At 61.5% G+C, this 115,343-nt stretch carries 102 protein-coding genes (2 of these 102 running past the window's edge); 61 read left to right on the top strand and 41 right to left on the bottom strand.

Going from position 1 to position 115,343, the window contains the following annotated elements; translation table 11 throughout:
* The 6 genes from AC19YS_RS20125 to moaE all read left to right on the top strand — a co-directional run.
* Nucleotides 1-837, top strand: the 3' portion of a protein-coding gene (locus AC19YS_RS20125) for a polysaccharide deacetylase family protein (protein WP_500602485.1). 288 nt of this gene lie to the left of the window's left edge; only the last 837 of its 1,125 coding nucleotides appear in the window; its start codon lies off the left edge, out of view; the stop codon is at nt 835-837.
* Between the two features lie 348 nt (nt 838-1,185).
* On the top strand, nt 1,186-2,580 hold the full coding sequence (locus AC19YS_RS20120; protein ID WP_053254513.1) for a PhoH family protein: 1,395 nt from the start codon (nt 1,186-1,188) through the stop codon (nt 2,578-2,580).
* A gap of 315 nt (nt 2,581-2,895) precedes the next feature.
* A complete protein-coding gene (locus AC19YS_RS20115; RefSeq protein ID WP_500602484.1) occupies nt 2,896-6,627 on the top strand; it encodes an autotransporter domain-containing protein in 3,732 nt (1,243 codons plus the stop codon).
* Between the two features lie 116 nt (nt 6,628-6,743).
* Nucleotides 6,744-7,217, top strand: a complete 474-nt coding sequence (moaC, locus tag AC19YS_RS20110) for a cyclic pyranopterin monophosphate synthase MoaC (protein ID WP_500602482.1) — start codon at nt 6,744-6,746, stop codon at nt 7,215-7,217.
* On the top strand, nt 7,214-7,456 hold the full coding sequence (gene moaD, locus AC19YS_RS20105; protein WP_106579523.1) for a molybdopterin converting factor subunit 1: 243 nt from the start codon (nt 7,214-7,216) through the stop codon (nt 7,454-7,456). Before moaC ends, moaD begins: the two co-directional genes overlap by 4 nt.
* A gap of 2 nt (nt 7,457-7,458) precedes the next feature.
* A complete protein-coding gene (gene moaE / locus AC19YS_RS20100; protein ID WP_106579522.1) occupies nt 7,459-7,908 on the top strand; it encodes a molybdopterin synthase catalytic subunit MoaE in 450 nt (149 codons plus the stop codon).
* A gap of 123 nt (nt 7,909-8,031) precedes the next feature.
* On the opposite strand, the gene rhlB is transcribed toward moaE, so the two are convergent.
* Both rhlB and AC19YS_RS20090 read right to left on the bottom strand, forming a co-directional pair.
* Nucleotides 8,032-9,501: an ATP-dependent RNA helicase RhlB gene (gene rhlB, locus AC19YS_RS20095; protein ID WP_500602481.1), complete on the bottom strand. Its 1,470-nt coding sequence runs from the start codon at nt 9,499-9,501 to the stop codon at nt 8,032-8,034.
* 96 nt (nt 9,502-9,597) lie between these two features.
* Nucleotides 9,598-10,254 (bottom strand): alpha/beta hydrolase, encoded by a 657-nt coding sequence (locus tag AC19YS_RS20090; protein WP_367241239.1) that lies wholly within the window; start codon nt 10,252-10,254, stop codon nt 9,598-9,600.
* A 347-nt stretch (nt 10,255-10,601) separates the two neighbouring features.
* Here AC19YS_RS20090 and AC19YS_RS20085 point away from each other — a divergent pair, with 347 nt between their 5' ends.
* The 4 genes from AC19YS_RS20085 to AC19YS_RS20070 all read left to right on the top strand — a co-directional run bounded on the left by AC19YS_RS20085 (nt 10,602) and on the right by AC19YS_RS20070 (nt 14,771).
* On the top strand, nt 10,602-11,633 hold the full coding sequence (locus AC19YS_RS20085; protein ID WP_106579519.1) for an amino acid ABC transporter substrate-binding protein: 1,032 nt from the start codon (nt 10,602-10,604) through the stop codon (nt 11,631-11,633).
* Between the two features lie 72 nt (nt 11,634-11,705).
* The gene (locus tag AC19YS_RS20080) at nt 11,706-12,887 is read left to right on the top strand and encodes an amino acid ABC transporter permease (RefSeq protein WP_106579518.1); all 1,182 of its coding nucleotides are present in this window, start codon (nt 11,706-11,708) and stop codon (nt 12,885-12,887) included.
* A 10-nt stretch (nt 12,888-12,897) separates the two neighbouring features.
* On the top strand, nt 12,898-13,995 hold the full coding sequence (locus tag AC19YS_RS20075) for an amino acid ABC transporter permease (protein ID WP_106579517.1): 1,098 nt from the start codon (nt 12,898-12,900) through the stop codon (nt 13,993-13,995).
* An 11-nt stretch (nt 13,996-14,006) separates the two neighbouring features.
* Complete coding sequence (locus AC19YS_RS20070) at nt 14,007-14,771, top strand: amino acid ABC transporter ATP-binding protein (protein ID WP_003171943.1); 765 nt, start codon at nt 14,007-14,009, stop codon at nt 14,769-14,771.
* 51 nt (nt 14,772-14,822) lie between these two features.
* Here AC19YS_RS20070 and AC19YS_RS20065 read toward each other — a convergent pair whose 3' ends face one another.
* Together AC19YS_RS20065 and AC19YS_RS20060 are read right to left on the bottom strand one after the other, a co-directional pair.
* On the bottom strand, nt 14,823-15,311 hold the full coding sequence (locus AC19YS_RS20065) for a type II toxin-antitoxin system MqsA family antitoxin (RefSeq protein WP_200624536.1): 489 nt from the start codon (nt 15,309-15,311) through the stop codon (nt 14,823-14,825).
* Nucleotides 15,308-15,619 carry a type II toxin-antitoxin system MqsR family toxin gene (locus AC19YS_RS20060; protein ID WP_200624537.1) on the bottom strand — a complete coding sequence of 104 codons (312 nt, stop codon included), beginning with the start codon at nt 15,617-15,619 and terminating at the stop codon, nt 15,308-15,310. The genes AC19YS_RS20065 and AC19YS_RS20060 overlap by 4 nt, the downstream gene beginning before the upstream one ends.
* A 159-nt stretch (nt 15,620-15,778) precedes the next feature.
* Here AC19YS_RS20060 and AC19YS_RS20055 point away from each other — a divergent pair, with 159 nt between their 5' ends.
* Nucleotides 15,779-16,438: a FadR/GntR family transcriptional regulator gene (locus AC19YS_RS20055; protein ID WP_200624538.1), complete on the top strand. Its 660-nt coding sequence runs from the start codon at nt 15,779-15,781 to the stop codon at nt 16,436-16,438.
* Nucleotides 16,428-17,693: a CynX/NimT family MFS transporter gene (locus AC19YS_RS20050; protein ID WP_200624539.1), complete on the top strand. Its 1,266-nt coding sequence runs from the start codon at nt 16,428-16,430 to the stop codon at nt 17,691-17,693. The genes AC19YS_RS20055 and AC19YS_RS20050 overlap by 11 nt, the downstream gene beginning before the upstream one ends.
* An 83-nt stretch (nt 17,694-17,776) precedes the next feature.
* Here the strand turns inward: AC19YS_RS20050 and AC19YS_RS20045 are convergent, their stop codons facing one another.
* The 9 genes from AC19YS_RS20045 to AC19YS_RS20005 form a co-directional block, all read right to left on the bottom strand.
* Nucleotides 17,777-18,397, bottom strand: a complete 621-nt coding sequence (locus tag AC19YS_RS20045; protein ID WP_200624540.1) for a DUF1120 domain-containing protein — start codon at nt 18,395-18,397, stop codon at nt 17,777-17,779.
* A gap of 35 nt (nt 18,398-18,432) precedes the next feature.
* The gene (locus AC19YS_RS20040) at nt 18,433-19,077 is read right to left on the bottom strand and encodes a DUF1120 domain-containing protein (protein ID WP_179678163.1); all 645 of its coding nucleotides are present in this window, start codon (nt 19,075-19,077) and stop codon (nt 18,433-18,435) included.
* Between the two features lie 17 nt (nt 19,078-19,094).
* Nucleotides 19,095-20,222 carry a DUF1120 domain-containing protein gene (locus AC19YS_RS20035; RefSeq protein WP_200624541.1) on the bottom strand — a complete coding sequence of 376 codons (1,128 nt, stop codon included), beginning with the start codon at nt 20,220-20,222 and terminating at the stop codon, nt 19,095-19,097.
* An 8-nt stretch (nt 20,223-20,230) separates the two neighbouring features.
* Nucleotides 20,231-22,678: a fimbria/pilus outer membrane usher protein gene (locus AC19YS_RS20030; RefSeq protein ID WP_325167566.1), complete on the bottom strand. Its 2,448-nt coding sequence runs from the start codon at nt 22,676-22,678 to the stop codon at nt 20,231-20,233.
* Between the two features lie 125 nt (nt 22,679-22,803).
* Nucleotides 22,804-23,502 carry a fimbria/pilus chaperone family protein gene (locus AC19YS_RS20025; RefSeq protein ID WP_442793520.1) on the bottom strand — a complete coding sequence of 233 codons (699 nt, stop codon included), beginning with the start codon at nt 23,500-23,502 and terminating at the stop codon, nt 22,804-22,806.
* 28 nt (nt 23,503-23,530) lie between these two features.
* Complete coding sequence (locus AC19YS_RS20020; RefSeq protein ID WP_500602480.1) at nt 23,531-24,157, bottom strand: DUF1120 domain-containing protein; 627 nt, start codon at nt 24,155-24,157, stop codon at nt 23,531-23,533.
* Nucleotides 24,158-24,193: 36 nt separating this feature from the next.
* The gene (locus AC19YS_RS20015; protein ID WP_500602479.1) at nt 24,194-24,814 is read right to left on the bottom strand and encodes a DUF1120 domain-containing protein; all 621 of its coding nucleotides are present in this window, start codon (nt 24,812-24,814) and stop codon (nt 24,194-24,196) included.
* A 46-nt stretch (nt 24,815-24,860) separates the two neighbouring features.
* Nucleotides 24,861-25,484, bottom strand: a complete 624-nt coding sequence (locus tag AC19YS_RS20010) for a DUF1120 domain-containing protein (RefSeq protein WP_119738468.1) — start codon at nt 25,482-25,484, stop codon at nt 24,861-24,863.
* A gap of 73 nt (nt 25,485-25,557) precedes the next feature.
* Nucleotides 25,558-26,187 carry a DUF1120 domain-containing protein gene (locus AC19YS_RS20005; RefSeq protein WP_106579505.1) on the bottom strand — a complete coding sequence of 210 codons (630 nt, stop codon included), beginning with the start codon at nt 26,185-26,187 and terminating at the stop codon, nt 25,558-25,560.
* 399 nt (nt 26,188-26,586) lie between these two features.
* Between AC19YS_RS20005 and AC19YS_RS20000 the strand changes: the two genes are divergently transcribed.
* The 7 genes from AC19YS_RS20000 to dacB all read left to right on the top strand — a co-directional run bounded on the left by AC19YS_RS20000 (nt 26,587) and on the right by dacB (nt 34,467).
* Nucleotides 26,587-27,417: a response regulator gene (locus AC19YS_RS20000; protein WP_500602478.1), complete on the top strand. Its 831-nt coding sequence runs from the start codon at nt 26,587-26,589 to the stop codon at nt 27,415-27,417.
* A 205-nt stretch (nt 27,418-27,622) separates the two neighbouring features.
* Nucleotides 27,623-28,258 carry a response regulator gene (locus AC19YS_RS19995; RefSeq protein WP_106579504.1) on the top strand — a complete coding sequence of 212 codons (636 nt, stop codon included), beginning with the start codon at nt 27,623-27,625 and terminating at the stop codon, nt 28,256-28,258.
* Nucleotides 28,259-28,349: 91 nt separating this feature from the next.
* Nucleotides 28,350-28,820 carry a nuclear transport factor 2 family protein gene (locus AC19YS_RS19990; RefSeq protein ID WP_106579503.1) on the top strand — a complete coding sequence of 157 codons (471 nt, stop codon included), beginning with the start codon at nt 28,350-28,352 and terminating at the stop codon, nt 28,818-28,820.
* A gap of 36 nt (nt 28,821-28,856) precedes the next feature.
* A complete protein-coding gene (locus AC19YS_RS19985) occupies nt 28,857-29,132 on the top strand; it encodes a GIY-YIG nuclease family protein (RefSeq protein ID WP_025855645.1) in 276 nt (91 codons plus the stop codon).
* Between the two features lie 76 nt (nt 29,133-29,208).
* Nucleotides 29,209-30,144 carry a glutathione S-transferase family protein gene (locus AC19YS_RS19980; RefSeq protein ID WP_500602477.1) on the top strand — a complete coding sequence of 312 codons (936 nt, stop codon included), beginning with the start codon at nt 29,209-29,211 and terminating at the stop codon, nt 30,142-30,144.
* A gap of 109 nt (nt 30,145-30,253) precedes the next feature.
* Nucleotides 30,254-32,674, top strand: coding sequence for a TonB-dependent siderophore receptor (locus AC19YS_RS19975; protein ID WP_500602476.1), 2,421 nt, complete (start codon nt 30,254-30,256; stop codon nt 32,672-32,674).
* A 335-nt stretch (nt 32,675-33,009) separates the two neighbouring features.
* The gene (gene dacB, locus AC19YS_RS19970) at nt 33,010-34,467 is read left to right on the top strand and encodes a D-alanyl-D-alanine carboxypeptidase/D-alanyl-D-alanine endopeptidase (RefSeq protein WP_367241247.1); all 1,458 of its coding nucleotides are present in this window, start codon (nt 33,010-33,012) and stop codon (nt 34,465-34,467) included.
* A 1-nt stretch (nt 34,468) separates the two neighbouring features.
* Here the strand turns inward: dacB and AC19YS_RS19965 are convergent, their stop codons facing one another.
* Nucleotides 34,469-35,248 carry an IclR family transcriptional regulator gene (locus tag AC19YS_RS19965; RefSeq protein ID WP_500602475.1) on the bottom strand — a complete coding sequence of 260 codons (780 nt, stop codon included), beginning with the start codon at nt 35,246-35,248 and terminating at the stop codon, nt 34,469-34,471.
* A gap of 121 nt (nt 35,249-35,369) precedes the next feature.
* Here AC19YS_RS19965 and hmgA point away from each other — a divergent pair, with 121 nt between their 5' ends.
* From hmgA to AC19YS_RS19945, 4 genes are all read left to right on the top strand, one after another.
* Nucleotides 35,370-36,653 (top strand): homogentisate 1,2-dioxygenase, encoded by a 1,284-nt coding sequence (gene hmgA / locus AC19YS_RS19960; RefSeq protein ID WP_500602474.1) that lies wholly within the window; start codon nt 35,370-35,372, stop codon nt 36,651-36,653.
* Between the two features lie 3 nt (nt 36,654-36,656).
* On the top strand, nt 36,657-37,943 hold the full coding sequence (gene fahA / locus AC19YS_RS19955; protein ID WP_169368278.1) for a fumarylacetoacetase: 1,287 nt from the start codon (nt 36,657-36,659) through the stop codon (nt 37,941-37,943).
* Between the two features lie 12 nt (nt 37,944-37,955).
* On the top strand, nt 37,956-38,600 hold the full coding sequence (gene maiA, locus AC19YS_RS19950; RefSeq protein ID WP_169368279.1) for a maleylacetoacetate isomerase: 645 nt from the start codon (nt 37,956-37,958) through the stop codon (nt 38,598-38,600).
* 136 nt (nt 38,601-38,736) lie between these two features.
* Nucleotides 38,737-40,107 (top strand): MFS transporter, encoded by a 1,371-nt coding sequence (locus AC19YS_RS19945; RefSeq protein ID WP_500602473.1) that lies wholly within the window; start codon nt 38,737-38,739, stop codon nt 40,105-40,107.
* Between the two features lie 215 nt (nt 40,108-40,322).
* Here the strand turns inward: AC19YS_RS19945 and AC19YS_RS19940 are convergent, their stop codons facing one another.
* Entirely contained in the window at nt 40,323-41,126 is an 804-nt protein-coding gene (locus AC19YS_RS19940) for a SirB1 family protein (protein WP_500602472.1), read from the bottom strand.
* A 185-nt stretch (nt 41,127-41,311) separates the two neighbouring features.
* Here AC19YS_RS19940 and AC19YS_RS19935 point away from each other — a divergent pair, with 185 nt between their 5' ends.
* Nucleotides 41,312-42,331 carry a Glu/Leu/Phe/Val dehydrogenase family protein gene (locus AC19YS_RS19935; protein ID WP_200624550.1) on the top strand — a complete coding sequence of 340 codons (1,020 nt, stop codon included), beginning with the start codon at nt 41,312-41,314 and terminating at the stop codon, nt 42,329-42,331.
* Between the two features lie 54 nt (nt 42,332-42,385).
* Here AC19YS_RS19935 and AC19YS_RS19930 read toward each other — a convergent pair whose 3' ends face one another.
* A complete protein-coding gene (locus tag AC19YS_RS19930; protein ID WP_016974596.1) occupies nt 42,386-42,646 on the bottom strand; it encodes a YebG family protein in 261 nt (86 codons plus the stop codon).
* Between the two features lie 302 nt (nt 42,647-42,948).
* Here AC19YS_RS19930 and AC19YS_RS19925 point away from each other — a divergent pair, with 302 nt between their 5' ends.
* A complete protein-coding gene (locus AC19YS_RS19925) occupies nt 42,949-43,437 on the top strand; it encodes a phosphate-starvation-inducible protein PsiE (protein WP_106579492.1) in 489 nt (162 codons plus the stop codon).
* Here AC19YS_RS19925 and AC19YS_RS19920 read toward each other — a convergent pair.
* The 3 genes from AC19YS_RS19920 to AC19YS_RS19910 all read right to left on the bottom strand — a co-directional run bounded on the left by AC19YS_RS19920 (nt 43,434) and on the right by AC19YS_RS19910 (nt 46,778).
* Nucleotides 43,434-43,748, bottom strand: a complete 315-nt coding sequence (locus AC19YS_RS19920; protein WP_106579491.1) for a DUF3509 domain-containing protein — start codon at nt 43,746-43,748, stop codon at nt 43,434-43,436. The genes AC19YS_RS19925 and AC19YS_RS19920 overlap by 4 nt on opposite strands.
* 298 nt (nt 43,749-44,046) lie before the next feature.
* Nucleotides 44,047-45,339: a serine/threonine transporter gene (locus AC19YS_RS19915; protein ID WP_119738494.1), complete on the bottom strand. Its 1,293-nt coding sequence runs from the start codon at nt 45,337-45,339 to the stop codon at nt 44,047-44,049.
* 62 nt (nt 45,340-45,401) lie between these two features.
* Entirely contained in the window at nt 45,402-46,778 is a 1,377-nt protein-coding gene (locus AC19YS_RS19910; RefSeq protein WP_119738496.1) for an L-serine ammonia-lyase, read from the bottom strand.
* A gap of 137 nt (nt 46,779-46,915) precedes the next feature.
* Between AC19YS_RS19910 and AC19YS_RS19905 the strand changes: the two genes are divergently transcribed.
* Entirely contained in the window at nt 46,916-47,863 is a 948-nt protein-coding gene (locus AC19YS_RS19905; RefSeq protein ID WP_179678153.1) for a LysR substrate-binding domain-containing protein, read from the top strand.
* A 213-nt stretch (nt 47,864-48,076) separates the two neighbouring features.
* Nucleotides 48,077-48,487, top strand: a complete 411-nt coding sequence (locus tag AC19YS_RS19900) for an HPF/RaiA family ribosome-associated protein (protein WP_106579487.1) — start codon at nt 48,077-48,079, stop codon at nt 48,485-48,487.
* A gap of 58 nt (nt 48,488-48,545) precedes the next feature.
* Here the strand turns inward: AC19YS_RS19900 and AC19YS_RS19895 are convergent, their stop codons facing one another.
* Nucleotides 48,546-50,057 (bottom strand): MFS transporter, encoded by a 1,512-nt coding sequence (locus AC19YS_RS19895; RefSeq protein WP_500602471.1) that lies wholly within the window; start codon nt 50,055-50,057, stop codon nt 48,546-48,548.
* A 106-nt stretch (nt 50,058-50,163) separates the two neighbouring features.
* Here AC19YS_RS19895 and AC19YS_RS19890 point away from each other — a divergent pair, with 106 nt between their 5' ends.
* The gene (locus tag AC19YS_RS19890; protein ID WP_500602470.1) at nt 50,164-51,036 is read left to right on the top strand and encodes a LysR family transcriptional regulator; all 873 of its coding nucleotides are present in this window, start codon (nt 50,164-50,166) and stop codon (nt 51,034-51,036) included.
* A gap of 572 nt (nt 51,037-51,608) precedes the next feature.
* On the opposite strand, the gene fecA is transcribed toward AC19YS_RS19890, so the two are convergent.
* From fecA to AC19YS_RS19875, 3 genes are all read right to left on the bottom strand, one after another.
* The gene (fecA, locus tag AC19YS_RS19885; RefSeq protein ID WP_500602469.1) at nt 51,609-53,945 is read right to left on the bottom strand and encodes a TonB-dependent Fe(3+) dicitrate receptor FecA; all 2,337 of its coding nucleotides are present in this window, start codon (nt 53,943-53,945) and stop codon (nt 51,609-51,611) included.
* Between the two features lie 89 nt (nt 53,946-54,034).
* Nucleotides 54,035-54,976 carry a FecR domain-containing protein gene (locus AC19YS_RS19880; protein ID WP_500602468.1) on the bottom strand — a complete coding sequence of 314 codons (942 nt, stop codon included), beginning with the start codon at nt 54,974-54,976 and terminating at the stop codon, nt 54,035-54,037.
* Nucleotides 54,973-55,461, bottom strand: coding sequence for a sigma-70 family RNA polymerase sigma factor (locus tag AC19YS_RS19875; RefSeq protein ID WP_106579482.1), 489 nt, complete (start codon nt 55,459-55,461; stop codon nt 54,973-54,975). Before AC19YS_RS19875 ends, AC19YS_RS19880 begins: the two co-directional genes overlap by 4 nt.
* Nucleotides 55,462-55,631: 170 nt before the next feature.
* Here AC19YS_RS19875 and AC19YS_RS19870 point away from each other — a divergent pair, with 170 nt between their 5' ends.
* The 6 genes from AC19YS_RS19870 to AC19YS_RS19845 all read left to right on the top strand — a co-directional run bounded on the left by AC19YS_RS19870 (nt 55,632) and on the right by AC19YS_RS19845 (nt 61,924).
* Nucleotides 55,632-55,934, top strand: a complete 303-nt coding sequence (locus AC19YS_RS19870) for a DUF3649 domain-containing protein (RefSeq protein WP_119738511.1) — start codon at nt 55,632-55,634, stop codon at nt 55,932-55,934.
* Nucleotides 55,931-57,505, top strand: coding sequence for a PepSY-associated TM helix domain-containing protein (locus tag AC19YS_RS19865; RefSeq protein ID WP_500602467.1), 1,575 nt, complete (start codon nt 55,931-55,933; stop codon nt 57,503-57,505). Before AC19YS_RS19870 ends, AC19YS_RS19865 begins: the two co-directional genes overlap by 4 nt.
* The gene (locus AC19YS_RS19860) at nt 57,506-57,832 is read left to right on the top strand and encodes a DUF3325 domain-containing protein (RefSeq protein WP_200624558.1); all 327 of its coding nucleotides are present in this window, start codon (nt 57,506-57,508) and stop codon (nt 57,830-57,832) included. It abuts the gene before it with no gap.
* A gap of 7 nt (nt 57,833-57,839) precedes the next feature.
* On the top strand, nt 57,840-58,418 hold the full coding sequence (locus AC19YS_RS19855) for an RNA polymerase sigma factor (RefSeq protein WP_119738517.1): 579 nt from the start codon (nt 57,840-57,842) through the stop codon (nt 58,416-58,418).
* A complete protein-coding gene (locus AC19YS_RS19850) occupies nt 58,415-59,398 on the top strand; it encodes a FecR family protein (protein WP_500602466.1) in 984 nt (327 codons plus the stop codon). The genes AC19YS_RS19855 and AC19YS_RS19850 overlap by 4 nt, the downstream gene beginning before the upstream one ends.
* A gap of 285 nt (nt 59,399-59,683) precedes the next feature.
* A complete protein-coding gene (locus AC19YS_RS19845) occupies nt 59,684-61,924 on the top strand; it encodes a TonB-dependent receptor (protein WP_500602465.1) in 2,241 nt (746 codons plus the stop codon).
* A gap of 139 nt (nt 61,925-62,063) precedes the next feature.
* Here the strand turns inward: AC19YS_RS19845 and AC19YS_RS19840 are convergent, their stop codons facing one another.
* Together AC19YS_RS19840 and yejK are read right to left on the bottom strand one after the other, a co-directional pair.
* Complete coding sequence (locus tag AC19YS_RS19840) at nt 62,064-62,414, bottom strand: glutaredoxin family protein (protein WP_106579475.1); 351 nt, start codon at nt 62,412-62,414, stop codon at nt 62,064-62,066.
* Nucleotides 62,414-63,418, bottom strand: a complete 1,005-nt coding sequence (gene yejK, locus AC19YS_RS19835) for a nucleoid-associated protein YejK (RefSeq protein ID WP_106579474.1) — start codon at nt 63,416-63,418, stop codon at nt 62,414-62,416. Before yejK ends, AC19YS_RS19840 begins: the two co-directional genes overlap by 1 nt.
* A 394-nt stretch (nt 63,419-63,812) precedes the next feature.
* Here yejK and AC19YS_RS19830 point away from each other — a divergent pair, with 394 nt between their 5' ends.
* Nucleotides 63,813-64,094 carry an HU family DNA-binding protein gene (locus AC19YS_RS19830; RefSeq protein ID WP_003188840.1) on the top strand — a complete coding sequence of 94 codons (282 nt, stop codon included), beginning with the start codon at nt 63,813-63,815 and terminating at the stop codon, nt 64,092-64,094.
* Nucleotides 64,095-64,210: 116 nt separating this feature from the next.
* Here the strand turns inward: AC19YS_RS19830 and rlmF are convergent, their stop codons facing one another.
* The 5 genes from rlmF to AC19YS_RS19805 form a co-directional block, all read right to left on the bottom strand.
* Nucleotides 64,211-65,230: a 23S rRNA (adenine(1618)-N(6))-methyltransferase RlmF gene (rlmF, locus tag AC19YS_RS19825; RefSeq protein WP_169368288.1), complete on the bottom strand. Its 1,020-nt coding sequence runs from the start codon at nt 65,228-65,230 to the stop codon at nt 64,211-64,213.
* A gap of 236 nt (nt 65,231-65,466) precedes the next feature.
* Nucleotides 65,467-68,313 (bottom strand): valine--tRNA ligase, encoded by a 2,847-nt coding sequence (locus tag AC19YS_RS19820; RefSeq protein ID WP_500602464.1) that lies wholly within the window; start codon nt 68,311-68,313, stop codon nt 65,467-65,469.
* 211 nt (nt 68,314-68,524) lie between these two features.
* The gene (locus AC19YS_RS19815; RefSeq protein ID WP_500602462.1) at nt 68,525-68,902 is read right to left on the bottom strand and encodes a DNA polymerase III subunit chi; all 378 of its coding nucleotides are present in this window, start codon (nt 68,900-68,902) and stop codon (nt 68,525-68,527) included.
* 7 nt (nt 68,903-68,909) lie between these two features.
* Nucleotides 68,910-69,338 (bottom strand): DNA polymerase III subunit chi, encoded by a 429-nt coding sequence (locus AC19YS_RS19810; protein ID WP_106579470.1) that lies wholly within the window; start codon nt 69,336-69,338, stop codon nt 68,910-68,912.
* A 51-nt stretch (nt 69,339-69,389) separates the two neighbouring features.
* A complete protein-coding gene (locus tag AC19YS_RS19805; RefSeq protein ID WP_200624562.1) occupies nt 69,390-70,880 on the bottom strand; it encodes a leucyl aminopeptidase in 1,491 nt (496 codons plus the stop codon).
* 282 nt (nt 70,881-71,162) lie between these two features.
* Between AC19YS_RS19805 and lptF the strand changes: the two genes are divergently transcribed.
* From lptF to tadA, 10 genes are all read left to right on the top strand, one after another.
* Nucleotides 71,163-72,281, top strand: a complete 1,119-nt coding sequence (lptF, locus tag AC19YS_RS19800; RefSeq protein WP_106579468.1) for an LPS export ABC transporter permease LptF — start codon at nt 71,163-71,165, stop codon at nt 72,279-72,281.
* Nucleotides 72,274-73,353: an LPS export ABC transporter permease LptG gene (gene lptG / locus AC19YS_RS19795; RefSeq protein ID WP_106579467.1), complete on the top strand. Its 1,080-nt coding sequence runs from the start codon at nt 72,274-72,276 to the stop codon at nt 73,351-73,353. Before lptF ends, lptG begins: the two co-directional genes overlap by 8 nt.
* Before the next feature lie 151 nt (nt 73,354-73,504).
* The gene (lepA, locus tag AC19YS_RS19790) at nt 73,505-75,304 is read left to right on the top strand and encodes a translation elongation factor 4 (protein ID WP_003210439.1); all 1,800 of its coding nucleotides are present in this window, start codon (nt 73,505-73,507) and stop codon (nt 75,302-75,304) included.
* A gap of 5 nt (nt 75,305-75,309) precedes the next feature.
* On the top strand, nt 75,310-76,164 hold the full coding sequence (gene lepB, locus AC19YS_RS19785) for a signal peptidase I (protein WP_106579465.1): 855 nt from the start codon (nt 75,310-75,312) through the stop codon (nt 76,162-76,164).
* A gap of 152 nt (nt 76,165-76,316) precedes the next feature.
* Entirely contained in the window at nt 76,317-77,006 is a 690-nt protein-coding gene (gene rnc / locus AC19YS_RS19780) for a ribonuclease III (protein ID WP_094951369.1), read from the top strand.
* Nucleotides 76,999-77,901 carry a GTPase Era gene (gene era, locus AC19YS_RS19775; protein ID WP_500602461.1) on the top strand — a complete coding sequence of 301 codons (903 nt, stop codon included), beginning with the start codon at nt 76,999-77,001 and terminating at the stop codon, nt 77,899-77,901. The genes rnc and era overlap by 8 nt, the downstream gene beginning before the upstream one ends.
* Nucleotides 77,902-78,063: 162 nt before the next feature.
* Complete coding sequence (recO, locus tag AC19YS_RS19770) at nt 78,064-78,747, top strand: DNA repair protein RecO (RefSeq protein ID WP_106579464.1); 684 nt, start codon at nt 78,064-78,066, stop codon at nt 78,745-78,747.
* A gap of 51 nt (nt 78,748-78,798) precedes the next feature.
* A complete protein-coding gene (gene pdxJ, locus AC19YS_RS19765; RefSeq protein ID WP_119738534.1) occupies nt 78,799-79,545 on the top strand; it encodes a pyridoxine 5'-phosphate synthase in 747 nt (248 codons plus the stop codon).
* A gap of 270 nt (nt 79,546-79,815) precedes the next feature.
* Entirely contained in the window at nt 79,816-81,192 is a 1,377-nt protein-coding gene (locus AC19YS_RS19760) for a multicopper oxidase family protein (RefSeq protein ID WP_119738536.1), read from the top strand.
* Entirely contained in the window at nt 81,192-81,689 is a 498-nt protein-coding gene (gene tadA, locus AC19YS_RS19755; protein WP_500602460.1) for a tRNA adenosine(34) deaminase TadA, read from the top strand. Before AC19YS_RS19760 ends, tadA begins: the two co-directional genes overlap by 1 nt.
* Nucleotides 81,690-81,767: 78 nt before the next feature.
* Here the strand turns inward: tadA and cmoB are convergent, their stop codons facing one another.
* The 6 genes from cmoB to AC19YS_RS19725 all read right to left on the bottom strand — a co-directional run bounded on the left by cmoB (nt 81,768) and on the right by AC19YS_RS19725 (nt 88,324).
* The gene (gene cmoB / locus AC19YS_RS19750) at nt 81,768-82,724 is read right to left on the bottom strand and encodes a tRNA 5-methoxyuridine(34)/uridine 5-oxyacetic acid(34) synthase CmoB (protein ID WP_119738540.1); all 957 of its coding nucleotides are present in this window, start codon (nt 82,722-82,724) and stop codon (nt 81,768-81,770) included.
* On the bottom strand, nt 82,721-83,464 hold the full coding sequence (gene cmoA / locus AC19YS_RS19745; protein WP_106579459.1) for a carboxy-S-adenosyl-L-methionine synthase CmoA: 744 nt from the start codon (nt 83,462-83,464) through the stop codon (nt 82,721-82,723). The genes cmoB and cmoA overlap by 4 nt, the downstream gene beginning before the upstream one ends.
* 36 nt (nt 83,465-83,500) lie before the next feature.
* Nucleotides 83,501-84,157, bottom strand: coding sequence for a lysoplasmalogenase (locus AC19YS_RS19740; protein ID WP_106579458.1), 657 nt, complete (start codon nt 84,155-84,157; stop codon nt 83,501-83,503).
* A gap of 1 nt (nt 84,158) precedes the next feature.
* Nucleotides 84,159-84,548 (bottom strand): protease inhibitor I42 family protein, encoded by a 390-nt coding sequence (locus tag AC19YS_RS19735; RefSeq protein ID WP_500602459.1) that lies wholly within the window; start codon nt 84,546-84,548, stop codon nt 84,159-84,161.
* A 203-nt stretch (nt 84,549-84,751) separates the two neighbouring features.
* Nucleotides 84,752-87,175 carry an endopeptidase La gene (gene lon / locus AC19YS_RS19730; protein WP_106579456.1) on the bottom strand — a complete coding sequence of 808 codons (2,424 nt, stop codon included), beginning with the start codon at nt 87,173-87,175 and terminating at the stop codon, nt 84,752-84,754.
* Between the two features lie 159 nt (nt 87,176-87,334).
* Nucleotides 87,335-88,324, bottom strand: a complete 990-nt coding sequence (locus tag AC19YS_RS19725; protein WP_106579455.1) for a GntR family transcriptional regulator — start codon at nt 88,322-88,324, stop codon at nt 87,335-87,337.
* 348 nt (nt 88,325-88,672) lie between these two features.
* Here AC19YS_RS19725 and AC19YS_RS19720 point away from each other — a divergent pair, with 348 nt between their 5' ends.
* From AC19YS_RS19720 to AC19YS_RS19680, 9 genes are all read left to right on the top strand, one after another.
* On the top strand, nt 88,673-90,004 hold the full coding sequence (locus tag AC19YS_RS19720; RefSeq protein ID WP_124416515.1) for an amidase: 1,332 nt from the start codon (nt 88,673-88,675) through the stop codon (nt 90,002-90,004).
* Nucleotides 90,005-90,015: 11 nt separating this feature from the next.
* Nucleotides 90,016-90,894 (top strand): polysaccharide deacetylase family protein, encoded by an 879-nt coding sequence (locus AC19YS_RS19715; RefSeq protein WP_034096065.1) that lies wholly within the window; start codon nt 90,016-90,018, stop codon nt 90,892-90,894.
* Between the two features lie 30 nt (nt 90,895-90,924).
* Nucleotides 90,925-92,265 carry an MFS transporter gene (locus AC19YS_RS19710; RefSeq protein ID WP_106579452.1) on the top strand — a complete coding sequence of 447 codons (1,341 nt, stop codon included), beginning with the start codon at nt 90,925-90,927 and terminating at the stop codon, nt 92,263-92,265.
* Between the two features lie 10 nt (nt 92,266-92,275).
* Nucleotides 92,276-93,037 carry an SDR family NAD(P)-dependent oxidoreductase gene (locus AC19YS_RS19705; protein WP_500602458.1) on the top strand — a complete coding sequence of 254 codons (762 nt, stop codon included), beginning with the start codon at nt 92,276-92,278 and terminating at the stop codon, nt 93,035-93,037.
* Between the two features lie 138 nt (nt 93,038-93,175).
* Nucleotides 93,176-93,925: an SDR family NAD(P)-dependent oxidoreductase gene (locus AC19YS_RS19700; protein ID WP_119738553.1), complete on the top strand. Its 750-nt coding sequence runs from the start codon at nt 93,176-93,178 to the stop codon at nt 93,923-93,925.
* A 13-nt stretch (nt 93,926-93,938) separates the two neighbouring features.
* On the top strand, nt 93,939-94,235 hold the full coding sequence (locus tag AC19YS_RS19695; RefSeq protein ID WP_106579449.1) for a hypothetical protein: 297 nt from the start codon (nt 93,939-93,941) through the stop codon (nt 94,233-94,235).
* On the top strand, nt 94,232-95,206 hold the full coding sequence (locus AC19YS_RS19690) for a CobW family GTP-binding protein (RefSeq protein WP_500602457.1): 975 nt from the start codon (nt 94,232-94,234) through the stop codon (nt 95,204-95,206). The genes AC19YS_RS19695 and AC19YS_RS19690 overlap by 4 nt, the downstream gene beginning before the upstream one ends.
* Nucleotides 95,203-96,375: an ABC transporter substrate-binding protein gene (locus AC19YS_RS19685; protein ID WP_106579447.1), complete on the top strand. Its 1,173-nt coding sequence runs from the start codon at nt 95,203-95,205 to the stop codon at nt 96,373-96,375. Before AC19YS_RS19690 ends, AC19YS_RS19685 begins: the two co-directional genes overlap by 4 nt.
* A gap of 254 nt (nt 96,376-96,629) precedes the next feature.
* Nucleotides 96,630-98,966 carry a putative bifunctional diguanylate cyclase/phosphodiesterase gene (locus AC19YS_RS19680; RefSeq protein ID WP_200624570.1) on the top strand — a complete coding sequence of 779 codons (2,337 nt, stop codon included), beginning with the start codon at nt 96,630-96,632 and terminating at the stop codon, nt 98,964-98,966.
* A gap of 190 nt (nt 98,967-99,156) precedes the next feature.
* Here AC19YS_RS19680 and AC19YS_RS19675 read toward each other — a convergent pair whose 3' ends face one another.
* Complete coding sequence (locus tag AC19YS_RS19675) at nt 99,157-101,574, bottom strand: glucose/quinate/shikimate family membrane-bound PQQ-dependent dehydrogenase (protein ID WP_106579445.1); 2,418 nt, start codon at nt 101,572-101,574, stop codon at nt 99,157-99,159.
* Between the two features lie 557 nt (nt 101,575-102,131).
* Complete coding sequence (locus tag AC19YS_RS19670; protein ID WP_500602456.1) at nt 102,132-104,150, bottom strand: TonB-dependent receptor; 2,019 nt, start codon at nt 104,148-104,150, stop codon at nt 102,132-102,134.
* Nucleotides 104,151-104,363: 213 nt separating this feature from the next.
* On the opposite strand from AC19YS_RS19670, the gene AC19YS_RS19665 reads away from it, so the two are divergent.
* Nucleotides 104,364-104,597: a VF530 family protein gene (locus AC19YS_RS19665; RefSeq protein WP_048720273.1), complete on the top strand. Its 234-nt coding sequence runs from the start codon at nt 104,364-104,366 to the stop codon at nt 104,595-104,597.
* 4 nt (nt 104,598-104,601) lie between these two features.
* On the top strand, nt 104,602-105,228 hold the full coding sequence (locus tag AC19YS_RS19660) for a Pr6Pr family membrane protein (protein WP_179678139.1): 627 nt from the start codon (nt 104,602-104,604) through the stop codon (nt 105,226-105,228).
* 47 nt (nt 105,229-105,275) lie between these two features.
* On the opposite strand, the gene AC19YS_RS19655 is transcribed toward AC19YS_RS19660, so the two are convergent.
* Entirely contained in the window at nt 105,276-106,043 is a 768-nt protein-coding gene (locus tag AC19YS_RS19655; RefSeq protein WP_500602455.1) for a siderophore-interacting protein, read from the bottom strand.
* Nucleotides 106,040-106,612 carry a PadR family transcriptional regulator gene (locus AC19YS_RS19650; protein ID WP_179606476.1) on the bottom strand — a complete coding sequence of 191 codons (573 nt, stop codon included), beginning with the start codon at nt 106,610-106,612 and terminating at the stop codon, nt 106,040-106,042. The genes AC19YS_RS19655 and AC19YS_RS19650 overlap by 4 nt, the downstream gene beginning before the upstream one ends.
* Before the next feature lie 479 nt (nt 106,613-107,091).
* Here AC19YS_RS19650 and AC19YS_RS19645 point away from each other — a divergent pair, with 479 nt between their 5' ends.
* From AC19YS_RS19645 to AC19YS_RS19625, 5 genes are all read left to right on the top strand, one after another.
* On the top strand, nt 107,092-107,583 hold the full coding sequence (locus AC19YS_RS19645; protein WP_119738567.1) for a CS1 type fimbrial major subunit: 492 nt from the start codon (nt 107,092-107,094) through the stop codon (nt 107,581-107,583).
* 120 nt (nt 107,584-107,703) lie between these two features.
* Complete coding sequence (locus tag AC19YS_RS19640) at nt 107,704-110,223, top strand: TcfC E-set like domain-containing protein (RefSeq protein WP_500602454.1); 2,520 nt, start codon at nt 107,704-107,706, stop codon at nt 110,221-110,223.
* 31 nt (nt 110,224-110,254) lie between these two features.
* Complete coding sequence (locus AC19YS_RS19635) at nt 110,255-111,499, top strand: hypothetical protein (RefSeq protein ID WP_119738572.1); 1,245 nt, start codon at nt 110,255-110,257, stop codon at nt 111,497-111,499.
* A 69-nt stretch (nt 111,500-111,568) separates the two neighbouring features.
* A complete protein-coding gene (locus AC19YS_RS19630) occupies nt 111,569-112,327 on the top strand; it encodes a molecular chaperone (protein WP_500602453.1) in 759 nt (252 codons plus the stop codon).
* A gap of 5 nt (nt 112,328-112,332) precedes the next feature.
* Nucleotides 112,333-112,815, top strand: a complete 483-nt coding sequence (locus AC19YS_RS19625) for a CS1 type fimbrial major subunit (protein ID WP_119740765.1) — start codon at nt 112,333-112,335, stop codon at nt 112,813-112,815.
* Nucleotides 112,816-112,953: 138 nt separating this feature from the next.
* On the opposite strand, the gene AC19YS_RS19620 is transcribed toward AC19YS_RS19625, so the two are convergent.
* On the bottom strand, nt 112,954-115,343 hold the final stretch of the coding sequence (locus tag AC19YS_RS19620) for a dermonecrotic toxin domain-containing protein (protein ID WP_500602452.1). 2,626 nt of this gene lie beyond the right edge of the window; only the last 2,390 of its 5,016 coding nucleotides appear in the window; its start codon lies off the right edge, out of view — the gene reads right to left on this strand; its stop codon occupies nt 112,954-112,956.

The raw sequence follows: 115,343 nt of genomic DNA, 5'->3' as shown, positions 1-115,343 counted from the left end.
ACCTTCGCCCAACAAAGCTGCGAAGAAGACGCCTCATTCTGCTACCTGGTCGAAAGCATGGACGACCTGCGCGAGCAAGCCGGCAAATTCCAGGTCAGCGACAACTCCTTCTATATAGGCTGGGCCAACCCCAGCCATAATTTCCACGAACGCTACCTCGACGAACTGCTGCGCAAAGCCGCACTGTTCCCACAAATCAGCAGTGAAGTCCTGCGTTTCGGCGACCACGAACGCAATGGCGATGAACTCAACGACCGCTTGTTCCTGCTGACCTTCGACGGCGGCCCTGCGCCGCTCAGCGGCAATACCGACTGGCTCACCGACTACCTGCGCAAGCAAAAGATGAACGCCACCTTCTTCGCCCTCGGCAGCAGCCTGCAAACCCGTGTGGAGCGCAGTTCCGCCGCCGATGTGCAGGCGCTGTACCAAGGCCAGTGCGTAGGCACCCAGGGTTGGCAGTACCGGTCCCACAGCCATTGGGTCGACTGGCAAAGCTCGATCACCCGCAGTGCTGCGCTGGCGCAGAACCTGATGCCGGAAAACTACGTGCCGCTGTTTCGCCCGCCCTATGGCCAGCGTCGCGCCGACAGCCAGGGCTTCTTCCAGGCGCAAGGTTTACAGGTGGCGTTGTGGGACATCGATTCACAGGACGAACCGGGCAAACTCAAGGCTGATGAGTCCGCGCAGCGGGTGCTGACATTGATGTTGCTGTGGCGCAAAGGCGTGATTGTGTTTCACGACACCCAGGACAAGGCACGGGTCGCGTTGCCGATGTTGCTGCAGGCAACGGCGCAAAGTGGGCTGGGTTGGCAGGACTGCCGGGAGGCGTTTCGCTGAAAAAGCGCAAGTGCCCGGCCCTGTTGGGGATGAGGCGTTTTCGGGGTGATTTTGTGCGACATTTCGATGCAGGCGGACTTCCGACTTTAACGGGGTGGCTGGCACTCGGCTAGTGCTATTCGTCATCCTGAAAAATAAACTTCAAAAAAGCGTCAAAGTGCTTTTTCCTGTCATCGCTTTTGCGGTATTACGAAGTCAGATCGCCGAAACCTGCAACACAGGTGGCGTCTTCCAAGACTCCTCATGTGGGCACTGCACTTGACGTCACTACGGTGCAGTCGGTGGTCGAATCGAGGCGCAGCACCGCCCAGGTATTGCGTCGACTGGCTCCCACAAAGGTGACCGAGTATGGATGATCATGGACGTAACCCTTCTTCCGACCAGCCAATCCTTTATGTGCTTGATACCAACGTATTGATTCACGATCCAAACGCACTGCTCAACTTCGAAGAACACCACGTCGCCATCCCCATGATCGTGCTTGAGGAGCTCGACAAACTCAAAAGTGGCCACCACAGCGTTGCCGCCGAATGCCGCCAGGCCATCCGCCTGATCGACAAGACCCTGGGCGAAGCCTCGCCCGAGGACGTTGAAGTCGGCGTGCCGATCCAGCGTGGCAAAAGCGGGCCCAAGGGCTTGTTGTCGATCCTGATGAACAAGCGCAGCGAGCCCAACAGCCTGCTGCCGGAAAACCTGAACGACAATAAAATCATCAACCAATTGATCGACCTGCACGCGCGTGACAAGGACTTGCGCCTGGTGCTGGTGACCAAAGACATCAATATGCGCCTCAAGGCACGAGCGTGTGGGATCGCTGCCGAGGACTACAGTACCGACCAACTCGTTGACGACGTGTCGATGTTGTCGCGCGGTTATCACACCATGACCGGCTCGTTCTGGGACCGCGTCAGCAAAGTTGAAACCCGTCAGGACCACGGCCGCACCTGGCACCAGGTACAGCTGACCGACAACCTGCCGGCCGTGCATATCAATGAATTCATCATCGACGAACAGGGGTTTGTGGGCTGGATCAAAGAAATCCAGGTCGACAAACTGCTGATCCTCGACCTGCATCAGGAACCCCTGTTGCACCAGGAAGCCTGGGGCCTGAAACCGCGTGACATCTACCAGAGCCTGGCGCTGTACGCGCTGCTCGACCCGGACATCCACCTGGTCAACCTGACCGGCGCCGCAGGTTCGGGGAAAACCATCCTCGCCCTGGCCGCGGCCATCGAGCAGACCATGGTGACCAAGCGTTATCGCCGCATCATCGCCACCCGCAGTGTGCAGGGCCTGGACCAGGAAATTGGCTTCCTGCCCGGCACCGAAGCAGAAAAAATGGAGCCGTGGCTGGGCGCGATCACCGACAACCTCGAAGCCTTGCACATGGATGACGAAAACACCCATGGCAGCGTCGATTACATCCTCAGCAAAGTGCCGTTGCAGTTCAAATCCCTCAACTACATCCGAGGTCGCAGCTTCCAGCAAAGCCTGATTTTGATCGATGAATGCCAGAACCTTACGCCGCACCAGATGAAAACCATCATCACGCGCGCCGGCGCCGGTTCCAAAGTGGTGTGCCTGGGCAACCTGGCACAGATCGACACGCCTTACCTGTCCGCGACCAGCTCCGGGCTGACTTACCTGACGGAACGCTTCAAGGACTTCCCGAACGGCGTGCATATCGCGCTGCAAGGGGTGCCTCGTTCGATCCTGGCCGAGTACGCCGAGTCCCACCTGTAAAAACATGACCCTGTCGTAGTTGGTGGCTAAATGCCACGAACCACCCCGGATTTCTCACGAAATCCGGGGTTTTTGTTATGTGCGACATTTGCCTGCGATTTAGCGCCGTGGGTGCTTGTGGACTTTGTAATTATTTTGTTACATTTTTTCTCGCCGCAAAAACCATAAGAACAATGCGTGACCCCCGTCGGAAATCCAGCTCATTGATTCGACGACGTTTCGAAGACCCGTGTGGGTTTTCTGCGTGACCCTGCCTATTACAAAAAGCCCGATACATCGCTCATTGACGACGCACATATCCAAAGGGAAAGGAACATGGAAGTAGCAGGTAATGGCTCCACTTTGTCTCAACGTAAGCGCGCCTCAGGTTTCAGGTCGATACCTCTCACGCCCATCGCACTCGGCCTGGCCTTATGGCTGGGTCAGGGCCCAATGGCCTGGGCAGATGACAGCAACCCCTACACCGCCCAGGTGTTGGAGTCGGCCTTCAGGAAAGCCGTGGCATCGTTTGGCCCCAACACCGATGTCTACAAAAACCTGCGCTTTGGTTACGCGGACATCGTCGATCTGGCCGCCAAGGACTTCGCCGCACAGTCCGGCAAGTTCGATTCAGCCCTCAAGCAAAACTACGAGCTGCAACCCGAAAACCTGACCATCGGCGCCATGCTCGGCGACACCAAGCGCCCGCTGGACTACGCCTCGCGGTTGGATTACTACCGCAGCCGGCTCTTCAGCAACAGCGGACGTTACACCACCAATATTCTCGATTTTTCCAAGGCCATCCTCGCCAACCTGCCGGCTGCCAAGCCCTACACCTACGTAGAGCCGGGCGTCAGCAGCAACCTCAGCGCGCAGCTGAACGCCGGCCAATCCTGGGCCGCCGCTACCCGTGACTGGAGCGCCAACGCGCAAACCTGGAAAACCCCCGAGGCCCAGGTCAACTCCGGCCTGGACCGCACCAACGCGTACTACGCCTATGCCTTGGGCATGACCGGCAAAGGTGTGAATGTGGGCGTGCTGGACTCGGGCATTCTCACCGAGCACTTCGAGTTCCAGGGCAAGAATGCCCAGGGCCAGGACCGCGTGCAGGCGGTGACGTCCACCGGCGAGTACTACGCCACCCACCCGCGCTATCTCCACGACACCCCGGACGGCGAGTTTCAAAAAGGCGAGCACTTCAGTATTTCCGGTGAGTACGACCCCACCATCAACGACGGCCACGGTACGGAAATGTCCGGTGTACTTGGCGCCAGCCGCAATGGCACCGGCATGCACGGCATCGCGTTTGACGCGAATATTTTTGTCGCCAATACCGGCGGCACCGACGACAACCGCTTCCAGGGTTCCAACGATCTGGACTACAACGCGTTCATGGCCAGCTACAACGCGCTGGCCGCGAAGAATGTGTCGATCGTCAACCAGAGCTGGGGGCAGAACTCGCGCAACGACGTAGAAAACCACTTCGGCGATGTCGGCGACAGTGCGGCGGACAACTTGCGCGACATGAAGGCTGCCTATCGCCCGTTCTGGGACAAGGCCCACGCCGGGCAGAAAACCTGGATGGACGCCATGGCCGACGCGGCGCGGCAAAACACCTTTATCCAGATCATCTCGGCGGGTAACGACAGCCACGGTGCAAACCCGGACACCAACGCCAACCTGCCGTTTTTCAAGCCGGACATCGAAGGCAAATTCCTCTCGATCACCGGTTACGACGAGACCAGCGCGCAGGTCTACAACCGTTGCGGCACCTCCAAGTGGTGGTGCGTGATGGGCGTCTCGGGGATTCCGTCCACCGGGCCAGAAGGTGAAATCATCCCGAATGCCAACGGTACATCGGCCGCAGCACCGAGCGTCTCCGGGGCGTTGGCGCTGGTGATCCAGCGCTTCCCTTACATGACCGCCAGCCAAGCCCGTGATGTGTTGCTGACCACTTCCAGCCTGCAAGCGCCGGACGGTCCGGACATGCCCGTGGGCACCCTGACTGGCGGCCGTACCTACGACAACCTGCAACCGGTGCACGATGCCGCGCCAGGCACCCCGCAAGTGCCCGGCGTGGTCAGCGGTTGGGGCTTGCCCAACCTGCAAAAAGCCATGCAGGGGCCGGGGCAGTTCCTGGGGTCGGTGGCTGTGGCATTGCCTACCGGCACACGCGATATCTGGGCTAACCCGATTTCCGATGAAGCGATCCGCGCCCGCCGTGTAGAGGACGCCACCGAGCAGGCGACCTGGGCGGCCACCCAGCAACAAAAAGGTTGGCTCAACGGTTTGCCGGCGAATGCCTCTGACGATGATCAGTTTGAATACGAAATCGGCCATGCGCGCGAACAGGCAACGCTGGCCCGTGGCAAAGACTTGCTCACCGGCACGACCTATGTCGGCAGTCTGGCCAAGTCCGGCGATGGCGAACTGGTGCTGGAAGGCCAGAACACCTACTCCGGCAGCACGTGGGTGCGCGGCGGCAAGCTGTCGGTGGACGGTTCATTGACGTCCGCCGTAACCGTGGATGGCAGCGCTGTGGGCACGCGCAATGCCGATAACGGCGTGATGACCACGCTGGGCGGCACACTGGCCGGCAACGGCTCGGTGGGTGCCTTGACCGTCAACAGCGGAGGCCGTGTGGCACCGGGTCACTCGATTGGCACGCTGCACACGGGCGACGTGACCTTCAACCCGGGCTCGGTGTATGCCGTCGAAGTCGGCCCCAACGGGCGAAGCGACCAGATCCAGAGCAGCGGCGTCGCCACCCTCAATGGCGGTGTGGTGACCGTGTCTCTGGAGAACAGCCCTAACCTGTTGTCCGCCACCGAGGCGCGTAGCCTGTTGGGCCAGCCGTTCAACATCCTCACCGCCACCCAGGGTATCAACGGACAGTTTGCGGCGATCTCGCCTAATTATCTGTTCATCGGGACTCAACTCAATTACCAGCCTAACGCGCTGACCCTGGCCGTAGAACGCAACCAGGCGACCTTTGCCAGCGTTGCGCAAACCCGTAACGAGCGCGCCGTGGCGACGGCGGCCGAGGCATTGGGCGCGGGTAGCCCAGTGTATGAAAGCCTGCTCGCTTCAGACTCGGCAGCCCAGGCGCAGGCGGCGTTCAAGCAGCTGTCAGGGCAACTGCATTCGGATGTGGCGGCAGCGCAAATGGTTGACAGCCGCTACCTTCGTGAGGCGGTCAACGGCCGGCTGCAACAGGCTCAGTCACTGGACTCCAGCGCGCAGATCGACGCCCGCGACAACGGCGGCTGGGTGCAACTGTTGGGTGGTCGCAACAACGTCAGCGGCGACAACAATGCCAGCGGTTATTCCTCGTCCACCAGTGGTGTGCTGCTGGGGCTGGACACCGAGGTTGGCGACGGCTGGCGTGTGGGCGCTGCGACCGGCTACACCCAGAGCCATCTCAATGGTGAGTCGGCTTCGGCGGACAGCGACAACTATCACCTGTCGGTCTATGGCGGCAAACGCTTCGAGGCGATCGCCCTGCGCTTGGGCGGAGCCACCACCTGGCATCGCCTGGACACTTCGCGCCGCGTGGCTTACGCCAATCAGTCGGACTACGACAAGGCCGACTACAACGCGCGGACCGACCAGGTGTTTGCCGAGATCGGCTACACCCAATGGAACCTGTTCGAACCCTTCGCCAACCTGACGTACCTGAACTACCAGAGTGATTCGTTCAAAGAGAAGGGCGGCGCCGCCGCTTTGCATGCCAGCAAGCAAAGCCAGGACGCCACGCTGTCCACCCTGGGCCTGCGCGCGCATACCCAATTGCCGGTCAGCTCGACCTCGGCCGTCACCTTGCGCGGCGAGCTGGGTTGGGAGCATCAGTTTGGCGACACCGATCGTGACGCCTCGCTGAAGTTTGCCGGCAGCAACACAGCCTTCGCTGTCAACAGCGTGCCCGTGGCGCGTGATGGCGCGGTGATCAAGGCCAGCGCGGAAATGGCCTTGACCAAGGACACGCTGGTGTCCTTGAACTACAGCGGTTTGCTGTCCAACCGCGGTAACAACAACGGGATCAATGCCGGATTCACCTTCCGCTTCTAACCTGGTGTTGTCCTGCATAAAGGGGCGCATTGCGCCCCTTTATTCATGGGATAAACAGCCCTGCGCAAATTTGACTCACGGGTTTACAATTGCCGCTTCTGATCAGGAGTATCCCTGTGCTGACTCATCTCGATTCCCAAGGTCGCGCCCACATGGTCGACGTCACTGACAAAGCCGTGACGTTCCGCGAGGCCGTGGCCGAAGCGCGGGTGCGCATGCTGCCCGACACCCTGAAAATGATTGTCGACGGCGTTCACCCCAAGGGCGACGTGTTTGCCGTGGCCCGTATTGCCGGGATTCAGGCGGCGAAAAAAACCAGTGATCTGATTCCGCTGTGCCACCCGCTGATGTTGACCGGTGTAAAGGTTGAGCTGCGCGCCGACGGCGTGGACGCCGTGCATATCCTTGCGCGCTGCAAGCTCAGCGGCCAGACCGGCGTGGAGATGGAGGCGCTGACCGCCGCCAGCGTCGCGGCGCTGACGATCTACGACATGTGCAAGGCCGTGGACCGCGGCATGACCATCGAAAGTATTCGCCTGCTGGAAAAGCTTGGCGGCAAAAGCGGGCATTTCAAGGCGGACCAGGCATGAGCATCAACGTATTGTTTTTTGCCCGCTACGCCGAAGCGGTGGGCTTTGATTCACTGGAGATGGAAGGCGATTTCGCCACCGTCGATGCGGTGCGCCTCGCGTTGGCCAATGACCCGGAGTTTGCCGTGCTCAATGAGTCCAGCTTGATGTGCGCGCGTAACGAAGAACTGTGCGGCCTTGATGAGCCGGTGCAGGCCGGCGACGAAGTGGCGTTTTTCCCGCCCGTGACGGGAGGCTGAGCATGGCTATTCGCGTACAGGCCGAGGCGTTTGATCCGGGCTTCGAAGTCAATGCGATGCACGCAGCCAATGTCGGCGTCGGCGCGGTGGTGAGTTTTGTCGGCTATGTGCGCGACTTCAATGATGGTCGCGACGTGTCGGGGATGTTTCTTGAGCACTATCCGGGCATGACCGAAAAAGCCTTGGCCAAGATAACGGTCGAGGCCGAACAGCGTTGGCCATTGCTCAAGCTGGAAGTGCTGCACCGGATCGGCGCGCTTGAACCGGGCGAGCCGATTGTGTTTGTGGCTGCCGCCAGCGCGCATCGCCAGGCCGCGTTTGAGGCCTGTGCGTTTGTGATGGACTACCTGAAGACGCGGGCGCCGTTCTGGAAAAAGGAAAACACGCCTGAAGGGCCGCGTTGGGTGGAAGGGCGGGGCAGCGATCACGCGGCGGCGGATCGTTGGAAGTAAGGTTGATGCAAAACCCAATGTGGGAGCTGGCTTGCCTGCGAAAGCATCACCGCGGTGGGACTGACTCACCGAGGTGTCTGCATCGCAGGCAAGCCAGCTCCCACATGTTTAATCGCATTCGGCTTACGGGCGTTTACGCTCCACAGCGCGCAGCAAATGCGTTGGCGGCGTCTCGCAGCTGATCTTGCGGCCCAGCAACGTCTCGATCGAAGGCAACTGATACGAGTCATCCTCGCCTGCAAAACTGATCGACACGCCCGCAGCGCCGGCACGCCCGGTACGGCCAATGCGGTGGACGTAGTCGTCCGGCACTTCCGGCAGGGTGAAGTTGATCACGTGGCTGATGCCGTCGATGTGAATCCCGCGCCCGGCCACGTCGGTGGCCACCAGCACGCGAATCTTGCCTTCGCGAAAGCCTTCCAGGGTCTTGATGCGCTTGTGCTGCGGCACGTCGCCCGACAGTTGCGCGGCGTTGACGCCATCGCGCACCAGACGTTCTTCGATGCGGCGCACCTCGTCCTTGCGGTTGGCAAACACCATCACGCGCTCCCAACCGTTGTCATTGACCAGGTTGTAAAGCAGCTTGTACTTGTCGGCGCCGGCCACGGCGTAGATGTGCTGTTCGACGTTTTCGCTGGCAACGTTCAGCGCCTCGATCTCGACGATGGACGGGTCGGTGGTCCACTGCTTGGCGAGGTTCATCACGTCTTCGGTGAAGGTCGCGGAGAACAGCAGCGTCTGGCGCTCGTTTTTCGGCGGGGTCTGGCGAATGATCTGACGCACTTGCGGGATGAAGCCCATGTCGAGCATGCGGTCGGCTTCGTCCAGCACCATCACTTCGACCATGTCCAGGTGCACATCGCCACGCTGGTTGAAGTCGAGCAGGCGGCCCGGGGTGGCAACCAGGATGTCGCAATGGCGAGCTTCGAGGTGCTTGAGCTGCTTGTCGAAGTCCATGCCGCCCACGAACGTCATGACGTTGAGGCCGGTGTACTTGGTCAGGTCGGCGGCGTCCTTGGCGATCTGTACCACCAGCTCGCGGGTCGGCGCGATGATCAGTGCGCGCGGCTCACCCATGTAGCGTTCTTTGGGCGGCGGCGTTTGCAGCAGCTGGGTGATGATCGAGATCAGGAACGCGGCGGTCTTGCCGGTGCCGGTCTGCGCGCGGCCGATGGCGTCTTTGCCGGCGAGGGTGAAACCCAGCACCTGCGCCTGGATCGGCGTGCAGTACGGGAACCCCAGGTCCTGAATGGCGTGCATCAGTTCCGGTGCCAGTTTGAAATCGTGGAAGCGGGTTTTGCCTTCCTGTGGCTCGACGACGAAGTCTTCGAGTTTCCACGCAATCACGGGCGCTTTGGGCGCGCGTTCGCGGCGGGGTGCCTTGGGCGCAGGTGCAGGCTCGGCCTCGGCGGATTTTGCCGGTTCAGGCGCGATCACCGGTGGCTTCTTCGGTGAGGCAGCAGGTGCGGTCCGGTCTGGCTGTTTACCGTCATTGCGGCTGCCGGATGAGGGGACAGGAGCACTGGGAACAGGCGCGAGCGGCTCAGCCTCGCTTTTGCCGAACATCTTCTTAAGTGCTTTGAGCACGGTCATCTCATTAATTGGTTAAGGAATGTACGCCGGCCAGTGTAATGCAAGAATCGGGCGCGGCGTAGTGCGTTGGTCACACGGCTACATAATGTGCGGTTTTCAGCCCAGGCGAGCGGTCAGCCAGGTTCCGATGTCGTGTATCTCCTGGGGTAACACTTCGTGCCCCATTGGGTATTCCTGCCATGTCACGGTGACACCACGGCTCTTCAAATGCTCGTAGGCGCTGCGGCCCATGGCGTTCTGCACCACATCATCGTACTGGCCGTGCAGGCACAGCGCGGGAGTGCGTTGTTGGCTGGCGGACAATTGCAGCTCATCGCCAAAGGTGGGGGCGTAGGTGGAGAGGGCAATGACGCCGCCCAGCGGGCCCTGCCATTTAAGGAAAGCGGTGTGGAATACCACGGCGCCACCCTGGGAAAAACCGGCAAGGAAAATACGCGAGGCGTCTATTCCGGTTCTCTTCTGCTCCTCGATCAAGTCCGTGACCATGGTGGTGGAGGCTTCCAGCTCTTCCAGGCTGATCGAACGGGCCGGGCTCATGGCCTTGATGTCGTACCAACTGGGCATCTCGTAGCCGCCATTGATGGTCACCGCACGCGTCGGCGCCTGAGGCAACACAAAGCGGGTGGTCAACAATTTTTCCTGCAGCGCCTCGGCCACCGGCAGGAAGTCGTAGCGATCGGCACCCAGGCCATGCAACCAGATTACGCAGGCGTCTGCGGGCTTGGCGGGCTGAAGAATCAAGGGTTCGGTCATGTCTGCTCCATTAATGTGCGTGCGCTCCGATTGGGTGCGTCGGAACGGTGCGTGACGGGTTGATCTGTTAAGAGAATGTCGCAAGGTTGAATCTTTTCCTATTGACCATGGGCTGAAACGACTCAGCCATCACTCTGGTACGGGCCTTGCTATGTGTAGGTCGATGTCAGGACTAACTCACGACGGTAACACTATCAGTGACTGCCGCTTGTGGGATAGCAACTGGAATTACTGCGACAACTTCATGCCGCTTGACCCTAAAAAAAGCCAACACGGGTCGATATCGCCTCATAAGGGTGCGCTGAGGTTCGAGCTCCGACACAACAAGAGCAAAACTGGAGGTTTGAATGAAGGTATTGAAATCCACCCTGGCCATCGTGTGCGCGGCCGCCGTATTGGGTGTCAGTGGTTTCGCCCAAGCCGGCGCAACCCTGGACGCTGTGCAGAAGAAAGGCTTCGTGCAATGTGGCGTGAGTGACGGCCTGCCGGGTTTCTCGGTGCCGGATGCCAGCGGCAAGATCCTGGGGATCGACGCTGACGTTTGCCGCGCTGTGGCCGCTGCCGTTTTCGGTGATGCGACCAAGGTCAAATTCAGCCAGTTGAACGCCAAGGAGCGTTTCACCGCGCTTCAATCCGGCGAAGTCGACATCCTGTCGCGCAACACCACCATGACCAGCTCTCGCGATGCCGGCATGGGCCTGAAATTCCCGGGCTTCATCACCTACTACGACGGTGTTGGCTTCCTGGTTAACAACAAGCTCGGCGTGAAAAGTGCCAAGGAACTGGACGGTGCAACCATCTGCATCCAGGCCGGTACCACCACTGAGCTGAACGTGTCGGACTACTTCCGCGCCAACAACCTCAAATACACCCCGATCACCTTCGACACCTCCGATGAAAGCGCCAAGTCGCTGGAATCCGGTCGTTGCGACGTGCTGACCTCCGACAAGTCCCAGCTCTACGCACAGCGCAGCAAACTGGCCTCGCCGAAAGACTACGTGGTGCTGCCGGAAACCATTTCCAAAGAACCTCTGGGCCCGGTCGTGCGTAACGGCGACGACGAGTGGCTGGCCATCGTGCGCTGGGTTGGCTACGCCATGCTCAACGCTGAAGAAGCCGGTATCACTTCGAAAAACGTCGAAGCTGAAGCCAAGTCCACCAAGAACCCGGACGTTGCGCGTCTGCTGGGTGCTGACGGCGAATACGGCAAAGACCTGAAAGTGAAGAAAGATTGGGTTGTCCAGATCGTCAAGCAGGTCGGTAACTACGGTGAAGTGTTCGAGAAAAACCTCGGCAAAAGCACACCACTGGAAATCGACCGTGGCTTGAACGCACTGTGGACCAACGGTGGCATTCAATACGCACCCCCTGTGCGCTGATCGCTGATGGTTCTATCACCCGGTGGGCCAACCACCGGGTGATGTTCTGTTCCATTATTTGCGGGGCACTTCATGCAAAATCAAATCGGCGCACCCAAGCAGAAGCTCAGCTTCAGCGACCCTAAAGTGCGTGCGTGGCTCTTCCAGATCATCACGATTGTGGCGGTCGTCGCGCTGGGCTGGTACCTCTTCAACAATACACAGACCAACCTTCAACACCGGGGCATTACCTCGGGGTTCGACTTTCTTGAGCGCAGTGCCGGCTTCGGCATCGCTCAGCACCTGATCGACTACACCGAATCGGACAGCTATGCCCGCGTCTTTGTGATCGGTCTGCTCAACACCTTGCTGGTGACCGTGATCGGTGTGGTCCTGGCGACCCTGCTCGGCTTTATCATCGGCGTGGCGCGTTTGTCGCCCAACTGGATGATCAACAAACTGGCGACGGTGTATGTGGAAGTCTTCCGCAACATCCCACCGCTGTTGCAGATCCTGTTCTGGTACTTCGCGGTGTTCCTGACCATGCCGGGGCCGCGCAACAGCCATAACTTTGGTGACACGTTTTTTGTCAGCAGCCGTGGCCTGAACATGCCGGCAGCGATTGCCGCCGACGGTTTCTGGCCGTTTGTGGTCAGCGTCGTGGTCGCCATCGTGGCAATCGTGCTGATGGCTCGCTGGGCCAACAAGCGCTTTGAAGCCACCGGCGTACCCTTCCATAAGTTCTGGGCGGGTCTGGCGTTGTTCATTCTGATCCCGGCGCTGTGCGCCCTGATCTTCGGCGCGCCACTGCATTGGGAAATGCCCAAGCTGCAAGGCTTCAACTTCGTGGGCGGCTGGGTACTGATCCCCGAACTGCTGGCATTGACCCTGGCGCTTACCGTCTACACGGCGGCGTTTATTGCCGAGATCGTGCGTTCGGGCATCAAGTCCGTCAGCCACGGCCAGACCGAAGCCGCGCGCTCCCTGGGCCTGCGCCCTGGGCCGACGCTGCGCAAGGTCATCATTCCGCAAGCCCTGCGGGTGATCATTCCGCCGCTGACCAGCCAATACCTGAACCTGGCGAAGAACTCGTCGTTGGCCGCCGGTATCGGCTACCCGGAAATGGTGTCGCTGTTTGCCGGTACGGTGCTCAACCAGACCGGCCAGGCCATCGAGGTTATTGCCATCACCATGAGCGTGTACCTGGCGATCAGCATCAGCATTTCCCTGCTGATGAACTGGTACAACAAGCGCATTGCGCTGATCGAGCGGTGAGGAAACGCACATGACTTCGCATACTTTCAAACCTGATATGCCGCCGCCGAACAAAGTCTTCGGGCCGATGGCATGGATGCGCGCCAACCTGTTTTCCAGCTGGCTGAATACCTTGCTGACCTTGTTGGCGTTTTATCTGATCTACCTGATCGTGCCGCCAATCCTGCACTGGGCGATTCTGGACGCGAACTGGGTCGGGACCACGCGCGCAGACTGCACCAAAGAGGGCGCCTGCTGGGTGTTTATCCAACAGCGTTTCGGGCAGTTCATGTACGGCTACTACCCCGGCGACCTGCGCTGGCGTGTGGACCTGACCGTGTGGCTGGCCATCGTCGGCGTCGCGCCGTTGTTCATCTCGCGTTTTCAACGCAAGGCGGTCTACGGCCTGAGCTTTCTGGTGCTGTACCCGATCATTGCGTACTTCCTGCTGCACGGTGGCATCTTTGGCCTGACCAACGTAGCCACCAGCCAGTGGGGCGGCCTGATGCTGACCCTGGTCATCGCCACCGTCGGTATTGCCGGTGCGTTGCCGCTGGGCATTGTGCTGGCGTTGGGGCGGCGTTCGAACATGCCGGCGATTCGAGTGGTGTGCGTGACCTTCATCGAGTTCTGGCGCGGCGTGCCGTTGATCACCGTGCTGTTCATGTCCTCGGTGATGCTGCCGCTGTTCCTGCCCGAGGGCATGGGCATCGACAAACTGCTGCGGGCGCTGATCGGCGTGATCCTGTTCCAGTCGGCCTACGTGGCGGAAGTGGTGCGTGGTGGTTTGCAGGCGATTCCCAAGGGGCAGTACGAAGCCGCTGCGGCGATGGGCCTGGGTTACTGGCGCAGCATGGGCCTGGTGATTCTGCCGCAAGCCCTGAAGCTGGTGATTCCCGGCATCGTCAACACGTTTATTGCGCTGTTCAAGGACACCAGCCTGGTGATCATCATCGGCCTGTTCGACCTGCTCAACAGCGTCAAGCAAGCCGCCGCCGACCCGAAATGGTTGGGCATGGCCACTGAAGGCTACGTGTTCGCGGCCCTGGTGTTCTGGATTTTCTGTTTTGGTATGTCGCGCTATTCCATTCATTTGGAACACAAGCTCGACACAGGCCACAAGCGTTAGGAGTTGTTGTTATGAGCGAAGCGATCAAACAGCCTGTGAGCCCTGAAGGCATTATCCAGATGCAGGGCGTCAACAAGTGGTACGGCCAGTTCCACGTGTTGAAAGACATCAACCTCAACGTCAAGCAGGGCGAGCGTATTGTGCTGTGCGGCCCGTCGGGTTCGGGCAAGTCCACCACCATCCGCTGCCTCAACCGTCTGGAAGAGCATCAGCAAGGCCGCATCGTGGTCGATGGTGTGGAACTGACCAACGACCTCAAGCAGATCGAAGCGATCCGCCGCGAAGTTGGCATGGTGTTCCAGCACTTCAACCTGTTCCCGCACCTGACCATCCTGCAGAACTGCACGCTGGCGCCGATGTGGGTGCGCAAGATGCCCAAGCGCAAGGCTGAAGAAATTGCCATGCATTACCTGGAGCGGGTGCGTATTCCGGAGCAGGCCCACAAGTTTCCGGGCCAACTCTCCGGCGGCCAGCAACAGCGCGTGGCGATTGCCCGTGCGCTGTGCATGAAGCCCAAGATCATGCTGTTCGATGAGCCGACGTCGGCACTCGATCCGGAAATGGTGAAAGAGGTGCTGGACACCATGATCGGCCTGGCCGAAGACGGCATGACCATGTTGTGCGTGACCCACGAAATGGGCTTTGCCCGCACCGTGGCCAACCGCGTGATCTTCATGGACAAGGGCGAGATCGTCGAACAGGCGGCGCCGAATGACTTCTTCGACAACCCGCAGAATGATCGGACCAAGTTGTTCTTGAGCCAGATTTTGCATTGATCGATGTTTGAAACGATAAACCCGGCCTGGTGCCGGGTTTATTTTTGCCTTTCAGGAGGCCTTGAGGGCTTCCTGCGTTTCGTTGTCGAGGCTGTAGGTGAAGGCGTTGCGCAGGTCCGCGCCTTCGGCCAGTTCGGTGGCGTCGGTGAGCAAGTGGGGGTAACGATCCAGCAGGCGCATCAGAACCATCAACGGTTTTGGCGGCGTTATTTCACCGCGTTCGTAGCGTGAGAGTGCGTTGTGCCCTCCACCGGAAAGCAATGCTACGGTTTGTTTTTGCGTGAGGTGCAGCTTGCGGCGGATACGCTTCAATTCGGCGCCCATCATCCGCCGGGCGGCGTGGAGCAGATCATCACCGGCCTTGGCATGGTGTTCGCAGCTATCGGGGTCATACATGCCGTCCTCGCACACCTGGCATTCCCAGCCCGAGAGATCATCAATGCGCCGCTCCATACCTTTTATGCACAGGGTTTCGCTGCGGCCTTCAAAGCGTGTCATGGCGTCGGGTGCGCCACAGATATAGCAATGCTGGGTTTTCATGGATTCATCCCTTTGAAGGAGATCACCGGCGGGTTACTGCCGGAGCAGTAAGTGACCTTGATGTAAATCTCCAGACCATGTGAATGGATGTGGTAGACGTCATGCCAGACGCGGTGATCGGCATAGGTGGTCATCGATTTGTACAACAGCCTGTTTTGCAGCTTGAAAACGATCGCTTGCATCTCAGTGAGATCAAGGTCGAGAGCCTGTGCGGTTCTCTTTGCCGCCCGTGTGAAAGCCTTGGCACCAAGCCGCCTGACATCCGCCTTTATCACCGCCAGATCGTAATGAGGTGTGTACTTTTCCATAAGACACCCAAGTTCAATAATTACCCTCTAAGGGTAATTTTACCAATCGAAAATTCAGTTCCTTCTGCTGCCTCAAAACCCTAGTGCGTTGCCTTTGTAGGCAAGTCCGAATAGGCTGTAGGAAAATTCATCCTATGATTGGACGAAAGCGCAAAATCCATGACAGACATCGCCCCCTTGATCAAACGCTCGCTGGTCGATCAGGCCCTGGAGCAGTTGCGTCGGCGCATCACTGAAGGCAAATGGGCCATCGGCGAGCGCCTGCCCACCGAGCCCGAGCTGTCTGCCGAGCTGGGCATCAGCCGCAATACTGTGCGCGAGGCCATGCGCGTATTGGCGTTTTCCGGCTTGATCGACATTCGTCAGGGCGACGGCAGTTATTTGCGCTCGATGACCGATCCGTTGGGCGCAATGCGGGCGTTGTCCCATTGCGCCCTGGAGCAGGCGCAGGAGACCCGGCAGATTCTCGAAGTGGAGGCCATCGGGCTTGCGGCGGTGCGCCGTACCGAGGCTGATCTGAGTGCGATGCGTGACGCACTCAAGGCCAGCGCCGAGCTGTATCACGGCGACCTGGAGGCTTATATCAGCGCCGACCTGGTGTTCCACAAGCACTTGGTGGACGCGGCGCACAACCCGGCATTGAGCGAGCTGTACCAGTACTTCTCTGCCATCGTCGCCGCCCAGTTGCGCCAGACCCTGAATATTTCACCGCGTCGCCAGGCCGTGTTTGATCTGCACATCGCCCTGCTCGACGCGGTGGAACAGCAAGATCCGGAACGCGCCAAATCCCTCTGCCGGCAGTTGATCAATGAACCTTGAAACCAAACGCCCCACTGAACTCGAAGAGTTATTAATCGACGCCGAAGCCGATGACGACCTGGTGCAGCACACCCCGCCGGTCGTTGCGCGGCCTTGGCTGTTACTGCTGGGCCTGATTCTGGTGGCGCTGAACCTGCGCCCGGCATTGTCGAGCATGTCGCCGCTGCTGGCTGAAGTCTCCCAGAGCCTGGGGTTGTCGGCAGCCAAGGCCGGTTTGCTGACCACCTTGCCGGTGCTGTGCCTGGGCCTGTTCGCACCGATGGCGCCGATCCTGGCGCGGCGCTTCGGTGCTGAGCGCGTGGTGCTGGGGATTCTGTTGACGTTGGCTGCCGGGATCATTTTGCGCAGTGCTTTCGGCGAGGTCGGGCTGTTCGCCGGTAGCCTGATTGCCGGTGCAAGTATCGGCATCATCGGCGTGTTGCTGCCGGGCATCGTCAAGCGTGATTTCGCCAAACAGGCCGGCACCATGACCGGCGTGTACACCATGGCGCTGTGCCTGGGCGCCGCCTTGGCTGCCGGCTCGACGGTGCCGCTGAGCAAGCATTTCGGGGATAGCTGGAGCATCGGCCTGGGCTTCTGGATTCTGCCAGCGCTGGTGGCGGCGGCGTTCTGGTTGCCACAGGTGGGGCAAAAACACGGCGCCCATCAAGTTGCGTATCGCGTGAGGGGGTTGCTGCGTGATCCGCTGGCCTGGCAGGTAACGCTGTACATGGGCCTGCAATCGTCGCTGGCCTATATCGTGTTCGGTTGGTTGCCGTCGATTCTGATCGGTCGCGGCCTTACGGCGACCCAGGCGGGCCTGGTGCTGTCCGGCTCGGTCATCGTGCAGTTGGCCAGTTCCCTCGCCGCACCTTGGCTGGCCACGCGCGGCAAGGACCAGCGCCTGGCGATTGTGGTGGTGATGGTGTTGACCCTCGGCGGCTTGTTCGGCTGCCTGTACGCGCCCCTTGATGGCCTGTGGGGCTGGGCGATCCTACTGGGCCTAGGCCAGGGCGGCACTTTCAGCCTGGCGCTGACCTTGATCGTGCTGCGCTCGCGCGACTCACATGTCGCGGCCAACCTGTCGAGCATGGCCCAGGGCTTTGGCTACACCCTGGCATCCCTCGGGCCGTTTGCGGTCGGGCTGGTGCATGACTGGACGGGCGGCTGGACGGCCGTAGGCTGGATTTTTGCCGTGATCGGCCTGGGCGCCATCGTCGCCGGGTTGGGCGCGGGCCGTGCGTTGTACGTGGGCGTGCGCAGCGAGAAGGTATAGCGAGATAGCCTGTGAGGGGCAGTAAACCTGCTCCCGTGCCAGGCAAGCTTGGGCGTCACCCCAAGCCCTGCGCTTTTCAGGCGTTACAGGTAGCGCATTTCCAGGGTGGCCGAACCGTCGATGAGCACTTCGTTACTCAGGTCCATCCCGTCGGTGCGGTTGATGAGGGTTTGCACCTCCAGGTCGGCGACCAGGTCTTTGGTTGGCAGCGGTTGGCTGGCGTCGCTCATGGCGGCGATGGACATGTACAGACCCGGATCGAGGAACCTTTCCTTGTTCCACGAACTTCCCTGGTCAGTGGAGCCGATAGTCTGCACCGGCACATTGTCGGCGAGCGGGTTACTCAGCATCAAAACGTAATACCCAAGCTTCTGATCGCCATTGATCAACCCCAGGCCGTAGTCGCTGGGGTTGTCGGTCGAGCCGACGCGGTTATCCACGCCATACAGGGCGAATGCCGTTGCGGCCTCACAGGTAACGGTCAGGCTCAGCGTATGGTTGCCGATGATGGTGTATTGGGTCGGGTTCAGGTCCTTGGCGGAAATCTTGCCGTGGTCGATCACCCCACCATTGGACAGGCTCGGCGTACACGCGCTGGGCGTGATCAGGCCTTTGACGGTCAACTCGGCAGTGGATGCCGCCCAGGCACCTGTGGAGGCGGCCAGTAATAGCGCGGTGGTCAAGACAGGGAAAAGCTTGTTCATTTAGCGGGTACTCCTTGGGTTGGAAAACGTCGGTGCTACAGATAAGTCACTTCCAGGGTGGCGGAGCCATCCATGCGAATGTCGCTGCTCAAGTCCAGGTTCTGCTTGGCGTTGATCACCGCTTCCAGGGTCAGTGTGCTGTTCAGGGTCTGGATGCCGGAGGGGCCCGCGGTGCTGCCTTCCAGATCGGTAAAGCCCAACAGGCTGTTGGCGCCGATGTCGATTGGGTTGCGGTTGGAGGTGCGCCAGGCCACGCCGCCGGTGGTGGACTCGGTGCCGTACAGATAAGGCACGGCATCGGCCACGGTCTGCTTGGGGTCGAACTTGACCGAATACACACCGACCTTGTTGCCGCTGCCGTCCAGGCCCAACCCGTAGTAAATCTCGCTGTTGACGTGCGCCGTGCCGTCGCGGTTGTCGCGCATGCGCAAGGCGTAGCGCGCGGCGCCGTTGCACGTGACGGTCAGGTTCAGGGACTTGAGCGGCAGCCGTGTGCCGGTTGTGAGGTTAAGGTCTTGCTGGGAGATTTTGCCGAAGTCGACCAACCCTGCGGCTGACAGGGTTGGCGTGCAGGCCATCGGCGTAATCAGCCCATCGACGCTCAGCTCTACGCTGGAACCGGCGAGGCTCAGCGGGTTGAAGAAGATCAAGGGCGCGAGAATCAGATATCGAAGGGTCATGAGGGCTCCGGGAGCGCTTACAGGTAGGTAATTTCGAGCGTGGCCGAACCGTCGAGCCGAACCTCAGTGCTCAGGTCCAGGCTGTCGAGTGGTGCAATAAATGCCTTCAGGCTCAGTAAAGCGCTGAGGTTTTGCAGGGCCTCGGGGCCCTGGGTGCTGCCGGCCGCCGGGGTAAACCCCAGAAGGCTGCGCGCGCCGACGTCGATGGGGCTGCTGTTGGCAATGCTCCAGGCCGAGCCGCCCGTGGTGGAGTCGGTGCGATACACCCGGGAGAAGTTGTCGGCGCTGATCTGGGCAGGGTCGACCGTCAGGTAGTAGCGCCCGATTTTCTGCCCGCGTGCATCCACGCCCAAGCCATAGGCGGTTTCATCCAGGCCGCCGGTGGCGGAGCCGTCGCGGTTGTCCTTCATGACCAGGGCAAACGGCGTCGGCCCGTCACAGGCCACCGTGAGCGTCAGCGGCCGGGCCGGCAGGCGTGTGTCCTGATCGCGGCTCAAGTCGTTGATCGACAGCTTGCCAAAGCTCACCGTCCCGCCGTTGGACAGCCCGGGCGTGCAGGCCGCCGGCGCAAAATGCGCCTGCAGGCGCAGCGCCCGCGAGCGCCCGGAGCCGGCAGCCTCGATTCGCCCGGTGGTGTCCCAGGTAACGGCATCGCGCACAGGCGTGGCGCGCTCCTCGGCATAGGCACTGACTGCCAGTTGCAGGGAGAAACTGCGGCCATGCGCGGGCAGGCCGTTGAGCATCGGTACGATGCCATGCTCGGGGCGCCAGTCCAGGGCCTGGGCGCTGGCAATCGGCGGCTGGCCGCTGGCCGCCAGCAACCCCAGCGCTACAGCGCGGCCGTCCAGCAGGCCAGCGTGTACGTGCACGCGGTAGCTGCCGCCCTGGGTGAAGCGCAAACGCTCGGCGCTGGCGGCCAGGCCGCGGTAGAACACGCTCAGGTCGCTGCTCTGCGGGCAGTCCAAGGTCATGCTCAGGCGCCGTTCACCCAGCAGTCGTTCAGGGCCGGGTGCCGGGTCAATGGCGCGGCGGATCGAGCCAAAATCCAGCAGCGACTCACTCACGTCCAGTCGGCAATCGTCCTGGGCGTGGGCGTGGGCGGCGCCCGTCAGTAGCAGGGCGGCGAGGCAGTAATGACGTTTCAAGAGAGTCCTCACAGAGTCACGCAACGGGCGGGTGCGGTTTCGAAATACACGTCGGGGTCGGCCTTTTGCGGCAGGTCAAAGCGCAGGGCGCAACGCGGCTGCCCGGGGCCCTGGATCCAGAGCGGCCGAGGGTCGAGCACATTGGGCAGGAATACCTGGTTGCCTTCCTGCACCAGCGTGACGAACTCGCCGTCGTCGGTGGTGACCGTCGCGCCGCGCGGCACCGGCCGGTCAAGGGTCAGCAAGGCCCGACGCGTCAGGGCCACGCCGAACGCCAGCCGGTCGACGGCGCCGCGCCCTGCCGAAACCACGGCCAGGCCATTGCTGATGTCGGCATTGCGCGGCAACGAGCGCGTCTGCACTTCTACCGGGCTACGGCCATAGGCGCTGATCTGCGGCACCACGGCCTGGCCTTGCCAGTCGGTCCACACCGGGCCGCTTGGCGTACTGACCTTGACGCCGGGCATCTGGCCCACCGACAGCAGCGCAAAGGTGTCGCGCACCGGGTAGGGCGACAAGGTCACACCGTCGCCATGCACCACCACACCGCCGCGCGCGCCGCCCTGGTAGCTGGAACGCGCGTCGCTGGAGCGGCTGTAGTTGAAGTCCAGCTGACTGTAGAACGGCAGGGCCGAAACCCCGAGGGATGACTCCACCTCGCGGTCGCGGCTGTCATGTTCAACGCCCACCCGATAGGCCAGTTGATCGTTGAGCGGTTCGTTGACGCCGATGCCGATGCGGTGCTCGCCCCCGGAGTTTCGTACCCAGGCGCGGCCTCGACGGTTTTCGCCCAAGGGCAGGCTGAGGTTCAGGTACAGGCTGTCATCGTTGTAACGGCGGCCGCCCATTTGCCATTCGGCGGTGGCGGACAGCGATACCCCGCCCACTTGCGTGCCCCACGACGCCAGTGCGCGACTGCTGCTGTCGCCGGCAAAGGAGGCGACGCGCGACACGCCGGCGCTGAAGGCTCCCAGCCATGGATGCGCCCAGGAGACCGTGGCGCTTTGCTGGTCGCGGTAGCGTGAGCGCTGCTGCTCGCGGGTATGGGCGGCGTAGGTCGATTCGGTGAGGTCGCGATAGCCTTCGCTGCGCCACGTGTTGGCGGCGCTGATGGCCCAGCGTTCACCTATTTGCTGGGACCACGAGAGGTCCACCTGCACGCCGCGCGCTTGCGCCTGGCGAGTTGCCTCGGCGGCGACCACCGCCCATTGCAGCTGGCTGTCCTGCCAGGGCAGCACACCCAGGTTGGCCCCGACCGAGCGATAGTCTTGGGCCACCAGCAGGCCGCTGCCCAGCGTGATCAGTGGGTGGACTGCAGCCGTCCACCCGGCACTGACCACCCAGGGGGCGGCGCCATCGCTGTCGCCGATGTTGCGCACTGTGCCGGCTGCCACGGCGTAACCCGGTGCCGGCAGACCCAGCCCCAGCATCGCCGCCGGCACGCTGAAGCGCCGTTCTTCGCCGGACGCTTCCTTGACCGTCACTTCGACATCGGAGCGCCCGTTCAAGCGCGGCACTTGGCTGAGGGAAAACGGCCCCGCGGGGACCACTGTGGAGTGAACCAACGCACCGTTTTGCCGCACCTCCACCTTGGCCGGGCCGTTGGCGATGCCATCGATCGTCGCGCCCTGATCCTGGTCTTGCAGCGCCTGCTCGGTGAGCACTTGCACGCCGGTGATCGGGGCTCCCGCCAGCACCGGGTTGTAGAGGTTGATCTGCCCGGCCTGCAACACCGCCTGCTGGCTGGCAAAGGTCCGTTGGGCGTAGGCATCCAGGTGGTTGCTGCGCGAGACGCCGTCCTGCCAGGTCTGTACCTGGCGGCTGCGCACGATCCAGTCGCCGGCGTTAAAGCCGACTTCGGTGTTGGCCGAGCCGAACCGGCTGCTGCTGTCGCCGTATTCGTTGTGCAGGCCGGTCACATCGTAGTTGAGCAAGGCTGCGAAACCGCCGGTGCTGTAGCCGGAAACGTCCTGCGGCGCAATGCGCAGCGCCTGCGTAGGCACTACCAGTGACAGGGCCAGGCCGGCCGGGTCGGGTTCGATCACCGTTTGCGGGTAGTGCTCGACAAAGGCGTGGCAGGCGTCGACGCGGCGTGGCGGTGCGACCAACTGACCGGCTTGCAATAAAGCAGCGTCAAAGCACACCGCGCCGTGGTCATCGAAGCTGACGTCGACCCGACCGCGCCGTTGGCCGTTGACCTCCAGGTTGACGGCGTGGCGGCCGCGGGTAAAGCGTGGCGTTTCCAGCAGCAGGCTGGCCAGTTGCGGGTCGATGCCACGCTGGTGCAGGGTCTGGTGGTCGAACGAACCGGTTGACGGCGCGTCGTCTGCCCAGGCCTTTTCGGCCAGCAGCAGATGGCTGAGCGCCCAGGCGATGCCGCCCAGTTGCACGAGTGACGGGCGCGGCATAACGCCGGACAGGGCTTCGCCGTCACGGTAATTCATGATTGTGTTCACACAATTACACTCTTTTGAGGGAAGCCCGAGGCAAGGTTTGCGGACGCGCCAGGCGGTCTTCCCGGTGACCTTCGCAGGGGTCACTTCGTTTTATAGAGGCGTCGGCAGGGTTCGACGCGGTTGGATCAAGGCGTGATGGGGGCCTCGTAGGGCGCGACAGCAAAGCCATACACCGTGGCCGGCTGCAGGCGCACTGACGTCGCCCCCGTCCCCTGGGCCGCGACCGTCAGGGTTTCTCCCGGCAACACATACGTGCGCGGCAGCAAGGTCGAGCCGTTGCCGGGCAACAGCCGCAATGCCTGCGCAAGGCGCACCACGTACGGTGTGGGGTTGCGCACGCTGAGCCGGTCGCCGTCCAGGTGCCAGGTCAGGCCCAGCCACGGCTCACGGTTGGGTGCCAGACCCTTGGGGTGCAGGATCACCGGCAGGTTCTGGCGCACCGTGACGCCCACTTGGGCACGCCCGGCTTCGGCGCCGGTGCGTTGCTGGGGCATGCCTTCGAAGACCACCCGTTTGAGCCGTTGGGTTTTAAGCGGCTCGTCCGATTGCAGGATGAACCGCACCAGCTGACGCTTGCCGGGCTCCACCCGTGACAGCGGCGGAGTGACGAACAGCAAGGTGGACCGGTCTTCGGGAACGTCTTCGAGGGTCACGTGCAACAGGGCCAGCTTGCTGTCGGTATTGGTCACAGACACGGCCGCTTCGCCGTCCGCCTCGTGCACGATCACCACCGAGGTGTCTGGCACCATTCCATCGGCCAGCGCCGCGGCGGAGCACCATACAGCGAGGCCGGCACAACCGGCGCGTATCCAGGAAACATGCATCGTCATCTGAGGACTCATTCACTAAGGGTTACAGGTACTTGAGGTCCAGGGTGATCGAACCTTGCAAAGGCACTTCTTGCTTCAGCGTCAGGCTATTGGCCGGGCTGATGGCGGTGTCCACCCGCAGGCTGGCAACCAGTTGCCTGATGGGGATGGGCACCAGCGTGTCGAGGCGGGCGAAACCCATGTAGTGCCTGGGATGTGCATTGGGCTCTGGGTGCCAGGTGCTCCCGCCGTCCGCGGAGCTGATCACCTGCTGGGCGCTGCCGTCGCCCACCGGCCCGCGCAATGACAAACCTACCGAGCCCAGGCGTTCGCTCGGCGCGTGAATGTTCATGCCCAAGCCGTACAGAACCTCGGGGTTCACAGAGGAATCCGGCTGATTGTCGATACCCACCAGTGCAAACAGCGTCGGCCCCTCACAGTTGATGCCCAGGCCCATTTGCCGGCTGGGCAGTGGCGTGAACTCACTCGGTCTCAAAGTGCGCGCCGGGATCTTGCCGTAATCGATCAGGCCGCTGTCGGACAGCGACACAGTGCAGGCCTGGGGCGTGATCCGGCCGGTAACGCTCAGGTCCACGGTTGACGCGGCGAAGGCCGGCGTCAGGTGCAAGGCGAACAGCGTGAGCGCCCGGGTGATGGTCGATGGGTTCATTGCGTCGTTATCACCGTGGGGGTTGGGTGGCGCCAGTTACAGGTACAGCACTTCAACGGTGGCATTGCCATCGATGACCACTTCGCGGGTTAACGTCATGCTGCTGGTGGGCGCAATGACGCCGCCCACTTGCAGTTCAGTGGCGAAGTGCTTGATGGCGATCGGCACGCTGAAATCGGCGGCAGCGCTGGGGGCATACAGGCCTCGCGTATCCAGGTTGATGGCCCTGATCCAGCTGCTGCCATTGGTGAGCGAAACGCTCACGTCGGCGGGGGTGCCGTCGGCCACCGGGTTGTGGAAGTAAAGCCAGGCAGAGCCGATCTTTTCCCCCGCGTCCGTCAGGCCAAGCCCCATGTTGGCGCCGATGGTATTGGTGCCAGGGCGGTTATCGATGAGTTTGAAGGCCATTGGCGTGGTGGCTTCGCAGGCAATCTGCAGGTTGAGGGTGACCTGCGGCAGGTCAGTGCTGTAGGTCGGGTGCAGATCGTTGACCGAGAGTTTTCCGTAATCGACGGTTCCTGCGGCCGACAGAGTGGGTGTGCAGGCGCTGGGGGTGATCAGGCCCTTGACCGTCAGGTCGATTGTGGAGACGGCGAAGGTACTGGTGCTGGTGCCCAGCAGCAGGGCGGTAGCAAGGGCATTGCGCAGGCTGTTCATCGTGCGGGCCACTCCTGATTTGGCAGGTAAAAGAGCAAGGTCGGGCTTACCAGTACTTCACTTGCAGCGTGGCATGACCATCGATGGGCATTTCATCCACCAGGGTCAGGTCGGTGGCTTTTACCAGGGTGGTGAAGGCGCTGAGTCGGGCCGTCAACACCTTCACCGCAATCGGGACGTTGAGGTTGTCGGCGGCGGCGAAAGCGGTCAGCCCGGCATGGCCCAGGTACGTCGAAGGACGCCAGTCGGCACCGCCGTTGCTGGATAAGAGGGTGCGCACCGGCACATTGTCGGCAACCGCATCCAGTACGTTGAACGCCACGCTGCCCAGCATCTGGTCGTCATTGACCCGGCCCAGGCCATGGCTCGCCGGGTGGATGGCCGAGGTGCCGGAGCGGTTGTCGACGGTGGTCAGGGTGAACAGGGTTTCTGCCTCGCAGGTGACCTCCAATTGCAGGTTGACGGTCTCCAGGCGAGTAGGCAGTTGGGGATCGAGGTCCTTCACCGTCAACTTGCCATGATCGACCACACCGCCACTGGACAGGTTGGGCATGCAGGCGCTGGGCGTGATCAGGCCGGTGATCCTAAGGTCAGTGGCGCTGGAGGCAAATGCCTGGGGAATGACGGCCATCAGCGCCATGAACACTGGGGCGAGGGTGCGATGGATCATGTAAAACCTCCAAGTAGGGCGATACGCGCGAGGCTGATCCGATGCGTCGTGGCACCGGGTCAGCGAGCCTTGTTTACAGGTACTTCACTTCGATCGTGGCGGAGCCGTCGAGGGACACTTCATTGCTCAGGTTCAAGTCTTGCGCAGGCGCGATCTGGGTCATCACGGCCAAGTCAGTGGTCAGGTCCTGAATCGGCACGGGTACATACAGGCCACCGGAAACACCGCCGAAACCGGCCAGGTTGCCGCTGTACCAATATTCACCATCAATCGCGCTCCAGGTTTGCCCACCGTTGTTGGACTCCAGGGGTATGACGGCGACGTTGTCCGCAACCGGGTTCACAAGCTCAAGGTGGTAGGTGCCGATTTTTTGCGTGTTATCGATCAAGCCCAGCCCATAGCCCGTCGCGACGATGGCTGAGGACGCCCGGTTGTCGTTGCCGTTCAAGCCAAACAAGGTCTGGGCATCGCAGTTCACATTCATCTGCAAGGTCACGGCTGGCAGATCAGTGGGGGTGCCTTGATTGAGGTCCTTGGCGGAAAGCTTGCCGTGATCGACGATGCCGTTGGCGGACAAGGTCGGTGTGCAGGCACTCGGGGTGATCAGGCCTTTGACGATCAACTCCACCGAGCTTGCGGCAACAGCCTGGCCTTGATGAGCGGCCACTAAAAAGAGGGCGAGTGCTGCTAGGGACTTATTCATGTCGTGAGGTTCCGGTGCAAGGATTGCTGACTGTGCCTTGGGGCAAACAGCAATGTGTGTTGCGACCCATGGAGAGGACAGGCCGCGCCCCTTGTTGGGGTGCGGCGAATTTATAGAGGGGGGCGAGTTGGGGAAATACAACAAATACGAGAGTAAGCGGATAGGGCAAAGGAGTATTCGCTCATGTCAGAACCAGCTTTTGTTTACGTAGGAATTGTGAAGTTTCGTAGTTTTTGTATCGTCCAGGCGCAGTCATTCGAATACGTTTTGCGCCGCTGAACCGTCATAAAAACATCAAAAAGATGCTTCAGAATGCCGCGCCCGATCGGCCAGAGCGCGGCCGTTTCCTGCACGCATGGCGTGCATCATCGTCCGTCGATACGGTAAGTTGAGGTAGTCATGTCATCAGGCACTCCCCCAGGCAGCATGGGTGGGGATGAGCCGCGGGCGTTGACCGCCGCGCCTGCCTGCTGGCAACGGCTCAAGGTGTTGGTGGTTGACGACCATCCGGCCTACTGCCTGCTGATGAGCGGAATTCTCGACCGCCTCGGCCTGGGCCACAAAGCGTGCAGGGATGGGCGTGCCGCACTGGCTGCGATGGACGTGCAGCACTTTGATCTGATCCTGACCGACTGCCAGATGCCGCTCATGGACGGCTATGCCATGACGCGCGAAATCCGCCGCCGCGAACGTGAGGCGCTGTCGACGCGACTGCCCATCATCGGCCTGACCTCAAACCTGGGCCCTGGCGAAGTCCGCCTATGCCTGGAAGCCGGCATGGACGCGTGGCTGATCAAACCGCTGACTTTTTTGCAGCTGCACCACGTCCTGGTCTATTGGCTGGACCAAGCCCACGTGGGCGCATTCGAGCAGGGCACGAAGGCACAGGCATTGGTCGGGCAAAAAGGCTGGCCAACCCGTACGACGCTGGTGCAGATGTTTGGCCGCAGCGAAGTGGTGGACAGCATGCTTGGCAGCCTGATCCATGAAGCCCGCCAAGACCTGCGCGCGCTCTCGGGCGCGGTGGTGCGCCTCGATGGCGCCGACACCGTTCAACACCTGCACCGGTTGATTGGCAGCGTGGCCTTTCTGGGCGTCACCTCGCTGGAAAAACGCGGCCTGCAACTGATGACACGGGTAAGTGGCGACGGCGTAGCCACGCATGCGCGCGACTTGATCCGGTTGCGCCAGGACCTGATGCGTTACCTGGCGTACTTGTCGGCACTGTGAAGACGCAGGCTTTCATCTGGGGTGAAGGAAGATTTCGCCCTGAGCTGTAGCTCCTTTCTGACGGCCTGCTCTGTTTGTTTTGTAGGTATAAATCTCGGTAGCCAAGAATGCTGCACGGGCCGCCCTGGCTGCTTTTCTTGGCGGTTGTTGCCGGCCACATCCGGCGCTATTTTGCGTAGGTCAAGTTGCCATCATGGTGGGTCTCATGCTTCGCGTAATAATTGCTGACGATCATCCGATTGTGCGTATCGGCCAAAAAGTCGTGATCGAGGCCAGTGGAAAGTGCAAGGTGGTCGGCGAGGCCGATGGCCCCGATCAACTGCTGGCGGTGCTCGACAGCACGCCGTGTGACCTGCTGGTGACCGACTTTGCCATGCCGGGCAATCAGCAGGCTGATGGGTACGGCCTGTTGAGCCTGATGCAACGTCAATACCCGCGATTGCCTGTGATTCTGGTGACCATGTTCGCCAACATCGCCACGCTGCGCGCTTCCTTCGCACAAGGCGCGCGGGCCATCGTGGCCAAGAGTGCCTCGGCCAGGGAGTTGCCCCAGGCCATCAAGGCGGTGAGCGAAGGCCATACCTTTGTCAGCGAAAGCCTGCGGGTGCAGTTGGTGGAAGCTGGCCCCGGCGACCAGCAAGCCGTACCGCAGTTGTCCGGCAAAGAACGCGAGGTGGTGCGCATGCTCGCCAGCGGTATGACCGTCAGCCAGATTGCCGCCCGGGTCAATCGCAGCATCTCGACCATCAGCAAACAAAAAAGCACGGCCATGAGCCGGTTGTGCATCTCCACCGACGTGGATTTGTTCGCCTATGCCCGCAGCAGTGGCATGGTGCCGTAAGCGTGGTCATTTGCGCGGCGAATGTCGGTAGCCTTACCGGCGCTGGCGGCTTATCGTGCGCCTACCTTTTCGACGCCTGCGGAGCCTGCCCATGAGTGATGCCCACAACGCCCTGATCACCGAGTTCTACAGTGCCTTCCAGCGCCTGGATGCCGAAGCCATGGCCGCCTGCTACACCGACGATGTGGTGTTCAGCGACCCCGCGTTCGGCGAACTGCGCGGGCGTGACGCAGGTGACATGTGGCGCATGCTCACCACCCGCGCGAAGAATTTTTCCCTGACCTTCGACCATGTGCGCAGCGATGAAACCACCGGCAGCGCGCATTGGGTGGCGACGTACCTGTTCAGCGCCACCGGCAACACGGTAGTCAACGATATTGGCGCGCGGTTTGTGTTTCGCGATGGCAGGATCTGCGAGCACCACGATCACTTCGACCTGTGGCGCTGGTCGCGCCAGGCACTGGGCCTCAAGGGGTTGTTGCTGGGTTGGTCGCCTGCGTTGAAAAACGCCGTGCGCGCCCAGGCGCTTAAAGGCCTCAAGGCATTTCAGGCCGGTCGTTGATAAGATTGGCGCTCCTCTGGTTTGCCGAAACGACCTGTGACTGATCTTCCTGAACCCAAACCCTGGTTTGTCTACCTGGTGCGCGCCGCCAATGGCTCGCTGTATTGCGGCATCAGCAATGACCCGGTGCGCCGCTTTGCTTCTCACCAAAGCGGCAAGGGCGCGCGGTTCTTTTTGTCCAGCCCCGCGGTGGCTTTGGTGTACACCGAGCAATGCGCGAGCAAGGGCGAGGCGCTGCGCCAGGAGCGGCTGATCAAAAAGCTCAAAAAGAGTGCCAAGGAGTGCCTGGCGGCGAGCGGTTCATTGATTTGACTGATGGGTTCCCATCGTCCGCACGTGGGGTGTTGCAGGCTAAGCTAGCGGCTCACTTACTTGAGCGGAGCCTGGCATGTTTGAGTTGATCCTGCACCACTACCCGCAATCCCCCTTTGCTGAAAAAGCCCGCCTGATGCTGGGCTTCAAGGGCTTGTCCTGGCGCTCGGTGTTTATCTCGCCGGTGATGCCCAAGCCTGACCTCACGGCCCTCACCGGCGGTTATCGCAAGACGCCGGTGCTGCAAGTCGGCGCCGATATCTACTGCGACACTGCCTTGATCGCCCACCGCCTGGAGCAGGAAAAGTCCGCGCCGGCGCTGTTTCCCCAAGGCCTGGAGCTGGTCACGCAAAGCTTCGCCGCGTGGGCCGATTCGTTGGTGTTCTCGCATGCCGTTGCGCTGGTGTTCCAGCCCGAATCCCTGGCCGTCAAGTTCGCCAAGGTACCGCCGCAGATGCTTGACGTGCTGGTGGCGGACCGCGCAAAACTGTTCAGCGGCGGCACTGCGACCCGCGTGCAATTGGATCGGGCCAAGCACCAATGGCCGACGATTATCAGCCGCATCGATCAGCAATTGCAGCACCAGGCAGGGGATTTCCTGTTCGGCGAGCCGTCGATTGCAGACTTTGCCCTGGCGCATCCGTTGTGGTTCCTCAAGGGCTCCACGGTGACGGCGCCGCTGGTGGATGCCTATCCCGCCGTCGCTGCCTGGCTGGACCGTGTACTGAGCTTTGGCCATGGCACCGCCAGCGAGATGAGCGCCGAACAGGCCTTGGACGTGGCGCGTAACGCGACGCCTGCGGCCTTGCCGGATGAACTGTTCGAGGACTTGAACGGCTTCAAGCCTGGCCAGCAGGTGACCATTTGCGCCACCGATTACGGCACCGACCTGGTGGCCGGCGAGTTGCTGTTCGCCGGGCGTGAGGAATTGATCCTGCGGCGTACCGACGAACGCGGCGGCACCGTGCATGTGCATTTCCCACGGTTGGGTTTTCGCATTCAGGCGCAGTAAATCAAATTATTTTCAAAACAACGTGAGGTAAATCCACCGCCCATCCGTGTAGTGCTTGAAACTGCGATCTATTCGCATTAACAGCGTTTTCTACACGGGTTCTCAGAGCATGAAATCGACGGCGGGCGGTTGGGTAAAACAGTGGCTGGGAGCCTCGGTACTGGCGGTGTCGGGGCTGGCGTTGCTGCCCCTGGCCGTTGCGCAGGCGCAGGAGCAGCAAAGCGCCCAGTTCAATTTTGCGCTGGCAGCCAAGCCGCTGCCTCAGGCCCTGAGTGATTTCAGCCGCGTCACCGGGATCAGCGTGATCTATACCGATGAAGCACCCTACGGTCTCAGCGCCCCTGCCGTCAGCGGGCAGATGAGCGCGACCCAGGCCCTGCAACGCCTGCTCGGCCACTCAGGCTTTACCTTCCGCCAGATCGACGCCCGCACCTTGGCCCTTGAACCTGTGCCCACCGACGGCGCGGTCAACCTCGGCGCCACCACCATCAGCGGCGCCGGCCAGGCCCAGGACAGCACCAGTTACCAGCCGCCACCCACCAGTTCGGTGATGCGCTCCCATGGCCTGTTGCTGGAAACCCCGCAAACCGTCAACGTGGTGCCCGCCCAGGTGCTGCGCGACCAGACCCCGCGTAACCTGGACGACGCTCTGGCCAATATCAGCGGCATCACCCAGGCCAACACCTTGGCCAGTACCCAGGACGCGGTGATGCTGCGCGGGTTTGGCGATAACCGTAATGGCTCGATCATGCAAGACGGCATGCCCGTGGTGCAGGGGCGTGCGCTGAACTCCACCGCTGAGCGCGTTGAAGTGCTCAAGGGGCCATCTTCATTGTTGTACGGTATTCAGGACCCGGGCGGCGTGGTCAATATCGTCAGCAAAAAGCCGGAACTGACCCAATCCACCTCCCTGACCGCCCGTGGCTCGACCTTCGGCGATGGCAAGAACGGCAGTGGCGGTAACCTCGATACCACCGGCCCGATTGGCGACAGTGGCCTGGCGTACCGACTGATCGTCGACCATGAAGACGAAGATTACTGGCGCAATTTCGGCACCCACCGCGAGACGCTGGTGGCACCGTCCCTGGCCTGGTACGGCGACACCACCAAAGTGGTCTTTGCCTACGAGCACCGCGAATTCCTCTCGCCGTTCGACCGGGGCACCGCCATCGACCCCAAGACCAATCACCCGCTGAACATCCCCACGACCCGTCGCCTGGATGAGCCGTTCAACAACATGGAAGGCCGCTCCGACCTGTACCGCCTGGAAGTCGACCACGACTTGAACGACGACTGGAAGGCGCACTTCGGCTACAGCTGGAACCGCGAGACCTATGATGCCAGCCAGGTGCGCACGGTTTCGGTCAATCCCAATGGCACCCTGACCCGCAGCATGGACGGCACACGGGGTGCGCTGACCACCGATCGCTTCGCCACGATGAGCCTGGAAGGCAGCGTCAACGTCGGTGGCATGCAGCATGACCTGGTGTTCGGCCTGGACGATGAGTACCGCAAGATCTACCGCGCCGACTTGATCCGCCAGGCGCAACGCAGCGCCTTCAGCTACCTCGATCCGGTCTACGGCAAGGACGTGCAAGGCACCACCGTCAGTGCCAAGGACAGCGCTCAGACGGACCTGCTGCGCAGCGACTCACTATTTTTCCAGGACGCCATTCACCTGACCGATCAGTGGATCCTGGTGGGCGGTGTGCGCTATCAGATGTACGACCAGTACGCCGGCAAGGGTGTGCCGTTCACGGCCAACACCAACGGCAATGGCCAGGCGTGGGTGCCGCGCGCCGGCCTGGTGTACCGCTACACGGATGAGTTGTCGTTCTACGGCAGCTACACCGAGTCGTTCAAACCCAACTCCACCATCGCCGCCTTGGCTGACGGCAGCACGTTGACCGGCGACCTCACGCCTGAGGAATCCAAGTCGTGGGAATTGGGGGCCAAGCTCGACATCCCAGGGCGTATCACCGCCAGCGCGGCGTTGTTCAATATCGATAAACGCAACGTGCTGGTCTCGGTGGGATCAGGGGCCAACACCGTTTACAGCATTGCCGGGCAAGTGCGCTCCCGTGGCCTGGAACTGGACGCCACCGGCCAGTTGACCGACCAATGGAGCGTGATCGGCAGCTACGCCTACACCGATGCACTCGACACCAAGGACAAAGACCCGACGCTTGAGGGCAACCGCCTGCAAAACGTGGCCAAGCACACGGGCTCGCTGTCGGCGGTCTACGATTTCGGCACTATTTTTGGTGGTGATCAGCTGCGGATGGGCGCAGGTGCCCGCTATGTCGGCGAGCGCGCAGGCGATGCCGCCAACGATTTCAACCTGCCGGGCTACACCGTTGCCGACGCGTTTGCCACCTACGACACCAAGATCGAAGGCCAGAAGGTCAAGTTCCAGCTCAATGTGAAGAACCTGTTCGACCGCACGTACTACACCTCGGCCGCGAGCCGGGTGTTTGTGTCGCTCGGCGATGCGCGGCAGGTGTCGGTGTCCAGCACGCTTCAGTTTTAACGTGCCTGGTGGGCATTCAGTCGCGGGCGGGCTGCTGTGGCGAGCGGGCTTGCCCCGCGTAGGGCTGCGAAGCAGCCCCAAAACCAAGCACTGCGGTGGGCCAGGAAATACGCGGTGGCCTTGCCAGGGGCCGCTTCGCAGCCCAGCGCGGGGCAAGCCCGCTCGCCACAACAAACCCGGTGGCCACAACAAACCCGGTGGCCACAACAAGCCCGCTCGCCACAACAAGCCCGGTGGCCGCAACAAGCCCACTGGCCACGACAGCCCCGCTCGCCACAACGGCATTGAGCTGGTAGCGTTGCCGCCACTGAAGACTTCGCGGGAAAACGCTACTGATGCACTTGGGCAGATGGATACACACCAGCGCAATGCTGGTTGGCTTGAGCTTCTTGCTGGGCGGCTGCGCGAGCGTTTCGCAGACCTCCACCCAGGCGACCCTGAACCAGCTGCTGGCCGACCCGGCGCTGCACGGCGCCACGGTTTCACTGACGGTGCGTGACGCGCGCAGTGGCGCCACGCTTTATCAGCACAACCCGCGCACGCGTCTGGTCCCCGCGTCCAATCTCAAGCTGCTGACCACGGCGGCGGCGATGGACGTGCTGGGCCCGCAATACCGGTTTTCCACGCAACTGCTGAGCAACGGCATACGCCAGGGCGATCGCCTGACTGGCAATCTGTACCTGCGTGGCCTCGGCGACCCGACGATCCAATTCGCCGACTACCAGGCCCTGGCCGCGCAGTTGGCCAGCCAGGGCGTGCGTCAGGTCCAGGGCGATCTGGTGTTTGACGACACCTGGTTTGACGCCGAGCGGCTCGGTGTCGATTGGTCCCACGATGATGAGACCACCTACTATGGCGCGCAGATTTCGGCGCTGACCGTGTCACCCAATGCGGATTTTGATGCGGGCAGCGTGCTGGTCACGGCCAAGGCGCCGGCGCGTGTCGGCCAACCGGTGAGTGTCGAGATCTTTCCGCCCACCGACTACCTGCAATTGAGCAACCGCGCCGTCAGTGGGCCGGGCAATACGTATGGCATCAACCGCCGCCATGGCACCAATCTTCTGCAGCTCAGCGGCGCGGTGGCGCCGGGCAGGCAGAGCCCGCAGCTGGTCAGTGTCTGGGAGCCGACGCAACTGGTGGCCAACCTGTTTGAACACGCATTGGCGCAGCAGGGCATCACGGTGCTCGGGCGGCGGGTGATGGGCGGCGCAAGCCCGGTTGCGGCGACCGTGCTGGCCGAGCATCAATCGGCGCCGTTACAGGAATTGATCACGCCGCTGCTCAAACTCTCGAACAACAACATGTCCGAAGCCTTGCTCAAGGCCATGGGCCGTCAGACCGCCAATAGCGGCACGGCGGCGGCGGGTGTGGTGGCCGTCGCCGGTTTCCTCAAGCGCCAGGGCCTTGACACCACGGCGCTGCGCCAGGTCGACGGCTCCGGGCTGTCACGGCAGAACCTGGTGTCGTCGCAAACCCTCACCGACCTGCTGCTGGCCGCGCGCAAGCAGCCGTGGTTCAACGCCTGGTACAACGCGCTGCCGATTGCCGGCAACACTGACCGCATGACCGGCGGCAGCCTGAGCTATCGCCTGCGCGGCACGCCGGCTGAAAACAACCTGCATGCCAAAACCGGCTCCATGGGCGGCGTCTCGTCATTAAGCGGCTACCTCAACGACGCCCATGGGCGCACGTTGGTGTTCTCGATGCTGAGCAATAACTACGTGGTGGCCGGTGCGCAGGTCAAGGCGCTGGAGAACCGCGTGGCCGTGGCCCTGTCACGCTGGGACGATTGATTCAGGGCTGATAGCCCATCCGCCAACTCACGGCCCGGGTCGCCGCCAGCAAGCGCTGCGCCGCCGGGCCATCTTCATCGGCGTGGAACAGTGAGGTCGGGCCGACCACGGTCATCACGGCTGCCACCTGGCCGACCGCGTTGAACACCGGTGCCGACAACGCGTCGACGCCGGGCATCAGCAAACCGTGCACAAAGTGCAGGCCACGGCTGCGGATCTGCTCGCACGCGGTGGCGTAAGCCTGATCGTCCGCCAACGCATGGGCGATACCCGCCTGGATCTCGCGTTCGCGCAATTCCACGGTTTCCCGCGATGGCAGGTAAGCGCTGAACACCAGCCCGGTGGACGAGCTGAGCAGCGGCAACACCGAACCCAGCTGCGTCACCACCGTGATCGCGCGCACCGCCGGCTCGATGTGCACGACAGTCGCGCCCTGGTTGCCCCACACCGCCAGAAAGCAGGTTTCATTCAATTCATCGCGCAGTTCCGCCAGGGGCACGGCGCCGACTTTCAGCACATCCATGCTGCCCAGCGCGGCCAGCCCCACGCGCAACGCCTCGCGACCCAGGCCGTAATGGTTGGTGGCGGTGTTCTGTTCAGCAAAACCCGAGGCGATCAGCGCCTGTAAATAACGGTGAACCTTGCTCGCCGGCATCTGCACATGCTCGGCCAGGCGCGACAGCGACGTGGCCGGCGACAGTTCGGCGAGGGCCTTGAGAATATCGGTGCCCACTTCGGCCGAGCGGACTTTCTGTTTACCGGTGTCGCGGGGCTTTTCCATGGAGGAGCGAGAATCCGAGAGGGGGAATGGGCGTCTTTATAGCTTGACGGTCGACAGTGATCAAATTACGTTATGCGTAAATGGATTACGATAAAAACAACTTCCGCTCAGAGGATGCTCCATGAACCTCGAATACCAATCGGGCTTTGGCAATCAATTCGCCAGCGAAGCCCTGCCTGGCGCGCTGCCCGTCGGCCAGAACTCCCCGCAAAAAGCCCCGTACGGCCTGTACACCGAACTGTTCTCCGGCACAGCCTTTACCATGGCGCGCAGCGAAGCCCGCCGCACCTGGCTGTACCGCATTCAGCCGTCGGCCAATCACCCGGCGTTCGTCAAGCTTGAGCGGCAGTTGGCCGGTGGGCCGTTGGGCGCAGTGACGCCCAACCGCTTGCGCTGGAACCCTCTGGATATTCCGAGTGAGCCCACCGATTTCATCGACGGCCTGGTGGGCATGGTCGCCAACGCCGGGTCGCAGCAGCCGTCTGGCATCAGCATCTACACCTACCGCGCCAATCGCTCGATGGAGCGCGTGTTCTTCAACGCCGACGGCGAACTGTTGATCGTCCCCGAGCAGGGTCGCCTGCGCATCGCCACCGAATTGGGCATGCTGGACGTGGAGCCGTTGGAAATTGTCGTACTGCCGCGGGGCCTGAAATTTCGCGTCGAACTGCTGGACGCGCATGCACGCGGCTACATCGCGGAAAACCATGGCGCGCCGCTGCGCCTGCCCGACCTTGGCCCGATTGGCAGCAACGGCCTGGCCAACCCGCGTGACTTCCTCACACCAGTTGCCCACTACGAAGACCTCAAAAAGCCGACAGCGCTGGTGCAGAAATTTCTCGGCGAGCTGTGGGGCTGCGAACTCGATCACTCACCGCTCAACGTGGTCGCCTGGCACGGCAATAACGTGCCGTACAAATACGACCTGCGCCGTTTCAACACCATTGGTACCGTGAGCTTCGATCATCCGGACCCGTCGATTTTTACCGTATTGACCTCGCCCACCAGCGTGCACGGCCTGGCCAACCTCGACTTCGTCATCTTCCCGCCGCGCTGGATGGTGGCCGAGAACACCTTCCGGCCGCCGTGGTTCCACCGCAACCTGATGAACGAATACATGGGCCTGATCCAGGGCGCCTACGACGCCAAGGCCGAAGGCTTCCTGCCCGGCGGCGCCTCGCTGCACAGCTGCATGAGCGCGCACGGCCCGGACGGTGAAACCTGCACCAAGGCGATCAATGTCGAGCTGGCGCCGCACAAGATTGATAACACCATGGCCTTCATGTTCGAGACCAGCCAAGTGCTGCGCCCCACACAGTTCGCCCTGGAATGCCCGCAACTGCAACCCGCTTACGACGCGTGCTGGGCCTCACTGCCTGCCACCTTCAACCCGAACCGGAGATAACCCATGACTCAACCAACCCTAGCCCGCAGTTGGGTGGCCTCCGCCAACGGTCACCAGGACTTTCCCCTGCAGAACCTGCCGCTGGGCGTGTTCAGTATCAATGGCTCGGCACCGCGCAGCGGCGTGGCGATTGGCGACTGCATTCTCGACCTGCACGCGGCCCTGGATGAGTTTGACGGCGAAGCCCGCCGCGCGGTCGAGGCGACTGTCGGCGGCCAGTTGAATGCGTTCTTCGAGCTTGGCCGTGGCCCGCGTTTGGCCTTGCGCGAACGCCTGCTGGAGCTGCTTGCCGAAGGCAGCAAACTGCAAACCCGTGAGGCGCAGGTGCTGCACTTCGCCGCCGATTGCCAGATGCACTTGCCGGCAAAAATCAATGACTACACCGACTTTTACGTCGGCATCGAACACGCGCAGAACGTTGGCAAATTGTTCCGCCCCGACAACCCTCTGCTGCCCAACTACAAATACGTGCCGATCGGTTATCACGGCCGTGCCTCCACCATTCGCCCGTCGGGCACCGAGGTGCGTCGGCCTAAAGGCCAGACGCTGCCGGCCGGCCAAACCGAGCCAACGTTTGGTCCTTGCGCGCGCCTGGATTACGAACTGGAACTGGGCATCTGGATCGGCCAGGGCAATGCCATGGGCGACGCGATCGCGATTGGCGATGCGGCCGAGCACATCGCTGGTTTCTGCCTGCTCAATGACTGGTCGGCGCGCGATATCCAGGCCTGGGAATACCAGCCACTGGGGCCTTTCCTGTCGAAAAGTTTCATCACCAGCATTTCGCCCTGGGTGGTGACGGCCGAAGCCTTGGAGCCGTTCCGCAAAGCCCAACCGGCACGCCCCGAGGGCGATCCGCAACCGCTGCCGTACCTGCTGGATAAGCGTGACCAGGCCGCAGGCGGTTTCGACATCGAACTGGAAGTGCTGCTGACCACCGCCGCGATGCGCGAGCAAAACCTGCCGGCCCATCGTCTGACCCTGAGCAACACCCAGCACATGTACTGGACTGTGGCGCAAATGGTTGCGCACCACAGCGTCAACGGCTGCCAATTGCAGGCCGGTGATCTGTTTGGTTCGGGCACATTGTCTGGGCCGCAGCCGGGGCAGTTCGGCAGCCTGCTGGAGATTACCGAAGGCGGTAAAAAGCCGATTGAACTGGCCTCGGGCGAGGTCCGTAAGTTTCTCGAAGACGGCGACGAAATCATCCTGCGCGCGCGTTGCAGCCGCGAAGGGTTTGCCTCCATCGGGTTCGGCGAGTGCCGTGGCACCGTCGTCGCGGCGCGTTAAGAGGGCAGGGCGATGGAACTCTACACTTATTACCGCTCCACTTCGTCATACCGCGTGCGGATCGCCCTGGCGCTCAAGGGGCTGGACGTCACCGCGGTGCCGGTCAATTTGCTGGTGCCGCCGGGCGGTGCCAATCGCCAGCCGGACTACCTGGCGATCAACCCGCAGGGCCGCGTGCCGGCGTTGCGCACGGACGAAGGCGAACTGTTGATTCAGTCGCCGGCAATCATCGAGTACCTGGAGGAGCGTTATCCACAGGCGCCGCTGCTTTCCAAAGACCTGGCGACGCGCGCCCATGAGCGCGCAGTGGCGTCTATCATCGGCTGTGATATTCACCCGCTGCACAACTCCAGTACCCAGAACCTATTGCGCAAGTGGGGGCACGATGAAGCGCAATTGCTGGAGTGGATCGGGCATTGGATCAGCCAGGGCCTGGGCGCGGTGGAGCAGTTGATTGGGGATAAAGGGTTTTGTTTTGGCGAGCAGCCGGGGATGGCGGATGCATTTTTGATTCCGCAGTTGTATGCGGCGGAGCGCTTCAAAGTGCCGCTGGCGGCGTACCCACGCATTGCGCGCGTGGCGGCGTTGGCGGCGCAGCATCCGGCATTTGTGCAGGCGCACCCGGCTAACCAACCCGATACCCCGGACACACCCTAAATCAATGGGGGAGCGGGCTTGCCTGCGATAGCGCAGTGTCAGCCAGTGATGGCGCACATGACAGGCCGTCATCGCAGGCAAGCCAGCGCCCCCAGTTGATCAGCGTCACCCTTATAAAAATAATAGGTACCTTGCGATGCACAATCAGATTGCCAGCTTTCGTGCGGCACTCGACGCCCGTCCGGTGTCGCGCTATCAGTGGTTGATCCTCGTGTTGCTGGCGTTGCTGCTGGTCACCGATGGCTACGATGCCCAGGTACTGGGTTATGTGGTGCCGGCATTGGCCAAGGATTGGGGCCTGGAAAAAGCCGCGTTCGGCCCGGTGTTCAGCGCCAACCTGCTGGGCCTGACGCTCGGCTCGCTGCTGGTGACGCCATTGGCCGACCGCTTCGGCGTGCGCCGCATCCTGCTCGGCTGCGTGCTGATCTACGCCACTCTCACGGTGCTGATGGTGTTTGCCAATTCCCTGACCACGTTGATGGCCGCGCGGTTTATCTGCGGCATCGGCATGGGCGGCGCGATGCCGAGTGCCATGGCGCTGATGTCGGACTATTCGCCCCCGCGGATGCGCACCTTGATGGTGACGCTGGCCGCGTGTGGCTTTTCGTTTGGCGGCGCAGCCGGCGGTTTTGTCGCCGCCGGGTTTATCGAAGGCTACGGCTGGCAGGCGGTGTTCCTGGCGGGCGGCGTGACGCCGTTGCTGCTGTTTCCTTTCCTGATGTGGCTGTTGCCGGAATCCCTGCCGCGGCTGTTACGCGATGTACCGCCGTATGCGCGCTTGCGTACAGTCACCGCGCGCATGCTGCCGGGTTGGCAACCGCCGCTGGCGAGTGAAGCTGAAAACCTTCAGGAGCAGGGCAGCAAACTGACGGTGGTGGAGCTGTTTCGCAAGGGTTACGCGCGCCCGACCGTGCTGATCTGGGCAACCTTTTTCGTCAGCCTGATCCTGCTGTATTTCATGATCAGTTGGCTGCCGTCGTTGTTGCTGGAAAGCGGCCTGCCATTGAAGGAAGCCAATCTGGTGACCTCGATGTTCCTGTTTGCCGGCACCTTGGGTGCCATCGGCATGGCCTGGTTTGCCGATCGCTTGCAAAGCAAAGTGCGGCTGTTGTCCGGTGTGTTGGCCGCCGCTGCGGTGTGCACCATCCTGCTCGGCTTGAATCACGATAACCCGCGTTATCTGGTGGCCTGTGTGTTTGCGGCCGGGTTCTGCATCATCGGTGGGCAACTGACCCTCAATGCCTTCGCCAGCAATTTCTACCCGGCACATGTGCGCGCCACGGGCACCGGCTGGGCTTTGGGCGTGGGGCGATTCGGGTCAATCCTGGGACCGCTGTTTGGCAGCATGCTGTTGGCCATGCATATCCCGGTGCAGCAGATTTTCTTCTTCTGCGCGATTCCGGCGGTGATCGCAGCGCTGTTGATCATTCAGGTGCGTTCGCCTGGATCAGTTGCGGCGAAGGGGCCGTTCCACAGCGATATTCTCAAAGCACCGGCCAAGCACTGATGGTGTTGGCTGGGTAGATGTTGTGATGGCGTGTTGTGGCGAGCGGGCTTGCCCCGCGTTGGGCTGCAAAGCGGCCCCAAAAACCTGCCACCGCGGTTTGTCTGGAGAGATGCGGTGACTATTTTGATTGGGGATTGGGGATTGGGGCTGCTGCGCAGCCCAACGCGGGGCAAGCCCGCTCGCCACGACCAGCCATATAAGCCGCAATCACCAGTTCAATGCACCACTGAATTGGGCGGCAAGTGCCCCAGCCGCTCGGTCAGGCGCAGGCGCTGGATCGGGTCGTCGCTGAGCAACAACGCGTGCTCCAGGTCGAAGCGCTCGGCGCTGGGGCAATCCAGGCGCTGGTACAGGCTGGCCCGAGCCAGGTAATCGGCGGCGCTGGCGTTGCCCAATTCCAGCACGCGCTCGGCGTCGATCAAGGCAGCCAGCGGGTTGTCGTTGGAGAGGTGCAGTTGGCGCAGGTTGCGTGACAACCGTTGCAGGATCGAGCGCGGCTCGGCGGAGAGCAAGTGGTCGGCCTGTAACTTGAGGTTCGGGCCGTACTGGCGGTGCAGCAACTCACGGCAATCATTGGGGTACAGACGCCGCCCGCCGCAGGGGTCCAGCAGGTGATCGGCACCGGGCACGCGCAGCAGGAAATGCCCCGGAAAATTCACACCGACCATCGGAATGTCCAGGCGCCGGGCCATCTCCAGCGCAATCAGGCCCATCGCCAACGGCTGCCCGCGTTTACGTTGCAGCACCTTGTCGAGAAGGGCCGCGGCGGGGCGCAGTGGGGTGAAGTCATCCTGAGCGAAGCCCAGGTCATTCAGGCGCCGCAGCAGCGGCTGGCCGAGTTCATCCGACGGCAACAGGGGCATGCCCACGCTGACCTGTTGTTGCAGCAGGGTCAGCTCTTGCAGGATCAACAGCGGCTGTACGGCCGGGTCGTGTTCGGCAGCAATCCACAGCGCGGCTTCAAACAGCGCTGGGGGTGAACGGTCCAGGCAGGCGAAAAAGGCTGTGCGGGGATTCATTGCGTTCTCCGGCGGATGCCCCGTTTTAGCCTTGCTGTGAATTTTCGTCCAGTGATTAAGAAATATCCGGCCTGCTTATGTCGCGGGGTCTGTGAATTGGCTCGGCTTATTCCAGCGCACTTCGGCAGTTTCCTACCGTCAGCCTATACTTGGGCCTCTACCAGAAGTGATTCGGGAGCTTGACGATGTTTGCTCTCATGCACAGCACCCGCCTTGAATCGCTGCACCTGAGCGTCGATCCGGTGACCGGGCTGAAGGCGGTCATAGCCATTCACAACAGCCGCCTGGGCCCCGCTTTGGGCGGTTGTCGCTACCTTTCTTACCCCGACGATGAAAGTGCCGTGGCCGATGCCGCGCGCCTGGCTCAAGGCATGAGCTACAAGGCTGCCCTGGCCGGTTTGCCGGTGGGCGGCGGCACGGCGGTCATCATCCGCCCCGTACACGTGGAAAGCCGCGCAGCGCTGTTCGAAGCGTTTGGCCGTTGCATCGAAAAGCTCGACGGCCGCTTCATCACCTCCATCGACAGCGGCACCTCGGTGGCAGACATGGATTGCATCGCCCAGCACACCCGCTTCGTCACCAGCACCACTGCCGCGGGCGATCCGGCGCCGCATGCGGCCATGGGCGTGTTCACCGGCATCCGCGCTGCCGCCATGGCCCGGCTGGGCAGCGACAACCTTGAAGGTTTGCGCGTGGCCGTCCAGGGCCTGGGCAATGTGGGTTATGCACTGGCCGAGCAACTGCATGCGGCCGGCGCCGAACTGCTGGTCAGCGACATCGATAATGGCAAGGTGCAACTGGCCATGGAGCAGCTCGGCGCGCACCCCATCGCCAATGACGCCTTGCTGAGCACGCCCTGCGACATTCTTGCGCCTTGCGGCGTCGGCGCCGTGTTCAATCGACACAGTGTCGGCCAGTTACGCTGCGCCGCCGTGGCGGGTTCGGCCAGCGCGCAACTCACCACCCTGGACATCGCCGACCAGTTGGAAGGGCGCGGCATCCTTTACGCGCCGGACTATGTGATCAATTCCGGCGGCCTGATCTACGTCGCCCTTAAACATAGCGGCGCCGAGCTGCCGAGCATCACCGCGCACTTGGCGAACATCGGCACGCGCCTGACGGAAATCTTCGCCCACGCCCAAGCCGAAAAACGCTCGCCCGCCCGGGTGGCAGATGATCTGGCCGAACGCTTGCTCTACCCATAATCGGGCATTAAAAAGGCCCTGAATCAAGGATTCAGGGCCTGTTCAATTCGGGCTTTATTCCGCCGTTGGGTTCAGCAACTCGGACAATGCGTCCGGTTGGCTCTTGAACGCCTTGGCAAATACATCGCGATTCTTCGCCATGTAGATCCCGGCTTCTTCCACCTGCTGCTCGCTCAGGGACGGCACGGCTTTTTGCAACACTTCTGCCAGCAACTCAGCGAGTTCAAGCATTTTGTCATGACGGTCAGCTTCGGCTTTATCCATGAACAAACGCTCCAGATCTCGGCTGCTGCGGTATACCACTTCGACGGCCATTCACCACCTCACATGCCTTCACGATAGTTGTCTTTTGCGACTACTGTATTTATATACAGCGAAAAGGGTAAGCCAAACCACGGGGTTTGGGTAGCAGTTTTTTAATGTAGTCGGGAAATAGGCATTGAGCACTGCCGCGAGGCGCACGTAGTCGAGGCTGGCGCCTTACCTGTGACGACCTTGTGTCTCATATCACGCGGCCACCATCTCAACTTCTACTGTCTGGCCTTTTTTCTGCATGCAGAACAACCGTCACGTCCAAATCGCATTATCCGGTCGAGCCGACCTAAGGAAGCATTATCGTGAAAATCAACTGGGCCGAAAAACTGCGCCAGAACGTCCATGGGCTGGCTGAGTCGCTGGGTAATTTGTTTGTCGAGACATTCCACTACCTGGCGCTGTTCGCCATTGGTGCGGTGACCGCGTGGGCGGCGGTGATGGAATTTCTGGGGATGCTGGAAACCGGGCACATCAAGATCGATGACATTTTGCTGCTGTTCATCTACCTGGAATTGGGTGCGATGGTCGGGATTTATTTCAAGACCAACCACATGCCGGTGCGCTTCCTGATCTACGTGGCAATCACCGCGCTGACGCGTCTGCTGATCTCCAACGTCTCCCACCACAACCCGCCGGACATCGGCATCATCTACCTGTGCGGCGGGATTCTGCTGTTGGCGTTCTCGATCCTGGTGGTGCGCTACGCCTCGTCGGCATTTCCTTCGGTGAAAGTCGAAGGCCCGCGTCGCAAAGGCGAGGCGAGCCTGGAAACCGAGAAGGGCGAGCTTTAAAGCCCGACGCTGAAGGGCAGGGCGCGAGCGGGCGGTTGCTGCAGTAGTTTGTGGTCGCCGTCCGTCATCACCGTCAGAATCTCCATGGCGCTGTGGCCCTGCTCGATGGCGATGCCGAACTGAATGCTTTGCACCAGCCGTTTGAGCCGTTGCGGGTCGTTGCGCTGTTCGGCGCTGATCATGCGTTTGGCGACCACGCCATCTTCGTTCGAGAGGGTGAGCATGATGCTGCCATCCAGCCGTTGGATGCTCAGGTTGACGCGGTATTTGGGCGTAAAGGTGTCGGTGATGATCTGAAAAGGATTGTCCATGGTGCGTTACCGCCTGATAAGAACATGCAGTCATTGACGACCGGTGTCTGGATTAGTTCGCGTTGCCTGACCACCGGCCACTCCGTCGCTGAGGTTTTCACAAGGTCCGTTTTCCTCAAGAGCTGTACAGCAAGGGCCGTGCCGTATAGCGCCCAGAGCCAGTGAAATCTCAATGTGGGAGCGGGCTTGCTCGCGAATGCGGTCCTCCCGCCAAGTATCTATTGGCTGATACACCGCATTCGCGAGCAAGCCCGCTCCCACATTTGTTTTGCGTGGTTCTTGAGGTCAGTGCTTTGTTTCAGGGCAACACAGAGAAAACGATCGCAGACAGCGCAATCAGCCCGATCACCACTACAAACACATTCGACACTTGGCCCGAATACTGGCGCAGAGCAGGCACGCGGCGGATCGCATACATCGGCATCAGGAACAGCAGGCACGCGATGATTGGCCCGCCCAGGGTTTCGATCATGCCCAAAATGCTCGGGTTGAACGTGGCCACGGCCCAGCAGGTGAGCACCATGAACAGCGCGGTGCAGCGTTCCAGCCCTTTGGACGACAGCGTACGGTTACGCCCGCGCAGGGATTTGACGATCAAGCCCTGGAAGCCTTCGCTGGCACCGATGTAATGGCCGAGGAATGATTTGGTGATCGCCACCAGCGCGATCAACGGCGCGGCGTAGGCGATCACCGGCGTCTGGAAATGGTTTGCCAGGTACGACAGGATCGAGATGTTCTGCGCTTTGGCAGCCGCCAGGTCAGCGGGCGACAAGGCCAGCACGCAACTGAAGCAGAAAAACATTACGGTCAGCACCATCATGCCGTGCGCAGTGGCGAGGATGCCGCTGCTCTTGCGCTCGGCCTGGGCGCCGTACACACGTTTCTGGTCGACAGCGAAGGCGGAAATGATCGGCGAATGGTTGAAAGAAAATACCATCACCGGGATCGCCAGCCATAGGGTCTTGAAAAATATCGGCAGCGGCATGCCTTCGCTGGCGGAGGCGAAGAATGCGCCGTTCCAGTTGGGGATCAGGCTCACGGCCAGCAACAGCAGGGCAGCGACGAAGGGGTACACCAGCACGCTCATGGCTTTGACGATCACGCCTTGGCCGCAGCGCACAATGGCCATCAGGCCGAGGATCAGCACCAGCGAGAGGATCGCCCGAGGCGGCGGGGCCATGTGCAGCTGGTGCTCCATGAAGCTGCTCAGGGTGTTGGTCAGCGCCACGCTGTACACCAGCAAAATCGGGAAGATGGCGAAGAAGTACAGCAAGGTGATCAGCTTGCCGGCGCCGACGCCGAAGTGTTCCTCGACTACGTCGGTGATGTCGCCGGATTTGCCTGACAGCACAAAGCGCGTCAGCCCACGGTGAGCGAAGAAGGTCATCGGGAAAGCCAGCAGCGCCAGCACGATCAGCGGCCAGAAGCCGCCGACGCCAGCATTGATCGGCAGAAACAAGGTGCCCGCGCCGATGGCGGTGCCGTAGAGACCCAGCATCCAGGTGGTGTCGTGTTTGGTCCAGCCTTTGGTAACGGTGGTCTCTATTGCGACAGCGGGATTTTCAGCAGCAGGTGTACGTACATCGGTCATCGATATTGCCTCGTTATTATTTTTGCGCGGGCTCACGTTTAGGACGGGTTGCAGTGCTCCGATCAGCACTCCACCCAGCTGACCGCCAGGCCGCCCCGTGAAGTTTCTTTGTATTTGTCATGCATGTCGGCGCCGGTGTCGCGCATGGTGCGGATCACCCGGTCGAGGGAAATGAAGTGTTTGCCGTCACCGCGCAGGGCCATTTGCGTGGCATTGATTGCCTTGACCGCGGCGATGGCGTTGCGCTCGATGCACGGCACTTGCACCAGCCCGCCGACCGGGTCGCAGGTCAGGCCGAGGTTGTGTTCCAGGCCGATTTCGGCGGCGTTTTCCAGCTGCTCCGGGGTGGCGCCGAGGATATCGGCCAAACCTGCAGCGGCCATCGCGCAGGCGGAACCCACTTCGCCCTGGCAGCCGACTTCGGCGCCGGAGATCGAAGCGTTTTTCTTGCAGAGGATGCCGACGGCGGCGGCAGCCAGGAAGAAATTGACTACATCGTCATCAGACGCGTCGGCGTTGAACTTCATGTAGTAATGCAGCACCGCCGGGATGATCCCCGCCGCGCCATTGGTTGGCGCAGTGACCATGCGCCCGCCAGCGGCGTTTTCTTCGTTGACGGCGAGGGCAAACAGGTTGACCCATTCCATCGCCGACAATGTTGAAGTGATGACATTCGGCTTGCCGATTTCCAACAGGCTGCGGTGCAATTTCGCCGCGCGGCGTGGCACGTCCAGGCCACCCGGCAAGATGCCCTCATCGCGCAGGCCTTGCTCCACGCATTCGCGCATGACTGACCAGATGTGCAGCAGGCCGCTGCGGATGTCCTCATCGCTGCGCCACGCGCGTTCGTTGGCCATCATCAGTTCGGAAACCCGCAGACCGTGCTTGTTGCACAAGGCCAGCAGTTCGACGGCGCTGGAAAAGTCGTAGGGCAATTCAACATCGCTGGTCGGCGCAATGCCGGAAGCGGCTTCGGCCGCTTCGATGATGAAACCACCGCCCACCGAGTAATAGGTCTGTTCGCTCAGTAGGCCGTTGTCGCCATAGGCGTGCAGGGACATGGCGTTGGGGTGGTAGGGCAGGCTTTCTTCCAGCAGCAGCAGGTCGGTGTGCCAGTTGAAGGCGATGGCCTGCTTACCTGCGAGCAGCAGTTGGCCGGTTTCGCGCAATTGCTGGATACGTGCATTGATCGAGGTGGGATCGACTTTGTCTGGCCATTCGCCCATCAGCCCCATCACGCAGGCGCGGTCGGTGGCGTGGCCGACACCGGTGGCAGACAGCGAACCGTACAGGCGCACCTCGACACGGCGTGTTTGGCTCAACAATTGTTGGTCGGTGAGGGCCTGGGCAAAGGTCGCCGCCGCCCGCATCGGGCCGACGGTATGGGAGCTGGAGGGGCCGATGCCCACCTTGAATAGATCGAAAACGCTGATAGCCATGCTAAAGCCTTACAAGCAATGGAGTAGGAATCGCTGCCATGTTTTGTAGGACGAGCGGAATTGGCGCGATACTGAGCCTCTGGAACGGCACTGACCAACGAATTATCCTAAGACACCCTTTAGCAGGACTAAACCCTATGACCCGGCCCCTTCATGGCCAGACGTATGTCTGGTTGCACGTTTTTTCCTGTGCGGCGCGGCATTTGTCGTTCACCCGATGCGCCGAAGAACTGCACATCACACCGGGGGCGGTGAGCCAACAGATCCGCCAGTTGGAAGAGCGTTTGGGGTTTCGTCTGTTTCACCGACGCGCGCGCGGCGTAGAGCTGAGCGCCGAGGGGCAGCGGCTGGCGGCGACGGTGGGCGAGGCCTACGGCAGCATTGATGCCGAGTTGCAGCGGTTGGACGCGGGAATGATCAGCGGCACCTTGCGCTTGCGGTCCATCCCGTCGTTTCTCGGTAAGTGGCTGACCCCGCGTTTGCCGCGTCTGCAGCAACGGTTTCCGGATATTCAACTGCGCATGGTCGCGGAAGACAGCAGCGTCGCCCTGCATGAGGGCGATTTCGACTTGGCCATCGACTTGAACGACGGCAGCTATCCCGGGCTGTTATCCACAGCCTTGCTCGATGAGCAGATTTTCCCGGTGTGCGCACCCAGCTTGCTGCGTGGGCGTCCGCCACTGCATGGCCCGGCCGACCTGGTGCATTTTCCGCTGTTGCACGACATCACCGCCTGGCGTGGGAGTTATGAATACGCTGAGTGGGAGTTTTACTTGAATGCCATCGGTTACCACCACGCCGATGTACGGCGTGGGCACACGTTCAACCGCAATCACCTGACCATCGAGGCCGCCATTGCCGGCATGGGCGTGGCGATTGCACGGCGAACCTTGCTCAATGACGAACTGGAGCGTGGCACTTTGATCGTACCGTTCGGCCTCGCGGTGCCGAACCACAAACGCTACGTGCTGCTGTATGCGCCGGGCGCGCTGAGCCATCCGGGCGTACGCGCGGTGCATGACTGGCTGGTGGAGGAAGCGGGGATTTTTCGCGGATTGCACCCGTTGGGAGAGGGGCAATTATAAGGTTGGCTAAGCGTAAGAAGATGTAACTAACTCCCCACCCTAACAGCGTTTTTGCTCGTCGTCAGGCTTAATTCGTAATATGGAATTTATCTTTGCAAAGGGGTTGAATTGTTCTTCTGAGTGCTCAATTGTGTAAACAAGAGGTCATGGTTTCACCACCCCGGTGTTGCAGTTTGTGACCTCCTGCGAGCTAGCTGAAATAAGGGAAGAACTATGCAAATCCAAGTCAATAGCGATAACCATATTGAAAGCAGCATCCGACTGGAGGAGTGGGTACGTACTACCATTGAGAGCACGCTCGAACGTTACGAAGAAGACCTGACCCGCGTCGAGGTCTACCTGAAAGACGAAAATGGCGACAAGCCTGGTCCCCACGATTTGAGTTGCCGCCTGGAAGCACGGCCAAAGGGCCATCAACCACTGTCGGTATTGCACAAGGCCGACACCCTGGAACAGGCAATTGATGGCGCAGCCACCAAGCTTGAGCATGCGCTGGAGCATCTGTACGGAAAGTTACGCGGCAAACCACGCGCCGCTGGGCAAGCTCTGCCTGATACCAAGGCCGATGAGGCCGAACTCGAAGAGGAATTTCTGGAAAACGAACAGGCTGCGCTTAACGGCTGATAGCTGAGTGTTTTTTCAATCCAATCAAACGGGCCTGCATCTGCAGGCCCGTTTTTGTTTAGCTGCCGCGTCGAAAGAAATACCTGCTCAACAACGCCAACCCACAAGCGCCTATGCCGGCAAAAAGCATCGCCCAACCGGCGCCATGGCGCAGGGCCGCCTGGGCATCTGCGGGTGCGAGCATCGGCGTGTCCAACTTGCCTGCAGCGATGTTCTGGCTGATCGCGGGCCAATCCAGGGCCGTGGTATTGGGCAACAGGCCAGAGAGGTGATGACCGATGCCGAGCAACAGCACCAGGCCCATCAGCGCGATAGTAAGTGCCAGCGTGATCAGTCGCGCACTCAGGTCAATGCCCGAGGCCATGCCCGCGCGGTCGGCCGAGACGGAGCCGGTGGTGGTGTTGGTGGTCGGTGAATTGGTCAGTGCCAGCCCCACGCCAGCCGTCACGCAGCTGAAAAGCACGAGTACGACGCTCGGATGTTCGGCGCCATTGGCCGCCGCCATGGCCATAAAACCCGCACTCATCATGCCCAGGCCCAACGGGATGATGCGGTCGGCGCCATAGCGCAGGGCCAGGCGTTCAGCCAGCGGCGGCACCAGCAAGGTGGGCAAGGTGTAGGCGAGCAGGGCGCCGCCGGTGGTCATCGTGTCGTAGCCCAGGCCCGCCTGGAAGTAGAGCGGCAGGTAGATCATGAACGGCCAGAAGCTGAAGTTCATGCCAATCGAACCCATCAAGGCGCCGTTGAAGCGCTGAATACGAAACACCGAGAAATCGAACATCGGGTGAGCGCTGCGGCGCTCGACAGCGATGAACAGCAGCAGCGCCATCAGCGACAAGCCCGCCCAGCCCAGCATGGCCGGTGAGCCGAAACCATGCTCGCTGCCCTGAGTGATGAAGTAGACCAGGGCGAACACCGACAGTGTCAGGGTCAGCATGCCCGCAATATCCAGACGATGGCCGGCCGGGTCGCGCGACTCCTGCACGCTGATGCGCAGCAGTACCAAGGTCAACAATGTCAGCGGCGCATGTACCAGGAACACCCAGCGCCAGTCCGCGATTGCCAGAATCAACGCCCCTACCATCGGCCCGAAGCCAAGGCCCACGCCCGCGATCACGCCCCAAATCGCGAAGGCACGCGCACGCGTCGTGGGTTCACGGAACTGGTGCGAAAGAATCGCGAACTGGCAGATCATCATCGCGCCCGCACCCACGCCCTGAACAGAACGCGCTGCGATCAGCGTGGATGCATTGTTTGCCAGGCCACATGCCAGCGAGGCCAGGCCAAACAGCCATAAGCACAGCACCAGCATGCGTCGCCGGCCAAAGCGATCAGCCAGTGTGCCGGCTGCCATCAATACGCTGGTGCAGGCCAGGGTGTAAGCATTCATGATCCATTGGGCATCCTGAAAACCTGTGCCCAGTTGCTGTTCCAGGGTTGGAAGGATGACCGGCACGCTGGAGATTTCCAGGCCGAACATCAGGGCGACGAGGCAGACGGCGGTGAGGGCAAGGCTATCTCTGGCGGTGCGCGGAGCGCTGACGGCCGATACAGCGGCGGCGGGCGGCATGGGGGTGTTCCTTACGGTTGAGTGAAACCCTATTCTCGCGGGAACAGATTTCCTTATTCGTGATAAGTTTTCCTTTGATAAGGGAATCAAGAGCGACAATAGAATCATGGCTACTCCGCGTTTTGATGGCGTTGAACTCTTTCTGCAGATCGTCGAAAGCGGCAACCTGACCGAGGCCGCCGAGCGGCTCAACCTCACGCGCTCTGCGGTGGGTAAAGGTTTGGCGCGACTGGAAGCCCGCCTGGGCACCTGCCTGTTGCAGCGTTCCACCCGCCGCCAGCGTCTGACCGAAGACGGGCAGGCGTACTACGAGCATTGCTTGCGCGCACTGGCCGAGTTGGAAGCCGCTGAGTCGGTGCTGGAGAGTGGCCGGCAACAGCCGCGTGGGCGGTTAAGGGCGAGCCTGCCGCTGGCGTTTGGTCACCACTACGCGGCGCCTGCTTTGTGGGGCTTGATGGACCGTTATTTACAATTAGAGATCGAGATCTCGTTCTCTGACCGGCTGATAGACCTGGCACAGGAAGGCTTCGACGTGGCCGTGCGCATTGGCCCGCTGCCGGACACCGACCGCCTGAGCGCACGCCGTTTGGGCGAGCAGTCCGTGGGGTTGGCCGCCTCACCGGCGTACTTGCAACGTGTCGGGCCAATTGAGTGTATTGATGACCTCGCCAGCCACCGAGGCATTGCCTACCGTTGCAACAATTTGTATCGCTCGGGGATGACATCGCCGTTGGTGCTGGACGACCTCCAGGCCGTGGCCGATGCCGCTATCGCCGGCGTGGGCCTGGCCTGGCTGCCGAGTTGGTTGATTGCGCACTATGTGCTGCGCGGCCAACTGCAAGCGGTCCTGCCGAGCCACCGCGACCAGCCTGCGCCGATCCATGTGATTTGGCCCACGGCCGCACACATGCCGGCGAAGACGCGTTGCGCAATCGATGCCTTGGTCGCCGGCACCCCAAGTTGCCTGGCGGGTAGCTGACCCTGACCAACAACCCCGATCCCCTGTGGGAGCTGTCGAGCTTTAGCGAGGCTGCGAAAGCGGTGGGTCAGGCACCTTGGATAGCGCCTGTGCCGCCGCCTTCGCAGCCTCGCCGGGGCTCGACAGCTCCCACAGTTGATCTCTATTGCGGGCGAGATGTGTACGCGTCGCGATGCTTTTGTGAACCGGGGTTTGACTGACAAACCCGATCCCCTGTGGGAGCTGTCGAGCTTTAGCGAGGCTGCGAAAGCGGTGGGTCAGGCAACTTGGATAGCGCCTGTGCCGCCGCCTTCGCAGCCTCGCCGGGGCTCGACAGCTCCCACAGTTGGTCTCTATTGCGGGCAATATTTGTACGTGCGAGATGCTTTTGTGAACCGAGGTTTGACTGACAAAAACCAATCCCCTGTGGGAGCTGTCGAGCTTTAGCGAGGCTGCGAAAGCGGTGGGTCAGGCACCTTATATAGCGCCTGTGCCGCCGCCTTCGCAGCCTCGCCGGGCTCGACAGCTCCCACAGGAGGTTGCGTCGTTTGTAAGATCCCAGTCCTTGGCCGGTGCTTTTATGACTCAGGCAATCAGAACGCGATGGACGTCTGCACATACACCGTGCGCGGCTCACCGACGTATTTGCCTTTGTTGTTATCGTCGAACGAGCGGGTGTAGTACTGCTTGTTGAGGATATTTTTCACACCGACTGCCACGTTCAAATCCGACAGCTGTGGGCCGAAGTCATATGCCGCGCGGCTGCTGAACAGCATGTAGCCTGGGATGCGTCCGGTACTGCCGTCGGCACTTTCCGCCTGGGTGTTGGCGTTGTCGGCGAACTGGCTGCTCTGGTAGCTGCTGTCCAGGTTGAGTTTCCAGCGACCTTCGGTGTAACCGACGCCCACGGTGCCTTTGTGCTTGGAGGAGAAGGGTACGCGATTACCCTTGTTCGGGCCGTCTTCGCGGATGGTCGCGTCGACGTAGGCGTAGGTGGCATACACGTCAAAACCGGCCAGCGCCGGGCTTAGCCCGTCGAGGGCGTAGTTGAGGCTCGACTCGATGCCTTGATGGCGCGTTTCGCCGCGGGCGATCACCGAGTCGTTGGTCTGGTTGCTGTCGTACTGGTTGTCGAAGTTGATCAGGAACGCGCCGATTTCCGCACGCAGGGTGCCGTTGTCATAACGCGTGCCGAGTTCCCAGGTGCGGGCTTTTTCCGGCTTCACTTCGCCGCTGGTCACGCGGTTCGGCATCTGGCTGTACTGCACGCTGCCGAACGAGCCTTCAGTGTTGGCGTAGAGGTTCCAGTCTTCGGTCAGGTGGTAAAGCACGTTCAACGCCGGCAGCGCGGTGTTGTAGTCGCCCTTGTACTTGACGTTGGTCAGGTTGTTGGTCTGCTGGGACTCGATCATCTCGTAGCGGATGCCTGGGGTGATGGTCCACTTGCCGATATCGATGCGGTCATCGACGAAAAACGCGTTGGCCTCGGTGGCGCCACGCGTGTCGCGGTCGTTGCGGCTGTTGGTGTCGGGCAGTTGCTGGTTGGCTCTGATCGGCGTGCGGTAGCGCAACTCGTGCCCGGCTTCGTTGATGTAGCGGTAGCCGATGCCCACTTCGTGGCTGGTGGGGCCAAGGTCGAAGCCTTGGGCGAAGCGGGTTTCGAGGCCGCGTACCCAATATTCGCGCGGCGACAGCGAAAGGAAGTTGCCCTGATCCAGATAGCCGTTGCGCAAGGTGGTGGTGAAGAAGGTGTTGGCGGTGAATTCGCGGCGATCTTCCTGGTAGCGGTAACCGGCGTTGAACATCGTACGGCGGCCCCAGAATTTGTCGTAGGGGCGGGTGGACTGGTATGGGTCGGCCTTGTAGTCCTTGACGTTCAAACCACCGGGCATATCGGCCTGGCCTTCGTAGTACTGCGCCATGGCGTTGAAGCTGTTGGCGTCGTCCAACTGGTATTTGCCTTTGAGGATCAAGTCGTCAATGCGCGTGTTGCTGTTTTCGCGCCAGTCGCCGCCACGGGTGCCGGAATACAAAATGGCGCCGCCCAGGCCATTGTCAGCCGTCCCGCCTGCCAGCAGGTTGCCGGTGGTCTTGAAACCATCATGGCTGGAGGACGGGCTGGTCTCGGTCTGCAAGCCGCCTTTGACGGTGGGGGCGTCCGGGATTGCGCGAGTCACGAAGTTGACGATGCCACCGACGTTTTGCGGGCCATAACGTACCGCGCCTCCGCCGCGTACCACGTCCACGGCGTCCATGTTGCCCATGCTGATTGGGGCAAAGGACAGCTGCGGTTGGCCATACGGCGCGAAGGGCACAGGGATGCCATCCATCAAGACGGTGGAGCGCGAGGCGAGGCGTGGGTTGAGCCCACGGATGCCGAAGTTCAGCGCCATGTCATGGCTGCCGGTGCCGTTGTTTTCCGGGGCGTTGACGCCGGGGATGCGGTTGAGCACGTCACGGGCCTGGGTCGCGCCCTGGCGCTCGAATTCGTCGCGGCGGATCACATCACGCGCGCCAGGGTGTTCGAACACGTTGGTTTGCGCCGCATCGCCGAGCCAGTCGCCGACCACGTTTGACGTTTGCAATTGGACAGTGGCCGGGGCGCTGGCTGGTTGCAGGCTGTAGGCGTTATCGCCCTCGGCGCGCGCTTGCAGGCCGGTGCCTTCCAAGAGTTTTTGCAAGCCTTCGTCGGCGCTGTAATTGCCCGACAAACCCCGACTCTGCATACCCGCTGTGACCTGGGAGCCGAACGAAATCAGCACGCCGGCCTCGCGACCAAATTGGTTCAGCGCGGCTTCCAGGGTTGCTGGGGCGATGTGGTAAGGCTTGGCATCCGCGGCCATTACAGAGGGCAGTGCGGTAAGACTCAGGCTGGCGCCCAGTAGGAGTTGGCGCAAGGTGCGGGCAAGAAGCGTCGGTTGCTGGGGCATGAAGGGCGGTCCTGAGAAGGTAGGATCAAGGTGGCTTTCCTTCTCTGTCACGCGAGGTGTGGAAAACGGCTCATATTTTTTAAAATAATTTACGCGCGTGCCTGGACGGTCACCCAGTAGCGGGTAAAACGCCGTACTTTCACCGGCAGGCTGACCTCCAACAGGTCGAGGATGCGTTCGCTGTCATCCAGCGGGTAACTGCCGGACAGCAGCAGGTTGGCCACTTGCGGGTCGCAATTGATCTGGCCTCGGCGATAGCGACCCAACTCGGCGAGGAAATCGTCCAGGCGCATGTGCGCGGCCACCAGCATGCCGTCGGCCCAGGCGCCGCTGTTGGCGTCGGTCGGGCGCGGGGTGTCCCAGCCTTTGCGGGTGAAATTGACTTGGCGTGAGGCCTCGACGGTCAGCGGCAGGCCGCTGTAGTGGTTGGGCATTACCTCGACATGGCCATCGAAAACTGCCAGTTGCGTATGGTCGTTGAACTGACGCACGTTCAGCCGCGCCGCCTGGCTGCTGAGCAGGCCTTGGCCGGTCAGCACGTGCAGCGGCTTATCGCCGGGGCGTGCGGTCAGCAAGATCTCGCCTTCGAGCAAGCGCACCAACCGTTGACTGCCGTCAAAATGCACATCCACAGCGCTGCCGGTGTTGAGCTGCAACTGGCTGCCATCGGCCAGCTGCACCTTGCGTCGTTGGCCCACGGGGCTGCGGTAGTCGGCGCTCAGCGGCGGCAGAATATGTTGCTGGCGCAGGCTCCAGGCCGCGGCCGAACCGGCGCCGAGGATCAGCAGCAGTTTGAGGGCCTGGCGCCGGCTGCTGGTTTTCGGCGCGTTCAAGGCGGCGTGCGCCAAGGGTGAGGGCATGCCGCGCAGGCGTTGGTTGACGCGCTGGATGTGGTCCCACGCGCGTTGATGTTCGCTGTGGGCGTCCAGCCATTGCTGCCAGGCCGCTTGCTGGCGCGGGTTGAGTGCGCCTTGCTGCATTTCCATCAGCCAGTGCACGGCTTGTTCGGCGACTTGCGTGGAGAAGTTCATAGGGCGAAGTAGCAGCGCATGGCGGCTTTATTCAGGTGGCGTTTGACGGTGGCGATGGAGATACCCAGCTCGGCGCCGATTTGCGCGTAGGTCAGGCCGTCGAGCTGGGCTAGCAGGAAGGCGCGTTTGACCTGAACGGGCAGGCCGTCGAGCAGTTGGTCGAGCTCCAGCAAGGTCTGCAGGATGATTGCGCGTTCTTCTTCCGACGGCGCTACGTGTTCGGGCATCTGCGCCAGTGCGTCGAGGTAGGCGCGTTCCAGGTCCTGACGGCGATAGAAGTTGAACAGCACGCGCTTGGCCACGGTGGTGAGGAACGCGCGGGGTTCGATCAGCGTTGGTGCGTCCCGCGCGGTAAGCACACGGATGAAAGTGTCCTGGGCCAGGTCGGCCGCGCTTTCCGGGCAGCCGAGTTTGCGTCGCAACCAGCCGGTAAGCCAGTGGTGATGGTCGTTGTACAGAACTTCAACGAGGGTGGACGGCTGCAACGCAATCACTCCGTAAGCATCGGCATGCTTTAGAGAACAAGAATTGTTCGCATTGTAGGGCGCGTGACGAGGTTCGGCAATCCGCCAGTACCGGTGATTCATCCGTTCTCTTTTGCTTATGAGAATATTTATCATTAATATTGCGCGCTGATGACCCTGGCGCCTCCCGCATGAAAAGCAAACCCTCACTTCCCGTTGTCTATCGCCTCGCCGTAACTTCGCGCGTGCTGGCTGCCGTGGTCGGTGGTTACCTGATGGCGTCCCTGGCAGCCGTCTGCCTGGCGTTGTGGATGCCTGCGTCCCGCGCCGACGCGGTGATCACGGGGATGATGAGTTCGTTTGTGTTCTACCTGTTGGCGGTAATCTGGTGTTTTGCCTGTCGCACGGCAGGGCGAGCCTGGTTTGGCGTGATGTTGCCGAGTGCGATGTTTGCCACGCTGGCGGGCATCGGTTTGTGGATGACGCGCACATGAAAGAGGGCTTTCGCCAGGCGATGGCCTGGTTGCACACCTGGGCTGGACTGATCTTTGGCTGGCTGCTGTTTGCGATTTTCCTGACAGGGACCTTGTCCTATTTCAAGGACGAAATTACCCATTGGATGCAGCCCGAAGTGCAGGCTTATCCGTTGGATGACGCGCGTAGCCTCGCCGCCGCCCAAACCTATCTGCAGCAACAGGCGCCCAATGCCGCGCGCTGGTTTATCACCCTGCCGGACAGCCGCGATCCCGGCCTGTCGGTGATGTGGCAAGACAAGGTCGACCCCGGCAAACGCGGCAACTTCATCCAGAAAGTCCTCGATCCCGTCACCAGCCAGCCCGTGCAGGCGCGTGAAAGCATGGGCGGCGAGTTCTTCTATCGCTTCCACTTTCAGCTGCAGATGCCTTACCCGTGGGGGCGCTGGCTGTCGACCATCGCCGCGATGGTGATGTTTGTCGCACTGATCACCGGCATCATCACCCACAAGAAAATCTTCAAGGACTTCTTCACCTTCCGCCCACGCAAAGGCCAGCGCTCCTGGCTCGACGGGCATAACGCGGTGGGCGTGCTGGTGCTGCCGTTTCACTTGATGATCACCTACAGCAGTCTGGTGATCTTCATGAGCATGGTGATGCCCGCGCCGATCGTGGCTTCCTACGGCGACGACAGCCGTGCGTTTTTCAATGAAGTGTTCCCCAATACCAACAACGCGCCGGCGCTCGGCCAGCCGGGTGTATTGCTGCCGTTAGGGCCGATGTACGAGCAGGCGCGCCAGCAATGGGCGGGTGGGCATGTTGGTCGTTTGGTGGTCAACAACCCTGGCGATGTGAACGCCTCGGTCAATGTGGTCCGCGCAGGTGCCGACCGTGTGGTGCACGATTTCGGCAGCAGCGTGTCGTTCAACGGCACCACCGGCGAGTTGTTGCGGGTCAGCGGTGAACAGTCGTTGCCGGCGGCAATTGGCGGCAGTTTCTACGGCTTGCACATGGGCCATTTCGCCGGCCCGGTGCTGCGTTGGTTGTACTTTATCTGCGGGCTGGCGGGCACGGCGATGATCGGCACGGGCCTTGTGATTTGGCTCGGCAAGCGCCAGCTCAAGCACGCCAAAACTGCTGCGATGCCGTTTGAACTGCGGCTGGTTGAAGTGCTGAACATGGCCAGTATGGCCGGGCTGATGATCGCCATCGCGGCGTTTTTCTGGGCCAACCGGTTGTTGCCGATGAGCTTCGCCGAGCGGTCCGACTGGGAAGTGCAAACCTTCTTTATTGCCTGGGGCCTGAGCCTGTTGCATGCCGTGCTGCGGCGAGGCCGCCAGGGCTGGGTTGAGCAACTGAGCCTTGGCGCCTTGCTGTTTGTGGCCATTCCACTGCTCAACGCATTGACCACGTCGCAGCACTTGGGCGTGTCACTGGCCAGCGGTGATTGGGCCATGGCCGGTTTCGACCTGACGTGCCTGGCCAGCGGCCTGTTCCTGACCTGGGCGGCCTGGAAGATGCAGCGCCGCGCGGCGCCGCAGCTCAAGGCCGAACGCGCACGTGGACTGACGCTCAAGCAGGAGGCGAACTGAATGCTGCTCGCCCTGTTGATGTGCTACGCCGGGTTTACCGCGCTGTGCCTGTCCACCGACCGCCATCACGGTGAATTGCTGCACAGCAAACCCTCACCACCCCGACGCCTCACGTTGCGTGTGGCCGGTTGGCTGCTGCTGGCGCTGTCGATGTGGCCGGCCGTGGCGGCCTCGAATTGGGCGCAGGGGTTGGTGGAGTGGTGCGCCGTTTTGATGCTCAGCGCACTGTTGCTGGTGTTGCTGTTGCCGTATCGGCCAAGGCTGGCCTTGATTCTGGCGGGCGTCGGCCTGCTGGCCAGCCCTGTTGCGGCGTTCGCCTTACTCTGAGCTTCCCATGATGATCAGCCCCCCACCGGAATCCCAGGACAGCCAGCACACCGATGCGGCCGGTGGGCGTGCGCATTTCCTGCAGGTGTTTTTGTCGCAGCGCTCGCAGATGGAAGCGCTGGTCAGCCGACGCGTAGGCTGCCGGGCGACGGCGGCCGACCTGGTGCAGGACCTGTTCCTGCGCTTCTGGCGCCGGCCGCTGGTGCAGGTCGAAGAACTCAGCACCTACTTGTTGCGCTGCGCCGGCAACATCGCCATTGATCACTTGCGCAGCGAAGGCGCCCGGGTGCGCAGCAGTGAGGGCTGGTTGCCAGAGCAGCAAGACAACCAGGGTTCCGAGCCCCAGGCGGCGTTTGAAGCGGGCAATGACCTGCGCCATGTAGAAGCCGCCCTGCGCAGCCTGCCGGAGCGCACTCGGCAGATTTTCCTGCTCAACCGCATCCACGGCCGCAAATATGCGCAAATTGCCCAGGCCATGGGGCTGTCCCAAAGTGCCGTGGAAAAACATATGATGCGTGCCCTCGAAGCCTGCAAAGCCAGCCTTCGCGAACCCTCGTCCCCACGCACGCCAGGGAAAGCACCGTGAACGTCACCCCCACGCCCGCCCAGGAGCAGGCCGCACTCGAATGGTTGAGCTTGTTGCATGACCAGCCCAGCAGCGGTGACCAGGCCACGTTCAGCCGCTGGTTGCGTGCCGACCCCGCGCATGTCGAGGCCTATGCTCAGGCCCAGGTGGTGTGGGAATTGAGCGAGGTGCCGGCACGCAAACTGGCGGACGAAGAGGCCTTGGCCTTGCAGGGCTACCTCAACGCGATGAACCCCTCGAAGCGCTCGCGTGCGGTGCGTTGGTCCGGCGCCCTGGCCGCGGCCGCGGCCGCGTGCCTGCTGGTGATGGTGTCGATGGGCGCCGGCTGGCAGCCGTCGCGCTGGGTCGATGACTTCGGTGCTGATTACGTGACGGCGCCGGGGCAGGTGCAGACCGTGACCCTGGCCGATCAATCCCAAGTTACTCTGGATGCCGACAGCGCCATTGCCGTCGACTTCAGCCACGGCGAGCGCCACATTCAGTTGCGCCGCGGGGCGGGGTTTTTCAGCGTGACCCACACCGGCCAGCCCTTTGTGGTGGCGGCTGGCAGTGGCGAAGCGCGAGTGCTCGGCACGCAGTTTGAAGTGCGCCTGCAACCGGCCGGCGCTCAGGTGACGGTGCTGTCCGGCCGCGTGGGTGTCACACCGTCACGCCAGGGCCAACAGCAAATTCTTACGGCAGGCCAGCAAGTGGCCTACGCCGACGGTGTGGCCGATCCCCTGCACACGGTCGACAGCGAATCACGTCTGGCATGGCGCGATGGCTGGCTCAACTACTACAAGGTGCCGTTGGCGGATGTGGTCAAGGACCTTGGCCGTTACTACCCGGGCCGGATCCTTCTGCTCAACGACGAGATGGGCGCCAAGCGCGTCAGTGGCAGTTTCCCAAGCAAGGACCCCTTGGCAGTTTTGAGTGCCTTGCAGGCCGTTCTGGGTTTTGAACAACACGCTGTGCTGGGTCGCATGATTGTATTGCGCTAGACACGAATGCTTCGATCGTCACTTTCAGCGTGACGATTTTTTCAAAAAATTCCTCTTGCCGGTTTTTTACAGGGCGCTGTAGGCCAGGTATTCCGGTGCCTGTAGATCGTTCATTTAACCTTCATCCCAATTGCCAAAACTTGTCACCAAACCGTTACACGGGCCGAGGATGATCCCCGGATTCCTGAGCAGGTGGTCAGGAAGATTGGCGTCGCCGTTCACCCGGTTCTGACAGCCAGTACCTCCCTCCATAACAACAGATAGATGCACGTAAGGGATCTACTCGTGACGATCAACACACTCTCTGCCCTGCTTTTAGCATCGGGCCTAGGTAGCTTTGCGCCGCTGGTTTTGGCAGACACCACTCAGGATGTCGGTTCGGTGAATGTTGCCGGCAAACAAACCCTGGGCAATGGGCACATGATTCGCGAAGAAAGTGCCAAGGCGCGGTCGACGGTAACCAAGGAAGCCATGGACGAAATGTCCGCGACCGCCAACGCCATCGACAAGCTTAAATACACGCCGGGCATCAACGTATCCAGCGACGACGCCAGCGGCACCAGCGGCACCAACTTCACCATGCGGGGCATGAGCTCGGACCAGGTCGGGGTGTCCGTCGACGGCGTGCCGATCAACGACTCAGGCAACTACAGCGTGTATTCAAACCAACTCGGCGACCCGGAAAACCTCGCCGAAGTATTTGCCACCCAGGGCTCCTCCGAGGCGGATGGCCCGCATATCGGCTCCAGTGGCGGCAACATCGGCATGATCACGATTCGCCCGACCAAAGAGTCCGGGCTGTTCGCCAAACAGATCGTCGGTGCCAATGACCTGCGCAAGACGTTCGTGCGGGTGAACACGGGCGATTTTGGCGGCCTCAAGAGCTGGGTGTCGGCCTCTCACCTGGAGGGTGACAAGTGGCGCGGCAAAGGCACGCTGCGCAGTGACAAAGTCGAGTGGAGCAGCCTGTTCGAAGACGGCAATGGCAACTCGACCCTGGCGACAGTGAAGTACAACAACCAGGAAAACTACAACTACAACACCTTGAGCAAGTCGCAGTTCGAGACTGACGGACGCCGCAAGGACTACTCGCAAACGCCGGTGTACAAGTCGGGCTTGCTGTCGTCGTCCTACAAGCTCAATCGCAACCCGTTCGAAAGCGTCAACGCCACGCTCACCCAGCGCTGGCAGTTGCAGGACAACCTGGCGCTGACGGTCACACCCTATTACTACTGGGCCAACGGTGGCAGCTTCAGCGGCCAGACCGCATCGAACCTGGGGCCGAAGTCTGATAAAGCCGGCAACTACAACCTGAGCAACCTGCAATCGGCCAACTATTACCGGCCATCGTGGACCGAAACCTGGCGCCCTGGCGTCACCGCGAAAATGAAATGGGACATCAACGAAGAACACAGCCTGGACTATGGCTACTGGTATGAACGCGCACGCCAGCGCCAGACCCAGCCGTTTATCGGCATCAACCGCGAAGGCGCGCCCGATGATGTGTGGGGCGATTACAACAGCGGCGGGCAGGTCGTCGACAAGAACGGCGCGACTGTCCAGGGCCGCCACTATTACACCGTCACCCCGTCGCAGAAACTCTGGGTGCAGGACAGCTGGCAGGCCACGCCGGACCTGAGCTTTGTCGGCGGCGTGGCATACCAATACGTCGAGCGTGACGGTAACAACTTGGGCAGCCTGTACGACAAGCCAGAAAAACGTAACACCCGTTATCACCAGTTCCTGCCGAGTTTCAGCGCCAAGTACCAGGTCGACGAAAGCAACCAGACCTTCTACAACGTCACCCGCAACATGCGCACGCCGCCCAACTACGTGCTGTACAACAAGGGCGACTCGGTCAGCCTCAAGTCTGAGTTGAGCTGGAACCAGGAACTGGGCTGGCGCTACACCGAAGATGACATGGCGTTGAGCGCGACTCTGTTCTACATCAGCTTCAAGGATCGCCAGGTATCGACCACCGACTCTGCCGGCGACTACATGGTGCTCAACGTCGGCAGCGTGGATAACAAAGGCCTGGAACTGGAGTGGGGCGGTTTGTTGCCGCATAACTTCAACTACTACGCCTCGTACACCTACACAAAGTCCGAGCAGCAAGACGATTTGCTCAGCAAGAATGTGCTGTTGCCGACCTCGGGCAAGCAATTGGCCAACGTGCCGGAAAACATGTTCAACCTGGTGTTCGGTTATGACGACTCGCGTTTCTACGCCAACGCGGCAGGCAAATACGTCGGCAGTTTTTATGGCGATTTGACCAACAAGGAAAAAATTGAAGGCCGCACCGTGTTTGACCTGAACGCCGGTATTTACTTGCCGGTGGACAAGAAAGTCATCAAGTCGGCGACCCTGCGGTTTTCGATGCTCAACGTATTCGACAAGGAATACCTGAGCTCGGCGCGCACTGTGGCGTTCAACTCGGTACCGGTTAACGGCCTGGCGCCGAGTACGGCGTTTTACAACGTGGGGGAAGAGCGCACGGCGATGGTGTCGCTGGAAGCCAACTTCTAACTCAGGCTGGCGCAGAGCAAAATGTGGGAGCGGGCTTGCCCGCGAAGGCGGTGGATCAGTCAATACAGGTAACAACTGACACTCCGCTTTCGCGAGCAAGCCCGTCCCCACATTAGTTCTGCAGTGTTTTGCAGATCAGCTATTTCAACGCGGCCATGATCGCTTCAGGGTTGAACTCGCGAATCAGCGTGCCGTTCACGTCCACAAACGGAATCCCGCCACCGCCCAATGCCTCATAGGTTGTGCGCGCCTGGGCATCCTTCTCAATGTCCAGCGCCTGGTACGGAATGCCTTTCTGGTCCAGAAAACGTCGGATCTGCTTGCAGTAGCCACACCACTCGGTGGAATAGAGCACCACATGCGCCGATGTGCGCACTTGCTCTGAAACCACCTGCGAGGGGTTGAACAGCCGCTCGATCTTGCCCCAGTTCTGGATCACTACCACGACCAGCAACACCAACAGGACTTTCTTGAAGACCCCGCCGAGCATCAGTTACGGCGCTTGAGCTGGTCAGTCAGTTGGGTCGGCAGGCCTTTGATGATCAAAGTGCCGGCGGCTTCGTCGTACTCGATCTTGTCGCCCAACAGGTGCGCTTCAAAACTGATGGACAAGCCTTCGGCGCGACCGGTGAAGCGGCGGAACTGGTTGAGGGTGCGTTTGTCGGCCGGGATTTCCGGCGACAGGCCGTAATCCTTGTTGCGGATATGGTCGTAGAACGCTTTTGGCCGATCTTCATCGATCAATCCCGAAAGTTCTTCCAGCCCCATGGGCTCGCCGAGTTTGGCCTGGCTGCTGGCGTAGTCCACCAGGGTTTTGGTCTTTTCGCGGGCAGATTCGTCGGGCAGGTCTTCGCTCTCGACAAAGTCGCTGAACGCCTTGAGCAGGGTACGGGTTTCGCCCGGGCCGTCGACGCCTTCCTGGCAGCCGATAAAGTCGCGGAAGTATTCCGAGACCTTCTTGCCGTTTTTGCCCTTGATAAACGAGATGTACTGCTTGGATTGCTTGTTGTTCTGCCACTCGGACACGTTGATCCGCGCTGCCAGGTGCAGTTGGCCCAGGTCCAGGTGACGCGAGGGGGTCACGTCCAGCTCATCGGTCACCGCCACGCCTTCGCTGTGGTGCAGCAGGGCGATCGCCAGGTAGTCGGTCATGCCTTGCTGGTAGTGGGCAAACAACACGTGGCCGCCGGTGGACAGGTTGGACTCCTCCATCAGCTTTTGCAGGTGCTCGACCGCCGTGCGGCTGAAACGGGTGAAATCCTGACTACCGTCGAAATATTCCTTCAACCAGCCGCTGAACGGGTGCGCGCCGGACTCGGCGTGGAAGAAACCCCAGGCCTTGCCTTGTTTGGCGTTGTAGCTCTCGTTGAGGTCGGCAAGCATGTTCTCGATGGCGGCCGACTCGGCAAGCTCCGAATCGCGGGCATGCAGAACTGCGGGTGTGCCGTCGGGTTTTTTGTCGATCAGGTGGACGATGCAGTGACGGATCGGCATAGGCTTCTCGGCTGGTTGAAGGGGAGCGGTAGGCCTCCCCAAAAAGTCGCCAGTGTACCGCACCCATTGGCCATGACGCGCTTGGAAGGCTGTTTTGGGCGACCTCCCACGGGCTATATGCCTTTTTTTCACGGTTTAGAGCGATAAAGCTGACCAAATGGGTATGTTGAGGCGGATATTTCCCCGTCTCTGTGCTAGTTTTGCCCCGTCTTACGCCAAGACTCGGCGTTAAGCGTGCATTCAGCATCTGTCAGGTCGAACCAATCCCCGTTTCAAGCATCTATAACCCCGATCCCGTGGTTATGGCCGGGGGTGCCAGGCCTTGACGGTCAGGCTCGACGGCTGACACTGCACTCTGCAATCCATATGAATTTGATAGGGAAGGAACACCACAATGGCTATTACTAAAGACCAACTGATCGCTGACCTGGCTGAAGCAGTAGACGCACCGAAAACTACCGTGCGCGCTCTGCTGGACCAACTGAGCCAAGTTGTTGCTGATCAGCTGGAAAACGGCGGCGAAATCACTCTGCCAGGCGTTGGCAAACTGAAAGTGACTGAGCGTCCAGCCCGTACTGGCCGTAACCCTTCGACTGGCGCTGCCATCGAAATCGCTGCCAAGAAAGTTATCAAGCTGGTTGTGGCCAAAGGCCTGACCGACGCTGTTAACAAGTAAGACGCAGCAAAAAAAACCGTGCTCCGGAGCAATCCGGGCACGGTTTTTTGTTGCCTGCGATTTGACTGCAGTGGCGGTTCAGCCGGGGCGAGGGAGCAAGCGCCCTCGCCACTGGTTCAGTCGCGCACCCAGCGCTGACGCCAGATCTGCTGCTCGTTCTTGGTCTGGAAGGTCCAGGCCACGAAGCGGCTTTGCTTCTGGCCCTGGGACATTTCCACCACCTGGCTTTCAAGGACGCCGGCTTTTTTGAGGGCTGTCTGGATCGCGGGCAAGTTCGACGCTTTTGACACCAGGGTGCTGAACCACAGCACCTTGTGGGCAAAGTGCGCACTTTCGGCGATAAGCTGCGTGACGAAGCGCGCTTCACCGCCCTCACACCACAGCTCCGCCGACTGGCCACCGAAGTTCAGGACCGGCAACTTGCGCTTGGGGTCGGCCTTGCCCAGGGCGCGCCACTTACGCTCGCTGCCTTTGGTAGCCTCTTCCATGGACGCGTGGAATGGCGGGTTGCACATGGTCAGGTCAAAGCGTTCGCCCGGCTCCAGCAGGCCCAGCAGGATCTGCTTGGGGTTGGGTTGCTGACGCAGTTGGATAACTTTGCTCAGGTCATTGGACTGTACGATGGCCTTGGCGGCGGACACCGCAATAGGGTCGACTTCGGAGCCGAGGAAGTTCCAGCGGTACTCCATATACCCAATCAACGGGTAGACGCAGTTGGCGCCCATGCCGATGTCCAGCACCTTGACGATTGAACCGCGCGGGATCTTGCCGTCGTTGACGCTGGCCAGCAGGTCGGCCAGGAAGTGCACGTAATCGGCGCGCCCCGGCACCGGCGGGCACAGGTAGTCCGCCGGAATGTCCCAATGCTGGATGCCATAGAACGCCTTCAACAGCGCCCGGTTGAACACCCGCACTGCGTCCGGGCTGGCAAAGTCGATGCTCTCTTTGCCGTACGGGTTGATGATCACAAATTGCGCCAGTTCCGGCGTGGTCTTGATCAGTGCCGGGAAGTCGTAACGGCCTGTGTGGCGGTTGCGCGGGTGCAGGGTTGCCTCTTTGCGCGGTGCCACGGGTTTGGCCGGGGCGGCGGATTTAGGCTTCTTGCGCGGGGGTTTAGGTGTGCTGGGGGCGGTCATGTTGATTCTGGTGTTGGCTCAAAGTGGTGGGCATTGTCACACATCCTGAGACCCTCTCGGGCAAATGTGGGAGGGGGCTTGCCCCCGATTGCGGTGTGAGAGTCAAAAATATTCAGACTGATACACCGCCATCGGGGGCAAGCCCTCTCCCACATTGACTGGATCGCCAGCAAGGATTGGAAAATTCCCGGCAAAAAAAAGAGGCCCGAAGGCCTCTTTTTTACACGGGGTTCACCTTACAGGCTGGAAATCCGCGCATGTTGCTCCGCCAGCTTGCCCAAGGCCTGTTCAGCCTCGGCCAGCTTGGCGCGTTCTTTGTCGATCACTTCAGCCGGCGCCTTGTCGACGAACGCCGCGTTGGACAGCTTGCCGCCCACTCGCTGCACTTCGCCTTGCAGGCGGCCAATTTCCTTGTCGAGACGGGCCAGTTCCGCGCCCTTGTCGATCAGGCCAGCCATCGGCACCAGCACTTCCATGTCGCCGACCAACGCAGTCGCGGACAGCGGTGCTTCGGCGCCATCAGCCAATACGGTGATCGACTCCAGTTTTGCAAGTTTCTTGAGCAGCGCATCGTTCTCGGTGAGGCGACGCTGATCTTCGGCGCTGGCATTCTTCACGAACACCGCCAATGGCTTGCCCGGCCCGATGTTCATCTCGGCGCGGATGTTGCGCGTGCCGAGCATCAAGGTCTTGAGCCATTCGATATCGCTTTCGGCCGCCTCATCAATGCGCGCTTCGTTGGCCACCGGCCAAGGCTGCAACATGATGGTCTTGCCTTCGATACCGGCCAGCGGCGCGAGGCGCTGCCAGATTTCTTCGGTGATGAACGGCATGAACGGGTGCGCCAGGCGCAGGGCCACTTCAAGCACGCGCACCAGGGTGCGACGGGTGCCACGCTGGCGTTCGATCGGCGCGTTTTCGTCCCATAGCACAGGCTTGGACAGTTCCAGGTACCAGTCGCAATACTGGTTCCAGATGAACTCGTACAAGGCTTGTGCGGCCAGGTCGAAACGGAACTGGTCGAGTTGGCGGGTCACTTCGGCTTCAGTGCGCTGCAACTGTGAGATGATCCAGCGATCAGCCAGGCTCAGCTCATAGGCTTCGCCGTTCTGGCCGCAGTCTTCGCCTTTATCCAGCACGTAGCGCGCGGCGTTCCAGATCTTGTTGCAGAAGTTGCGATAGCCTTCGACGCGGCCCATGTCGAACTTGATGTCGCGACCGGTGGACGCCAGCGAGCAGAAGGTGAAGCGCAGGGCGTCAGTGCCGTAGCTGGCAATGCCGTCGGCGAACTCGTCGCGGGTCTGCTTCTCGATCTTCTTCGCCAGTTTCGGCTGCATCAGGCCCGAGGTGCGTTTCTGCACCAGGGTTTCCAGGTCGATGCCGTCGATGATGTCCAGCGGGTCCAGGACGTTGCCCTTGGACTTGGACATCTTCTGGCCCTGGCCATCACGCACCAGGCCGTGCACGTACACGGTCTTGAACGGCACTTGCGGCGTGCCGTCTTCGTTCTTCACCAAATGCATGGTGAGCATGATCATCCGGGCAACCCAGAAGAAAATGATGTCGAAGCCGGTGACCAGCACGTCGGTGGAGTGGAATTTTTTCAGGAACTCGGTCTGTTGCGGCCAGCCGAGTGTGGAGAATGTCCACAGGCCCGAGCTGAACCAGGTGTCCAGTACGTCGTTGTCCTGTTGCAGCGCCACGTCCGGGCCGAGGTTGTGCTTGGCGCGTACTTCGGCTTCGTCGCGGCCAACGTAGACCTTGCCCGACTCGTCGTACCAGGCCGGAATCCGGTGGCCCCACCACAGCTGACGGCTGATGCACCAATCCTGGATGTCACGCATCCACGAGAAGTACATGTTTTCGTACTGCTTAGGCACGAACTGGATACGGCCGTCTTCCACGGCGGCAATCGCAGGTTCAGCCAAAGGCTTGGTGGATACGTACCACTGGTCGGTCAGCCACGGCTCGATGACGGTGCCGGAGCGGTCGCCTTTCGGCACTTTCAGTGCGTGGTCGTCAACGCTCACCAACAAACCGGCAGCGTCGAAGGCCGCAACGATCTGCTTGCGCGCTTCAAAACGGTCGAGACCGGCGTATTCGGCCGGGATCTTGCCGTCGATGCTCTCGTTCAGCGTGCCGTCGAGGTTGAATACCTGGCAGACCGGCAGGACAGCGGCGTTTTTATCGAAGATGTTCAGCAGCGGCAGGTTGTGGCGCTTGCCGACTTCGTAGTCGTTGAAATCGTGGGCCGGGGTGATTTTCACGCAGCCGGTGCCGAATTCAGGGTCGCAGTAATCATCCGCGATGATCGGGATGCGACGACCCACCAGCGGCAGTTCGACGAACTTGCCGATCAGCGCCTGGTAGCGCTCGTCGTTCGGGTTAACCGCGACGGCGGCGTCGCCCAGCATGGTTTCCGGACGAGTGGTGGCGACGATCAGGTAGTCGTTGCCTTCGGCGGTCTTGGCGCCATCGGCCAGCGGGTACTTGAGGTTCCACAGGAAGCCTTTCTCGTCGTGGTTTTCCACTTCGAGGTCGGAAATCGCCGTGTGCAGCTTGGTGTCCCAGTTGACCAGACGCTTGCCGCGGTAGATCAGGCCGTCTTCGTGCAGGCGCACGAAGGCTTCTTTCACGGCTTCCGACAGGCCGTCGTCCATGGTGAAGCGCTCACGGCTCCAGTCTACGGACGAGCCCAGGCGACGGATCTGACGGCTGATGTTGCCGCCGGACTGGTCTTTCCATTCCCAGATTTTTTCCAGGAATTTCTCGCGACCCAGGTCATGACGGTTCTGGCCGGTGGCTTCGAGTTGGCGTTCCACCAGCATCTGGGTGGCGATACCGGCGTGGTCGGTGCCCGGTTGCCACAGGGTGTTGCGGCCCTGCATGCGGCGGAAACGGATCAACGCATCCATGATCGCATTGTTGAAGCCATGGCCCATGTGCAGGCTGCCAGTAACGTTCGGTGGCGGAATCATGATGGTGTAGGAATCACCCGCGCCTTGCGGAGCGAAATAATTCTCGGACTCCCAGGTCTCGTACCAGGAAGTTTCAATAGCGTGCGGCTGGTAGGTCTTATCCATGCGCGGCGGGACCCTAGTTGGCATTAATTCAGGAAAGCCGGCAAGTATAACGGGGGATAGGGCGCAGGGCGAGGCGAAGACAGGCTTGAGGCGTACGCCAAGCAAATGTGAGAGGGGGCTTGCCCCGATAGCAGTGGGTCAGTGGCGGATAAGCTGGCTGACCCGGCGCTATCGGGGGCAAGCCCCCTCCCACGGTAGAGCCAGGTGTGGCTCAGGACTGATATTGGCTGAGCAACCGCTCCATGCGCGCATCCAGGCGGCGTTTGATCTCGGTTTCGATATGCGGAGCAAAGTCGTCGATCACATCCTGCATGATCAACTGCGCAGCGGCGCGCAACTCATTGTCCAGATGCAGCAGCAAGGCGTCGGGCGCTTTTTCTGCGGCGGGTGCGGGCTGTGCCACGGGAGCAGGCTCAGGCGCAACGGGCTTGCCGCTGACCATGTCGAACAACAGCGGAATCTGTACCTCGGCGTCGACCGTTTCGGTCAGCAGCGGCGGTTGCAAGCCATCATCACCGAGCAACTGACGGATCGACTCGAGGTCGTCCAGCAGGTGGTCGTCTTTTTTTATAGGGTTTGGCGTGTCCATCATGTACTCAAAGTCGTTGTAGCCGGTGATCCTGCAGAGAATAGCCCTGTTCGCGGTAGAAACGGAAACTCTCCCGCGCGGCCTGACGAATAGCCGGATCTTCCACCACCACTTCTGCCACACGGGCAAATGCCTTGGCAAAGGCGGGTACTTTCAGGTCCAGGTTGACCAACAGGTCTTTGTGATCGCCGCAGCTGTCACCCAGGCCCAGCACAACCAGGCCTTCGGGTTCGGACTCGGCAGGGCCGTGCGGCACGAAGCTTTCACCCTTGAAGCGCCATAAGCGCGCATCGAGGTCGTCACGTTGGGCGCCATCGCTGCAATGCAGGTAGATGCGGTGGCCCATGCGCCAGGCTTTTTCGGTGAGCTTGCAGGCAAAGTCCAGGCGCGCGGAAGGATCGGCGCTGGGCAATATATAGAAGTCGACTTGGGTCATTGCGGTTCCTGAGACCGGAGCGGCGTGAGGGCCGCCCCGGAATCTTCAGTTTCAGGCTTTGGCGCGGTCCAGCAGGTATTGGGTCAGCAGTGGCACCGGACGGCCAGTGGCGCCCTTGTCCTTGCCGCCGCTGGTCCACGCCGTGCCGGCGATGTCCAGGTGAGCCCAGTTGAGGTTTTTGGCAAAGCGCGACAGGAAGCAGGCCGCGGTGATGGTGCCGGCTTTCGGGCCGCCGATATTGGCGATGTCGGCGAACGGGCTGTCCAGCTGCTCTTGATATTCATCGAACAGCGGCAATTGCCAGGCGCGGTCGTCGGCAGCCTTGCCGGCGCTGAGCAGTTGCTCGATCAACTCGTCGTTGTTGCCCAGCAGGCCCGAAGTGTGGGCGCCCAGGGCAACCACGCAGGCACCGGTCAGGGTGGCGATGTCGATCACGGCCTGGGGCTTGAAGCGTTCGGCGTAGGTCAGCGCATCGCACAGCACCAGACGGCCTTCGGCGTCGGTGTTGAGAATTTCGACGGTCTGGCCGCTCAGGGTGGTGACGATATCGCCAGGACGGGTCGCGCCGCCGCTCGGCATGTTCTCGGCACACGCCAGGATGCACACCAGGTTGATCGGCAGCTTGAGCTCGAGCACGGCACGCAGGGTGCCGAACACGCTGGCGGCGCCGCCCATGTCGTACTTCATCTCATCCATGCCTGCGCCCGGCTTGAGGCTGATGCCGCCGGTGTCGAAGGTGATGCCTTTGCCGACCAGCGCGTAAGGCTTCTCGGACTTCTTGCCGCCGTTGTATTGCATCACGATCAGGCGTGGCGGCTGGTCGCTGCCCTGGCCCACGGCATAGAAGGAGCCCATGCCCAGGTCCTTGATTTTTTTCTCGTCCAGCACCTCAACCTTCAGGCTCTTGAATTCTTTGCCCAGTGCCTTGGCTTGTTCGCCCAGGTAAGTCGGGTGGCAGATATTCGGCGGCAGGTTACCCAGGTCGCGGGTGAACGACATGCCGGCGGCGATGGCCTGGGCGTGGGTCACGGCGCGTTCGACTTCAGCCTGGGCGGCCTTGATGGTCAGCAGGGTGATTTTTTTCAGGGCGCGCGGTTCGGCTTTCTGGCTCTTGAACTGGTCGAAGACGTAGCTGCCATCCACCAGGCTCTCGGCCAGCAGGCGGGTCTTGCCGTAGCTGTCACGGCCTTTCACGACGATTTCATCCAGAGCCAGGGCTGCATCGCTGCCGCCCAGGCCCTTGAGGGTGTTGAGAATGCCGCTGATGATCTTGCGGAACGGACGGTCGCCCAGTTCGGCGTCCTTGCCAACGCCCACCAGCAATACGCGGTCGGCTTTAAGGTTGGGCAGGCTCTGCAGCAGCAGGCTTTGGCCGACTTTGCCGGCCAGGTCGCCGCGCTTGAGCACGGCGCTGATCGCGCCACCGCTGAGTTCATCCAGTTGCTTGGCGGCGACGCCGAGCTTGCGGCCTTCGCCGACAGCGACCACGAGGGTGGCGGTTTTCAACGTTTCGGGGCTAACGCTTTTTACAACCAATTCCATTTTCGGGTCCCTTATAAAGGTCTGTGAGCCTGAGTCTGTACCCAGGCTTTAAAGCGTGGCAGCTCTGTAAACCGCCAGCGACAAAGGCCGCAGTTTGAACCTCGCCGGCGGAGCCTGACAACCCTTGCCGCGTGCTTTGTGCACGCGTATGAGCAAGCACCGTGACAGGCGCGGTCAATCACAGGATAATGCGCCATCTTTTTAGCCGGCCCGTGCAAACGGGTCGACTCGGTATGCTTGCTTGTTTGGCCGCCTTAGCCTGACAACCCTGGAGTGTCTGGTTTGATCGTCTTCCGTTATCTGTCCCGCGAAGTCCTGTTGACCCTGAGTGCCGTGAGTGCGGTATTGCTGGTCATCACCATGAGTGGTCGTTTCGTCAAATTCCTGGCCCAGGCCGCTTCGGGTGCTCTGGATCCGGGCTCGCTGTTCCTGATCATGGGCTTTCGCCTGCCGGGCTTTTTGCAACTGATCCTGCCACTTGGCCTGTTTCTCGGCATTTTGCTGGCCTATGGCCGGCTGTACCTTGAGAGTGAAATGACTGTGCTGTCGGCCACCGGCATGAGCCAGCAGCGTCTGCTGGCCATGACCATGGTGCCGGCCACCGGCGTTGCCCTGGTGGTGGCATGGCTGAGCATGAGCCTGGCGCCTCAGGGCGCCATGCAGTTCCAGCTGCTGCTGAACAAGCAGGATGCGATGACTGAGTTCGACACCCTTGAGCCTGGGCGCTTTCAAGCGCTGAACGATGGCACGCGGGTGACCTACACCGAGACCATGACGGATGACCGTGCCAACCTGGGCGGCGTGTTTATTTCGCAGAAAAATCTCGGGCAGAACCAGAAAGACCGTGGCATTTCGATTCTGGTGGCCAACAGCGGGCGCCAGGAAGTACGACCTGATGGCAGCCGTTACCTGATCCTGGAAAATGGCTACCGTTACGACGGCAGCCCTGGCCTCGCCGATTATCGGGCGATCAAGTACGACACTTATGGCGTCATGCTTGCCAGGCCAGACATCAGCGAAGAGGTCACTGACCGCGATGCGCTGCCGACATCGTCGCTGTTCAACAATAAGGAACTGCGTTCCATCGCCGAGCTGCAATGGCGGCTGTCGCTGCCGCTGCTGGTATTTATCGTGACGTTGATGGCCGTGCCGCTGTCGCGCGTCAACCCGCGTCAGGGTCGCTTCCTCAAGCTGTTGCCGGCAATTTTGTTGTACATGGCCTACCTGACCCTGCTGATTTCCGCCCGTGGTTCCATGGAAAAAGGCAAGTTGTCGCCGGCCCTCGGCCTGTGGGGCGTGCACGGGATCTTCCTGTTGATCGGCCTGGGGCTGCTCTACTGGGAACCTATCCGTTTGAAAATGAAGAGCCGTCGTGGCCTGAAGGAGTTGGCTCGTGGCTAAGCTCGATCGCTACATTGGTAGCAGCGTACTGATCGCCATTCTGGCGGTATTGGGCATTATTCTCGGCCTGGCCTCGTTGTTCGCCTTTATTGACGAAGTGGGCAACGTCACCGACACCTACACCGTCATGGATGTGTTGAGTTACGTGGCGCTGACTGCGCCGCGCCGGCTCTACGACATGATGCCGATGGCCGCGCTGATCGGTTGCCTGATCGGGCTGGGCAGCCTGGCCAGCAGCAGCGAACTGACCATCATGCGCGCCGCCGGTGTCTCGATCGGGCGTATTGTCTGGGCGGTAATGAAGCCCATGCTCCTGCTGATGGCGTGCAGCGTGCTGATCGGCGAGTACGTGGCGCCGCCGGCCGAAGCCACCGCTCAGGCCAATCGCGCCTTGGCCCAGGGCTCGGGGGATGCGCAAAGCGCCAAGCACGGCCTCTGGCACCGTCAGGGGGATGAGTTCATCCACATCAACGCCGTGCAGCCGGGCGGCTTGTTGGTGGGCGTGACGCGTTATACGTTCGACAAGGAACGGCACATGCTGACCTCCAGTTTCGCCAGGCGCGCGCAATACGACGCCGAGAAATGGACGCTGAGTGACGTCACCACCACGTACTTCCGCAATGTCGGCCAGGGCACCAAGGCCAGCACCGAAGTGATCAATGTGCCGAGCGAGCAATGGGATATCGCCCTGAAGCCGGAACTGCTCAACACGGTGGTGATGATCCCGGAGAGCCTGCCGATTACCGGTTTGTGGAGCTATATCCACTACCTCAAGGATCAGGGCCTGAATAATGGCCGCTACTGGCTGGCGTTCTGGGTCAAGGTGCTGCAGCCGGTGGTCACCGCCGCGCTGGTATTGATGGCGATCTCGTTCATCTTCGGCCCGTTGCGTTCCGTGACCCTCGGTCAGCGGGTGTTCACCGGCGTACTGGTGGGCTTTACCTTCCGTATCGCGCAGGACTTGCTCGGTCCGTCGAGCCTGGTGTTCGGTTTCTCGCCGCTGTTTGCGGTGCTGGTGCCGACAGCGATTTGCGCCCTGGCCGGGTTCTGGCTGTTGCGCCGCGCGGGTTGATACTGCGCTTATGAACAAAAAATGCCCCGTTCGAGAGATCGGGGCATTTTTGTTCTGGTCAGCAAAGATGACGTCTGGCCTGAGCATCAGGTACAATTCCCGGCTATTTTTCAGCGGGCAATCTGCCTGCAGCCTTTTTGAGTGTTGATCCGTGAGTGATTTGAGTCATATCCGCAATTTCTCCATCATCGCCCACATTGACCATGGTAAGTCGACGCTGGCCGATCGATTCATCCAGATGTGCGGCGGCCTTGCCGAGCGTGAAATGGAGGCCCAGGTACTGGACTCCATGGACCTCGAGCGCGAGCGCGGGATCACCATCAAGGCGCACAGCGTTACCCTGTACTACACCGCCAAAGACGGTATCAAGTACCAGCTCAACTTCATTGACACCCCGGGCCACGTTGACTTCACCTATGAAGTCAGCCGTTCCCTGGCGGCCTGTGAAGGTGCGTTGCTGGTAGTGGACGCGGGCCAGGGCGTCGAAGCCCAGTCCGTGGCCAACTGCTACACCGCCATCGAGCAAGGCCTTGAGGTCATGCCGGTGCTGAACAAGATCGACCTGCCTCAGGCCGATCCGGACCGGGTCAAAGAAGAGATCGAGAAGATCATCGGCATTGACGCCACCGACGCCGTCGAATGCAGCGCCAAGACCGGCCTGGGCGTCGACGAAGTGCTCGAGCGCCTGGTCAAGACCATCCCCGCACCTACCGGCAACTACGAAGATCCGCTGCAAGCGTTGATCATCGACTCCTGGTTCGACAACTACCTGGGCGTTGTTTCCCTGGTACGTGTACGCCACGGCCGTGTGAAGAAGGGCGACAAGATCCTGGTCAAGTCCACCGGCAAGATCCACCTGGTAGACAGCGTCGGCGTGTTCAACCCGAAACACACCGCCACCACCGACCTGAAAGCCGGTGAAGTGGGCTTCATCATCGCCGGCATCAAAGACATTCACGGTGCACCGGTCGGTGACACCCTGACCTTGAGCTCCACCCCTGATGTAGACGTGCTGCCGGGTTTCAAACGCATCCAGCCGCAGGTTTACGCCGGCCTGTTCCCGGTCAGCTCCGACGACTTCGAAGACTTCCGCGAAGCCCTGCAGAAGCTGACGCTCAACGACTCGTCGTTGCAGTACACCCCGGAAAGCTCCGACGCGCTGGGCTTTGGCTTCCGCTGCGGGTTCCTGGGCATGCTGCACATGGAGATCATCCAGGAGCGCCTTGAGCGCGAATACGATCTGGACCTGATCACCACCGCGCCAACGGTTATTTTTGAGCTGGCGCTGAAAACCGGTGAAACGATTTACGTCGACAACCCGTCCAAGCTTCCGGATCTGTCCTCCATCGAGGACATGCGCGAGCCGATCGTGCGGGCCAATATTCTTGTGCCGCAGGAACACCTGGGCAACGTCATTACCCTGTGTATCGAAAAACGTGGCGTACAACACGACATGTTGTTCCTCGGTACCCAGGTGCAAGTGACCTACGATTTGCCGATGAACGAAGTGGTCCTGGACTTCTTCGACCGTCTCAAATCCACCAGTCGCGGCTATGCTTCGCTGGATTACCATTTCGATCGTTACCAATCGGCTAATCTGGTGAAACTGGATGTGCTGATCAACGGCGACAAGGTAGATGCACTGGCACTGATCGTGCACAAGGACAACGCGCACTACAAAGGTCGGCAGTTGACCGAAAAGATGAAAGAACTGATTCCGCGCCAGATGTTCGACGTCGCGATCCAGGCCGCCATTGGCGGGCAGATCATTGCACGGACCTCCGTCAAGGCTCTCAGAAAGAACGTACTGGCCAAATGCTACGGCGGTGACGTAAGCCGTAAGCGCAAGCTGCTTGAGAAGCAAAAGGCCGGTAAAAAACGCATGAAGCAAGTGGGCAACGTGGAAATTCCACAAGAAGCCTTCCTTGCGGTGCTCAGGTTGGATAGTTAGGTCCTATGTCACTAAATTTCCCGCTGTTGCTGGTCATCGCCGTTGCCGTTTGCGGCCTCCTGGCGTTGCTCGATCTGGTGTTCTTCGCCCCGCGTCGGCGGGCGGCTATCGCTTCCTATCAGGGCAGCGTCAGCCAGCCCGATGCGGTGGTGGTCGAGAAGCTGAACAAAGAGCCTCTGCTGGTTGAATACGGCAAGTCGTTCTTCCCGGTGTTGTTCATCGTGCTGGTGCTGCGTTCGTTCCTGGTGGAGCCGTTTCAAATCCCTTCGGGGTCGATGAAACCGACCCTGGACGTGGGCGACTTCATCCTGGTGAACAAGTTTTCCTACGGGATCCGCCTGCCGGTGCTCGACAAGAAAGTCATCCCGGTCGGTGACCCGCAGCGCGGCGATGTGATGGTGTTTCGCTACCCAAGCGACCCGAACGTCAACTACATCAAGCGTGTCGTCGGGCTGCCGGGCGACGTGATTCGCTACACCAGTGACAAGCGTCTGTTCATCAATGGTGAGTCGGTGGCCGAGAAACTGATCGGCGCCGAACCGAACACCTTGGGCAGCGCCGAGCTGTACCAGGAAAAACTCGGTGCGGTAGAGCACGAAATCCGTAAGGAAATGAGCCGCTACCGTGCGATGCCTGATGGCGAGTGGAAAGTGCCTGCCGGGCACTACTTCATGATGGGCGACAACCGCGACAACTCCAACGACAGCCGTTACTGGGATGACCCCAATATTCCCAAGGACCTGCTGGGCATGGTTCCCGACGAGAACATTGTCGGCAAGGCCTTTGCGGTCTGGATGAGTTGGCCGGAACCCAAACTCAGCCACCTGCCGAACTTCTCGCGGGTCGGGCTGATCAAGTAATACAGGCGGCGCTGTGAACACAGCGCCGAATGCTTTTCTGGGGTTCGGACAATGCGTCGTCCGGCCTCAAGCGGCACCAACCAGGATTTGAATTTGAACACTGCGTCAATCGTCGATGGCCGCCGGTGCCACCAACTAGATATGGATAAACCGTGACCGTTTCTCTAAGTCGTCTCGAGCGTCAGCTCGGCTACACCTTCAAGGACCAGGAATTGATGGTCCTTGCCCTCACACACCGAAGTTTTGCAGGGCGTAATAACGAGCGCCTGGAATTTCTCGGTGATGCCATCCTCAACTTCGCCGCCGGTGAGGCGCTGTTCGAGCGTTTCCCGCAAGCGCGCGAAGGCCAGCTGTCACGCCTGCGTGCGCGGCTGGTGAAAGGCGAGACCCTGGCCGTGCTGGCCCGTGGTTTCGGCCTGGGCGAATACTTGCGCCTGGGTTCCGGTGAACTGAAAAGCGGTGGCTTTCGTCGCGAGTCGATCCTGGCTGATGCCCTCGAAGCGTTGATCGGTGCGATCTACCTGGATGCAGGCATGGAGACGGCCAAGGAGCGCGTGGTGGCCTGGCTGGCTTCGGAGATCGAGAGCCTGACGCTGGTCGACACCAACAAAGATCCCAAGACCCGCTTGCAGGAATTCCTGCAGTCGCGCGGTTGTGAACTGCCACGCTACGAAGTGGTGGATATCCAGGGTGAGCCGCATTGCCGCGTATTCTTCGTGGAATGTGAAATCACCTTATTGAATGAAAAAAGCCGAGGTCAGGGTGTGAGCCGTCGTATTGCCGAACAGGTAGCGGCCGCTGCAGCACTGATTGCCCTGGGCGTGGAGAATGGCCATGACTGATTCAACCGCAACACGCTGTGGCTATGTTGCCATCGTCGGCCGTCCGAACGTGGGCAAGTCCACGCTGCTGAACCACATCCTGGGCCAGAAGCTTGCGATCACCTCGCGCAAGCCGCAGACCACCCGTCACAACATGCTGGGCATCAAGACCGAAGGCAGCGTCCAAGCCGTTTACGTCGACACCCCGGGCATGCACAAAGGTGGCGAGAAAGCCCTGAACCGCTACATGAACAAGACCGCTTCGGCGGCGTTGAAAGACGTCGACGTGGTGATCTTCGTGGTTGACCGCACCAAGTGGACCGACGAAGACCAGATGGTTCTTGAGCGCGTGCAGTACGTCACCGGCCCGTTGATCGTCGCGCTGAACAAGACCGACCGCATCGAAGACAAAGCCGAGCTGATGCCGCACCTGACCTGGCTGCAAGAGCAACTGCCGAACGCCCAGATCATGCCGATCTCGGCCCAGCACGGTCACAACCTTGAGGCCCTGGAGCGCATGATCGCGGGTTACCTGCCCGAAAACGAGCACTTCTTCCCGGAAGATCAGATCACCGACCGCAGCAGCCGTTTCCTCGCCGCTGAACTGGTGCGCGAGAAAATCATGCGCCAGATGGGCGCCGAGCTGCCGTACCAGATCACCGTCGAAATCGAAGAGTTCAAGCAGCAGGGCAAAACCCTGCATATTCATGCGCTGATCCTCGTCGAGCGTGACGGCCAGAAGAAAATCATCATTGGCGACAAGGGCGAGCGCATCAAGCGCATCGGCACCGAAGCGCGCAAGGACATGGAATTGCTGTTTGATTCCAAGATCATGCTCAACCTGTGGGTGAAGGTTAAGGGTGGTTGGTCCGATGACGAGCGCGCGCTGCGCTCCCTGGGCTACGGCGACCTGTAGGGTCTTGAATACACCACAGGGCTGAAAATGTGGGAGGGGGCTCGCCCCCGATAGCGGTGGGTCAGTTAACAAAAAGTGACTGACACACCGCCATCGGGGGCAAGCCCCCTCCCACATTAGGTTTGTGTAGTTTTCAAAAATGTATTGCAGCAGTGAGCATCCATGTCCCAACCCACCAGCCAACTCGCCTACGTCCTGCACAGCCGCGCCTACCGCGAGACCAGCGCGTTGGTGGACTTCCTCACGCCCCAAGGCCGCCTGCGCGCAGTCTTGCGCAGCGCGCGGGGCAAGGCGGGTACGCTGGCACGGCCGTTCGTGGCCCTGGACGTGGAGTTTCGTGGCAAGGGCGAGCTGAAAAACGTCGGCCGCCTGGAAAGCGTCGGCAACTCCGCCTGGCTCAATGGTGAAGCCCTGTTCAGCGGCCTGTACCTCAACGAGCTGCTGATCCGCCTGCTGCCCGCCGAAGACCCACACCCTGGGGTCTTCGATCACTACGCCGCGACGCTCATTGCGCTGGCCGAAGGCCGCCCGCTGGAACCGCTGCTGCGCGCCTTCGAATGGCGCCTGCTCGACGACCTGGGCTACGGCTTTGAACTGAGCAACGACCTGCACGGCGACCCCATCGCCGCAGACGGCATGTACCGCCTGCAAGTCGACGCAGGCCTGGAACGTGTTTACCTGCTGCAACCCGGCCTGTTCCAGGGCACCGAGTTGCTGGCCATGAGCGAAGCCGACTGGACTGCCCCTGGCGCCTTGTCTGCGGCCAAGCGCTTGATGCGCCAGGCGCTCGCCGTGCACTTGGGCGGGCGGCCGCTGGTCAGTCGCGAGTTGTTTCGAAAGCCCTGACAACCCCGTGTATGCTGTGCGGCGTTTCTATCCCTTTTCAGGAGCGCTTCCGTGAGCACCAGCAATCGCATTCTTCTTGGCGTCAACATCGACCACGTCGCTACCCTGCGCCAGGCCCGGGGCACCCGTTACCCTGATCCGGTCAAGGCTGCGCTGGACGCCGAGGAAGCGGGCGCCGACGGCATCACCGTGCACCTGCGCGAGGACCGCCGCCACATCCAGGAGCGCGATGTGTTGCTGCTCAAGGACGTGCTGCAAACCCGCATGAACTTCGAAATGGGCGTCACCGAAGAAATGATGGCGTTCGCTGAACGCATCCGCCCGGCGCATATCTGCCTGGTGCCCGAAACGCGCCAGGAGCTCACCACCGAAGGCGGCCTCGATGTCGCCGGCCAGGAAGCGCGGATCAAGGCTGCGGTGGAGCGCCTGTCGAAGATCGGCAGCGAAGTCTCGCTGTTCATCGACGCCGACGAGCGTCAGATAGAAGCCTCGCGCCGTGTTGGCGCGCCGGCCATCGAACTGCACACAGGCCGCTATGCCGATGCCACCACACCCACCGAAGTCGCTGACGAACTGCAGCGCATTATCGACGGCGTAACGTGCGGCCTCAATGAAGGCCTGATCGTCAACGCCGGCCATGGTTTGCACTACCACAACGTCGAAGCCGTGGCTGCGATCAAGGGCATCAACGAACTCAACATCGGCCACGCGCTGGTGGCGCACGCGCTGTTCGTCGGTTTCAAAGGCGCGGTGGCCGAGATGAAAGCGCTGATTCTGGCTGCTGCCAGCTCCAAGTGAGCACAGTCTAAAAATCACTGAAGATCAAAATGTGGGAGGGGGCTTGCCCCCGATAGCGGTGTGTCAGTCAGCCTATCTGTGCTGACCCTCTGCAATCGGGGGCAAGCCCCCTCCCACAGTGATTTTCGGTGTGTCCAGAGTTGTGGTTACCCAGCTAAACCTTTTGAATTCAGCCATGCGGCAATGCGAAGCCTTACTGTTTAGCCGGGTCAGGTGTATCGTATCTGCCCTTTGCGGGCCTCTGGCCTGCGGCAGATACGTGAGGTTGTTGTGTCCCGATCCTTTTCCCGTCGACAAATCCTGGGTGGTCTCGCGGGCCTGGCCGTAGTGGGCGTCGGTGCCGGTGGCGGCTATCGCTACTGGCTGGGGAAAGTTGCCGAGGCTGAAGCCGGGCACGATTACGAACTGATCGCCGCGCCGCTGGACGTGGAACTGGTGCCAGGCCACAAAACCGAAGCCTGGGCATTTGGCCCCTCGGCGCCGGGCACCGAGTTGCGTGTGCGCCAGGGTGAGTGGCTGCGGGTGCGCTTTATCAACCACTTGCCGGTCGCCACCACCATTCACTGGCACGGCATCCGCTTGCCGCTGGAAATGGACGGCGTCCCTTACGTCTCGCAGTTGCCGGTATTGCCCGGCGAATACTTCGATTACAAATTCCGCGTGCCGGACGCCGGCAGCTACTGGTATCACCCGCACGTAAACAGCAGCGAAGAACTCGGCCGTGGCCTGGTGGGCCCGCTGATCATCGAAGAGCGCGAGCCCACCGGTTTCAAACACGAACGCACCTTGAGCCTGAAAAGCTGGCACGTGGACGAAGAGGGCGCCTTCGTGGCGTTCAGCGTACCCCGTGAAGCCGCGCGTGGCGGCACCGCCGGGCGCCTGTCGACGATCAACGGCGTGCCCCAGGCGGTGATCGATTTGCCGGCCGGGCAAATCACCCGCGTGCGCCTGCTCAATCTCGACAACACGCTGACCTATCGCATCAACATTCCCGACGTCGACGCGCAGATCTACGCGCTGGACGGCAACCCCGTCGAGCCGCGCCCATTGGGCAAGGAATACTGGCTGGGCCCGGGCATGCGTATTTGTCTGGCGATCAAGGCACCGCCTGCCGGTGAAGAACTCTCCATCCGCAACGGTCCGGTGCGCCTGGGCACTTTTCGCTCCGTCGCCAATACCGATGCGCCCACCGAATGGCCGCCGGCGCTGCCCGCCAACCCGATCGCCGAGCCGGACCTGGCGAATGCCGAGAAACTCAACTTCAATTTCGAATGGGTCGGTACGGTGTCGGTCGATGACGGCAAACCGCCGAGCTTGTGGCAAATCAACGGCAAGGCCTGGGACATCACCGACAAGACCTGTGCCGACCGCCCGATTGCCAAGCTTGAGAAGGGCAAGAGCTACATTTTCGAATTGAAGAACATGACCCAGTACCAGCACCCGATCCACCTGCACGGCATGAGTTTCAAGGTGATCGCCTCGAACCGCCACAAGGTGATCCCGTACTTCACCGACACTTACTTGCTGGGCAAAAACGAACGCGCGCGCGTGGCGTTGGTGGCGGATAACCCGGGGGTGTGGATGTTCCATTGCCACGTGATCGATCACATGGAAACCGGCCTCATGGCCGCCATCGAGGTGGCGTGATGCGCCAGATTCGCCCAACGGCGATTATCGACCGCAGCCGCGATCAGCACTTCATGCGCGAAGCCCTGGCCCTCGCCGCTCAAGGCGCCGCCCTTGGCGAAGTGCCCGTGGGCGCGGTGCTGGTGCAGGACGGTGAAATCATCGGTCGGGGGTTCAATTGCCCGATCAGCGGCAATGACCCCAGCGCCCACGCCGAAATGGTCGCCATCCGCGCCGCCGCGCAGGCGATCAGCAACTATCGCCTGGTCGGCAGCACGCTGTATGTAACGCTGGAACCGTGCAGCATGTGCGCGGGCCTGATCGTGCATTCGCGCATCGCGCGGGTGGTGTACGGCGCGCTGGAGCCCAAGGCTGGGATCGTGCAAAGCCAGGGGCAGTTTTTTACCCAGGGGTTTCTCAACCATCGGGTGCTGTTTGAAGGCGGGGTGTTGGCTGAGGAATGCGGGACGGTGTTGAGTGAGTTCTTCAAGGCCAGAAGAGCCAAGCCCATACTCTAACGAACACTGAAAACCAATGTGGGAGCAGGCAATCCAGCTCCCACATTTTGATCTCTGTTTAAGCAGGGAAATCAGAGCTCACTTCTTCGCGATAATCACCGCCCGCATCGGCGCCGGCAGCCCTTCAATCGTCTTGCTGTGATCCTCGGGATCGAGGAAATCACTCAACGACTGATACTTCATCCACTCCGTCCCGCGCTGTTCTTCAACCGTGGTCACGCTCACATCCACACAACGCACCTCACTGAAGCCCGCACGCCGTAGCCACAGCATCAACGCCGGCACCGACGGCAGGAACCACACGTTACGCATCTGAGCGTAGCGGTCTTCCGGCACCAGCACTTGCTGCTGATCGCCTTCCACCACCAGGGTTTCCAGCACCAGTTCGCCGCCTTTGACCAGGCAATCTTTCAACGCCAGCAAATGCTCGATCGGCGAGCGCCGGTGATAGAACACGCCCATGGAAAATACCGTGTCGAAGCCTTCCAGGTTCGGCGGCAGGTCCTCAAACGGGAACGGCAAGTGCCAGGCCTTCGGCTCGTTCAGGTAGCGTTGTACAGCCTGGAACTGGCAGAAAAACAGCCAGTTCGGGTCCACGCCAATCACGCTGTCGGCACCCGCGCCGAGCATGCGCCACATGTAGTAGCCGTTGCCGCAACCCACATCGAGGATGCGCTTGCCGTTCAAATTCAGGTGCGGGGCAACCCGCGTCCACTTCCAGTCCGAACGCCATTCGGTGTCCACATGCACGCCAAACAGGTTGAACGGGCCTTTGCGCCACGGGCTCAGGCCCATCAGCGCAGTGCGCATCTGTGCGCGGGTGGCGTCGTCGCAATCGGTATCAAGGGTCAGGCCGTTGAGCAAATCGACTTCGCTGGGCTGGATCTGCGGCAGCGCATCCAGCGCACTCTGCCAACGCTCCAGGTCGCCATGACCCTTTTCCATCTTGCTATCGAGTTGCGCTTGCAGGCCTTGGGCCCACACGGCCAACGGAGTGCCGACCAGATGGCGGGCGAGGGGGGACAGATCAATCATGGCAAGGCAATCAACGAGGCAAAGTTAAGACACTGGAACCACGGCACGACTTTCGAGAACCCGGCCGCCAACAGGCGTTCGCGGTGTTCTTCGAGGCTGTCAGGCTTCATGACGTTTTCGATGGCGCTGCGCTTCTGGGCGATTTCCAGTTCGCTGTAGCCGTTGGCGCGTTTGAACGCGATGTGCAGGTCGGTGAGCAATGCGTGCTCTTGCGGGTCGTTGAACCGCAGTTTTTCCGAGAGGATCAACGCGCCGCCGGGCAGCAGCGACTGGCGGATACGCCCCAGCAATGCCAGGCGTTCATCAGGGGCGATAAATTGCAGGGTGAAATTCAGCGCCACCACCGAGGCCGGTTGGAACTGCAGCGCGAGGATATCGCCCTCGATCACCTCAACCGGCAGCAACTCCTGGAACATCGAGTCCTGACCATTGAGGTATTCGCGGCAGCGCTCGACCATCGCCGCCGAGTTATCCACGGCGATTACCCGGCATCCGTCGGTGCGCACATGGCGGCGCAGCGCCTGGGTGACCGCGCCGAGGGACGAGCCCAGGTCGTAGAGCACGCTGTTGGGTTGCGCAAACTGCGCGGCGAGCACGCCGAGGTTCTCGACGATGGTCGGGTAACCGGGCACCGAGCGCTTGATCATGTCCGGGAACACCCGCACCACGTCCTCGTTAAAGGCGAAGTCCGGCACCTGGGGCAGGGGCTGGGCGAATAGGCGATCGGGTTCTTTGCTCACGGTTGTTCCGGCGACGAGGGGGGAAAGGCCGGCATTTTAGCCAAATTGGCCCTCGTGTGCGCGGGTTGTCTGATGGAAAGCCGAGGCGGTGATGCCCCACTGTCCCAGCCAATACGTGCTGATCAACAAATAGGGCGCCGCCTCAAAGGCGACCACGAACCGATTGATACCAATCAGCGTGTCGGAAAACACAAACGACACCGCGCCCGCCGCCGCCAGCAGGGCCGAGCGCTTGGGCACCTCACTGCCCAGTCGCGCCAACGCACGCCAGAGCATGGCGCTGATCACCAGCGCATACACCACCACCGGAATCAGCAACTCGCCCAGGCCATGGGCAATCAGAACGCTCAGCAGAATCGCGCCCACGCCCAGTGCCAATACCAGCGGCAACAACGCCAGGCGCCGGCAATCGCTGAAATAGGCTTTCAAATACGCCAGGTGCGCAAACAGGAAGGCGCCCAGGCCGAAGATAAACAGGTCGCCCGGCCACGCGAGCAACACGTCGCCCACCAGGGAAAAAATCAGCCCCAGGCTGATCCAGCGTCGATAGTCGGTGGGCGGCGCGTCATGCAGCCAGCCCAGCAACGCCAGCACCGGCAACGGTTTGACCAGCAGGCACAATAGCGCCGCGTGGGTGCTCAAACCGTAGACAAAGGTGCCGGCGCCCATCAACGCAAGAATCAGCCAAGGCATATCAGTTCACCGTGATGGCGCAGTCGAAGGTTTCGGCAGGCTCGGATTCCGGTTCCCAAGGTTGCTGAGAGGTCAGCCGCAAACGGCCCTGGCCGGCCGCGAAGGCCTGGAAACGCCAAGTGGATTGGCCGCCACCGCCGATCACACCGGACTCGGTGCTGCTGTAAACCTCAGGGCTGAGTGCACGCAGCACGCCGCCGGCGGAATCCTGGATGGCCCAGCGATAGCCGGTGGTGGGGTTGCTCGGCAAGGTGAGGATCAGGTTTTGCCCGGTTTTAAGCTGGAGCGGGCAGGCGCTCTGGTTTTCCACTGTGACGTTTTGCTTGGGGGCACTGGCGCAGGCGGCCAGCAGGGCAAGGCTCAAGGGGAGAAGCAGGCGGGCAGCAGTCATGAGGGCTCCGTTGGATGGCGACGAAGGGCGAGCATAACCGAAGATGAGACAAGGTGTGACAAGGCGGGCTTTTGTGTTGGCAGGTCTGGCCTAATCGGCGGCAAGCCCACTCCCACAGTTGACCGAGTACATCCTTTGGAATGCAGTCAAATTGTGGGAGGGGGCTTGCCCCCGATGAGGCCAGTTCAGGCACTACACAATGGTCAGAACAACACCTTCGCCACATCCGCAAAGCGCTTGGCGAAGTGCACCGTCATCCCTTCTTTCAGGTACTCCGGCAGCTCTTCAAAACTGCCACGGTTGGGCTCCGGCAAAATCAGCTCATGGATCTTCTGGCGCCGCGCCGCAATCACCTTCTCACGTACACCGCCAATCGGCAGTACATGCCCGGTCAGCGTCAGCTCGCCGGTCATGGCCACGCCTTTTTTCGGCGGCTGATTACGCGCCAGCGACAGCAAGGCACTGGCCATGGTCACGCCCGCACTCGGGCCATCTTTGGGCGTAGCGCCTTCCGGCACGTGCAAGTGCACGAAGGCTTCGTCGAAGAACTTCGGATCGCCGCCAAACGACTTGAGGTTGGAGCTGATGTAGCTGTAGGCAATCTCGGCGGACTCTTTCATCACCTCACCCAGTTGCCCGGTGAGCTTGAAGCCACGATTGAGCGTGTGGATGCGCGTCGCCTCGATCGGCAGGGTCGCGCCGCCCATGCTGGTCCAGGCCAGGCCAGTGATCACGCCGGTACCGGACAGCACTTGCTCATTGCGAAACACCGGCATGCCCAAGGAGCTTTCCAGATCCTTGTTGCCGATCTTGATCACCGAGTCCGGCTCGTCCAGCAGCTTGACCACGGCCTTGCGCACCAGTTTGCCCAGCTGTTTTTCCAGCTGGCGCACCCCGGCTTCGCGTGCGTAGCCGTCGATCAGCGCGCGCAGGGCGCCGTCGCTGATGGACAGGCTGTTTTTCGACACACCGGCCTTTTCCAACTGTTTTGGCCACAGGTGGCGCTTGGCGATGGCGACCTTTTCTTCGGTGATATAGCCCGACAGGCGAATCACTTCCATCCGGTCCAGCAGTGGGCCCGGGATCGAATCAAGCGTGTTCGCCGTGCAGACGAACAACACCTTGGACAGGTCCAGGCGCAGGTCGAGGTAGTGATCGAGGAATTCGACGTTCTGTTCCGGGTCGAGGGTTTCCAGCAATGCCGATGCCGGGTCGCCCTGGAAGCTCTGGCCCATCTTGTCGATCTCATCGAGCATGATCACCGGGTTCATCACCTCCACGTCTTTGAGCGCCTGCACCAGCTTGCCCGGCAGGGCGCCGATGTAGGTACGGCGATGGCCCTTGATCTCGGCCTCGTCGCGCATGCCGCCGACGCTGAAGCGATAGAACGGCCGGCCCAGGGACTCGGCGATGGATTTACCCACGCTGGTCTTGCCCACGCCCGGCGGGCCGACCAGCAGCACGATGGAACCGGCGACTTCGCCTTTATAGGCGCCCACCGCAAGAAACTCGAGGATGCGGCTCTTGATGTCATCCAGGCCCGCATGGTGCTTGTCCAGCACCTTGCGTGCGTGTTTCAGGTCGAGCTTGTCTTCGCCGTACACGCCCCACGGCACTGAGGTGGCCCAGTCCAGGTAGTTGCGCGTGACGGCGTATTCCGGCGAACCCGTTTCCAGGATCGACAGTTTGTTCATTTCTTCGCTGATGCGTTTTTGCGCCTGGGTCGGCAGTACTTTGCCCACCAGGCGTTGTTCGAACTGCTCGACGTCCGCGCTGCGGTCGTCCTTGGTCAGGCCCAGCTCCTGCTGGATGACCTTGAGCTGTTCCTTGAGGAAGAACTCGCGCTGGTGCTCACCGATCTTGCGGTTCACTTCGGCAGAGATTTCTTTTTGCAGGCGCGCAACTTCGACTTCCTTGCGCAGCATCGGCAGGACTTTTTCCATGCGCTTGAGCATGGGCACACAGTCCAGCACTTCCTGCAGCTCGTTGCCGGTGGCCGAGGTCAACGCGGCGGCGAAGTCGGTGAGTGGCGACGGGTCGTTGGGGCTGAAGCGGTTGAGGTAGTTCTTCAACTCTTCGCTGTACAGCGGGTTGAGCGGCAGCAGTTCCTTGATCGCATTGATCAGCGCCATGCCGTAGGCCTTGACCTCGTCGGTCGGCTCGGTCGGCTGGTGCGGGTATTCGACTTCCACCAGGTACGGTGGGCGGTGGTGCTTGAGCCAGGTTTTGATGCGCACGCGGGTCAGGCCCTGGGCGACGAATTGCAATTTGCCGTTCTCGCGGCTGGCGTGGTGCACCTTCACCAGCGTGCCGTACAGCGGCAGGCTGGAGGTATCGAAATGGCGCGGATCTTCTGGCGGGGTGTCCATGAAAAACAGCGCAAGGGAGTGGTGGTCGGATTTGCTCACCAGCTCCAGGGTCTCGGCCCACGGTTCTTCATTGACGATGACCGGCAGCACTTGCGCCGGGAAGAACGGCCGATTGTGGATCGGGATGATGTAGACCTTGTCCGGCAGGTTTTGCCCAGGCAGGGCCAGGCCGGTGTTGGACGAAGCCTGGTGTTCAGCGTTTTCGGGGTCGGCGTAATCGTTCAGGTCGATGTCCGGGAATTCTTGCTGGTCGCTCATGGGGCACCTGCATAAGGAAGTATGCAGGTTAGATGGGGCGGGGCAGCGGTGGTTTCAATGGCGGGGCGCAGTTAGCAACAAATTGCATAATATTTTCGAAACACCGCCTTCCCCTGTGGGCGCAGGCAAGCCAGCTCCCACCTTGTGTACCGAGCGCTGTCAGCTGATTTTGTGCAGATAAGCCGGCAATGGCTGTTCCGGCAGCACCGACAACACCTTCAAGCGTTGCAGCATGCGCTGGCGTGCCCGCTGCAAATGCTCACGCAAATTCAGCGCCGCCGCGTCATATGCACCGTGCAGCAGCAGCTCCAGAATCAAGCGGTGCTCGGCGAGCATGGCGGGATCGGCGCCGATCCCCAGTAACCGGTAGAAAATCCGGCTGATGATCATCGGGCTCTGGCCCTGGCGAATCAGCGCGGCGATCTTGCGGTTTTGCAGGCCGGCGAGGCAGCGCTGGTGCAAGTCCTCTTCGATCTGCTCAATGGCTTGCAGGCTGCACTGCGGGCTTTGCTGAGCATCCAGCACGCGCTGCAACATGGCTTCGAGCATGTCTCGGTCGAGGTTCGGCGCGCTCTGGCGCAGGGCTTCGGGTTCCAGGCAGGCTCGCAGTTCGTAGTCCTCGGTGACCTCGCGCGCGGTCAGCGGCCCCGCCAGCCATTGGGAGTAGGGTTCTTTTTCCACCAGGCCACGGTCGCGCAAGCGCATCAGTGCTTCACGCACCACGGCGCGGCTGACGCCGTAATGGTCGGCGGCGGCTTGCTCATCCAGGCGGTAATGACCGAAGGCAATGCAGGTGGACAACGCCGCGCCGATTTCCTCGACGATCCGTTCGCCGAGCGGCCGGGTGTCTACCAACTCGTCATCGCCGTTGAGGCCCAGGTGCGCATGGCTCAAGGGCAGGCGCAGCGGCTCCATGGCCAGGCCTTCGGGGTTGATCAGGTAGCCGCGGCCATTGAAGCGGCAGATCAGGCCTTCGTCGTGCAGCAGGTCCAGCGCCTTGCGCACCGGTACGCGGCTGGTGCCGAACAACTCGGCCAGCGGCGCTTCCAGCAAGACCAGCCCGTGGCGGGCGGTGCCGTTGACGATCGCATCCCGCAACAGCGTGTGAATCATCGCGTAACGGGAGGCCGAGGCGGACACTGCTTTCATCTGCTTCTCTAGGTAAAGAGTTGAAGGGCTTGTAGGAAAGTGGCCGGGGATTCTCTCATAGTTACCCCTGTCACTCTGCGCCACGGTGCTGGCACTTTTTTGGGGCCTTGGCCGTAACCTGTTACTTTTCTGCACCAAAATGTACTTATTAATAAAAGATACATTATTCAATTCAAGGCCTGTGCCCACGCCTTTGCCACTCTTTTTGGTTCCTACAAAACCATCTAGCCCGTAGCTAAAGGCCCGAAACTCGCTTGTGCACAAATGCCGGCAGCAAAGACTGGCACGAAAGCTGCCTTTGTAAAACGTACATTTTATTAATATGTACGTTTTGTGAGGTGCAGCTTGATGTCAGACGCCACATCAATGGCCGAAGCGTTCGCCAGCGGTCGCAGCGACCCGGTGCAAGTCCTCGAACAGGCGCTGCTGCACGCGAGCATGGCGCCCACAGTGTTTATTTCCCTGACGGCCGAGCGCGCCCGTCGCGAAGCTGAAGCTGCCGCCGCCCGTTGGCGTGCCGGGCAACCGTTGAGCGTGTTCGACGGTGTGCCGCTGGCCTGGAAGGACCTGTTTGATGTCGCCGGCAGCATCACGACCGCCGGCGCCGCTTACCGTCGCGAGGCGCCAGCGGCGTTGCTCGATGCGCCGAGTGTGGGCCTGTTGTGCCGCGCCGGGATGGTCAGTCTCGGCAAGACCAACCTCAGCGAACTGGCTTATTCCGGCTTGGGCCTGAACCCGCATTTCGGCACGCCGTATAACCCGAACGGCAGCGATCAACCGCGTATTCCCGGTGGCTCGTCATCCGGCTCGGCCGTCGCCGTGGCCGGCGGCATTGTGCCGATCGCCATGGGCACCGACACCGCCGGCTCGATCCGCATTCCGGCCGCGCTCAACGGCGTGGTGGGCTACCGCAGCAGCAGCCGACGCTACAGCCGCGACGGGGTATTCCCGCTGGCGCACACCCTCGACAGCCTCGGCCCGCTGACCCGCAGCGTGCGCGATGCACTGGTGATCGACGACCTGCTCAATGGCCGCGCGCAAACCCATGTTGCCCGCAGCCTCAAGGGGCAACGCTTTGTGCTGGAGCAAGGCGCACTGGAAGACATCGAACCGGCCGTACGCAATAACCTGCTGCGCGCCGTGGACCTCATCAAGGCCGCTGGCGCGCTGATCGAGGTGCGCCCGTCTGCCACCTTCCAGGCCACGCTCAACCTGATCAAGCAGGACGGCTGGCTCGGCTCATTCGAAGCCTTCGCGCTGCACGAGGCCTTGCTCGACAGCCGCGACGCCGACCTGCTCGACCCGCGCGTACGCCGCCGCCTCGAAGCTGCGCGTTCACTGCCCGCCAGTCAGTTGCTGCACCTGATCGACGCGCGCCGTCGCCTGCAGTACCAACTGGTCGACGAGCTCGACGGCGCCGTGCTGATTACCCCGACCGTTGCCCATGTCGCCCCCCCGTTGGCCCCGCTGGAAGCCGACGACGAACTGTTCGTGAAAACCAACCTCGCCACCCTGCGCCTGACCATGCCCGGCAGTCTGCTCGACATGCCTGGCGTGAGCCTGCCCAGCGGCCGCGATGCCCTGGGCCTGCCCACCGGGCTGCTGCTCAGTGCCCCGTCGGGAGAAGACGCACGCCTGTTGCGCGTGGCGTTGTCCGTCGAATCCGTAATGACTATTTAAGGAGACACATCATGGCTAAAGACATTCTCTGTGCATTTGGCGTCGACGTTGACGCCGTCGCCGGCTGGCTCGGTTCCTACGGCGGTGAAGACTCGCCGGACGACATCTCGCGCGGCCTTTTCGCCGGTGAAGTCGGCGCGCCGCGCTTGCTCAAATTGTTCGAACGCTATGGCCTGCGCACCACCTGGTTTATTCCCGGCCACTCGATGGAAACCTTCCCCGAGCAGATGAAGGCGGTGGCCGACGCCGGTCACGAAATCGGCGTGCATGGCTACAGCCATGAAAACCCGATTGCGATGACGGCCGAGCAGGAAGAAATCGTCCTGGATAAATCCATCGAGCTGATCACTCAGGTCACCGGCAAACGCCCCACCGGCTATGTCGCGCCGTGGTGGGAATTCAGCAAGGTCACCAACGAACTGCTGCTGAAAAAAGGCATCAAGTACGACCACAGCCTGATGCACAACGACTTCCACCCCTACTACGTGCGCAAGGGCGACAGCTGGACCAAGATCGACTACAGCCAGCACCCCGACACCTGGATGAAACCGCTGGTGCGCGGCGAAGAGACCGACCTGGTGGAGATCCCGGCCAACTGGTACCTCGACGACCTGCCGCCAATGATGTTCATCAAGAAAGCCCCCAACAGCCACGGCTTCGTCAACCCGCGCCACCTGGAAGAAATGTGGCGCGACCAGTTCGACTGGGTCTACCGCGAGCACGAACACGCCGTGTTCACCATGACCATTCACCCCGACGTGTCCGGTCGCCCACAGGTGCTGCTGATGCTCGAGCGCTTGATCGAACACATCCAGAGCCATGCCGGCGTGCGCTTCGTCACTTTCGACGAAATCGCCGACGACTTTATCCGCCGCCAACCGCGTTCCTGACCCTTAGCCCACACCCCCGAGGCGCGATTTATGTCCATCTACAACAAGCTTGACCTGACTGGCTGGAAACCCCGGCAACTGACGTCCCAGGAAGTGCGCTTCGCCACCTGGATCGCGTTTTTCGCCTGGGTGTTTGCGGTGTATGACTTCATCCTCTTCGGCACCTTGTTGCCGGAGATCGGCCGGCATTTCGGCTGGGGTGAGGTGGAGCAAGCTGAAATCGCGACCTGGGTGGCGGTGGGCACAGCGGTGGTTGCCTTTGCCATTGGCCCCGTCGTCGATAAGTTGGGGCGACGCAAAGGCATTATTTTCACCGTGGCCGGTTCCGCACTGTGCTCGGCACTCACCGCGATCGGTGGGGCGTGGGGCAAGTCGCCGCTGATTCTGATCCGCTCGTTGGGTGGCCTGGGCTATGCCGAGGAAACCGTCAACGCCACGTATTTGAGCGAGCTGTATGGCGCCTCTGAAGACCCGCGCCTGACCAAGCGGCGCGGGTTTATCTACAGCCTGGTGCAGGGCGGCTGGCCGGTCGGTGCGTTGATCGCCGCCGGGTTGACCGCGCTGCTGTTGCCGATCATCGGCTGGCAGGGTTGCTTCATCTTTGCCGCCATCCCGGCCATCGTGATTGCGATCATGGCGCGCAAGCTCAAGGAGAGCCCGCAGTTCCAGGTTCACCAGCGCATCAGCGAACTGCGTAAAAGTGGCGCGGTGAAAGAGGCGCAGAACGTCGCCGTGACCTACGGCGTGGACTATGACGAACACAGCAAGGCCGGCCTCAAAGCCGCCTTCCGTGGCCCGGCCCGCCGCGCCACGCTGGTGATCGGCGCCGCGCTGTTGCTCAACTGGGCGGCCATCCAGGTGTTCAGCGTGCTGGGGACTTCGGTGATCGTCAGCGTGCACCATATCTCGTTCGAGAACTCGCTGATCATCCTCGTGCTGTCGAACCTGGTGGGGTACTGCGGTTACCTGAGCCATGGCTGGATGGGCGACAAAATCGGCCGTCGCAATGTCATCGGTCTGGGCTGGATGCTCGGCGGCCTGGCGTTCGCCGGGATGCTGTTTGGGCCAAGCAATATGGCGATGGTGGTGGGGCTCTACAGCCTGGGCCTGTTCTTCCTGATCGGGCCGTACTCGGCGGCGCTGTTTTTTATCAGCGAGAGTTTCCCCACCAGCATCCGCGCCACCGGTGGCGCGATCATTCATGCCATGGGCCCGATTGGGGCGGTGGTGGCCGGTTTCGGCGCCACGCAGGTGTTGTCCGCCGGCAGCGACTGGCAGACCGCCGCGCTGTGGTTCGGCGCGCTGCCGTGCTTTTTGTCCGGTGCGCTGATGTTTGCCGCGCGCCATGTGCGCCCGGAAACCGTTCAGTGAGGAGTGTGAGATGAGCCGTAAAGTTGCCCTGATTACCGGTGCCGCCAGCGGCATCGGCCAAGCCCTGGCCGTGGCCTATGCGCGCAATGGCGTGGCGGTGGTTGGCGGGTATTACCCGGCCGATCCGCACGACCCGCACTCCACCGTAGCGCGGGTGGAAGAAGCCGGTGGTGAGTGCCTGATGCTACCGCTGGACGTGGGCGACACCGCCTCGGTAAACGCACTGGCCGCGCAAGCCGTGCAGCATTTCGGCCGCCTGGATTACGCGGTAGCCAATGCCGGGTTGCTGCGTCGCGCACCGTTGTCGGAGATGACCGATGCGTTGTGGAACGAGATGCTCAACGTCGACCTGACGGGGGTGATGCGCACCTTTCGCGCGGCCACCCGGCATATGGGCGAGGGCGGCGCGCTGGTAGCGATTTCGTCGATTGCCGGCGGCGTGTATGGCTGGCAGGAGCACAGCCATTACGCGGCGGCCAAGGCCGGCGTGCCGGGGTTGTGCCGGTCGCTGGCCGTGGAGTTGGCGCCATTGGGCATCCGTTGCAACGCGGTGATTCCGGGGTTGATCGAGACGCCGCAGTCGTTGGATGCGAAGAATTCGCTGGGGCCTGAGGGATTGGCGAAGGCGGCGCGGGCGATTCCGCTGGGCCGCGTAGGGCGGGCGGATGAGGTGGCCTCGCTGGTGCAGTTTTTGACCAGTGAGGCATCGAGTTATCTGACCGGACAAAGCATCGTCATCGACGGTGGCTTGACCGTGCGCTGGCCTGACTGACCGCACGCGGTGCAAAAAAATGTGGGAGCGGGCTTGCCTGCGATAGCGGAGTTTCAGCCCCACATGTACTGACTGATCCACCGCTTTCGCAGGCAAGCCAGCTCCCACAGGGACCGTGTTTGTTTTAGGAGATTTTGTATGCCTCAACTGAATAATCGACGCGCCGTCATCACCGGCGCCGGCAGCGGCATCGGTGCTGCCATCGCCCGTGCCTACGCCGCCGAAGGCGCGCGGCTGTTGCTGGCCGACCGCAACGCCGCCGGCCTTGCGGAAACCGCCATCACTTGCCGCAATCTCGGCGCCGAGGTGTTCGAGTGCCTGGCCGACGTCGGCACTGTCGAAGGCGCCCAGGCCAGTGTCGACCGCTGCGTCGAGCACTTCGGCGGCATCGATATTTTGGTCAACAATGCCGGCATGCTCACCCAGGCGCGTTGCGTCGACCTCTCCATCGAGATGTGGAACGACATGCTGCGCGTTGACCTCACCAGCGTGTTCATCGCCAGCCAGCGCGCCTTGCCGCACATGCTGGCGCAACGCTGGGGGCGGATCATCAATGTCGCCTCGCAGTTGGGCATCAAGGGCGGCGCTGAACTGACCCATTACGCTGCGGCCAAGGCTGGCGTGATCGGTTTCACCAAATCGCTGGCGCTGGAAGTGGCCAAGGACAATGTGCTGGTCAACGCCATTGCGCCCGGCCCAATTGAAACGCCATTGGTGGGTGGGATCAGCGACACCTGGAAGCAGGCCAAGGCGGCCGAGTTGCCCCTGGGCCGTTTCGGCCTGGCCGATGAGGTGGCGCCCACCGCCGTGCTGCTGGCCAGTGAGCCGGGCGGCAACCTGTTCGTGGGCCAGACGCTGGGCCCGAACTCCGGCGATGTCATGCCATGAGCGAGGTGTAACCATGTGCGGACTCTGCGGATTACTCGGCGAAGACCTGCACTGGAGCGATCCTTTGGGCGATGAATTGCCAAGACGCCGTGAACGCCTGCGCCGGATTGCGGCGATCAACCAGGTGCTGGCGGTGTTCCGGCTCAAGGTCGAAGACTTCCAGGGCGCGTCTTACCTGTTGTTGGGCGCCACCGGCAAGCAGGCATTGGCCAGTGGCCTGGATCAACTCTGGCAAGCGGCTGAAGGCATGCTCGGCCGCCCGCTGGATCCGCTGGATCCCCGCTTGCTTGATCACCTGGAGTCATCATGAGCATTGCCCTCAACGTCATCACCGGTTTCCTCGGCAGCGGCAAGACCACCTTGCTCCAGCGCCTGTTGCAGGGCGAAAGCCTGGGTGACACCGCGTTGCTGATCAACGAATTTGGCGATGTCGGCATCGATCACCTGCTGGTGGAAGAAGTTGCGCCGGACACCGTGCTGCTGCCCAGCGGCTGCGTGTGCTGTTCGATTCGCGGCGAGCTCAAAGATGCATTGCTCGGCCTGTTGCAACGGCGCGAGCGCGGTGAAATTCCGGCGTTCAAGCGGGTGATCCTGGAGACCACCGGCCTGGCCGATCCGGCGCCGATCCTGGCCACGCTGAACAACGATGTGCAACTGCGCGGGCGTTTTCACATCGGCCTGGTGATCACGCTGGTCGATGCCAGTCACGCCACGTTGCAAGAGCGCCTGCACCCGGAATGGCTGGCCCAGGTTGCGGCGGCCGACCGTTTGCTGCTGAGCAAGACCGACTTGGCCGGCGATTGTGAAGCACTGCGCGCGCACTTGCGGGCACTCAACGCGGGGACGCCGATTCTTGACACCCATAAGGTTCACAGCGGCGATCAGTTGCTGCTTGGCGAAGGCTTGCGCAGCGCCGAACCGGCCGTTGAAGTCAGCCGCTGGCAGCTGCATCAAACCACCACGGCCCGCCACGGCGCGGCGCAAGTATGCTGCCTGACCTTTGACCAACCGCTGGACTGGGTCGGTTTCGGGGTCTGGTTGTCGATGCTGTTAAGATGCCACGGCGAACGAATCCTTCGCGTCAAAGGACTGCTCAACGTGAACGCAAGCTCGGCTCCCATCGTCATTCATGGCGTGCAGCATTGCCTGCACGCCCCGGTGCACTTGCCCGCGTGGCCCGGCACCGACCGCCAGTCGCGGCTGGTGTTTATCCTGCGCGGCCTCGACCCGGCGCTGTTGCGGCGCTCGTTCGAGGTGTTCTCACGGCGCTTCGCAGCATGATCACATTACGTGTGCTCGGTACGTCCGTGACCCTGCTGGAATGCTTGCGCGTTCGCGCTGAAAAAGAGCTGGGTATTCGCCTGGTCTATCAGGTGCACGACGTGGCGCAGGCCCAGCGCATCGCCGTGATGCAGCCCGACAGCTACGACCTCTACGACCAATGGTTTCACAATGTTGATTTCGTCTGGCCGGCGCGGGCGATCCAGCCTATCGACACCCGGCGCATCGCCTTGTGGCACGAGATCAATGACTTGCCCAAGCGGGGTCGCTTGTCGGCCAATGACCGGTTGGGCAGCGGCAGCGTACCCAGCGAGCGCCTGTTCGTGCAGCACGACGGCAGCCTCGGCAGCAGCGTCACCGAGCGCATCAGCATGCTGCCGTTGACCCATAACGCCGACAGTTTTGCCTACCGCCCGGAGCGTTTGCCCGAAGGCTTCAGCCACGGCAATGAAAGCTGGGGCTGGCTGCTCGACCCGGCCTGGAGCGCGCGCACTGCGCTGCAAAGCGATGCCGCGATTGGCGCGCTGGATGCCGCATTGGCGGTGCAGGGGGCAGGGCTGGCGCAGTTCAGGGACATCGGCAATATGAGCATCGAAGAGATCGATGTACTGGCTGACATTCTGGTGCGCAAGCAGAAGGAGGGGCACTTTGCGGCGTTCTGGTCGGATGATGAAGAGGCCGCGCAGTTGATGCTGAGCCCCAGCATTGATATCCAGAGTCTGTGGTCGCCGACCCTGATGCGCTTGCACCGGGCAGGCGTGAAGTATCGGCTGGCGGTGCCCCGTGAAGGGTACCGCGGATGGTTTGGTGGGTTGTCGTTGTCGCGCCATGCCCAGGGGCCGGTGCTGGATGCGGCTTATGCTTATCTCAATTGGTGGTTATCCGGCTGGCCGGGGGCGGTGATGGCGCGTCAGGGCTATTACATCGGTAACCCGGCGCGCACCCGCGATCATTTGAGCAGCGCCGAGTGGGATTACTGGTATGCCGGCAAGCCCGCCCGTGAGGAGCTGCTCGGCAGTGATGGCTTGCCGTTGATCGACGTCGGCGAGGTGCGCGATGGTGGCTCCTATGAGCAGCGCATGGGCCACATTGCGGTGTGGAACTCGGTGATGGATGAGCACAATTATCTGGTGCGGCGGTGGGGGGACTTCATGCGCGCACGTGTGTGATCAGTACGCCCCCGTCATTCCCTCAGGGGCAATGCCCCTGCAGCCCTCCAAGCCAAGCGTTTGCCGCCAATAAACTGACAGGCACATCCCCGTCCCTGTTGGGTGTACATATCCCAGCCCCCAGCTAATCTGCTTGAACCAACCATTCATTAAAAACGGATGTTTTTTTGACGCCAGGTCAGCAGCCGCCAGGAATGCGTATGACAAAGGGACGGATCGGCACAGAGAGGCGCGTGCTGCCAGAGGCCACGGCAATGAAGTGGCGCCACACATTTCAGACCCGCATTGCCGGGGTGTTGGCGCTATTGCTGCTGGTGGTCGTGGCCGCGACCTACTTCGCCGTCAAGGCCGCCACCACCCGCGCCGTGGAGAACCAGGCCCAGGTTCAGCTCAGCACCGGCAGCCAAGTGTTCGAACGTTTGCTCGACCTGCGCGGGCGTCGTCTGCAATACGGGCTGGATTGGCTCACCGCCGACGGCCCCTTCAAACTGGCGGTCGCCGAGGGCAACCCCGAAACGGTGATGGCCGCGCTGCAACGGCATGGTACCGGCCTGCGTTCCAGCGAAGTGTTTGTGCTGGGCCTGGATGGCAAGGTGATGGTCAGTACCTTGCCGGTGCTGACACACGGCCAGCTATTCCCATACGACGAGGCCTTGCGTCATGCGCGACGCAGCGGCTTGCAGATGCTTATCGTCGCGATGGACGGCCAGCCCTATCTGCTTGTGCAGGATGTCGTCCTCGACCCGCAGCCCATCGCCCGCGTGGTGATGGGCTTTCCCATGGACAAGCTGTTCGCCAACGAACTGCGTTCCATGAGCAACCTTGAAGTGTCGTTCCTCAGCGTGCAGAACGGCCAGGTCGGCGAGTTGTTCAGCACCCAGCCAGAGGCCTATCGGGCCACCATTATCGATACGCTGCACCAGGCGCCCCTCAACCCCGATGCGCAGATCAACCTGTTCTATGGGCAACGCGTGCTCAGCCAGGTGCTGCCGCTGGCCAACACCGGCGAGGGCGATGAGGTGCGCGTGTTGCTGCAGAGCCCGCTGGACCATGCGCTTGAGTCTTTTGCGCCGCTGGACCGGCAGTTCCTCGGCATCGCCCTGGCGGTGTTGTTGGTGTCGCTGGCCGCCGCGTTGTTGCTGGCGCGCCGCGTGTCACGCCCGCTCAACGCCCTGGTGGAAGCGGCCGAGCGGATTGGGGCCGGTGATTATCGAACACCGGTACGGGTGCGCAGTCACGATGAATTCGGCTTGCTGGCCCAGGCCTTCAATGCAATGCAAAGCGGCATCGCCGTGCGCGAGCGGCAGCTGGCCCATAACGCCCTGCATGATCCGCTCACCGGCCTGCCCAATCGCGCGTTGGCCATGGAGCGCCTGGGCAGTGCGATCAGTGCACAGCGCCCGGTGGTGTTGCTGTACCTGGGGATTGAAAATTACCGGGTGATCAACGAAGGCTTCGGGCCGCAGGGCGTGGAAGAAATGTTGCGTGAGGCCAGCCGGTGCCTGTCCATGTGCCTGTTGGCCAGTGACACCGCCGCGCGGATCGCCGGCAGCGAGTTTTTGCTGTTGCTGGAAAACACCGAGATCGATCGCGCGGTCGCCCGCGCCGACCGCCTGTATGCGCTGCTCACCGAGCCCCAGCGCATCGGCAACGACGAAGTGCGGCATGAAGTCAGCATCGGCATTGCCGCCTACCCGGCCGACGGCCAGCAGGTCGAAGAATTGATCAGCCGCGCCGCCATCGCCCGGCATGATGCGGCGAGCCTGTCCGGGCATCTGCAGATCTACCAGCAAGACCGCGACCTGGCGCACCAGCGCCAGATCACGCTGATCCGCGACCTGCGCCGCGCGGTCGTCGAAGGCGAATTGTTCCTGTGCTACCAGCCCAAACTCGACCTCATTCATGGCCACGTACGCCAGGCGGAAGCCTTGCTGCGCTGGCAGCATCCGACGCTGGGCCAGGTGTCGCCCGCCGAATTCATTCCCTTGGCCGAACGCACCGGCAGCATGCGCAGCATGACGCTGTGGGTGATCGAGGAGGCGATCCGGCAGATCGCCGAGTGGGCAGGGCGCGGTTTGCACATTCAACTGTCGGTCAACATTTCGGTGGACGACCTGGCCGATGACGACCTGGCCATTCGCGTCACCGCCTTGCTGATGCAATACGGCGTCGCGGCGCAGCAACTGACCTTCGAGATCACCGAGAGCGCGATCATGCACAACCCGCAACAGGCGCTCAGCGTGCTGGAGCAATTGCGCAGCTGTGGTATCAGCCTGTCGGTGGACGACTTCGGCACCGGCTATTCATCCCTGGCGCAGTTGCAGCGTTTGCCGGTGCAGGAATTGAAGATCGACCAGTCGTTCATCCGCAACCTCGACAGCGCCAGCGGAGACGGCGTGATTGTGCGTTCGACCATCGAAATGAGCCACAACCTGGGGCTCAAGGTGGTGGCCGAAGGTGTGGAGTTCGAGCCCAGCCTGAAGCTGCTCAGGCAGTGGAAGTGCGACACGGCGCAGGGTCACCTGATCAGCAAGCCGTTGAATGCCATGGCGTTTGAGATGTGGATGCGGCGAGAGCGGGTTGCCCTGTAAACCCCCTCGCCTGAACACCCCTGAACCCTGTGGGCGCGGGCTTGCCCGCGATGGCGGCGTGGCAGTCAAAAAATCTGTTTCTGTTGCACCGCCATCGCAGGCAAGCCAGCTCCCACATTGAGTGAACATGGGCACAAAAAAAGGCGGCTACCCATCAGGTAGCCGCCTTTGTTTTACCGCGGGTTAACACTTAGTCCGGCAGTTTGAACGCCATCACATAGTCACCCTGCTTGGTGCCCAGCGAGCCGTGACCGCCAGCCATGACCAGCACGTACTGCTTGCCGTCCTTGCCGGTGTAGGTCATCGGTGTGGTTTGCGCGCCTGCTGGCAGGCGGCCTTCCCACAGCTGCTTGCCGTTTTTCACGTCATAGGCACGCAGGTACTGGTCGAGGGTGCCGCTGAGGAAGGACACGCCACCGGCGGTGGTGAATGTCCCGCCCAGGCTAGGCACGCCCATGGTCAGCGGGATTGGAACCGGCGAGCTGTCGCGCACGGTGCCGTTCTTGTGCATCCAGATGGTCTGGTGGTTGGTCAGGTCGACCGCCGCCACATAACCCCACGCCGGAGCCTGGCACGGCAGACCCAAAGGCGACAGCAGCGCTTCGAGGATCACGCCGTACGGCGCGCCTTTGTTCGGCTGTACGCCTTCGGTTTCGCTGACGCGTGGACCTTGCTTGGCAATGTCGGCAGCCGGGATCAGTTTCGATTTGAACGCCATGTAGCTCGGGTTCACGAAGGCAATCTGGCGAACCGGGTCTACGGAAATGCCACCCCAGTCGAACACGCCGAAGTTGCCTGGGTAAACGATCGAGCCTTGCAGCGATGGCGGGGTGAACGGGCCGTCGTAGCGCATGGATTTGAAATCGATCCGGCACAGCATCTGGTCAAACGGTGTCACGCCCCACATGTCGCGTTCTTTCAACGGCGGCGGCATGAAGTTCAGGTCGGACTTCGGTTGGGTAGGGGAGGTGTGATCACCGGCCACTGCGCCTTGCGGTACAGGGATTTCGTTGATCGGCACCACAGGCTGACCGTTGGTGCGGTCCAGCACGTAGATGCTGCCTTGCTTGGTCGAAGCCATTACCGCTTGCTTGACGCCCTGTGCGGTCTTGATGTCGATCAGGCTAGGCTGGCCGCCCACGTCCATGTCCCACAGGTCATGGTGAGTGAACTGGAAGGTCCACTTCACGTGGCCGCTGTCGATGTCCAGAGCAGTCAGGCCGGCGCTGTATTTTTCCGAATCTTCGGTACGGTCGCCGCCGTATTGGTCAGGCATCTGGTTGCCCATCGGCAGGTAGAGCATGCCGAGTTTTTCATCGACGCTGAACATGGACCACATGTTCGGCGAGTTGCGGGTGTAGGTCTTGCCCTCGGCCAACGGGGTGGTGTCGTCCGGGTTGCCGCTGTCCCAGTTCCACACCAGCTTGCCGGTGTGCACGTCGAACGCGCGGATCACGCCGCTAGGCTCGTCGGTGGAAACGTTGTCGGTCACGTGACCGCCGATCACGACCAGGTTCTTGGTCACGGCCGGTGGCGAGGTGGAGTAGTAACCGCCTGGGGCGAAGCTGCCGATATTGGCACGCAGGTCGACCTGGCCTTTGTCACCGAAGTCTTCACACATTTTGCCGGTGTCGGCATCCAGGGCGATCAGACGGGTGTCGGCAGTCGGTACGAAAATGCGTTTCGGGCAGACGGCGCTGACCGGAGCGGTGCTGGCACTGCCGGTAGGGCTTTGCTCGGAAGCGTACACGGCGTCATCGTGATACGACACGCCACGGCAGGTCATGTGCGCCCAACCTTTGAAGTTCGCGGCACCTTCGGTGCTGATCTTCGGGTCGAAACGCCAGATTTCCTTGCCGGTGTCCGGGTCCAGGGCGATCACCTGGCTGTGCGGCGTGCACACATAGAGCATGCCGTTGACTTTCAGCGGGGTGTTTTCTGCGGTGGTTTCACCGGGATCGCCTGGGCCAGGGATGTCGCCGGTGCGGAAGGTCCACGCCGGTACCAGCTTGTGGGCGTTTTCCGGGGTGATCTGCGCCAGTGGCGAGTAACGATCACCGAAGGCCGAACGACCGTAGGAGTTCCAGTCGCCATCGGCCTGGGCCGGTGCAGCGCTGGCCATGCCAGGCACGGCGTCGCGGTCGAGCTGACCGGTCTTGACCATTTCACCCGGGTTGGTGAATTGGCTGGCCAGGGCGGCAGCGCCCGCCAGCACCACGGCCACGCTCAGCGCGCCAGTGCCCAGCGGCGCAGGCTGGCCGCGCAGCAACGGACGGCGAAACCACGGCAGCAGCAAGACGATGCCCAAGGCGAACAGCAGGGCCAGGCGCGGCACCAGTTGCCACCAATCCAGGCCGACTTCCCACAGTGCCCACACGGTGCTGGCGAACAGCACCAGTGCGTACAGACCCAGCGCAGCGCGGCGGGTGGCCAGCAGCAAAACGCCGGTGAGGGCGATGCCAATACCGGCCAGCAGGTAGTACAGCGACCCGCCGAGCATGCTCAGCTTGACGCCGCCGGCCAGCAAGGCCAGCCCCATGATCAGCAGCAAGATCCCCAGCAGCCTGGGCAGCAGGCGGCTTGGGCTTGAAGCACCATCAGTGCTCATAGTGTGTTTCTCCGTGACGTTGGAATTATGTAACCCCGTGCTTCACTGTAGATGACGATTCGGCGCGGGCTTGGTTCAGCGTTAATTTGGTTTTTCTGGGGATAAGAGGGTTATCCACAGGCGGGCGATTTATTCCCGTGCGCAGGTCGGTATAAGACAGCGCTGTCTCTGAAGAGGGGTAAGTTCGGCAAGGTGGGATCGACCGCAGGCATGAAACGTTTCAGTTTGTTGCGGCAAGGATAAAGCGCCTTCTCGAATTGAGAAAGGCTAAATCGAGAGATGCATCATTTCAGTTCTGGTAACAGTGACAGAACGTCGCTGCAAAAATGGCTGCGCAACCCCAATTCCCAAGTTGGATTGAGAGGGTGGCGTGCTGGTTTGTCGTGGCGAGCGGGCTTGCCCCGCGTTGGGGCGCGAAGCGGCCCTGATCAATGAGAAATGCGGTGTATCAGGTACAGCTCATTGACTGATTTCAGGGCCGCTTCGCGGCCCAACGCGGGGCAAGCCCGCTCGCCACAGGAAGCACTTTTGCTACAAAACCGATCCCAAAGGGGGCGTCAGAAAGTGGTACGCACACCAAATTGCACACTGCGCCCCGGCGCCGGTGCGATATCGCGCAGGATCGAGCTGGCATAGCGCACGGTCTGGTTGGTCAGGTTTTCGCCATTGACGAACGCCAGCCACTGACTGGCGCCGACGTTGAAGTGATAACCCGCGCTCGCGCCCAGGGTGGTGTAGCCATCGGTACCGCTCTCGTTACTCGGCACACGCCCCTGGCCTGCCGCATGTTCGACGTCGATCCGCGCCTGCCAGCGGTCCAGTTCCCACAGCAAACCGCTGTTCAAGCGCAGCGGCGCGATACGCGGCAAGGCTTCGCCGGTGTCCAGGTTGGTTGCGCGGGTGTAATCGCCTGACAGCTCCAGCGCAAACTTGCCGTAGGCACTTTCGCCGAGTTTCCAGTGATCCTGGGCTTCGAAACCTGCGAAACGTGCACGCACGCCCGAGTACCTGTACTCAGGGATGCCGCCCGCGTCCTCTTCGCCGTCATCGTTCAGCGTACGTCCGGTGCCCAGCAGCCCGATGTAATTGGAGAAGCGGCTGTAGAACACCCCGAAGCTGCCCTTGTGGGTGCCATTGTCGAAACGCAGCGCCAAGTCGCTGGACACGGCTTTTTCTTTTTTCAGGTTGGCATCGCCCAACTCATAAGTGCCGGTGGCGACGTGGGCACCGTTGGCGTACAGCTCGTAAAAGGTCGGCGCGCGCTCGGTGTAGCCCAGGGTTGCGGCCAGCGACCAGACCGGCGTGAGCCTGTACACGGCGCCGGACGACAGGCTGCCGGCGGTGAAGTCATTGGTTTTATCCGCATTGGCGAAGCGCGCATTGCCCTTGGCGTCCGGGTCGACGCTGGTGTGTTCCAGGCGAGCGCCGAGGCTGAGTTTGAGGCGCTCGGTGGCCTGCATGTCTTCGAAGATAAACAGGGCGCCGGCGTTGGTGTCGGTCTGCGGCACGAAGGCTTCTTCGCCCAGGGCCGAGAATTCGTTGCGGGTCACTTGCGCGCCGACCACGCCATCGAATGGGCCAATCGGCTGATGACGAGCTTCTACGCGCGCCTCGTAACCCTTGTTCTTGAACACCGTGCCGGTTTCGCCGCCTTCGATTTCGCGGTGTTCGTAGTCGGTGTAGCCCGCGTCGAGTTTCACCGAGGTGAACGGGCCCTGCAGGTTGCGGATTTCGGAGGCGAAGGCGTAGTGATCCTGCTTCATGCGGATGCGCACGTCCTGCTCGGCAGGTGAGCCGTAGTTTGCATCGTAGTTGCTGTAGGACAGGCCGGCGTAGCCGTCGTCCCAGGTGTAGGAACCACCCACCGCGCCACCGTCCTGGCGCCCGTCGCTGTTGCCCAGGCGGCCGTTTTTACCGGGGCCATCTTCGGTGTCCGGGGCGTGGCGGCTGCGCGCAAAACCGGGGATTTTCAGGTCGTTGAATTCCCGCGCGTTCGCGTCCAGGTGCAAGGCGAAGGAGCCGTTGCCGGCCTCCAGTTTGCCGGCGCTGCTGCGGGTGGTGTCGGCGCCGCCGTAGCGCAATTCACCGGCACCGTGGATGCCTTCGATGGCTTCGGTGGGGATGCGGTTGTCGAAGGTGTTGACCACGCCGCCAATGGCGCTGCCGCCGTACAGCAGGGCGGCCGGGCCGCGCACGATTTCAATGCGCTCGACGTTGACCGGGTCCAGCGGCACGGCGTGGTCGTAGGACAGTGACGAGGCGTCCAGCGCGCCCACGCCGTTGCGCAGGATACGAATGCGGTCGCCATCCTGGCCACGAATGATCGGCCGGCTGGCACCCGGGCCGAAGTAGGACGAGGACACGCCCGGTTGCTTGTTCAGGGTTTCGCCGAGGCTGCCTTTTTGTTGCAGGGTCAGGTCATCACCTTCCAGCACTGTGGTCGGTGAGGCGAGCTGTTCGCTGCCCAATGGATTGCCGGTGATGACTTGGGGTTGCAGTTCCAGGGCGTGGGCTTCGGAGCAGATCAGCGCAGCGGCGGCAAGAGGGGTCAAGCGCCAGAGAGAAGAGAGGGACATCGAACATTCCTTGGCAAAACGGCACAAAAAAGAGAAGGCTGAAACGGTATCGGGTCAGTTACTTTTGATATTTATCGTTACAATATAACATCTCTTTTTTCGCTGAAAAGGGGAACTTTTCTCCAGGGTCTATATTCAATGCAGTGCTTCCACCTGTACGCCCCGTCGGCTAAGGTGCGCGGCTGTGTTTCCTCTTAGTGCAAAAGGCCCGGCATGACCGCGACAAGCAACGACCCGCTCCACGGTGTGACCCTGCAACACGTCCTCACCACCCTGGTGGAACACTACGAATGGGCAGGCCTGGCCGAACGCATTGATGTGCGCTGCTTCAAGAGCGATCCGAGCATCAAGTCGAGCCTGACGTTCCTGCGCAAAACCCCATGGGCGCGGGAGAAAGTCGAAGGGTTGTACGTGAAGCTGATGCGTACCAAACGCCCACTGGACTGAGCCCATGAAGCGTTTCATCGCGGCTGCGGCACTGGCCGGCTGGGTAGGGTTGGCGATTCAGCAATACCTGATTTTCTATTCGCGCTGGACCGCGGGCGCCAGCCTGCTGGGCGGGTTGATCAACTTTTTCAGTTTCTTCACGGTGCTGACCAACACGTTGGTGGTGGTGGTGCTCAGCTATGCGCTGGTCAGTCGGGATTCAGCCGCCAAGCGGTTTTTCCTGGCGCCCAGGGTCAGTAGCGCGATTGCTGCGAGCATCGTCGTGGTGAGCCTGGCGTACAGCTTGCTGCTGCGGCATTTGTGGAGCCCCACAGGTTTTCAGTTCGTCGCCGATGAATTGCTGCATGACGTCATGCCGGTGCTGTTTGTGATTTATTGGTGGCGGTGTGTGCCCAAGGGCACGTTGCGTTTCAACCACATCGGCGCCTGGGTGATCTACCCGTTGGTGTACTTCGGCTATGTGCTGCTGCGCGGGCATTTGCTCGGGCAGTATCAGTACCCGTTCATTGATGTGGACACGCTCGGTTATCCACAAGTGTTTGTGAATGCCGGTGGGATTCTGGCGGGGTTTATCGGGATTTCATTGGCAGTGGTGGGGCTGGATAAATGCTTAAAGCCGCCGCGAAACTAAGGGTGGGAGCGGGCAAGTCCGCGCCCACCGTTTCGACCTCGATCGGCTTACTCTTCTTCGCTGCCGTCTGCACGCCAGTAACCCACAGCCTTGAGAAACGCTTCATTGACCTGATGCGTGTCCAGCAGCACGCGGCGCACTTGGCGCGACAGCTTGGTTTCCGTCGCCACGAAGCTGTACAGCGAGCCGCTCGGCAGCGTCAGTGTGCGAACGGTCTCTAGCAGGTCGTCCTGGCCGCGTATTACCCAGATCACTTGCACATCGGCGGCACTGTTCAGCACTTGCTGTTCTGCGGCATTGGCGATTTCAATCACTGCCAGCACCTTGCGGCCCGCCGGTAATTCTTCCAGGCGCCGGGCGATGGCGGGCAGGGCGGTTTCATCGCCGATCAACAGGTAACTGTCGAACATATCCGGCACGATCATCGAACCGCGTGGCCCACCGATGTACAGGTGTTGGCCGACCTGCACCTGCTCGGCCCAGGTAGAGGCAGGGCCATCGCCGTGCAGCACGGAGTCGATGTCCAGTTCACCGGTGTTCAGGTCGAAACGCCGTGGCGTGTAGTCGCGCATGGCCGGTTGTGGGCCCTCACCCTTGATGCTGAAGTTCGGGCTTTCCAGCGCGGCCTGTTCGGCGGCGTTCTGCGGGAACAGCAGCTTGATGTGGTCGTCGCTGCCCAGGCTGATAAAACCTGCCAGCTCGGGCCCACCCAGAGTGATGCGGCGCATGCGCGGGGTGATGTCGGTCACGCGCAGCACTTCCAGGCGGCGGCGCTTGATCTCGTGGGTGACGCGGTGGATGGCTTGCGTATTCATTGAGCTTTCCCCTGGACTGGTTGAACGGCCGGGCCGTCGACAATGGCGTGGGCGGTGCTGTTGAGCAGTGCCGCGACACGCGCGATTTCTTCCGGGCTCCAGCGCCCGTGGTGCAGCTGCAAGGCATGGCGCAGGTTGTGCACCGCCTCATGGATTTCGGGCGGGCGATCATGGCCGCGCAGCGAGCGTTTGCTGACGTCGATGCGCATGCGCACGCCTTCCAGGGCAATCGCCTGCTCACTTAAGGAAAGACGACCAGCGTCGGTAATTGTGTAGCGTTTTTTTCCACCTTCGGTATCGCCGGTCACCAATTCGCTTTCTTCAAGAAAGGTCAGGGTCGGGTAGATCACGCCGGGGCTGGGGCTGTAGGCGCCGTCGAACAGGCCTTCGATCTGACGGATAAGGTCGTAGCCATGGCAGGGCTGTTCGCCGATTAAGGCCAGCAGCAGCAATTTCAGGTCGCCAGGGGCAAACACGCGTGGACCACGACCACCGCGTTCGCGGCCGGGGCGTTTTTCAAAACCGTCACGGCCATCACCGTGGTCGCGTTGGTGGGGATGCTCTCTCATTTTCGCTTTCTCCGCTTTGGTTAAGATACAACGTAAGATATATCTTTGAGCAGCGAAAGACTGAGGCGACCAACGGTCGGTGGCCAGCGGTCTGGTCTTTTCAAGACAGCGGCCAGAGGTGTGAATGACAGGTAGAGTTAATACTCAACTTTTTAAGCGTCGATGTTTATCCGCAACATGACTGTTGTGGTACTGTTCTGACGGACTTTTATTCCACAGTTAAGTTGCGAATATAGACGTGTAGTCTTGTTCTTACGGATCAATTAAAAGTTTTGGCAATGTGCCATCCTTTTCCCTCAAACATTATTAATTAAAGCCACAGACGTATAAGAAATGGCGGGCATCCTGGTTATTTGAATTGCTTGATCATTACGGTGCTTTTCAAACATTGATAAGCGCGTAATGCCCTTCGCACGTTGTGCCGTGTCTGGTGTTCAACGTTCAGCGATATATCTCAATGCAAATAACAGGTGTCGACTATGTTCAAGAAGTTCGCAATCGCTGCCCCTTTGGCTGCCATGGCGCTGTCCTCCATGGCGTTCGCGGCCGGTGAGGCCAATCACACTGTCAATATCAAGGCGAGCATCCCGACCACCGTGTTCCATGTGCAGCCGCGCGACCCTAACTGGGGCCGTGACGAGGCCATGGCCTATAACCTGGCCAATGGCGAGTTGGCGCCGTTGTCTGCGGTCTACGACATGCGCAACACCAACGGGTCTATTCACGCTTATATCGATGGCGGCCCGGCAGTGCTGTTCAACGGTGATGCCACGCAAAACATTCCGCTGACCGCCACCTTGAATGGCGTGGTGCTCAGTGGCACGCCTCAGGAAGTTGTCAACGAAGCTGATGCCACGCCGGGCCTGGGCGCCGTACTGCGTATCGACGCCGCCAAACCTTCGGCGACTCAGCGTGGCAACTACACCAGCGTCATGCCTCTGGTATTTGACGCGGTGCTGCCAGCTCTTTGATGGCAATGAGTGCTCCTTGAGCCTCGTGCTCGTGGGCATCGCGTCAGCAGGCCGGCTGGTTGTTCAGGGGCCGCCGGCCTGATTTTCATTCTTGTCATTTGGCATTCAGAGTATGTGTTCATGTTCCCGATGACTCCCATCGCGGCGGCGCTTGCGCTTTTTTTTTGTGTGGGTGCCCTGGCGGCGCCGAATTCCGGTGTTGAGAACCCTGGCAGTCTGATCGCTCAGGCCCAAGGCCTGCCCACCGGGTTCAGTGATCACTTCTTCGATGTACCGCTGGCCGTGCGGGTCGACCTTGACCAGCAGTTGCTCGGCGAAGCGTTAATCGTGTTGTCCCGGGATGACCGCGTCACCCTGCTCGAATTTACCGACGTGGGCGACAGCAAAGTCCCACTGGCGACCCGCGACACCTGGCAGGCCATCCTTGAAAAAGGTGTGGCGCTGGGCGCATGCAGCCAGGCATGCCCCGCGCAGATGCTGTCTACCCACTACAGCCTCGAGAGCTCGCAGCTTTCGATCATCACGCAAAACGTCGAACGCGCCGACGACGCCCCGCGCTACTACGCGCAGCCGGAAGGCGGCAGCCGTGGCTTGATCGTCAACAATCAACTGAACCTCAATGGCGGCCAGGACGAAGACCTCGGCGGGCGTTACGGCTTGCAAGCGAGCGCCAGCCTGGGCAATTGGAGCCAGGTGTTCAACCTGCAACTGGCTCGCCAGAGTGGCGACGAAGAACACCTGCGCCACGCGATCCACGAGCTGTATACCCAGCGCGAGCTCGAAGGACGTTTTCTGCGCCTGGGTCATTTCACGCCCAATTCCGATGGCCTGACCCGACAGCTGCGCAGTTTTGGCGCCAGCCCCGACACGGCCCTGGGCGTGATGTACGGCAGCTCCGACACGCTGGCGATCAACAACGCCAAGGCCAGCGTCTATCCGATCTACGTCACGGCCAATCGTCAGGCGTCCGTGGAGATCTACCGCAATGGCCTGCTGCTCAACAGCCAGTCAGTGGCGGCCGGCCTGCAGACGCTCGACACCCGCCCACTACCCGGCGGTATCTATGAGGTGCAAGTGAGGCTGGTGGAAGACGGCGTGACTGTCAGTACTTCCCAGGAGCTGGTGTACAAACCGAGCAACTGGCGCAATGCCGACGACCGCTGGCGCTACAACGTGTTTGCCGGCAGGGAAACCAAATTATTCAGCAACTGGGACGACCAGGCCTCCGGCGCCATCACCACCGGCGCCTCCGTCAACTACCTGTTGCACCCGCGGGTGATTCTTGGGTTGTCGGCACGTGAAGTGCGTGAGCAATTGCAATACGGCGGTTCGGTGGACTGGACCGTCGCCAACAACACCAGCGTTTACGCCAACGTGTATGAGACTCAGGAACACGGCACTGGGATGGACCTGCAGGCGCTTTACACGCTGGGCACCACCAACCTGGTGTTCAGCCACAACCGCAGCTGGCTCGACACCCGCGACACCTACGACATGCTGCCCGACGGCACGCGGTTGCGGCGCAACACCTTTGTCGGCGAAACCAGCAACACCGCGTTGTCGGTCAACCACCGCGTCGATGCGCTCAACTCCTGGAACGTGCGCCTGTCCCACAGCCAGGGCAATGTCGAAGGCGCCGGTCTGGACCTGGGCTGGAACCGGCGCAGTACCTTGATGGGCAGCGACGCCAACTGGCGCTTCTCGGCGTTCGACCGACCGGGCACCAACGGCACTGACGATCAGCGCAACCGTGGCATCGACGTCACGTTGAGCCTGGCGCTGGGCACCGATGGTCGCCAAGTCTCCGGCAGTGTCGGTACTCGCACGGCGCGTGACGGCGGCCGTGACAACAATGCCTCGGTCACCTTGCGCCAGGACCTCACCGACCACCTGCTGCAAAGCGTCTCGGCCACTGCCATCACCGACACTTATGGGGTTGGCCTGTCGAGCACGGCCAGCTTCAGTACCGACACGGTCAGCGGCGACGGCTTCCTGCAGCGCAGCTCGTTCAACAATAAATTCACCGGCGGCCTGAACCTCAACAGCACGTTCGTGGCCGGCGCCGACAAGGCGCTGCTCACCAGTCAGTACCACGGCACGGGCGCGGGCATGATCATCGATGTCGAGACAGACCTCGACGCTATCACCCTGCGCGCCGATGACGTCAGTGGCGGTGGCGCGGTCTTGCGCCCCGGTCGTAATTTTGTGCCGCTGGCCGCGTACAAAAGCAGCAGCGTCAACTTCGATTTCGACGGCAATCATCCGCCCGCCGCCAACATCCAACCGGCGCGCACTACGTATCACTTGAACAAGGGCGGCGTGGACTACCGCAAGGTCACCGTGCTGAAAACCGTGTCGGTGCTGGGGCGTCTGCTCGATGCCCAGGGTCGGCCGCTCAAGGGGCATCACGTGATCAATCACGCCAGCCGTGGGGTCAGCGAGGTGGACGGATTCTTCTCGATGGAAATGAGCGCCAGCTCGCCCACCCTGCAAGTGCGCTACCAGAACCAGTTGCTCTGCCAGTTCCGCCTCGACCCGGCCAACGCCCCGAACGAAAACGACGTGCTGATGATCGGCGACCTGCGTTGCACCCCCGACACGCTGGCCGATGCCAACTTCAGCGTGGAAACCGCCGGCTGATGGCTGCCCGCACCTTTGAACCGGAGAATGTATGAAGTCAGTCGCTGCAACCAGAAGCGCCTTGGGGCCGTGCCGTGCACTGGCCTTGATCATGGGTTTGTTCAGCACACCGGCGCAGGCGTTTGTCGAAGAGATCACCGCCGTGTTCCGTCCCGACCCGGGCAACCCGATGGTCAACAAATTCGAGAACACCACGCCGGAAAGCGGGATTTGCCCCGGGCATATTCCCGCGCGGTGCAAGGCGATGAATATTTTCACCATTCGCAGGCCCTTCTCGGCGGCGTCAAGCGAGCCCGTGCTGGCTTATGCCGAGCCGCGCAAAGGCGCTTATTTCAAAGTGCCCTCGGCCTGGCGAGACCTTCAGGTCACCCACCAGGCCACCGGTGAAACCGAGACGGTCCAGATGCGTATAGCCGGAGTGGGCGCGCGCTGGGATGTCACCTACCCACCGGGAGTCAGTGGCTGGGCGACGACCAGCATGCCTCAGTGGTCGTACTACTGGCAGCATGCGCCAGCGCCTTGCCAGGGCGTGAATTACCTGGCGGCCTCGCCGTCCTTTGCGTTGTTTTTCTGGATCGTCCCCGAGAATGCCGGTGCCTGCAGTGTGACGGCCGGCACTGACATACCCTGGATGTACTACAGCAATTTTGAATACGCCTACGAACTCAGGACCCCGAACCCGCTCACCATGAGGGCCGGTGATTACGCCGGCAGCCTCACCTACACCTTCGGGCCAGGTGGGGATTTCGACATCGGCGATGTGATGCAAACCAGCGACACCGTCGCCACCTTCAACTTCCAGCTCACCGTGGAGCACGCGCTCAAGGTCGATATCCCGCCCGGTGGCAACCGCGTCGAACTGATCCCCCAGGGCGGCTGGCAAGCCTGGCTCAACCAGGGGCGGGCACCGGCGCGTTTGTACCGTGACCAGACGTTCCGCATCGCCACCAGTTCGCGTTTCAACATGCAGCTCGAATGCTCGATCGTCATGGGCAACACCTGCGGGCTGCGCAATGCCGAGGGCGATGAAGTGCCGCTGCAGGTCGCGGTGACCTTGCCCAGCGGCCTGGTCGATCAGTACGCACAAACGGTGAACAAACTGGCGCTGCGTCTGGATGGCGTCGGCAGCGAGCTGTTTCAGCCGTTGCATTACATCAATGACCGGCCCGGCACCCTGCATTTCGAGGTGCAGCGAGACGACATGAGCGAAATGCTCAAGCGGCCCGGGAGTACCTATTCGGGCGTGGTGACCGTGGTCTGGGATTCGCAGGTCTAGACGGCCATCCGCATTCCCGGCCCGTGGGTATCGCGCGGGCCGTGTTCAATTATCGAGGCGTAATCAAACATGAAACAGGCAGTGTTATGGATCGGGTTGTTCCTTTGTGCCCTCGGGGCCCAGGCGGCTCCGGCGATCAACGTCGGCGTGGTGTATGACTACCTCGAGCAGGATCGCAGTTCCTATCTCAAGCGCGTGTCCAACACCGGCACGAGCACGGCGTTCATCCGCGTCGACGTGCTGGAGATCGTCTACAACGCCGATGGCACCCATCGCGAGGTGCCGGTTGCATCGCTCACCGACGGCGATGGCAATGCCACCCGACGCGACGGCCTGATGGCGAGCCCGGCGCGGCTGATCGTTCCGGCCAACGGGCGCCAGGGCACGCGCCTGTTGTACATGGGGGCAAGGGACAAGGAGCGTTATTTCCGTGTGCGCTTTATTCCCGTAGTGCCGGAGAAGGACGATAACTTCGCTATCACCGACGAAGAACGGGTCGACTACAAGGACAGCCTCGCGGCCGGAATCAACGTCATGGCGGGTTACGGCACGGTGTTTTTCGTGCGACCCAAAGCCACGCGTTTCGATACGCAGATCAACCAGACAGCCAACCAATACCAGCTGCGTAACAACGGCAACAGCGTGGTGGTGCTGGATGAGTTTCGTGACTGTTCGCTCACCGCAAAAAGCGACTGCCTGCCAACCACCAAGCATCACATCCTGCCGGGGCGCCAGCTGGTGTTCGAGAAAAAAACCGACCGCACCTACGGCTTTCAGCTGATTGAAGGGCAGAACAAAAAACCGGTCACAGTCAACAGCAACGGGTGATGACGATGGTCAAGCAACTGACAAGGTTGGCGCTGTTTGCAGTGCTGGTATTGGTGGCCGCCCAGGCCTGGGCGATTGAGTCCCGTCACGCGTTCGATGTGTCGGTGACGATACCTGTGCACGATGCCTACGTGCTGCCTTCCGAGCCCGATTGGATGGGGCATGATCAAGTGCTCGCCTGGAACCTGGTGACCGCTGAGCTGAGCCGCCTGCGCAAGAATTTTGATGTTAAAAACCTTACCGGCGCAGTGGCTGCGCGGCTGGGGGCCGAGCCCTATCTGTTCAGCGGTCGCCAGCGGATTGATCTGCAAGTGCTGTTCAACAAGGTGCCGCTGACCCTGGAGAGTACCGAAGTGGTCAACGCCGCCGAGGCGCGCGTGGGGCGGCGCGCGGAGTTGGAAATCGCCGCGATCAAGCCCGTCGACGGGTACGTGGCCGGGGACTACTACGGCACGGTGCAGATCGTGTTCGACTTCCTGGCACCTTGAGCTGAGCGTGCACCGCTCACGGGTGACCGCCGCTTGCCGAGAGACAGGCATTCGCTTGCTGGTTTTATCGAGCCACCGACCCGTTTCAAGCGCTGGGGCGGTGGCGAGAAAAACCTCTTCGCGCCGCCGCCCCCTTCCTCATCGGGAACGGTTGCGGCGCCCCGTCGCCTCGTTGAGCGCCCGGCGCGTCAGACGGCGCATCCATTCCTGTTCGTTGTAGCCCAGGTCGTTGAGCAGGCGGTTGTAGTGCGCGTCGTCCAAGGGCTCGGCGGTGAACACCACGCTCTCGGGCACCTGCACCGCCTCGGCCAAGTGCTTGAGCGATGCGCGAAGGCGCTCGCGTTCGGGCTCCGGCAACGCCTGGGCATTGGCCCATTGCGCCTGCGCTGTTTGCAGATCATCCAGCGCCAGGAAGCGCTCGCCGTACTCACGCTCGTTGTCACGGTACTGGCTGTCGTAAGTGTCACGCAGGTGCTGTTCCCACCAGGGTTCGAGCAGCATCTGGTTGACCAGTCCGTCGCCTTCATCCAGCGCCAGCACCGCGCTGTAGGCTTGCTCGATCTGGGCGGCGCTGACCGCCGCGTTGACCCGGTAAAGCATGTGATCATTCAGCCAGGGCAGGTCAAGACGGCTGGCGAGGGCGGTTTGGTAGGCCAGGTGAATGTCCACCTCATCAACCTCGCCGGGCACCCCGTCGCGCACTTGCGATCTGAACCGCTGCCCAAGCCCGCCCTCGGCCACCGGGCGCAGGCGTCGGGCGATTTCCTGGCCCACGGCCTTCGCCAGTTGTTTGAGGTGGGCGCTGCCTTTGGCCAGCGTGACGAGGCAGCTTTCCAGCTCGGCGGCGGTTGCGGTATCCCGGCGGATCTCGCTGACCATGACCTCGATCCCCATTTCATTGAAAATCTGCGCCCCGGCATCCGGGCACAGGCCGGGAAAACTGGCCATCTTGAACAGGCGCTCACGCAGCTCGGTATCGTCATAGGCCGCCCACAGCAGGCGCCATACCTGCTGGGTCAGCAGTGGGCGATTGACGGTGTAGCGTTGGCGGTCGGCGTCAGTTTCAAAAATGCCCTCGATCTCCAGTGCTTCAATGACTTCAAAAAAGCCCTGGGAACCCTGTTCCTGCTCCACCGCTTGCCACAGGGCTTGAGCGTCCTGAAGGTCGGCGCCTTGCAGGCCCTGCATCCAGAACGCGTTGTGCCCAAGCGGCTCATACGTGCGGTTGGGATCAAGGCCTGCGGCCACGCGCAAATCTTCATAGCGCAGGCGTTGCTCGTCCCTCAGGGTGCGCCGATCCAGGCGTGCGCGGGCCACCACTCTGCCCTGCGCGGAACCGGCTGCGACCTCGGGCAGGCGGTTGATCCGGGTGCCGCGCAGGTCGAGTACAAAGGCGTCATTGCGCGGGTGTGCGAACAACCCTTCGGGCCAGCTAGCCAGGTGCGTGCCGCTCAGGTAAAGCAGGCGCAACCCGGGCATATGGCTGATGTCGGGCGCCAGCGTCAATGGGTTGTTGCTCAAGTCGAGGCTCTTCAGGCGCCGCAGTTTTTTTAACCGCGCCACGTCCTCCGTCGTCAGTGCAAGTCTGTTGCCTGCCAGTTTTAACGCCTTGAGAAAACGCATCTGTTCCAGCGCCTGAGGCACCTGCGTGAGGCGATTGTCAGCCAGGTTGAGGCCACGCAAGGAAGGGAAGTGCTTGAGGAAGTCACTGTGGCGCTCGCCGAAGCCGCACTGGCTGGCGTCCAGAAATGTCACGTGCTCGAAACTGGCGCTCAGCGTGGGGAGCCTGGGCGGCAGGCGCAAGCCCTTGAAGTTGAGTGCGGCGCCTTGCTGGACAGCGCCGCGGCCGTCCGTGTATTCAGCAAACCGGTCACCCCAGCAGCGCATGATCAGATGGGCCAGGTGCTTTCTGGACACCCGTACTTCGTGATTGTCGGCGGCGTCGGTGACGCCGAGGATGACGGAGTTCTGCCAGTTCATCAGGTCCACATGCAGTTGCTGTTTTTCCACCACCAGCGTGTTCAGGGTAGTGCGCAGTTGTGCCTGGGGAATCTCCTGCAGAAATCGGTTCAAGCGCGCTTCGCTCAAGCTTGGGAACAACAGTTGCAGGGTTTGCCGGGCGTGCTCGGTGTGGGTTCGGGCGGGTGACGCGGAGCAACGGCTGGCCGCCGGCCCACCCAGCAGGCGGCTGGTTTCGCGGCCCTGGACCATCGGCACGGGCGGTTGCGCGAGGACTTTGCGGCGCTCGGCCATGGACGCCACGCGCTGTTTGAGCCATTGCTTGAGCGTTTCACCTTCGCCCGTTTGCACACCCAATGCGTCGCGCCGGTCAGCGGGCAGGGCTTGCAGGATCGCCTCGTAAAGGTCGATGAGCGCTGACGGCCGTGAAGTCGTCGGGTCGAGTACTGCATAGCCGCGCGCCTTGCGAATCAGCACCCGTGTGGTCTCGGCTGTCGCCGGCCCGGCCTCACACAGCACGCGACCGGTTACCGCCTGTTCGCGGATTTCGATGCGCAACCGAGCAAACG

The organism is Pseudomonas sp. MF08831, assembly GCF_059862645.1.
Note: the sequence above shows the minus strand (reverse complement) of the source record. Positions and strands in the feature narration are given on the sequence as shown.

Coding starts and splice junctions, on each gene's coding strand:
- AC19YS_RS20120 (WP_053254513.1), top strand. CDS start 1,186: ATGGATGATCATGGACGTAACCCTTCTTCCGACCAGCCAATCCTTTAT.
- AC19YS_RS20115 (WP_500602484.1), top strand. CDS start 2,896: ATGGAAGTAGCAGGTAATGGCTCCACTTTGTCTCAACGTAAGCGCGCC.
- moaD (WP_106579523.1), top strand. CDS start 7,214: ATGAGCATCAACGTATTGTTTTTTGCCCGCTACGCCGAAGCGGTGGGC.
- moaE (WP_106579522.1), top strand. CDS start 7,459: ATGGCTATTCGCGTACAGGCCGAGGCGTTTGATCCGGGCTTCGAAGTC.
- rhlB (WP_500602481.1), bottom strand. CDS start 9,501: ATGACCGTGCTCAAAGCACTTAAGAAGATGTTCGGCAAAAGCGAGGCT.
- AC19YS_RS20090 (WP_367241239.1), bottom strand. CDS start 10,254: ATGACCGAACCCTTGATTCTTCAGCCCGCCAAGCCCGCAGACGCCTGC.
- AC19YS_RS20085 (WP_106579519.1), top strand. CDS start 10,602: ATGAAGGTATTGAAATCCACCCTGGCCATCGTGTGCGCGGCCGCCGTA.
- AC19YS_RS20080 (WP_106579518.1), top strand. CDS start 11,706: ATGCAAAATCAAATCGGCGCACCCAAGCAGAAGCTCAGCTTCAGCGAC.
- AC19YS_RS20075 (WP_106579517.1), top strand. CDS start 12,898: ATGACTTCGCATACTTTCAAACCTGATATGCCGCCGCCGAACAAAGTC.
- AC19YS_RS20070 (WP_003171943.1), top strand. CDS start 14,007: ATGAGCGAAGCGATCAAACAGCCTGTGAGCCCTGAAGGCATTATCCAG.
- AC19YS_RS20065 (WP_200624536.1), bottom strand. CDS start 15,311: ATGAAAACCCAGCATTGCTATATCTGTGGCGCACCCGACGCCATGACA.
- AC19YS_RS20060 (WP_200624537.1), bottom strand. CDS start 15,619: ATGGAAAAGTACACACCTCATTACGATCTGGCGGTGATAAAGGCGGAT.
- AC19YS_RS20055 (WP_200624538.1), top strand. CDS start 15,779: ATGACAGACATCGCCCCCTTGATCAAACGCTCGCTGGTCGATCAGGCC.
- AC19YS_RS20050 (WP_200624539.1), top strand. CDS start 16,428: ATGAACCTTGAAACCAAACGCCCCACTGAACTCGAAGAGTTATTAATC.
- AC19YS_RS20045 (WP_200624540.1), bottom strand. CDS start 18,397: ATGAACAAGCTTTTCCCTGTCTTGACCACCGCGCTATTACTGGCCGCC.
- AC19YS_RS20040 (WP_179678163.1), bottom strand. CDS start 19,077: ATGACCCTTCGATATCTGATTCTCGCGCCCTTGATCTTCTTCAACCCG.
- AC19YS_RS20025 (WP_442793520.1), bottom strand. CDS start 23,502: ATGCATGTTTCCTGGATACGCGCCGGTTGTGCCGGCCTCGCTGTATGG.
- AC19YS_RS20020 (WP_500602480.1), bottom strand. CDS start 24,157: ATGAACCCATCGACCATCACCCGGGCGCTCACGCTGTTCGCCTTGCAC.
- AC19YS_RS20015 (WP_500602479.1), bottom strand. CDS start 24,814: ATGAACAGCCTGCGCAATGCCCTTGCTACCGCCCTGCTGCTGGGCACC.
- AC19YS_RS20010 (WP_119738468.1), bottom strand. CDS start 25,484: ATGATCCATCGCACCCTCGCCCCAGTGTTCATGGCGCTGATGGCCGTC.
- AC19YS_RS20005 (WP_106579505.1), bottom strand. CDS start 26,187: ATGAATAAGTCCCTAGCAGCACTCGCCCTCTTTTTAGTGGCCGCTCAT.
- AC19YS_RS20000 (WP_500602478.1), top strand. CDS start 26,587: ATGTCATCAGGCACTCCCCCAGGCAGCATGGGTGGGGATGAGCCGCGG.
- AC19YS_RS19995 (WP_106579504.1), top strand. CDS start 27,623: ATGCTTCGCGTAATAATTGCTGACGATCATCCGATTGTGCGTATCGGC.
- AC19YS_RS19990 (WP_106579503.1), top strand. CDS start 28,350: ATGAGTGATGCCCACAACGCCCTGATCACCGAGTTCTACAGTGCCTTC.
- AC19YS_RS19980 (WP_500602477.1), top strand. CDS start 29,209: ATGTTTGAGTTGATCCTGCACCACTACCCGCAATCCCCCTTTGCTGAA.
- AC19YS_RS19975 (WP_500602476.1), top strand. CDS start 30,254: ATGAAATCGACGGCGGGCGGTTGGGTAAAACAGTGGCTGGGAGCCTCG.
- dacB (WP_367241247.1), top strand. CDS start 33,010: ATGCACTTGGGCAGATGGATACACACCAGCGCAATGCTGGTTGGCTTG.
- AC19YS_RS19965 (WP_500602475.1), bottom strand. CDS start 35,248: ATGGAAAAGCCCCGCGACACCGGTAAACAGAAAGTCCGCTCGGCCGAA.
- hmgA (WP_500602474.1), top strand. CDS start 35,370: ATGAACCTCGAATACCAATCGGGCTTTGGCAATCAATTCGCCAGCGAA.
- fahA (WP_169368278.1), top strand. CDS start 36,657: ATGACTCAACCAACCCTAGCCCGCAGTTGGGTGGCCTCCGCCAACGGT.
- maiA (WP_169368279.1), top strand. CDS start 37,956: ATGGAACTCTACACTTATTACCGCTCCACTTCGTCATACCGCGTGCGG.
- AC19YS_RS19945 (WP_500602473.1), top strand. CDS start 38,737: ATGCACAATCAGATTGCCAGCTTTCGTGCGGCACTCGACGCCCGTCCG.
- AC19YS_RS19940 (WP_500602472.1), bottom strand. CDS start 41,126: ATGAATCCCCGCACAGCCTTTTTCGCCTGCCTGGACCGTTCACCCCCA.
- AC19YS_RS19935 (WP_200624550.1), top strand. CDS start 41,312: ATGTTTGCTCTCATGCACAGCACCCGCCTTGAATCGCTGCACCTGAGC.
- AC19YS_RS19930 (WP_016974596.1), bottom strand. CDS start 42,646: ATGGCCGTCGAAGTGGTATACCGCAGCAGCCGAGATCTGGAGCGTTTG.
- AC19YS_RS19920 (WP_106579491.1), bottom strand. CDS start 43,748: ATGGACAATCCTTTTCAGATCATCACCGACACCTTTACGCCCAAATAC.
- AC19YS_RS19915 (WP_119738494.1), bottom strand. CDS start 45,339: ATGACCGATGTACGTACACCTGCTGCTGAAAATCCCGCTGTCGCAATA.
- AC19YS_RS19910 (WP_119738496.1), bottom strand. CDS start 46,778: ATGGCTATCAGCGTTTTCGATCTATTCAAGGTGGGCATCGGCCCCTCC.
- AC19YS_RS19905 (WP_179678153.1), top strand. CDS start 46,916: ATGACCCGGCCCCTTCATGGCCAGACGTATGTCTGGTTGCACGTTTTT.
- AC19YS_RS19900 (WP_106579487.1), top strand. CDS start 48,077: ATGCAAATCCAAGTCAATAGCGATAACCATATTGAAAGCAGCATCCGA.
- AC19YS_RS19895 (WP_500602471.1), bottom strand. CDS start 50,057: ATGCCGCCCGCCGCCGCTGTATCGGCCGTCAGCGCTCCGCGCACCGCC.
- AC19YS_RS19890 (WP_500602470.1), top strand. CDS start 50,164: ATGGCTACTCCGCGTTTTGATGGCGTTGAACTCTTTCTGCAGATCGTC.
- fecA (WP_500602469.1), bottom strand. CDS start 53,945: ATGCCCCAGCAACCGACGCTTCTTGCCCGCACCTTGCGCCAACTCCTA.
- AC19YS_RS19880 (WP_500602468.1), bottom strand. CDS start 54,976: ATGAACTTCTCCACGCAAGTCGCCGAACAAGCCGTGCACTGGCTGATG.
- AC19YS_RS19870 (WP_119738511.1), top strand. CDS start 55,632: ATGAAAAGCAAACCCTCACTTCCCGTTGTCTATCGCCTCGCCGTAACT.
- AC19YS_RS19865 (WP_500602467.1), top strand. CDS start 55,931: ATGAAAGAGGGCTTTCGCCAGGCGATGGCCTGGTTGCACACCTGGGCT.
- AC19YS_RS19860 (WP_200624558.1), top strand. CDS start 57,506: ATGCTGCTCGCCCTGTTGATGTGCTACGCCGGGTTTACCGCGCTGTGC.
- AC19YS_RS19855 (WP_119738517.1), top strand. CDS start 57,840: ATGATGATCAGCCCCCCACCGGAATCCCAGGACAGCCAGCACACCGAT.
- AC19YS_RS19840 (WP_106579475.1), bottom strand. CDS start 62,414: ATGCTCGGCGGGGTCTTCAAGAAAGTCCTGTTGGTGTTGCTGGTCGTG.
- yejK (WP_106579474.1), bottom strand. CDS start 63,418: ATGCCGATCCGTCACTGCATCGTCCACCTGATCGACAAAAAACCCGAC.
- AC19YS_RS19830 (WP_003188840.1), top strand. CDS start 63,813: ATGGCTATTACTAAAGACCAACTGATCGCTGACCTGGCTGAAGCAGTA.
- rlmF (WP_169368288.1), bottom strand. CDS start 65,230: ATGACCGCCCCCAGCACACCTAAACCCCCGCGCAAGAAGCCTAAATCC.
- AC19YS_RS19820 (WP_500602464.1), bottom strand. CDS start 68,313: ATGGATAAGACCTACCAGCCGCACGCTATTGAAACTTCCTGGTACGAG.
- AC19YS_RS19815 (WP_500602462.1), bottom strand. CDS start 68,902: ATGGACACGCCAAACCCTATAAAAAAAGACGACCACCTGCTGGACGAC.
- AC19YS_RS19810 (WP_106579470.1), bottom strand. CDS start 69,338: ATGACCCAAGTCGACTTCTATATATTGCCCAGCGCCGATCCTTCCGCG.
- AC19YS_RS19805 (WP_200624562.1), bottom strand. CDS start 70,880: ATGGAATTGGTTGTAAAAAGCGTTAGCCCCGAAACGTTGAAAACCGCC.
- lepB (WP_106579465.1), top strand. CDS start 75,310: ATGTCACTAAATTTCCCGCTGTTGCTGGTCATCGCCGTTGCCGTTTGC.
- era (WP_500602461.1), top strand. CDS start 76,999: ATGACTGATTCAACCGCAACACGCTGTGGCTATGTTGCCATCGTCGGC.
- recO (WP_106579464.1), top strand. CDS start 78,064: ATGTCCCAACCCACCAGCCAACTCGCCTACGTCCTGCACAGCCGCGCC.
- tadA (WP_500602460.1), top strand. CDS start 81,192: ATGCGCCAGATTCGCCCAACGGCGATTATCGACCGCAGCCGCGATCAG.
- cmoB (WP_119738540.1), bottom strand. CDS start 82,724: ATGATTGATCTGTCCCCCCTCGCCCGCCATCTGGTCGGCACTCCGTTG.
- AC19YS_RS19740 (WP_106579458.1), bottom strand. CDS start 84,157: ATGCCTTGGCTGATTCTTGCGTTGATGGGCGCCGGCACCTTTGTCTAC.
- AC19YS_RS19735 (WP_500602459.1), bottom strand. CDS start 84,548: ATGACTGCTGCCCGCCTGCTTCTCCCCTTGAGCCTTGCCCTGCTGGCC.
- lon (WP_106579456.1), bottom strand. CDS start 87,175: ATGAGCGACCAGCAAGAATTCCCGGACATCGACCTGAACGATTACGCC.
- AC19YS_RS19725 (WP_106579455.1), bottom strand. CDS start 88,324: ATGAAAGCAGTGTCCGCCTCGGCCTCCCGTTACGCGATGATTCACACG.
- AC19YS_RS19720 (WP_124416515.1), top strand. CDS start 88,673: ATGTCAGACGCCACATCAATGGCCGAAGCGTTCGCCAGCGGTCGCAGC.
- AC19YS_RS19715 (WP_034096065.1), top strand. CDS start 90,016: ATGGCTAAAGACATTCTCTGTGCATTTGGCGTCGACGTTGACGCCGTC.
- AC19YS_RS19710 (WP_106579452.1), top strand. CDS start 90,925: ATGTCCATCTACAACAAGCTTGACCTGACTGGCTGGAAACCCCGGCAA.
- AC19YS_RS19705 (WP_500602458.1), top strand. CDS start 92,276: ATGAGCCGTAAAGTTGCCCTGATTACCGGTGCCGCCAGCGGCATCGGC.
- AC19YS_RS19700 (WP_119738553.1), top strand. CDS start 93,176: ATGCCTCAACTGAATAATCGACGCGCCGTCATCACCGGCGCCGGCAGC.
- AC19YS_RS19695 (WP_106579449.1), top strand. CDS start 93,939: ATGTGCGGACTCTGCGGATTACTCGGCGAAGACCTGCACTGGAGCGAT.
- AC19YS_RS19690 (WP_500602457.1), top strand. CDS start 94,232: ATGAGCATTGCCCTCAACGTCATCACCGGTTTCCTCGGCAGCGGCAAG.
- AC19YS_RS19685 (WP_106579447.1), top strand. CDS start 95,203: ATGATCACATTACGTGTGCTCGGTACGTCCGTGACCCTGCTGGAATGC.
- AC19YS_RS19680 (WP_200624570.1), top strand. CDS start 96,630: ATGAAGTGGCGCCACACATTTCAGACCCGCATTGCCGGGGTGTTGGCG.
- AC19YS_RS19675 (WP_106579445.1), bottom strand. CDS start 101,574: ATGAGCACTGATGGTGCTTCAAGCCCAAGCCGCCTGCTGCCCAGGCTG.
- AC19YS_RS19670 (WP_500602456.1), bottom strand. CDS start 104,150: ATGTCCCTCTCTTCTCTCTGGCGCTTGACCCCTCTTGCCGCCGCTGCG.
- AC19YS_RS19665 (WP_048720273.1), top strand. CDS start 104,364: ATGACCGCGACAAGCAACGACCCGCTCCACGGTGTGACCCTGCAACAC.
- AC19YS_RS19660 (WP_179678139.1), top strand. CDS start 104,602: ATGAAGCGTTTCATCGCGGCTGCGGCACTGGCCGGCTGGGTAGGGTTG.
- AC19YS_RS19655 (WP_500602455.1), bottom strand. CDS start 106,043: ATGAATACGCAAGCCATCCACCGCGTCACCCACGAGATCAAGCGCCGC.
- AC19YS_RS19650 (WP_179606476.1), bottom strand. CDS start 106,612: ATGAGAGAGCATCCCCACCAACGCGACCACGGTGATGGCCGTGACGGT.
- AC19YS_RS19645 (WP_119738567.1), top strand. CDS start 107,092: ATGTTCAAGAAGTTCGCAATCGCTGCCCCTTTGGCTGCCATGGCGCTG.
- AC19YS_RS19640 (WP_500602454.1), top strand. CDS start 107,704: ATGTTCCCGATGACTCCCATCGCGGCGGCGCTTGCGCTTTTTTTTTGT.
- AC19YS_RS19635 (WP_119738572.1), top strand. CDS start 110,255: ATGAAGTCAGTCGCTGCAACCAGAAGCGCCTTGGGGCCGTGCCGTGCA.
- AC19YS_RS19630 (WP_500602453.1), top strand. CDS start 111,569: ATGAAACAGGCAGTGTTATGGATCGGGTTGTTCCTTTGTGCCCTCGGG.
- AC19YS_RS19625 (WP_119740765.1), top strand. CDS start 112,333: ATGGTCAAGCAACTGACAAGGTTGGCGCTGTTTGCAGTGCTGGTATTG.